The 115,343-nt window shown below is 48.6% G+C and carries 102 protein-coding genes, 1 tRNA gene and 1 pseudogene (2 of these 104 only partly in view); 50 read left to right on the forward strand and 54 right to left on the reverse strand.

Annotated elements, in window-relative coordinates; translation table 11 throughout:
- Together ACXAH1_RS02765 and ACXAH1_RS02770 are read right to left on the reverse strand one after the other, a co-directional pair.
- Positions 1-589: the start of a hypothetical protein gene (locus tag ACXAH1_RS02765; RefSeq protein ID WP_475193563.1), read on the reverse strand. It extends 1,355 nt beyond the left edge of the window; 589 of the gene's 1,944 nt are visible here — the first part of the coding sequence; it begins with the start codon at positions 587-589; the stop codon falls past the left edge of the window.
- A gap of 243 nt (positions 590-832) precedes the next feature.
- Complete coding sequence (locus ACXAH1_RS02770; protein ID WP_475193564.1) at positions 833-1,489, reverse strand: Crp/Fnr family transcriptional regulator; 657 nt, start codon at positions 1,487-1,489, stop codon at positions 833-835.
- Positions 1,490-1,805: 316 nt separating this feature from the next.
- Between ACXAH1_RS02770 and ACXAH1_RS02775 the strand changes: the two genes are divergently transcribed.
- Complete coding sequence (locus tag ACXAH1_RS02775) at positions 1,806-2,036, forward strand: YgjV family protein (RefSeq protein WP_253045899.1); 231 nt, start codon at positions 1,806-1,808, stop codon at positions 2,034-2,036.
- Between the two features lie 52 nt (positions 2,037-2,088).
- Here the strand turns inward: ACXAH1_RS02775 and ACXAH1_RS02780 are convergent, their stop codons facing one another.
- Complete coding sequence (locus ACXAH1_RS02780; RefSeq protein ID WP_475193567.1) at positions 2,089-3,732, reverse strand: amidohydrolase; 1,644 nt, start codon at positions 3,730-3,732, stop codon at positions 2,089-2,091.
- A gap of 135 nt (positions 3,733-3,867) precedes the next feature.
- Here ACXAH1_RS02780 and ACXAH1_RS02785 point away from each other — a divergent pair, with 135 nt between their 5' ends.
- Positions 3,868-4,368: a DUF1543 domain-containing protein gene (locus tag ACXAH1_RS02785; RefSeq protein WP_253045904.1), complete on the forward strand. Its 501-nt coding sequence runs from the start codon at positions 3,868-3,870 to the stop codon at positions 4,366-4,368.
- An 18-nt stretch (positions 4,369-4,386) separates the two neighbouring features.
- Here the strand turns inward: ACXAH1_RS02785 and ACXAH1_RS02790 are convergent, their stop codons facing one another.
- Complete coding sequence (locus tag ACXAH1_RS02790) at positions 4,387-4,590, reverse strand: hypothetical protein (protein WP_253045907.1); 204 nt, start codon at positions 4,588-4,590, stop codon at positions 4,387-4,389.
- A 181-nt stretch (positions 4,591-4,771) separates the two neighbouring features.
- Between ACXAH1_RS02790 and proB the strand changes: the two genes are divergently transcribed.
- The 4 genes from proB (at position 4,772) to gltX (ending at position 8,998) form a co-directional block, all read left to right on the forward strand.
- Positions 4,772-5,896, forward strand: coding sequence for a glutamate 5-kinase (gene proB, locus ACXAH1_RS02795; protein ID WP_475193570.1), 1,125 nt, complete (start codon positions 4,772-4,774; stop codon positions 5,894-5,896).
- Between the two features lie 123 nt (positions 5,897-6,019).
- Positions 6,020-6,973, forward strand: a complete 954-nt coding sequence (locus ACXAH1_RS02800; protein WP_475193572.1) for a GGDEF domain-containing protein — start codon at positions 6,020-6,022, stop codon at positions 6,971-6,973.
- 70 nt (positions 6,974-7,043) lie between these two features.
- Positions 7,044-7,409, forward strand: a complete 366-nt coding sequence (locus ACXAH1_RS02805) for a glutaredoxin family protein (protein WP_046005045.1) — start codon at positions 7,044-7,046, stop codon at positions 7,407-7,409.
- Between the two features lie 101 nt (positions 7,410-7,510).
- Positions 7,511-8,998: a glutamate--tRNA ligase gene (gene gltX / locus ACXAH1_RS02810; RefSeq protein WP_046005044.1), complete on the forward strand. Its 1,488-nt coding sequence runs from the start codon at positions 7,511-7,513 to the stop codon at positions 8,996-8,998.
- A gap of 92 nt (positions 8,999-9,090) precedes the next feature.
- Here the strand turns inward: gltX and ACXAH1_RS02815 are convergent, their stop codons facing one another.
- From ACXAH1_RS02815 to ACXAH1_RS02825, 3 genes are all read right to left on the reverse strand, one after another.
- Positions 9,091-9,534, reverse strand: a complete 444-nt coding sequence (locus ACXAH1_RS02815; protein WP_475193575.1) for a MarR family winged helix-turn-helix transcriptional regulator — start codon at positions 9,532-9,534, stop codon at positions 9,091-9,093.
- A gap of 1 nt (position 9,535) precedes the next feature.
- Complete coding sequence (locus tag ACXAH1_RS02820; RefSeq protein ID WP_475193578.1) at positions 9,536-10,018, reverse strand: glutathione peroxidase; 483 nt, start codon at positions 10,016-10,018, stop codon at positions 9,536-9,538.
- An 84-nt stretch (positions 10,019-10,102) separates the two neighbouring features.
- The gene (locus ACXAH1_RS02825) at positions 10,103-10,978 is read right to left on the reverse strand and encodes a LysR family transcriptional regulator (protein ID WP_475193581.1); all 876 of its coding nucleotides are present in this window, start codon (positions 10,976-10,978) and stop codon (positions 10,103-10,105) included.
- 152 nt (positions 10,979-11,130) lie between these two features.
- Here ACXAH1_RS02825 and ACXAH1_RS02830 point away from each other — a divergent pair, with 152 nt between their 5' ends.
- From ACXAH1_RS02830 to ACXAH1_RS02840, 3 genes are all read left to right on the forward strand, one after another.
- The gene (locus ACXAH1_RS02830) at positions 11,131-12,285 is read left to right on the forward strand and encodes an iron-containing alcohol dehydrogenase (protein ID WP_475193582.1); all 1,155 of its coding nucleotides are present in this window, start codon (positions 11,131-11,133) and stop codon (positions 12,283-12,285) included.
- A gap of 113 nt (positions 12,286-12,398) precedes the next feature.
- Positions 12,399-13,043 carry a cytochrome b/b6 domain-containing protein gene (locus tag ACXAH1_RS02835; RefSeq protein WP_475193585.1) on the forward strand — a complete coding sequence of 215 codons (645 nt, stop codon included), beginning with the start codon at positions 12,399-12,401 and terminating at the stop codon, positions 13,041-13,043.
- Between the two features lie 135 nt (positions 13,044-13,178).
- Complete coding sequence (locus tag ACXAH1_RS02840; RefSeq protein WP_054014443.1) at positions 13,179-13,871, forward strand: DUF3581 family protein; 693 nt, start codon at positions 13,179-13,181, stop codon at positions 13,869-13,871.
- A gap of 238 nt (positions 13,872-14,109) precedes the next feature.
- On the opposite strand, the gene ACXAH1_RS02845 is transcribed toward ACXAH1_RS02840, so the two are convergent.
- Positions 14,110-15,288, reverse strand: coding sequence for a DcaP family trimeric outer membrane transporter (locus ACXAH1_RS02845; protein ID WP_475193586.1), 1,179 nt, complete (start codon positions 15,286-15,288; stop codon positions 14,110-14,112).
- Between the two features lie 323 nt (positions 15,289-15,611).
- Between ACXAH1_RS02845 and acs the strand changes: the two genes are divergently transcribed.
- Positions 15,612-17,549, forward strand: coding sequence for an acetate--CoA ligase (acs, locus tag ACXAH1_RS02850; RefSeq protein WP_475193587.1), 1,938 nt, complete (start codon positions 15,612-15,614; stop codon positions 17,547-17,549).
- Between the two features lie 86 nt (positions 17,550-17,635).
- Entirely contained in the window at positions 17,636-18,289 is a 654-nt protein-coding gene (locus ACXAH1_RS02855; RefSeq protein ID WP_054014446.1) for a response regulator transcription factor, read from the forward strand.
- Between the two features lie 57 nt (positions 18,290-18,346).
- Here ACXAH1_RS02855 and purU read toward each other — a convergent pair whose 3' ends face one another.
- The gene (purU, locus tag ACXAH1_RS02860) at positions 18,347-19,177 is read right to left on the reverse strand and encodes a formyltetrahydrofolate deformylase (protein ID WP_475193590.1); all 831 of its coding nucleotides are present in this window, start codon (positions 19,175-19,177) and stop codon (positions 18,347-18,349) included.
- 276 nt (positions 19,178-19,453) lie between these two features.
- Between purU and ACXAH1_RS02865 the strand changes: the two genes are divergently transcribed.
- On the forward strand, positions 19,454-23,020 hold the full coding sequence (locus tag ACXAH1_RS02865; protein ID WP_475193591.1) for an amino acid adenylation domain-containing protein: 3,567 nt from the start codon (positions 19,454-19,456) through the stop codon (positions 23,018-23,020).
- Between the two features lie 71 nt (positions 23,021-23,091).
- Complete coding sequence (locus ACXAH1_RS02870) at positions 23,092-23,577, forward strand: DUF1579 domain-containing protein (RefSeq protein ID WP_475193593.1); 486 nt, start codon at positions 23,092-23,094, stop codon at positions 23,575-23,577.
- A gap of 48 nt (positions 23,578-23,625) precedes the next feature.
- On the opposite strand, the gene folE2 is transcribed toward ACXAH1_RS02870, so the two are convergent.
- Positions 23,626-24,519 carry a GTP cyclohydrolase FolE2 gene (gene folE2 / locus ACXAH1_RS02875; RefSeq protein WP_475193596.1) on the reverse strand — a complete coding sequence of 298 codons (894 nt, stop codon included), beginning with the start codon at positions 24,517-24,519 and terminating at the stop codon, positions 23,626-23,628.
- Positions 24,520-24,535: 16 nt separating this feature from the next.
- Positions 24,536-25,867, reverse strand: coding sequence for a dihydroorotase (locus ACXAH1_RS02880; protein ID WP_475193597.1), 1,332 nt, complete (start codon positions 25,865-25,867; stop codon positions 24,536-24,538).
- Between the two features lie 199 nt (positions 25,868-26,066).
- Between ACXAH1_RS02880 and ACXAH1_RS02885 the strand changes: the two genes are divergently transcribed.
- From ACXAH1_RS02885 to ACXAH1_RS02895, 3 genes are all read left to right on the forward strand, one after another.
- Entirely contained in the window at positions 26,067-28,220 is a 2,154-nt protein-coding gene (locus ACXAH1_RS02885; RefSeq protein WP_475193600.1) for a M3 family metallopeptidase, read from the forward strand.
- A gap of 283 nt (positions 28,221-28,503) precedes the next feature.
- Positions 28,504-29,178: a DUF1826 domain-containing protein gene (locus ACXAH1_RS02890; RefSeq protein WP_475193602.1), complete on the forward strand. Its 675-nt coding sequence runs from the start codon at positions 28,504-28,506 to the stop codon at positions 29,176-29,178.
- 101 nt (positions 29,179-29,279) lie between these two features.
- Positions 29,280-30,182: a GTP-binding protein gene (locus ACXAH1_RS02895; RefSeq protein ID WP_475193605.1), complete on the forward strand. Its 903-nt coding sequence runs from the start codon at positions 29,280-29,282 to the stop codon at positions 30,180-30,182.
- A 27-nt stretch (positions 30,183-30,209) separates the two neighbouring features.
- Here the strand turns inward: ACXAH1_RS02895 and ACXAH1_RS02900 are convergent, their stop codons facing one another.
- The 5 genes from ACXAH1_RS02900 to ACXAH1_RS02920 form a co-directional block, all read right to left on the reverse strand.
- Positions 30,210-30,599, reverse strand: coding sequence for a MerC domain-containing protein (locus ACXAH1_RS02900; protein WP_046005025.1), 390 nt, complete (start codon positions 30,597-30,599; stop codon positions 30,210-30,212).
- A 202-nt stretch (positions 30,600-30,801) separates the two neighbouring features.
- Entirely contained in the window at positions 30,802-31,572 is a 771-nt protein-coding gene (locus ACXAH1_RS02905) for a hypothetical protein (RefSeq protein WP_475193609.1), read from the reverse strand.
- Positions 31,573-31,597: 25 nt separating this feature from the next.
- On the reverse strand, positions 31,598-33,475 hold the full coding sequence (locus tag ACXAH1_RS02910) for a motility associated factor glycosyltransferase family protein (protein ID WP_475193610.1): 1,878 nt from the start codon (positions 33,473-33,475) through the stop codon (positions 31,598-31,600).
- A gap of 300 nt (positions 33,476-33,775) precedes the next feature.
- Positions 33,776-34,147, reverse strand: a complete 372-nt coding sequence (locus ACXAH1_RS02915) for a hypothetical protein (RefSeq protein WP_475193612.1) — start codon at positions 34,145-34,147, stop codon at positions 33,776-33,778.
- A gap of 47 nt (positions 34,148-34,194) precedes the next feature.
- Positions 34,195-34,740 (reverse strand): hypothetical protein, encoded by a 546-nt coding sequence (locus ACXAH1_RS02920; RefSeq protein ID WP_475193614.1) that lies wholly within the window; start codon positions 34,738-34,740, stop codon positions 34,195-34,197.
- On the opposite strand from ACXAH1_RS02920, the gene ACXAH1_RS02925 reads away from it, so the two are divergent.
- Positions 34,739-34,921 (forward strand): hypothetical protein, encoded by a 183-nt coding sequence (locus tag ACXAH1_RS02925; RefSeq protein ID WP_475193616.1) that lies wholly within the window; start codon positions 34,739-34,741, stop codon positions 34,919-34,921. The two genes, ACXAH1_RS02920 and ACXAH1_RS02925, sit on opposite strands and share 2 nt — an antisense overlap.
- Here the strand turns inward: ACXAH1_RS02925 and ACXAH1_RS02930 are convergent, their stop codons facing one another.
- Together ACXAH1_RS02930 and ACXAH1_RS02935 are read right to left on the reverse strand one after the other, a co-directional pair.
- Positions 34,922-36,421, reverse strand: coding sequence for a calcium-binding protein (locus ACXAH1_RS02930; protein WP_475193618.1), 1,500 nt, complete (start codon positions 36,419-36,421; stop codon positions 34,922-34,924). It lies immediately after the preceding gene.
- 167 nt (positions 36,422-36,588) lie between these two features.
- Positions 36,589-38,604 carry a methyl-accepting chemotaxis protein gene (locus tag ACXAH1_RS02935; protein WP_475193619.1) on the reverse strand — a complete coding sequence of 672 codons (2,016 nt, stop codon included), beginning with the start codon at positions 38,602-38,604 and terminating at the stop codon, positions 36,589-36,591.
- A gap of 294 nt (positions 38,605-38,898) precedes the next feature.
- Here ACXAH1_RS02935 and ACXAH1_RS02940 point away from each other — a divergent pair, with 294 nt between their 5' ends.
- From ACXAH1_RS02940 to ACXAH1_RS02955, 4 genes are all read left to right on the forward strand, one after another.
- Positions 38,899-40,188 (forward strand): FG-GAP repeat protein, encoded by a 1,290-nt coding sequence (locus tag ACXAH1_RS02940; protein WP_475193620.1) that lies wholly within the window; start codon positions 38,899-38,901, stop codon positions 40,186-40,188.
- 239 nt (positions 40,189-40,427) lie between these two features.
- The gene (locus ACXAH1_RS02945) at positions 40,428-41,315 is read left to right on the forward strand and encodes a sce7726 family protein (protein WP_475193819.1); all 888 of its coding nucleotides are present in this window, start codon (positions 40,428-40,430) and stop codon (positions 41,313-41,315) included.
- Positions 41,273-42,184, forward strand: a complete 912-nt coding sequence (locus ACXAH1_RS02950) for a sce7725 family protein (protein WP_475193623.1) — start codon at positions 41,273-41,275, stop codon at positions 42,182-42,184. The genes ACXAH1_RS02945 and ACXAH1_RS02950 overlap by 43 nt, the downstream gene beginning before the upstream one ends.
- Positions 42,185-43,249 carry an RES family NAD+ phosphorylase gene (locus tag ACXAH1_RS02955; protein WP_475193624.1) on the forward strand — a complete coding sequence of 355 codons (1,065 nt, stop codon included), beginning with the start codon at positions 42,185-42,187 and terminating at the stop codon, positions 43,247-43,249. It begins immediately after the preceding gene.
- A gap of 368 nt (positions 43,250-43,617) precedes the next feature.
- Here ACXAH1_RS02955 and ACXAH1_RS02960 read toward each other — a convergent pair.
- From ACXAH1_RS02960 to ACXAH1_RS02970, 3 genes and pseudogenes are all read right to left on the reverse strand, one after another.
- Positions 43,618-43,929: pseudogene (locus tag ACXAH1_RS02960) on the reverse strand (glutathione-disulfide reductase); the annotation flags it as partial.
- On the reverse strand, positions 43,908-44,231 hold the full coding sequence (locus tag ACXAH1_RS02965) for a hypothetical protein (RefSeq protein ID WP_475193625.1): 324 nt from the start codon (positions 44,229-44,231) through the stop codon (positions 43,908-43,910). The gene ACXAH1_RS02965 and the pseudogene ACXAH1_RS02960, both read right to left, overlap by 22 nt.
- Before the next feature lie 128 nt (positions 44,232-44,359).
- The gene (locus tag ACXAH1_RS02970; RefSeq protein ID WP_475193627.1) at positions 44,360-44,746 is read right to left on the reverse strand and encodes a hypothetical protein; all 387 of its coding nucleotides are present in this window, start codon (positions 44,744-44,746) and stop codon (positions 44,360-44,362) included.
- Positions 44,747-44,925: 179 nt separating this feature from the next.
- Here ACXAH1_RS02970 and ACXAH1_RS02975 point away from each other — a divergent pair, with 179 nt between their 5' ends.
- Positions 44,926-46,098 (forward strand): helix-turn-helix domain-containing protein, encoded by a 1,173-nt coding sequence (locus ACXAH1_RS02975; protein ID WP_475193630.1) that lies wholly within the window; start codon positions 44,926-44,928, stop codon positions 46,096-46,098.
- A gap of 53 nt (positions 46,099-46,151) precedes the next feature.
- Positions 46,152-46,334, forward strand: coding sequence for a DUF6693 family protein (locus ACXAH1_RS02980; RefSeq protein ID WP_475193631.1), 183 nt, complete (start codon positions 46,152-46,154; stop codon positions 46,332-46,334).
- 59 nt (positions 46,335-46,393) lie between these two features.
- On the opposite strand, the gene gorA is transcribed toward ACXAH1_RS02980, so the two are convergent.
- Entirely contained in the window at positions 46,394-47,752 is a 1,359-nt protein-coding gene (gorA, locus tag ACXAH1_RS02985; protein ID WP_475193633.1) for a glutathione-disulfide reductase, read from the reverse strand.
- 254 nt (positions 47,753-48,006) lie between these two features.
- Between gorA and prlC the strand changes: the two genes are divergently transcribed.
- From prlC to ACXAH1_RS03015, 6 genes are all read left to right on the forward strand, one after another.
- On the forward strand, positions 48,007-50,052 hold the full coding sequence (prlC, locus tag ACXAH1_RS02990; RefSeq protein WP_475193636.1) for an oligopeptidase A: 2,046 nt from the start codon (positions 48,007-48,009) through the stop codon (positions 50,050-50,052).
- A gap of 157 nt (positions 50,053-50,209) precedes the next feature.
- Positions 50,210-51,349, forward strand: a complete 1,140-nt coding sequence (locus ACXAH1_RS02995; protein WP_475193637.1) for a response regulator transcription factor — start codon at positions 50,210-50,212, stop codon at positions 51,347-51,349.
- Between the two features lie 86 nt (positions 51,350-51,435).
- A complete protein-coding gene (locus ACXAH1_RS03000) occupies positions 51,436-52,191 on the forward strand; it encodes a class I SAM-dependent methyltransferase (RefSeq protein WP_054014482.1) in 756 nt (251 codons plus the stop codon).
- Positions 52,192-53,305: 1,114 nt separating this feature from the next.
- A complete protein-coding gene (locus ACXAH1_RS03005; RefSeq protein WP_475193638.1) occupies positions 53,306-55,231 on the forward strand; it encodes a methyl-accepting chemotaxis protein in 1,926 nt (641 codons plus the stop codon).
- Positions 55,232-55,371: 140 nt separating this feature from the next.
- Positions 55,372-56,370: a DUF4350 domain-containing protein gene (locus ACXAH1_RS03010; protein WP_475193641.1), complete on the forward strand. Its 999-nt coding sequence runs from the start codon at positions 55,372-55,374 to the stop codon at positions 56,368-56,370.
- A 117-nt stretch (positions 56,371-56,487) separates the two neighbouring features.
- Positions 56,488-58,047: a GNAT family N-acetyltransferase gene (locus ACXAH1_RS03015; RefSeq protein ID WP_475193644.1), complete on the forward strand. Its 1,560-nt coding sequence runs from the start codon at positions 56,488-56,490 to the stop codon at positions 58,045-58,047.
- A 134-nt stretch (positions 58,048-58,181) separates the two neighbouring features.
- Here the strand turns inward: ACXAH1_RS03015 and ACXAH1_RS03020 are convergent, their stop codons facing one another.
- Together ACXAH1_RS03020 and ACXAH1_RS03025 are read right to left on the reverse strand one after the other, a co-directional pair.
- A complete protein-coding gene (locus ACXAH1_RS03020; RefSeq protein WP_475193646.1) occupies positions 58,182-58,607 on the reverse strand; it encodes a hypothetical protein in 426 nt (141 codons plus the stop codon).
- Between the two features lie 11 nt (positions 58,608-58,618).
- Positions 58,619-60,427, reverse strand: coding sequence for a S8 family peptidase (locus ACXAH1_RS03025; protein WP_475193648.1), 1,809 nt, complete (start codon positions 60,425-60,427; stop codon positions 58,619-58,621).
- Between the two features lie 616 nt (positions 60,428-61,043).
- On the opposite strand from ACXAH1_RS03025, the gene ACXAH1_RS03030 reads away from it, so the two are divergent.
- Positions 61,044-61,244: a hypothetical protein gene (locus ACXAH1_RS03030; RefSeq protein WP_475193649.1), complete on the forward strand. Its 201-nt coding sequence runs from the start codon at positions 61,044-61,046 to the stop codon at positions 61,242-61,244.
- Positions 61,245-61,605: 361 nt separating this feature from the next.
- Complete coding sequence (locus tag ACXAH1_RS03035) at positions 61,606-61,893, forward strand: hypothetical protein (RefSeq protein ID WP_475193652.1); 288 nt, start codon at positions 61,606-61,608, stop codon at positions 61,891-61,893.
- A gap of 110 nt (positions 61,894-62,003) precedes the next feature.
- On the opposite strand, the gene ACXAH1_RS03040 is transcribed toward ACXAH1_RS03035, so the two are convergent.
- The 3 genes from ACXAH1_RS03040 to pepA all read right to left on the reverse strand — a co-directional run bounded on the left by ACXAH1_RS03040 (position 62,004) and on the right by pepA (position 66,980).
- Positions 62,004-64,850: a valine--tRNA ligase gene (locus tag ACXAH1_RS03040; RefSeq protein ID WP_475193654.1), complete on the reverse strand. Its 2,847-nt coding sequence runs from the start codon at positions 64,848-64,850 to the stop codon at positions 62,004-62,006.
- A 23-nt stretch (positions 64,851-64,873) separates the two neighbouring features.
- Complete coding sequence (locus tag ACXAH1_RS03045) at positions 64,874-65,320, reverse strand: DNA polymerase III subunit chi (RefSeq protein ID WP_046004999.1); 447 nt, start codon at positions 65,318-65,320, stop codon at positions 64,874-64,876.
- A 148-nt stretch (positions 65,321-65,468) separates the two neighbouring features.
- Positions 65,469-66,980, reverse strand: a complete 1,512-nt coding sequence (gene pepA, locus ACXAH1_RS03050; protein ID WP_054014488.1) for a leucyl aminopeptidase — start codon at positions 66,978-66,980, stop codon at positions 65,469-65,471.
- 231 nt (positions 66,981-67,211) lie between these two features.
- Here pepA and lptF point away from each other — a divergent pair, with 231 nt between their 5' ends.
- Together lptF and lptG are read left to right on the forward strand one after the other, a co-directional pair.
- Positions 67,212-68,324 carry an LPS export ABC transporter permease LptF gene (gene lptF, locus ACXAH1_RS03055; protein WP_475193659.1) on the forward strand — a complete coding sequence of 371 codons (1,113 nt, stop codon included), beginning with the start codon at positions 67,212-67,214 and terminating at the stop codon, positions 68,322-68,324.
- A complete protein-coding gene (gene lptG / locus ACXAH1_RS03060) occupies positions 68,321-69,391 on the forward strand; it encodes an LPS export ABC transporter permease LptG (RefSeq protein ID WP_253046011.1) in 1,071 nt (356 codons plus the stop codon). The genes lptF and lptG overlap by 4 nt, the downstream gene beginning before the upstream one ends.
- 69 nt (positions 69,392-69,460) lie before the next feature.
- On the opposite strand, the gene ACXAH1_RS03065 is transcribed toward lptG, so the two are convergent.
- Positions 69,461-69,958, reverse strand: a complete 498-nt coding sequence (locus tag ACXAH1_RS03065) for an RDD family protein (RefSeq protein ID WP_475193663.1) — start codon at positions 69,956-69,958, stop codon at positions 69,461-69,463.
- A gap of 250 nt (positions 69,959-70,208) precedes the next feature.
- On the opposite strand from ACXAH1_RS03065, the gene ACXAH1_RS03070 reads away from it, so the two are divergent.
- The 3 genes from ACXAH1_RS03070 (at position 70,209) to ACXAH1_RS03080 (ending at position 72,282) form a co-directional block, all read left to right on the forward strand.
- Positions 70,209-70,293, forward strand: a tRNA-Leu gene (locus tag ACXAH1_RS03070).
- A 581-nt stretch (positions 70,294-70,874) separates the two neighbouring features.
- Positions 70,875-71,630 (forward strand): hypothetical protein, encoded by a 756-nt coding sequence (locus tag ACXAH1_RS03075; protein WP_475193665.1) that lies wholly within the window; start codon positions 70,875-70,877, stop codon positions 71,628-71,630.
- Between the two features lie 115 nt (positions 71,631-71,745).
- Positions 71,746-72,282: a hypothetical protein gene (locus ACXAH1_RS03080; protein ID WP_475193668.1), complete on the forward strand. Its 537-nt coding sequence runs from the start codon at positions 71,746-71,748 to the stop codon at positions 72,280-72,282.
- Positions 72,283-72,408: 126 nt separating this feature from the next.
- Here ACXAH1_RS03080 and ACXAH1_RS03085 read toward each other — a convergent pair whose 3' ends face one another.
- The 3 genes from ACXAH1_RS03085 to ACXAH1_RS03095 are packed head-to-tail and all read right to left on the reverse strand — an operon-like array spanning position 72,409 to position 73,486.
- On the reverse strand, positions 72,409-73,008 hold the full coding sequence (locus tag ACXAH1_RS03085) for a hypothetical protein (protein ID WP_475193669.1): 600 nt from the start codon (positions 73,006-73,008) through the stop codon (positions 72,409-72,411).
- Complete coding sequence (locus ACXAH1_RS03090) at positions 73,008-73,232, reverse strand: hypothetical protein (RefSeq protein ID WP_475193671.1); 225 nt, start codon at positions 73,230-73,232, stop codon at positions 73,008-73,010. Before ACXAH1_RS03090 ends, ACXAH1_RS03085 begins: the two co-directional genes overlap by 1 nt.
- Positions 73,229-73,486, reverse strand: a complete 258-nt coding sequence (locus ACXAH1_RS03095; RefSeq protein ID WP_475193674.1) for a helix-turn-helix domain-containing protein — start codon at positions 73,484-73,486, stop codon at positions 73,229-73,231. The genes ACXAH1_RS03090 and ACXAH1_RS03095 overlap by 4 nt, the downstream gene beginning before the upstream one ends.
- Positions 73,487-73,563: 77 nt before the next feature.
- On the opposite strand from ACXAH1_RS03095, the gene ACXAH1_RS03100 reads away from it, so the two are divergent.
- A complete protein-coding gene (locus ACXAH1_RS03100) occupies positions 73,564-73,764 on the forward strand; it encodes a hypothetical protein (RefSeq protein WP_475193679.1) in 201 nt (66 codons plus the stop codon).
- Positions 73,765-74,212: 448 nt separating this feature from the next.
- Entirely contained in the window at positions 74,213-74,602 is a 390-nt protein-coding gene (locus ACXAH1_RS03105) for a DUF6746 family protein (RefSeq protein WP_475193682.1), read from the forward strand.
- A 141-nt stretch (positions 74,603-74,743) separates the two neighbouring features.
- Here the strand turns inward: ACXAH1_RS03105 and ACXAH1_RS03110 are convergent, their stop codons facing one another.
- Entirely contained in the window at positions 74,744-78,706 is a 3,963-nt protein-coding gene (locus tag ACXAH1_RS03110) for a hybrid sensor histidine kinase/response regulator transcription factor (RefSeq protein ID WP_475193685.1), read from the reverse strand.
- Between the two features lie 262 nt (positions 78,707-78,968).
- On the opposite strand from ACXAH1_RS03110, the gene ACXAH1_RS03115 reads away from it, so the two are divergent.
- Entirely contained in the window at positions 78,969-80,480 is a 1,512-nt protein-coding gene (locus ACXAH1_RS03115; protein ID WP_475193687.1) for a hypothetical protein, read from the forward strand.
- Positions 80,481-80,669: 189 nt separating this feature from the next.
- Here the strand turns inward: ACXAH1_RS03115 and ACXAH1_RS03120 are convergent, their stop codons facing one another.
- From ACXAH1_RS03120 to ACXAH1_RS03140, 5 genes are all read right to left on the reverse strand, one after another.
- A complete protein-coding gene (locus tag ACXAH1_RS03120) occupies positions 80,670-80,873 on the reverse strand; it encodes a hypothetical protein (protein WP_475193691.1) in 204 nt (67 codons plus the stop codon).
- A gap of 201 nt (positions 80,874-81,074) precedes the next feature.
- A complete protein-coding gene (gene cspE / locus ACXAH1_RS03125) occupies positions 81,075-81,287 on the reverse strand; it encodes a transcription antiterminator/RNA stability regulator CspE (RefSeq protein ID WP_475193694.1) in 213 nt (70 codons plus the stop codon).
- A gap of 269 nt (positions 81,288-81,556) precedes the next feature.
- Positions 81,557-82,801: a uracil-xanthine permease family protein gene (locus ACXAH1_RS03130; protein ID WP_475193696.1), complete on the reverse strand. Its 1,245-nt coding sequence runs from the start codon at positions 82,799-82,801 to the stop codon at positions 81,557-81,559.
- 10 nt (positions 82,802-82,811) lie between these two features.
- Positions 82,812-83,441, reverse strand: a complete 630-nt coding sequence (gene upp / locus ACXAH1_RS03135) for a uracil phosphoribosyltransferase (protein WP_054014499.1) — start codon at positions 83,439-83,441, stop codon at positions 82,812-82,814.
- A gap of 143 nt (positions 83,442-83,584) precedes the next feature.
- On the reverse strand, positions 83,585-84,415 hold the full coding sequence (locus ACXAH1_RS03140) for a hypothetical protein (protein WP_475193699.1): 831 nt from the start codon (positions 84,413-84,415) through the stop codon (positions 83,585-83,587).
- Between the two features lie 148 nt (positions 84,416-84,563).
- Here ACXAH1_RS03140 and ACXAH1_RS03145 point away from each other — a divergent pair, with 148 nt between their 5' ends.
- The 5 genes from ACXAH1_RS03145 to ACXAH1_RS03165 all read left to right on the forward strand — a co-directional run bounded on the left by ACXAH1_RS03145 (position 84,564) and on the right by ACXAH1_RS03165 (position 91,801).
- Positions 84,564-84,971, forward strand: a complete 408-nt coding sequence (locus tag ACXAH1_RS03145; protein WP_475193701.1) for a hypothetical protein — start codon at positions 84,564-84,566, stop codon at positions 84,969-84,971.
- Between the two features lie 146 nt (positions 84,972-85,117).
- A complete protein-coding gene (locus ACXAH1_RS03150) occupies positions 85,118-85,606 on the forward strand; it encodes a DUF411 domain-containing protein (RefSeq protein ID WP_475193704.1) in 489 nt (162 codons plus the stop codon).
- Positions 85,606-86,940: a TolC family protein gene (locus tag ACXAH1_RS03155; protein ID WP_475193708.1), complete on the forward strand. Its 1,335-nt coding sequence runs from the start codon at positions 85,606-85,608 to the stop codon at positions 86,938-86,940. The genes ACXAH1_RS03150 and ACXAH1_RS03155 overlap by 1 nt, the downstream gene beginning before the upstream one ends.
- Positions 86,933-88,636 carry an efflux RND transporter periplasmic adaptor subunit gene (locus ACXAH1_RS03160; RefSeq protein ID WP_475193821.1) on the forward strand — a complete coding sequence of 568 codons (1,704 nt, stop codon included), beginning with the start codon at positions 86,933-86,935 and terminating at the stop codon, positions 88,634-88,636. Before ACXAH1_RS03155 ends, ACXAH1_RS03160 begins: the two co-directional genes overlap by 8 nt.
- 15 nt (positions 88,637-88,651) lie before the next feature.
- Entirely contained in the window at positions 88,652-91,801 is a 3,150-nt protein-coding gene (locus ACXAH1_RS03165) for an efflux RND transporter permease subunit (RefSeq protein ID WP_475193710.1), read from the forward strand.
- A gap of 5 nt (positions 91,802-91,806) precedes the next feature.
- Here ACXAH1_RS03165 and ACXAH1_RS03170 read toward each other — a convergent pair whose 3' ends face one another.
- Entirely contained in the window at positions 91,807-92,919 is a 1,113-nt protein-coding gene (locus ACXAH1_RS03170; RefSeq protein ID WP_475193712.1) for a TRAP transporter substrate-binding protein, read from the reverse strand.
- Positions 92,920-93,159: 240 nt separating this feature from the next.
- Here ACXAH1_RS03170 and ACXAH1_RS03175 point away from each other — a divergent pair, with 240 nt between their 5' ends.
- On the forward strand, positions 93,160-94,980 hold the full coding sequence (locus ACXAH1_RS03175) for a sensor histidine kinase (RefSeq protein WP_475193715.1): 1,821 nt from the start codon (positions 93,160-93,162) through the stop codon (positions 94,978-94,980).
- On the opposite strand, the gene ACXAH1_RS03180 is transcribed toward ACXAH1_RS03175, so the two are convergent.
- The 7 genes from ACXAH1_RS03180 to ACXAH1_RS03210 form a co-directional block, all read right to left on the reverse strand.
- On the reverse strand, positions 94,977-96,815 hold the full coding sequence (locus ACXAH1_RS03180; protein WP_475193717.1) for a DUF885 domain-containing protein: 1,839 nt from the start codon (positions 96,813-96,815) through the stop codon (positions 94,977-94,979). The two genes, ACXAH1_RS03175 and ACXAH1_RS03180, sit on opposite strands and share 4 nt — an antisense overlap.
- Before the next feature lie 132 nt (positions 96,816-96,947).
- A complete protein-coding gene (hemW, locus tag ACXAH1_RS03185; protein WP_475193720.1) occupies positions 96,948-98,084 on the reverse strand; it encodes a radical SAM family heme chaperone HemW in 1,137 nt (378 codons plus the stop codon).
- Complete coding sequence (rdgB, locus tag ACXAH1_RS03190) at positions 98,081-98,674, reverse strand: RdgB/HAM1 family non-canonical purine NTP pyrophosphatase (protein WP_475193723.1); 594 nt, start codon at positions 98,672-98,674, stop codon at positions 98,081-98,083. The genes hemW and rdgB overlap by 4 nt, the downstream gene beginning before the upstream one ends.
- Position 98,675: 1 nt before the next feature.
- Positions 98,676-99,122 (reverse strand): DUF4426 domain-containing protein, encoded by a 447-nt coding sequence (locus tag ACXAH1_RS03195; protein ID WP_054014511.1) that lies wholly within the window; start codon positions 99,120-99,122, stop codon positions 98,676-98,678.
- 18 nt (positions 99,123-99,140) lie between these two features.
- Positions 99,141-99,674, reverse strand: coding sequence for a YggT family protein (locus ACXAH1_RS03200; protein ID WP_475193725.1), 534 nt, complete (start codon positions 99,672-99,674; stop codon positions 99,141-99,143).
- A gap of 10 nt (positions 99,675-99,684) precedes the next feature.
- On the reverse strand, positions 99,685-100,506 hold the full coding sequence (proC, locus tag ACXAH1_RS03205) for a pyrroline-5-carboxylate reductase (RefSeq protein ID WP_475193728.1): 822 nt from the start codon (positions 100,504-100,506) through the stop codon (positions 99,685-99,687).
- A 15-nt stretch (positions 100,507-100,521) separates the two neighbouring features.
- Complete coding sequence (locus ACXAH1_RS03210) at positions 100,522-101,205, reverse strand: YggS family pyridoxal phosphate-dependent enzyme (protein WP_475193730.1); 684 nt, start codon at positions 101,203-101,205, stop codon at positions 100,522-100,524.
- Between the two features lie 29 nt (positions 101,206-101,234).
- On the opposite strand from ACXAH1_RS03210, the gene ACXAH1_RS03215 reads away from it, so the two are divergent.
- Genes ACXAH1_RS03215 through ACXAH1_RS03225 form a run of 3 tightly spaced genes read left to right on the forward strand, consistent with a single transcriptional unit; the run spans position 101,235 to position 104,340 of the window.
- Entirely contained in the window at positions 101,235-102,281 is a 1,047-nt protein-coding gene (locus ACXAH1_RS03215) for a type IV pilus twitching motility protein PilT (protein ID WP_475193733.1), read from the forward strand.
- Positions 102,282-102,296: 15 nt separating this feature from the next.
- Complete coding sequence (locus ACXAH1_RS03220; RefSeq protein ID WP_475193825.1) at positions 102,297-103,421, forward strand: PilT/PilU family type 4a pilus ATPase; 1,125 nt, start codon at positions 102,297-102,299, stop codon at positions 103,419-103,421.
- Positions 103,393-104,340 carry a hypothetical protein gene (locus tag ACXAH1_RS03225; RefSeq protein ID WP_475193737.1) on the forward strand — a complete coding sequence of 316 codons (948 nt, stop codon included), beginning with the start codon at positions 103,393-103,395 and terminating at the stop codon, positions 104,338-104,340. The genes ACXAH1_RS03220 and ACXAH1_RS03225 overlap by 29 nt, the downstream gene beginning before the upstream one ends.
- On the opposite strand, the gene ruvX is transcribed toward ACXAH1_RS03225, so the two are convergent.
- The 6 genes from ruvX to ACXAH1_RS03255 all read right to left on the reverse strand — a co-directional run bounded on the left by ruvX (position 104,303) and on the right by ACXAH1_RS03255 (position 108,609).
- Complete coding sequence (ruvX, locus tag ACXAH1_RS03230; RefSeq protein ID WP_138544015.1) at positions 104,303-104,749, reverse strand: Holliday junction resolvase RuvX; 447 nt, start codon at positions 104,747-104,749, stop codon at positions 104,303-104,305. The genes ACXAH1_RS03225 and ruvX overlap by 38 nt on opposite strands.
- A 62-nt stretch (positions 104,750-104,811) precedes the next feature.
- Entirely contained in the window at positions 104,812-105,369 is a 558-nt protein-coding gene (locus tag ACXAH1_RS03235) for a YqgE/AlgH family protein (protein WP_054014518.1), read from the reverse strand.
- Between the two features lie 18 nt (positions 105,370-105,387).
- Positions 105,388-106,347 (reverse strand): glutathione synthase, encoded by a 960-nt coding sequence (gene gshB, locus ACXAH1_RS03240; protein WP_054014519.1) that lies wholly within the window; start codon positions 106,345-106,347, stop codon positions 105,388-105,390.
- A gap of 75 nt (positions 106,348-106,422) precedes the next feature.
- On the reverse strand, positions 106,423-107,157 hold the full coding sequence (rsmE, locus tag ACXAH1_RS03245; RefSeq protein WP_475193740.1) for a 16S rRNA (uracil(1498)-N(3))-methyltransferase: 735 nt from the start codon (positions 107,155-107,157) through the stop codon (positions 106,423-106,425).
- 63 nt (positions 107,158-107,220) lie between these two features.
- Positions 107,221-107,703, reverse strand: coding sequence for a hypothetical protein (locus tag ACXAH1_RS03250; protein WP_054014521.1), 483 nt, complete (start codon positions 107,701-107,703; stop codon positions 107,221-107,223).
- Positions 107,704-107,715: 12 nt separating this feature from the next.
- Positions 107,716-108,609, reverse strand: a complete 894-nt coding sequence (locus tag ACXAH1_RS03255) for a DUF350 domain-containing protein (protein WP_138544010.1) — start codon at positions 108,607-108,609, stop codon at positions 107,716-107,718.
- 71 nt (positions 108,610-108,680) lie between these two features.
- Here ACXAH1_RS03255 and glnE point away from each other — a divergent pair, with 71 nt between their 5' ends.
- Positions 108,681-111,476, forward strand: a complete 2,796-nt coding sequence (glnE, locus tag ACXAH1_RS03260; protein ID WP_475193742.1) for a bifunctional [glutamate--ammonia ligase]-adenylyl-L-tyrosine phosphorylase/[glutamate--ammonia-ligase] adenylyltransferase — start codon at positions 108,681-108,683, stop codon at positions 111,474-111,476.
- A gap of 35 nt (positions 111,477-111,511) precedes the next feature.
- Here glnE and ACXAH1_RS03265 read toward each other — a convergent pair whose 3' ends face one another.
- From ACXAH1_RS03265 to tolC, 3 genes are all read right to left on the reverse strand, one after another.
- Positions 111,512-112,120: a TcpQ domain-containing protein gene (locus ACXAH1_RS03265; RefSeq protein WP_253046037.1), complete on the reverse strand. Its 609-nt coding sequence runs from the start codon at positions 112,118-112,120 to the stop codon at positions 111,512-111,514.
- Between the two features lie 31 nt (positions 112,121-112,151).
- The gene (lpxL, locus tag ACXAH1_RS03270) at positions 112,152-113,075 is read right to left on the reverse strand and encodes an LpxL/LpxP family Kdo(2)-lipid IV(A) lauroyl/palmitoleoyl acyltransferase (protein WP_475193744.1); all 924 of its coding nucleotides are present in this window, start codon (positions 113,073-113,075) and stop codon (positions 112,152-112,154) included.
- A 163-nt stretch (positions 113,076-113,238) separates the two neighbouring features.
- Complete coding sequence (gene tolC, locus ACXAH1_RS03275; protein WP_475193747.1) at positions 113,239-114,585, reverse strand: outer membrane channel protein TolC; 1,347 nt, start codon at positions 114,583-114,585, stop codon at positions 113,239-113,241.
- 233 nt (positions 114,586-114,818) lie between these two features.
- On the opposite strand from tolC, the gene ACXAH1_RS03280 reads away from it, so the two are divergent.
- On the forward strand, positions 114,819-115,343 hold the 5' portion of the coding sequence (locus ACXAH1_RS03280; RefSeq protein ID WP_475193749.1) for an NUDIX domain-containing protein. Its footprint extends 105 nt past the window's final position; only the first 525 of its 630 coding nucleotides appear in the window; it begins with the start codon at positions 114,819-114,821; its stop codon lies off the right edge, out of view.

Here is a 115,343-nt window from a genome sequence, read left to right on the forward strand (position 1 = left end):
CTTCAAGAGCCAGACCGCCTGCAGCAGTATAGGACGTTGTTACACCATCGCCAGCAAGGTTAGCAAGTGTGCTTGTAGTCGCAATGATAGGTGCTGCGTTATCTGCTTGCTCAAGAGTGCGAGCGGTTAGACGAACCTGATCAGCAACGTCTGCATCTGTGCTTGTCAGTTCAACAGTACCTGAATTCGAAAGGAAGCCGTCAGCTGTGATCACGAAATCAAAAGACAGGCCGTCAGCAGGAATTGCATTTACAGTAAATGCAAATGAACCGCCTGTTGCTGCTTTATCTTCGTCTGTCAGTGCTTCGCCCGCAGTGTTCAGGATGCTCGCAGCGTTGTTGCCAGTGAATTTGATAGTAGCACTAACTTCGTCGCTCAGTGGCACACCTTTGGAGTCTGTAACTACGATTGAGAAAGAACCCGCTTGCTTTTCAACAACAATGTCGCCAGGTAAAACTGCAACTGTTTTGTCTTCCGGTGGCGGCTTGATATCAACGTTATTGTCATTGTCGCTAAAGCAGCCTGCTAAACTAACTGATAAACCCAATGCTAGGGCAAGTTTAGTTAGTTTGAATTGTTTGTTTCCCATGATTTTTACCTTTTCCTTTAAATCCAAGTAAACTGAGAGTAGTCACTAATGCCTTGCAGATGTAAGAGAGCCTTGCCCCGCATGCAAATTAGTGTTTAGAGGATAAGCCGACATTAATTTTTCGTCAAGTGAAGTGCTCGAACTTTATCCAAAATTTCACATAAAATAATAACCTACTGATGTACTTTTGAGTTATTACGCCATATGTGTTAATAATCCATTTTTCTGAAGAATAATGAACGATTAAATTTGTGCAAATGCGTCTATAAATGCTTGCAATTTAGTCAGGTCAACCGGCTTCAAGCCGTCTGGTGTTCTTACAATTAACCCTTTTTCAACAAGCTCAGTAACGACTCGACGGTATGCGCGCTCAGTTGTGGCGAACCGTTCAGCTTCAGCACTGACCGTTGAATAGGCACGTAACAATGCTGGATGATTGTTTTCGGCTCTGAGCAGACAATCTTTAGCAATATTGTAGCTTAATGGCAGTAACAATTTATCCAGGTTTATTTTTTGGTTCTCAGTGAATTTTGCTGCAATGGTTTGTGCGGTATACAGGCTCAATTCAGGCTGAGAAAGCAATAGTTGTCGCCAATGTTTGAGTTCAATCAAATTATATTGGACATCATTAAGACACGTTACAGTGTATATACAGGGTTGATTATTGAGCGCTTCAATTTCACCTATCAAAGTATTATTGCAGTCCAGCTGGCCAAGCAACAGGCGCCGACCATTACCGACATCGTAACTGAAAGACACCGTACCACTTCTCACCAGAATCAGCTTTGTGAGTGGCTCATCCTGATGGATTAGCACTTCTTTTTTTGTGTGCTGAAAACTGTTTCCTGCAAAACTGAGCAGCTGTTCCACCAAAGTGGTTGAAAAATGATATTGAAACATCTGGATGGCTCTTCGGACAATTGTCCTATTTATTAATTTGTTATGAAGATAGCATGACACTTATCGGTTTCACGCTAACTCACCCGATTGAGAGGCTAAGTGCTTTTCACCCCCGTTCCCGTGTTAGAGCTTATTTCAGGTCCTAATTTCTGTGGGGTTTAGTGAGTTAGCCTTTTTATTCGTGTAGCCTGTGCTGATGGCAACCGCGGTTGTTATTAACGCAGGCCGACGCCAGCTAAGCTGATATCATTATCCAGCATTCTGAGCCTTGGCGTCTACACTGAATAATGCTAACTCACTTGCGAGGAGAGAACAAATGACTTGGGAACTTTTAGGTTATGTTGCGTCTGCTTTTTTAGTCATTTCTCTGATGATGTCCAATGTGGTTAAATTACGTTGGTTCAACCTCGCAGGGTGTATATGTTTCACCATATATGGGGTGATGATCACGGCCTGGCCCGTTGCCTTAACCAATGGTTTGTTGGCACTGGTGAACATTTATCATCTGGCTAAGCTGCACAAGGCAGATAACAGTCCTCAGTCATAAAGAGCGAGCGCGGTTACACGACCGCGCTGTGTATTTATTTTATCATCATCAATTAATCTTTCGAATAACGTAACTGACCTGCAATCCAGGTTTGCATGACCTGAATATCTCTTATTTCCTGCTCCGGCACTTTAAAATAATCTTTGTCCAGTAAGATAAAATCAGCCCATTTCCCCTGCTCCAGACTGCCTAATTTGAATTCCTGAAAAGCAGCGTAAGCTGCATCGAGAGTGAATGCCTGCAAGGCTTGCTTACGGGTTAGTCGTTCGTGATTGCGCCAGCCTTGTTGTGGGTATTGTTGGGCATTCATACGGGTAACGGCTGCATGCAGACCATGGAAAGGATTAGCCAGTTCAACGGGAAAGTCTGACCCTGCTGCAACTTTACTACCTTGCTGCAAGAAAGTTTGCCACGCATAGGCACCTTGTAATTGCTCGTCGGTGAGCCTCTGCTCAGCCATGTGCATATCCGATGTTGCATGGACAGGCTGCATTGACGGAATAATGTCCAGTGCTTTGAAGCGGGGAATATCGCCCGGTTCAATGATCTGGGCATGCTCGATCCGATTCCTTAACAGTTTCCCGCCGGTTGTTTTAAAGACTTTCTCGTAGCTATCCAACACCAAACGGTTGGCTCGGTCACCTATTGCATGAGTATGTGCACTGAAACCATGCCTGACTGCCTGTGAAATAAGTTGTTCCAGGTGCTGGGGTTGCTCAAGCATCAGTCCCCGATATCCCTGACGGTCTTTATAATCTTTGAGCAGCGCAGCCCCACGGCTGCCTAATGCTCCATCTGCATAGATTTTGACACTGCGGATAGAAAGCATGTCACGTTTATCTTTGTAGACACCGGCTTGCAGCATACTATCCAGCTGCGGATCCGCTGCGCTGAGCATGGCATAGATGCGCAGTGGTAAGGTTTGGGATTCTGCGCGGCTTCGGTACAGCTTCCAGGTTTGTTTGCCTATGCCCGCATCGTGCGCACTGGTAATCCCCAGGCTGAGCAGATGTGCGCCGGCTTTATTCAGAGACTGACTTAAGTGTGCAGATGAAGTAGGGGGGATGTATTTTCTTATCAGGCTTTCAGCTTTATCGATAAATACACCAGTTGGGTTGCCTGAAGCGTGGCGAATGATCTCTCCGCCAGCGGGAGATTGACTCTGGGCGTCAATCCCGGCCAGCGCCATGGCTTGACTATTCACCCAGATTGCGTGTCCATCAACACGAGTAAGCACAACAGGTCTGTCTTTGACAAATCTATCCAGATCCTCAGCCGTTGGAAATGTACTGGGTGTCCAGCGAGTTTGATCCCAGCCTCGTCCCAGGATCCAGCCTTTGGGGTTTTCTTTGCTGAAAGCGGCTAATAATTTGCCGACTTCTTCGACTGAACCTGCTTCACGAATATCAAGTCGGGAGAGGTTATTTCCCAGTCCAATAACATGGCCATGCGCATCAATCAGACCGGGCAGTAAAGCCATTCCCTGTCCATTAAATTTACTGGCTTTTGGGTACTGGTTAGCCAGTTCTTTGTCGCCGGTTCTGACGACTTTACCATCTTTGATAACCAGGGTGGAAAAGGTGTTGATTTCTCCGCTTCGGGTTGGTGTGTAGCCGTTGACATTGTGTATCAGTGTGAACTGAGCCATGCTGATCCCACTGAACAAGAACAGTGCCAGGTAAATTAACCGGATCATGACAGGGTTTTCCTTGTGTTATTTTATTCGTTTATCCACCAATACCGTATTTTCTCTTAAAAAGACATCGAACTGAGACCAAAAAGTGACTGTGTTACTATAAAATGATGGCAAATACAGTTAATGGGGTCAGACATGCAGTTATTTATGGTGTACCTGGGCGGGCGGTTGAGTGGCTGTCATATTGAAATGCACGACATACGTTTTGTTGTTGGTGAGCGTATCGAAGAAACCTTTAGCGCCCTGAAGCAACAATGGGTTGGGGACAAGGACAAAGTACATATGGACAGCTATGTTGCCCTTCAGCATATCGATGGATATCAGGTGGATTTGGTCAGCGAACCGCCTGCACAACAGCCTAACCTTTATTTCGTTAATCTGGGTGGATATCAGCGCGACACTTTGGCAGAGCAGCATGCATTTGGGTTGTTTGTTGCACCTTCAGCACAGGCTGCAAAGGCACGTGCTTTAGACACTTTGCTGCCTCAGGTGGAATTGCGCCATAAAGATGATTTGTATGAGGTAGACGACTGTATGATGTTAGATCTCATTGATGGCCAGCACTATGTTCGTCTGACACCCAGTGGCCAGTCACAATCGCTTGCCCCACAATGGTTTGGTTATCACAAACTGTGACCGTCAAAGCCCCGTTATTCAGTCCTCTTTATCTGCTTTGATAGCGATTTTTATGGCGATAATGACGATGGCAAACATCAGAAAAGGCAGGGCCGCTAAGGCATACTCTGCGATGTGGCTATCTTGGTAGTTGGGCTGCAAAATAAAATGCCCACCAATACACAGTGCGATACTTATAAAGAGTAAAGGTAGCATTTTCAGTTCTTTATTTGGTTTGCTCATGGTGTCAGCCCCATTCAATACTTAATGTCACTGGCTTTTTAAACGAGTTAGCCTTACAACGCAAGCGATAGTGGGCCTTTCTTTGATCCAGCGCTTTTTAAGGTCACCGATTTTTTTTGCGTCCACCTTCGTGTTATAACAGGGCTCAATGCCTGTCATTTGTACAGTGAAGGAATGAGGAATGAAAAAAAGTAAGGTAGTAGTGATCAAGCTGGGTACCAGTGTATTAACAGCAGGTACCGATAAGCTAAACAAGCCGCGCATGGTCGATATCGTCACCCAGTGTATGGCACTAAAACAACAGGGGTATTTACCCGTGCTGGTGTCCAGTGGTGCAGTCGCAGCCGGAAGAGATGCTGTCGCACACAGTGTGGGTGTTTCGATTGCAGAGAAACAGATGCTGGCCGCCATTGGTCAGGGTCAGCTTATCCATCTGTGGCAGTCGTTGTTTTCCTTGTATGATCAGCCTGTGGCTCAGCTGTTGCTTACCCGCGCAGATGTTGAAGATCGGGAGCGGTACCTCAATGCTCGGGATACTATCACTCAGTTGTTAAAACATCAGGTGATCCCCATTGTGAACGAAAATGATGCCGTTGCCACATCTGAAATTAAAGTCGGTGATAATGACAACTTGTCAGCGCTCGTGGCTATTCTGGCCAACGCTGATAAGCTTATGCTGTTGACGGATCAGCCGGGTTTGTTCACCGCCGACCCTCGTAGCAACCCTACTGCCACGCTGATCTCGGAAGTCGAGTTTATCGACCAGTCTTTAATGGCATTAGCAGGAGGCGCGGGTAGCAAGCTGGGCACAGGTGGCATGTATACAAAACTCGAAGCTGCGCGTACAGCACAACGTGCCGGTATCGAGACCATTATTGCTAAAGGTGCTGAGCCGCAGGTAATCGAACAGGTAATGGCAGGCACGGCAGAAAGTACGACCTTTGTTCGCTTTGATGCGCCCCTGGAGGGACGTAAAAAATGGCTGCTTTCAGGTCCTAAATCAACGGGGTATATACAATGTGATCCCGGCGCGGTGGCGGCCATTTCGCACCAGGGGGCAAGCTTGCTGGCCAAAGGGGTAGTTGCTACCGGAGGAGAGTTTTCTCGCGGTGATGTGATAGAAATACGAGACCTGGATAGTCAGCTGGTAGCAAAAGGGTTAGTGGCATTTGATCATCAGGAAATGGATCAAATTAAACGCTTGCACAGCAGTGAGATCCCCTTGACACTGGGCTACCCTGCGTCCAACGTTGTTGTGCACCGCGATGACTTGGTGTTATTGGATGTGTATGCCGGTTCAGTTTAAGACTTCACCCTCCGCCTGCGTCAATTGCACAAGGTTCATTGCGCAGGCATGTTTGCAAGGGATTATTGAAAGCTGGTAAATAAACGCTAATCTTTAGAGTGAATCTGATCACCGGGCAACCACGTGACTACATCCACTTGCGGACACGAATACACCATCAGCTTATTGCAGCTCAAAGAAGAGCAGGCGTTGTATCAGCAGTTTTGTGACATTCTGGCATCTTTGCTGCCAGATTCGGCGCTGAGCTTTTTTATTCGGCCCAGTTTGTCGCGCAAAGAGTCCCTGAAGCTGGTTTATCAACAGCATGTGGAACAGGCGCTGGCATTAGAAGATATGCTGGAAAAAGCGCAGTTGTGCAGAGGCAAGCCCGCGTTGATCAGCAAATCCTACACCTGTATGCCTTTGCGACTTGACGACCAGGTTATTGGCTTACTTTGGGTCTACGAGGCGCTCACCCCAGCCAACTGTAACCTGACGGCACACCTGATGAATGTGTTTTTTCATCAGTGGCATACGTTGGCACTGGCCAGAATTGACCCTTTATCTCAGTTACTCAACAGGCAAACGTTCGATGAAAGAGTGCTTCAGATAGCATCAGGGCAGGGTTTTTTAAAGCCAAGGGAAGCACATAATGTGCGCAATTGGTATCTGGCGCTGTTTGATATCGACCACTTTAAGCGTGTGAATGACTCCTTCGGCCATGTCATTGGTGATGAAGTGATCTTGCTGACTGCACAATACCTCAAAGACAATTTTCGCGCGGAAGACTATGTCTTTCGTTACGGTGGAGAGGAGTTTGCCATTCTGTTTCAGGCACATTCAGATACAGAGGCGCTGTCATTGTTGGACAGGGTGCGCGATGTCGTAGGCCAGGCTACGTTTCCTCAGGTAAAGACTGTCACGCTGAGTGGAGGTTACACCGAAGTCACGGACGTGATGCAAGTCTCTGAGTTAGTTAACCAGGCAGACAGGGCGCTCTATCACGCCAAGCAGCATGGCCGGAATAAAGTTGTCTTTTTCGGTGCTCTGGGGCTTGAATCTGAACAGGTAGTAAGCTCAGATATCGAACTTTTTTAAGCCAATATGTACCAACTTATCTGGGAAGTTTGTGGTATTCTACGCGCCATGAAAATCCTGGAGTCTAACTATGAAATTAATCCGTATGCTGCTTGGCAGTCTGATCTTAGTGTTTGATTTTATCTTTACCCCGCGCAGTAAAAAACGCCCGGCAGATGCACAGGCGAAGTTGGATGCGCAAACTGCTAAGCTGAAGTTGTATCAGTTCAAGGGCTGCCCGTTTTGCGTCAAGGTACGCCGTGCCGCTAAGCGCGAAGGGCTGAAGCTGGAAACCCGTGATGCGATGAATAATCAGGTATATCGTCAGGAGCTGCAAGAGCAGGGCGGTAAAATTAAGGTGCCTTGTCTTCGCATTGAAGAACAAAACCAGGTGACCTGGTTGTATGAATCGAACGACATTGTGGCGTATTTGCAAAAGCTTGAACAGGCAGCTTAATCACCACATCCGGTAAACTGTGTTGCAATAGTTTGCCCGCACAAGGGGCTATGCTAGCATTAGCCCCATGACCTCATTAGACACAATTTAAGAGAAAAAACATGACTATCCGTACGCGTGTTGCCCCGTCACCGACGGGCGATCCCCACTTAGGCACGGCCTATATTGCGTTATTCAACTACTGTTTTGCCAAGCAGCAAGGCGGTGAATTCGTGCTGCGTATCGAAGATACCGATCAGCAAAGAAGTACCCCGGAATCAGAGCAGGCGATTATGGACAGCTTGCGCTGGTTGGGTCTTGAGTGGGATCACGGACCGGATGTGGGCGGTGAATTCGGCCCTTACCGTCAGTCTGAACGCAGCGATTTATATAAAAAGTATGCTCATCAGCTGGTGGAAGAAGGCAAGGCGTTCTACTGCTTCGCAACGGCGCAAGAGCTGGACGAAATGCGCGAGCAGCAAATGGCTGAAGGGTTACGCCCTAAGTATGACGGTCGTGGATTGAAGCTGAGTCAGGAAGAAATTCAGGCAAATCTGGATGCAGGTAAGCCTTACGTGATCCGTATGATGATCCCCGAAGAAGGCAGCTTTAAGTTTAACGACTACTTGCGCGGTGAGATTGAGATCCCGTGGGAAAACGTTGATATGCAAGTGCTGCTAAAAGCGGACGGGTTTCCGACGTATTTCCTGGCCAATGTGGTTGACGATCACCACATGCAGATCAGCCATATCTTCCGTGGTGAAGAGTGGATCAACTCAGCGCCTAAGCTGCTGAAGCTGTACGAAGACTTTGGCTGGCAGGCGCCAGTACTGGGCCACCTGCCACTGCTGCGTAACCCAGATAAGTCTAAGCTGTCTAAGCGTAAGAACCCAACTTCTATTAACTACTACAAAGAAATGGGTTACCTGCCTGAAGCCGTGCTGAACTACCTGGGCCGTATGGGTTGGTCTATGCCGGATGAGCGCGAGAAGTTTACTCTGGCCGAGATGATTGAACACTTCGACATGAAGCGTGTGTCTCTGGGTGGACCGGTATTTGATATCGATAAGCTGAGCTGGTTGAATGGTCTATGGATCCGTGAAGATCTAAGTGACGAGCAACTAATTGAACGCTTCGTTGACTGGAAACTGAATGGTCAGATGCTGGCGCGTGTGTTGCCTGAAGCCAAGACTCGCATTAACACTTTGTCAGATCTGGTAGGCCTTGCCGGTCACTTTGTGGGTGGAATTCCTGAGTATGATCCTGCGCTACTGACCGCTGGTAAGGCGGAGGAAGAAACGGTACGTCAGGCACTGCAATTTTTCATCTGGGAGCTGGATAAGCTGCGTCAGTGGAACAAGAGTGAAGTCTTTGCGGTGGCTAAATCGGTGGCGACTTTCCATGAGCTGAAGATCAAAGACTTCCTGGAACCAATTTTCGTTGCTATTACTGGCAAAACCTCATCGACTTCAGTGGTTGATGCCATGGAAATTCTTGGTTCAGACTTGTCGCGTGCGCGTTTACGTGTGGCACTGAACCACCTGGGTGTGTCTAAGAAACAAGCTAAGAAGCTTGAGAAAGCATACCGCGAATACCCCAGCATCGGGTAATGGGGTCCTGCCTCATATTAACCCCATAATGTCGGGGCTTAATGATGTGCATGGAAAAAAAGGCTGAACTCTGGTTCAGCCTTTTTTATTGCCTAATTATCACTGAGCTGGCTACTTAAAAAGGTATCCAGCAGTGCCTTAAGCTGTTGCAGATCTGCCATTGGCATATTGGTCTGTGCCAGCATCTGCTGGGGAATACAGCTACAGACGGCCTCCAGTGCTTTACCTGCATCGGTCAGATAGATATGGCACTGGCGTTCATCACGTTCAGAGCGCACCCGTGTCACCAACTCCTGTTGTGCCAGTCGTTTGAGCAATGGGGTGAGCGTGTTGCTGTTCAGCTGTGCTCGCTTGCCTATCTCTCCTACTAATAACCCGTCCTGTTGCCACAGGATCATCAGGACTATGTACTGTGGATAGGTGAGGCCATGGGCTTTCAACAAGGGTTGATAGAGCCGTGTGACCTGACGTGATGCGGCATACAAGCTAAAACATAGTTGGTTGTCCAGACGCAATTGCGTCGGCTGTTCTTTCATTTTATGCACTTAATGCTTTTTCAATATCTTTGCTTATTTTCTCAGGTTTTGTGGTTGGCGCATAGCGTGCCAATGGCTGACCGTCTTTACCCAGCAAAAACTTGGTGAAGTTCCACTTGATTTTGTTACCGAACAAACCGGGCAGAGCGTCTTTCAGGTAGCCATACAATGGGTGGGCATTGTCTCCATTGACCTCAATTTTCTCCATCATCTGAAAATCAACCCCGTAGTTTATCAGACAGCCCTGTTGTATCTCAGTAGCACTGCCAGGTTCCTGTTGACCAAACTGGTTACAGGGAAAGCCTATAATGGTAAGGCCCTGCGACCCGTACTGCTCATGCAGCGCCTGAAGCCCTTCGTACTGAGGTGTCAGTCCACACTGGCTGGCGGTATTAACAACCAACACAACCTTGCCTTGCAATGAGCTAAATTCAAAGGGCTGTCCTTGCAATGTATTAGCACTGAACTCGTATAGTTTGTTCATTTTAAATCTCTTGTGACTATATCGTGTACGATTTAATTTAGTATAACACTGCGAATAGATCAAGTTTTATCCGGCCGGATTTCCTTAGTCAATCGATGTATTAAAGCGATCTAACAGAAAATCAATGAGTAAGCGCACTCGATACGGCATCAAATCTTTACGAGGGTAAACCAGCCAGGAGGCATTGTCCGTGACCTGAAACTCATCCAGCAGGGTGAGCAGCGCGCCCGAAGCAAGATGCGGTTCAACAATATCGCGCGCCAGGTGTGAAATGCCAAGACCTTGCAGGCAGGCCTGTAACAGCGCGTGCGGGTGATTGGTCCGCCAGTTCCCGCTGACTTTGACTTCCTCAATGTTGTCGTCGATGGTAAAGCGCCAGCGGTTATTAGCTGCCAGCAGGCAGTTGTGCTGACTCAGCTCGTGGGGGTGTGTGGGTGCCGGGTGTTGATTAAGATAGTCAGAGCTGGCAACCAAAGTCATGGGTCTGGGGGTGAGTTTTCGGGCTATCAGACTGGAGTCGCGCATTCGGCCAAAGCGAATGGCCAGGTCAAAGCCATCCTCAACCAAATCGACATTGCGGTTATTAAAATCAATTTCTACGGTGACTTCCGGATATTGAAGACAAAACTCTGCTATCACCGGGGCAACGCTGTTGGCCACAAAATCTCCGGCACCGGTAATACGTATGTGCCCTTTGGGGATCTGTTGGCCACCGAGCAGCTGATCATTGGCTTCGCTAAGCTCCTGCTGGATCAGCTTGAGCCTGGCGGCATAGTGCTTGCCCGCATCGGTTAGGTTAATACTGCGTGTTGTGCGTTGCAGTAATAAGGTGCCCAGTCGTTGTTCCAGCTGCTGGATCTGACGACTGACATGAGAGGTTGATACATCCAGCGCCAGCGCGGCCCGGCTAAAGCTGCCATGTTCTACAACGGCGAGAAAGATATCCAGACCCTGCCACATTTTTATCTCTCCAGTGCAAGTAATGGCAATATAATATTTGCATTGTTGCTGTATGGCAAAATTAATTTGCCAGCCAACTAATGATCCTCACCCGCAGGCAGGCTAGACTGAAGGTCGTTTAATATCGAGTCACAAATTAACAGGAACAGAGCATGTTGAATTTCAGTTTTCACAATCCAACGCAGATCCTATTCGGAGAAGGTCAGATAGGGGCAATGTCCGACAGTATTCCAGCGGATGCCAAAGTATTAGTCATCTATGGCGGCGGCAGTATTAAAAGTAACGGGATTTACCAGCAGGTGAGTGAGGCACTGGCCAACCACAACTGGGGCGAGTTCAGTGGCATTGAGCCAAATCCCAGCTATCAGACCTGCATGCAGGCGGTGGAGTTGATCCGTCAGGAAGGCTATACCTATTTGCTGGCTGTGGGCGGTGGCTCGGTCATTGATGGTAGCAAGTTCATTGCTGCGGCGGCTGAGTTTGATGGTGAGCCATGGGATATTCTTGCCAAAGGCGCTGAAATAAAGTCTGCACTGGATTTGGGTGTTGTATTAACCCTGCCTGCAACTGGCTCGGAGTCGAACAGCTTCAGTGTGGTCTCTAACAAAGAAACTAATGACAAACTGCCATTTGCGTCGCCAAAGGTGCAGCCCAAGTTTGCGGTATTGGACCCTCAGGTCATGGCCTCACTGCCTGAGCGCCAGCTTATCAATGGCGTGGTCGACCCGTTTGTCCATGTCATGGAGCAATACCTGACTTACCCCATTGATGCAAAAGTACAAGACCGGTTTGCCGAAGGCCTGTTGCTGACTTTAATGGAAGAGGGGCCTAAGTTGTTCTCTGAGCAAGTGGATTATAAAGTCCGTGCCAATGTAATGTGGTCAGCAACCATGGCGCTTAATGGCCTGATCGGTTCAGGCGTGCCGCAGGACTGGGGTACACATATGATTGGTCATGAACTGACTGCGGTTTACGGCTTAGATCATGCTCAGACACTGGCGGTTGTGTTACCACGCATGATGCATGAACAGCGCGATGCTAAGCGCGGCAAACTGCTGCAATACGCCGAGCGTGTCATGGGGTTAGAAATCGGCGATGAAGATCAGGCCATTGACCAGGCCATTGAGAAAACAGAAGCCTTTTTCCAGTCTCTGGGCATGAAAACCCGCTTGAGTGACTATGGTGTAGGCGCAGATGCAGCCGATAAAATCGTGGCACAGCTTGAACGTCACGGCATGGTTGCCCTGGGTGAACATCAGCAGGTTGACCTGGCGAAATCACGCGCCATCTTGCAAGCGTGCCTGTAAGGTTAATCTCACAGTTTGGGGCGGTGAGCGCAAATCATCGCCCTGTCTTCACGTATTTTACCTGCCTGTGATACTCTGCGAAGGTTAAAAGCAAAATCACTCGGGGTAGTAAAATGGCAACTAAAGTTTGGGATGGATTCATACGTGGCTTTCACTGGTTACTGGTCATCGGTATCGCTGTGCTGTATTTCAGCGGCGAGGAAGGTTGGCTGGAGATCCACTTTGTAACCGGATATGTGTTACTGGCGCTCATGGCAACACGTTTGATCTGGGGGATCATCGGTAGTCAGACGGCAAAACTCAGTAGCTTATTCCATTCACCTAAAGCGATTTTGGCTTCGTTAAAAGCGTCAGCGTCCTATGTTGGTCATAACCCGGCTGGCAGCCTGATGGTACTTGCCTTTTTTGTCTTAATCAGTGTGCAGCTCATTTCTGGTTTGTTTACAACGGATGATATTTTGGTCGAAGGACCGCTGGTGGCGCATGTCCCTTATAGCTGGGCCGAGCTTGCCGGAGATATTCATCATACCAATATCGATATTTTATTAATTGCCATTGCCGTCCACATTAGTGCGATTGTGATTTACCGATTGAGAGGCAAGAATCTGGTTAAGCCATTGTTGACGGGCAAAACAGCAGAGCCTGTATCATCTGCTCCTGCTATGCGCAGCGGGCTGATTGCCTATGTAATTTTTGTCGCGCTGAGCGCGGTGTTGTTGTTCACATGGGGCTATGAGCCACTGATGGCTTTATTTTAATTTAGTTAAGTTACTGCAAAGGCTAAACTTTTAATAACTTAAAGCGTCCTTTTCAGGAAAGTTAAACAGATATGACCTCTCAGAGTCATAATTCTGCTAACATAGCGCGGTTTTAAAGCAATACAGAAGTGAATTATGCTAACTCCTTATTACCAGCAAGAAATGGATAGCGTGGCGATTAGCCGCGAGCAGGCCAGCCAGTTTGCTAAACAGGTGGCGGATGACTTTAACCCTTTGCACGATGTCGATGCTAAGAAATTCTGTGTACCGGGTGACTTGCTGTTCTCGTTAGTGCTTGAACGCTACGGTGTAAGTGAGAATATGCACTTTGACTTTGTGGGCATGGTGGATGAAACCAGTCGCCTGCAATTTCCACCACTGAGCGATGCCTTTGATATCACCTCAGAGGATAAGGTCATGCTGTCTGTAAAGCGAGATGGTGAGCGCAAGCAATGCGAAAGTTTGACCTCTAGCCTGATCAGAAACTACGTCGAGTTCTCTGGAACCACCTTTCCTCATGTGATTATTCCACTGATGGCAAAGCAGGATGTGATGATTAACCCGGCTCGTCCCATGGTGATCTATGAATCTATGTCCATCCACCTGGACAGACTGGATATTGAAGAAGTTTCACTTCAGCCAGCAGAGCCTGAGTTTACCTTTGAAGGCAAGCGCGGAAAAATTGTACTGCGATTCAACCTGTTCCATGGTGATGAGCAAGTTGGCCAGGGCGAGAAACATATGGTGGTTGCAGGCGTGCGTGAATATTGTCAGGAAGCCGTAGATAAGCTGATTGAGTATTACAACGAGCGTAAAGCGACCTTATAAGCTCGCTCGACAAGGCACAAACAAAATAAAAAGCCCGCTGCTGCGGGCTTTTTGCTACGGGAGTTTATACCAATTTCACTTAATACCTGTTCAATTTGAAGGAGCAAATATGGCGCTAACGGCGTTGAAAACTTCTTATTTAGAACCTTTACCTAAGGTATAAGTTCGCAAATTTTCGCCTGGTTATCGACCCTATTTTCTCGCCTCAAAATAGAACACTTAATTAAGCAAATTGGTATTAAAAAACATATTTCACGGAGAATTGCAGTCGGTCCAGATCCCCTTTAGCACCGCTTTCGGTTTCTCGGGTTGCGACCTTATATTCTGCGCCAAAAGTCAGTTTCTTCACTGGCGAGTAAAGAATGTTTGCGCTATAGCTGGTGGTAGACTCTGTAGGATCTACGGTGACGCCTAAGAGATCTTTGTCATTGTCTGCTGAGAAGAACGAATAAAGGAAGGTAGAGCGCCATTGTGGATTCCAGTAATGCTGGTATGCAACAAAGCCTGACGTCGAGTCAATCGCGTGTAACGCTTGGCCATCATAGACTGCACCGTGTGCCGCATTGAGACCCACATAACGACCTAACCCCTGACCCTGAGTCAGCATAAATTTAAGGTTATTCTTACCAAAGTTGACCCGACCGGACGCACTGATGCCGAAAGAGGTTTCGCTTTCATCAGCCGTCGCAACTTTATAGGTCAGCTCACGGCCTAACGCGGCGACCACCAGATGACCCCAGTCCGCTTTATAGGTATAACGGGCGGTAAAGTCGGGCATACTGGCATCATCGGTAACAACACGGGCTCCGCCTTCCGAGGTGATGGTGCTTTCCGGGTTTTCTGCCGAGAAGGACCAGTTACCAATTGTGTACTTAGCCATGGCCTGGCGCACGAACACAGTACCATCAGCCGGACCGACAAAGTCCAGAGTTTCAGGTAATGCACCGACGTTTTGGAAGTTGGACCAGGCCTGACCAAACAACCAGCCTTTATAGGTTACATAGGCTTGGCGGATCCGAGGGGAGTATGAGTTCGTCACCCGTTCGTTACCGCCCGTAGAAGCGATAAAGTCCAGCTCTATTTTGGTTTGAATACTGCTGCCGTCATCCAGCTTAGTATCCGTTGCAAAGTTAAATCGAGACTGGCGAGCATGCATATCAAATACTGCATCTTTGGTCTCGCCACCACTGACCGGTGTTGTACCGGGGATATAGAAGTCTCGGCCAATGTGCTGAGAAGGCAAGCTACCATCAGAAAAGTCGCTCCAGATGGCATCCAGTTTTATGTATCCACCATATTTTACTTCGGTACTACCCAGTTCTGCTGCGTTGACACTGGAAACGAACAGGCCGCTTAGTAGTGCACTTTGCACAGCCAGAGCGCTGAGCGTTAAATGATTTTTTTTTGCTGTTGTCATAGTTGAATTCCTGTTTGCATTGCTCCGGGTTGCGCAGACATGCCCCGGCGGAGATCAGCGAATGTGCCTCTTACCCTTCAATGTTGTTGATGGCGGCTTTTTACTCAATTAACCTTTGGTCTATACGACTAAGGTGGGATGTGGATGGAGGGGGTGTATGGATTGCGGTACTTGTACTGGCAGCACACCTTGAGAAGGAGCACTCTTATCTACTATGTTTGCAATATGGGTGCAAGTACAACTAAGGTCTAATACTTAATATAAAAAGAGTGGGCGATCCTTGGTGCATCGCCGTCTGGCCAAAAATCAACATGGAGATGACTATGTCACAGAGCATTTATCCGGTTCCTGAAGCTATCAGGAGCGCAGCGCTGGTAGATAACGATCAATATACAAAACTATACCAACAATCCATTGACGATCCTCAGGCATTCTGGGCCGAGCACGGAAAGCGCCTTGACTGGTTTACCCCCTACAGTAAAGTAAAGAACACTTCTTTTGACAAAGGTCATATCAGCATAAAATGGTATGAAGACGGTGTGCTCAACGCCTCTTATAACTGTATCGACCGCCACCTCAAAGATAACGCAGACAAAGTTGCGCTGATCTGGGAAGGTGATGACCCAACACAAAGTGAGCACATTACTTTTCAGCAGTTGCACGATGAAGTGGCTAAGCTTGCCAATGGCCTGAAAAAGCTGGGTGTAGAAAAAGGTGACCGCATAGCCATTTACATGCCAATGACACCTCAGGCGATTTATGCCATGCAGGCCTGTGCCCGTATCGGTGCGGTACACTCTGTTGTGTTTGGTGGCTTCTCGCCATCGGCCATTGCGGACCGGATCAAAGACTCAGGCGCCAAAGTGGTTATCACGTCTGATGAAGGACGTCGCGGCGGCAACTGTGTGCCTCTGAAAGCCAATGTCGATGAGGCAGTCAGCCAGGATGGCGTCAGCATTGAACATGTGATTGTACATCAGCTCACCGGTGGTGAAGTAGAATGGCAAGCGCATGATGTCTGGTGGCATGAGCTGGTGGCAGATGTCGCCAGCGAGTGCGAGCCAGAGCCAATGAATGCCGAAGACCCTTTGTTCATCCTTTATACGTCCGGCTCAACAGGCCAGCCAAAAGGGGTGGTGCATACCACAGGGGGTTATCTGGTGTATTCATCCATGACGCACGAGTATGTGTTTGATGTTAAAGCCGATGACGTTTACTGGTGTACTGCCGATGTAGGCTGGATCACCGGCCACAGTTATATGGCTTATGGCCCGCTGGTAAATGGCTGCACTCAGGTTATTTTTGAAGGGGTGCCGACTTATCCAAGTTCAGGACGTATTGGTGAAGTTGTGGATAAGCACAATGTCACCATTCTGTATACGGCACCGACTGCTATCCGTGCCTTAATGGCGAAAGGCGATGAGCCAATTGCCAGCTCAAAACGCACCAGTTTGCGGATCATGGGATCGGTGGGCGAGCCGATCAACCCGGAAGCCTGGAGCTGGTATTACGAGAAAATTGGTAACAGCCAGTGCCCGATTGTGGACACTTGGTGGCAGACTGAAACCGGTGGCATTATGATCACGCCATTGCCAGGGGCAACGGATATGAAACCGGGCTCGGCGACCCGTCCTTTCTTTGGTATTGCCCCAGCCCTGTTTGACGCTGAGGGCAATACGCTTGAGGGCGCAACAGAGGGTAATCTGGTGATCCTGGATAGCTGGCCTTCTCAGGCGCGGACTGTGTACGGCGACCACGAGCGCTTTGAGCAAACTTATTTTTCAGCCTATCCGGGGGTGTACTTTACCGGTGATGGATGTCGTCGCGATGAAGATGGCTATTACTGGATCACGGGCCGTGTAGATGATGTGCTGAATGTCTCTGGCCACCGTTTGGGCACCGCCGAGATTGAAAGTGCACTGGTTGCGCACGAAGCTGTTGCGGAAGCAGCCGTGGTGGGTTACCCGCACGATATTAAGGGTCAGGGGATCTATGTGTACGTTACTCCAAACGAGGGTGTCGCAGTCACAGAAGAACTAACCAAAGAAGTGCGTAACTGGGTACGCAAAGAGCTCAGCCCAATTGCCTCACCGGATATGATCCAATGGTCTCCCGGTCTGCCGAAGACACGTTCAGGTAAAATCATGCGTCGTATTTTGCGGAAAATTGCTGCCAATGAATATCAGCAATTGGGTGATACCTCGACATTGGCTGACCCAAGTGTGGTCGATGAATTGATCGAAAACAGACTAAACCGTTAATTGAGCGTTAATCGCTTGAATTATGACAAAATATTGACCTACTATATCGGCTGTCGAGATGACAGCCGATTTTTTAGGAGCCAAGCATGAACCAGTTTTTAATTGCGGACGATCACCCTTTGTTTCGCGAAGCATTAAAAGGGGCGCTGCAAAACCAGTTTGACGGGTTGGAGATTTTCGAATCTGAAAACTTCGAGCAAACGTTGCAACAATTATCCGAACAGGACGAGCTGGATCTGCTGTTGTTGGATTTACATATGCCGGGCAATGGAGATTTGTATGGCCTGATCCGCATCCGTGAGGATTATCCGAGTTTGCCTATTGTGGTGGTCTCGGGCAGTGAAGACCTCAATGTGATCTCTAAAGTGATGGGCTATGGTGCTATGGGCTTTATTCCCAAGGCGTCTTCATCAAAGGAGATTGTCGAGGCACTTAACCAGGTGCTCGAGGGCGATGTCTGGTTGCCAGCCAGCCTTAAAGATCAGATTGCTGAGCTCGACGGAGAAGACAAACAGCTGGCACAGCAAATTGCGTCACTGACACCACAACAATACAAGGTGTTGCAATATTTGCACGAAGGACTGCTTAACAAGCAAATTGCTTATGAACTGAATATCTCAGAGGCGACGGTCAAGGCACACATTACGGCGATATTCCGAAAACTGGGGGTCTACAACCGCACTCAGGCGGTATTGATTGCAGCTAAGCTACAACTGGAGCCCCTCGACAGTCAGAGCTAACTGTCACCTCATGGAAATAGAATGCCAGCACAAAGGTGCTGGCGTTTTTATTGGATGCTAGGCAAACACCACGGTTTTGTTGCCATTAATAAACAGCTTATGTTCCGCGGCCAGTTGAATGGCTTTACAGAACACCACTTTTTCAATATCCCGGCCCATTTTCGCCATGGCCTCTGCGCTATCGGCATGACTCACCTGAGTGACGTCCTGCATGATGATCGGACCTTCGTCTAATTCGTCGTTGACGAAGTGTGCCGTCGCACCAATGATTTTTACCCCGCGCTCAAACGCCTGATGGTAAGGCTTTGCACCAATAAAGGCGGGCAAAAACGAGTGGTGAATATTAATGATCTGATTGCTAAAACGGGCAACAAACTGTGGGCTGAGCACCCGCATATATTTGGCCAGGCCGATAAAGTCGGGCTGGTATTGCTCAATGACCTGAGCCATGGCATCGTCATGCTGTTCACGTGTCAGCCCTTGGTGTGATACCAGATGAAACGGCACGCCAAAGCCTTCTACCAGCGGCTTCAGGGTATCGTAGTTGGCTACCACCGCCTGAATTTCAACGTTAAAGGCATTTTCGTATTGTTTTAGCAGCATGCCACCCAGGCAGTGGGCTTCTTTGGTGGCAAGCAGCACCACTTTGGTTTTTTCATTGCCATGTAAATGCACTTGAGCACCGTCTGGCAGCACACTGCGTAGTTGCGGCAAAAACTGTTCACCGACATCACCAGTCAGTTCTGTACGCATAAAAAAGCGCTCACCAGCTTTATCTACAAATTCGTTGTTACGGACTATATTCAGGTTATGCTCAAAACACAGCCCGGTCACTTTGGCAATTAATCCCACATCATCACGACATTGGGTGGTTAAAACAATACTCATATCCTCATTCCATATGCGCTTTTTATGAACCTTCCACCTTACCCCGTTGAGCGTAAAAAACAACCAGACAAAAGTCCGCCGTATCTGGGTCTTTCTGGTTGCTGGCTTCCTTGTGTTAATAAGTGTTAGTGTTGGTGTTGAATTTATATGAATAACTGCGGGGTTTGCAACGTATGCTGTTATATCCAACATCCGCAAGGTCATTGAGGCGACGTAACGCATTCAGCGCCCAATAAAGTATCGACAAGCTTGATAATAACAACAAAGGAAATCAATATGGATCAGTTAACGGACTCGTTAGTCTCACCTTATCAATCAACGCACTTACAAAGAAAAGATATAACCCGTAATGCAACGGCTACCACAGATTCGGTCGCTGATGTATTTACCGCCCAGGCGCAGCGCCACCCCGGCAAAATCGCGCTGATTGATGGCACGCAGGAAATAAGCTATCAGACATTATTGCACCGAGCAGAGACGATTGCCGCTAAACTGGCAAAAGGTGGCGTTGTGCCCGGTGCATTAGTAGGCGTGTGTATGGAGCGCAGTTGGGAGCTGGTGGCAACCTTACTCGGTGTGCTCAGAGCGGGTTGCGCTTATGTACCGCTGGATCCGGCCTATCCGCGTGTCCGCATTAACTATATGCTGGCGCACAGCAAAGCCGCTGCGGTGATTGTAGATGGCACAGCGTCGGCGGAGTTATGTCAAAGAGTCAGCACGCATATTGTGCTGGCCGACATAAACGATGAGCCATTGTCTCTGTCAGCGCCTGAATGTGATCCACAGGCTCTGGCTTATGTGATTTACACCTCGGGGTCGACAGGTGAGCCAAAAGGTGTCGCAGTTACGCAAAGCAATGTCCTTGCGATGTGTAATGCTATGGGCGAGTTGCTTTGTGAGGAAGAGCTGAGCGGAGTGTTAGCGGCCACCTCGGTGTGTTTTGACCCATCCGTGATGGAGATCATAGGCACGCTGTTGCTCGGGGGGACGGTGATCCTGGCAAAAAACATTCTGGCATTGCCTGATTTACAGAGCATAGATAAGGTTAGAACCTGTATTGCCGTGCCTTCAGCCATCCGGGCCATGCTCAGTGGCTATACTTTGCCCAATACGTTGCGTTGCGTGGTTTTTGGCGGTGAAGTGCTAAGTCCTGCATTGGTTAAACAAGTGTATCGTCAGCAGCCGGGCCTGCGGGTGATCAATGTCTATGGTCCAACCGAAGACACTGTATTTTCGACGGCTGTACAACTGCACCCGGACATGGCTGAAATCACCATTGGCAAGCCTGTGGCAAATACCCGCGCTTATGTGCTGGATAAAGACCTAAAGCCGGTACCAGAAGGCGAGGCGGGTGAGCTTTACCTTGCGGGAGACAAGCTGGCGGCGGGTTACCTGTTTGACAAACCACGCACAGATGCGCGCTTCGTTATCCCTGCACCAGACAGTAGCATTGAAGAGTCGCGTTTATATAAAACCGGTGACGTGTGTCAGTGGACCAAACATGGTGAGTTACGCTTTATTTCCCGGGTGGATCAGCAGGTCAAAATCCGTGGTTTTCGCATTGAGCTGGAAGAAATCGAAACGGTGCTGAGTACCATGCCGGGTATCTCTGCGGCCGCTGTTAAGGTGTTGGAGGGAGAAAGCAGACAGGCCAGATTGCAAGCCTGTGTTGTCTGTCAGCAGGGTGAGGTACTCAGCCCGGATGTGATTTTGTCCTTTGTGGCCCGTCATCTGCCAAACCATATGGTTCCAAACAATGTTTGCTTTGTTGATGCATTGCCTTATCTGCCCAACGGCAAGCTGGATCGTAGTCGTTTGCCTGATGTATCAGCGGATCGAGAGCCACGCGGAGCAAGCAAAACAGTCGATTCTGAACAGTCTGTGGTTGCGATGATCTGTGATGAGCTGAGTACTTTGCTCGGCCTCCCTGCTGATACGGTGCTGTCGCAAACCTTTGAGCAGGCCGGGCTGGACTCACTAACGACGCTGGAACTAAGCAATCGGCTGAGCAATGTATTTGATGTCGCTTGTTCCGTGCAGGCAATTTATGAGTTTAATACGCCTCAGCGCCTGGCTCAGCACTTGCTGAGTTTAGGCTCTGGAGAATCATTAAGTGCCCGTCAGAGCCCACTGCGCGATACGCTTAAAGAGTTACAATTTCAAATGCGTGCCAGTCATCCCCCCTTTGCTTTGGCTAAGGCCCAGTCGTGGTCGGCCGCGGATAAAAGTAAATTGGTTCAGGCTGCTACTCAGATGGTGAGTAAGCGTCGTGCTAACCCCTATAGCAAGGTGCTGCGCACCGGAAGCGGGACGCGTGGCACGGTAGCCGATGCCCGGCACAGCGATGCACGTGAGGCGATTATCTGGACCACTAACTTATACCTGGGGCTGAATCGCGATGCTGCCGTTATTGAAGCTGCACGTCAGGCTGTGGCAGAGTTTGGCACTGGCATGGGGACCTCCGCAGCGGCGTCTGGTTTAACAGATCTGCACCTGGCATTTGAGCAACAGTTTGCCAGCCTGGTGGGCAAACCCGCCGCTTGTTTATTTCCAACGGGCTATACCGCCAATGTCGGTGCGGTAGCTGGATTATTGGGTGAAAACGATGTCGTCGTGATCGATCAGCTCTGCCACGCGTCCATCGTTGATGGCGCGCGTTTGTGTGGTGCCAAAGTACGTACTTTTAAACATAATGACGTTAACGATCTGGCCTCTGTGCTTGAGACTGAAGCTTCTCCCTATCGTACCGTATTGGTCGTTATCGAAGGTGTTTACAGCATGGGAGAGGGCGCCGCGCCTGTGGCAGAGATTGTCCGCATGGCAAAGCGTTATCAGGCACTGGTACTGGTCGATGAAGCACACTCCTTTGGTTTTTATGGTAAGCAGGGGGCCGGGATTTGTGCTGAGCAGGGGATAAGCGAGGATGTTGATTTTATCATGACCACGCTGAGCAAATCGCTGGGCAGCCTGGGTGGCGTCGTTGCAACCAGTGCTGAGTATGTTGAGCTGCTAAAAGCCTCTTCCAGAGCCTACATTTTTCAGGCGTCAGTGAGTCCGGCAGATATCGCCGCAGCGCTTACGGCACTGCAGCGGATCAGTCAGGATGACTCACTGCGTGAACGGTTGTGGGACACTGCCCGTTATATGCGGGCTCAATTTAGTGCCGCCGGGTTTGATTTGGGCAGTGGGGACGGACCGATTGTGACCCCACATTTTGGCGACAAAGATAAACTATATGCGATTGTGCAGCGCTTGTTTGAAAAAGGCATTCAGGCTTCAGCCGTGACTTATCCGATAGTCGAAACCGGTCGCGGGCGGCTGCGTTTTATCTGCTCCGCAGCGCACACCAAAGACGATGTAGATGCGACCTTGGCGGCATTGCAAGATGCGGTGCAAGAAGTGGAAGCATTGTTTGCCAGAGCATCGGTATCCGAGCCTAAAAGGTCGATTGAGGCAACGGCGCTGGATAATTGGTGGGCTGAATTTTTAGCCTATCTGCAAAGGTGGCAAAAGACGCAGCCTGGCAATGGACCTGACTTACGACTGGAGATCAGCACATCAGCCAGTAAACATACGCTTACTTTGTTGCAGGGCACAGTCAGCGAGGACAGTAAAATCAGGGCGCAGTTACCCGTATGCCGTATACGTCTTATAACACCAGAGGCGGTTGCTGCTCTGATCTGCGCAGATGTGCAGCAGGTGTTACAGGGCATATGCGACGGTGAATGCAACTTGAGCGGCCAGAGCGAAGTGTTCAGCTGGTTTATGGGCCGGTTACTGGCATTTTGCGCCAAGCCAGAACCAGTCATTGCCATGTCTGAAACTGTCGGGATTTCGTCATAAATGCACTGTTTACTTATACAGTGCCCATGCTAGAGTAGCTGCCAATGACGATAATAAAACAAGAGATTACTATGCTTCAATCCAATGCACCTGGTGCACCCGGCGACTTCGATTTTATGATTGGCCAGTGGTCGGTACAGCACCGCCGTCTGAAGGACATACTTAATGGCGGCGATGAATGGATAGAGTTCACCGGGGAGTCATCAACGCTCAACACGCTGGGCGGATTTGGCAACGTGGAAGACAATCATCTGCATTTTCCAGAAGGCTCTGTGCGAGCAAAGGCGATCCGTTCATATAACGAGCGCACCGGGCAGTGGTCAATCTGGTGGCTGGATGGGCGCAACCCAGGCATGATGGATACCCCGGTGGTAGGCGAGTTTAACGATGGTGTAGGGCGTTTTTATGCGGACGAGGAGTATAACGGTGAAGCCATTAAAGTGCGCTTTATCTGGGACGCGACTAACCCTGAGCAACCAACCTGGGCACAGGCTTTTTCTAAAGATGGTGGCCAGAGCTGGGAAACCAACTGGGAAATGAGATTTACCCGTCTCTAACCCTTACAGCACATCCGCGCACTATGCTACGTGGATGTGCTGTTTTACTTAAGATTTTCGGTCGTAAACGACCGCATTGTGGGCATGCAGACTTTCCTGATGCTCCACTTTAAACTGGTAGTCCGTCACCTCTGAAATGGACTCCAGCGTTGTCTTAATACGCCTTGCCGCATCTTCACAAAACATCAGGTTTTTCGCGTTCAGTGCAGCAAACGCCTGCTCATCTTCGCGTTTCACCGCCGTTTGTACTGGTGTTGCCAGCGTTTCTTCAAACAGTGCAAGCCAGTGCGCCAGATCCGGCAAGTGACCGCCAGCCAGGTCGGCTTCGATATAGGCATAAGAGCGCTGGCTGTGCGGTGTTGCGACAGAGCCGTGCGGTCCTTTCAGCCATTCCAGCAGCTGAGCTTTATCTATGTTGTCATGACCGGCAAATTGCTGTGCCACTGTCTCGCTTAGTAACTGGCGAGACAAAGCCGCTGAGCACGGGCAAGTACTGCTGTAGGTAATGGTACTGATGAGCTTGCAGTGGGTTTTACCTTCAAGGTGCTCACAGTGCAGCTCTATTGGGTAGGCGTTGTAGCCGCTGTAGCTGCTTTTCAGAGCCGGTCTGTTCAATGGCAGCTCAAACTTCAGTACTAACTTGGCAGACTGACTGAGACCTTGCTGAGACGCGACTATCTCTTTGAGTACTTTATCGAGCTGTGCGAAAGTGAGTTCTGTCCCCACCAGTGCTTCGTTGGCAAGCAGGTAAAGGCGCGACATATGGATGCCTTTTGCGCCTGTATCCAGGCTGACAAAAACGTCCATAAGCGTGTTGATGTTGACGCTGGTCTGATCGCAGCGTACCTGCATCGGCAGTGCAATTTTTTCCATCCCAACCCACTTTAGCGGGCTCTGGCTGTCTGGCTCAAAATGAGTTGCAATATCGGGAAGTTGCATCATAGGTTATGAGTCTCACTTAACGGTTAAAACGTAATGCCTGTGCAGCATTGTGATGTGTGGTGACCTTGTCACCATCAAATACCAGTTTGCCATTTACAAAGGTGGCGCAGATCTGATGAGAGAAAGTGGTGTTATGAAACGGACTCCACTGACACAGGTAGCGGGTTTGTTCGTTTTGTACGTAGGTTGAGCGAGTTGGATCAATTAAAACCAGATCGGCAAAATACCCTTCTCTGAGATAGCCACGCTTGTCGATGGCAAAGCGGGTTGCAACGTTATGTGCTGTTTTCTCAACTACTTGCTCAAGCGTCATTGTGCCGCGTTTGACCTGCTCCAAAAGAGTTAGCAAGGCATGCTCAACCAGTGGCAGGCCTGCAGGGGCCTGCGGATAGGGCACGTTTTTCTCTTGCCAGGTATGCGGGGCATGATCGGTGGCAATGATATCAATGCGTCCGTCATGCAAAGCTTTTAGCAAAGCAAGCCGGTCGGATTCGGCTTTAATGGCCGGGTTACATTTGATCAGATTGCCAAGCGTCGGATAATCTTGTTCGTTAAACCATAAATGATGAACACAGGCCTCGGCCGTGATGTGCTTGTCTGCTAAAGGGACGCTGCTGAATAAGCTCAGCTCTTTTGCCGTGGTTAAGTGCAACACATGTAGCTGGGTACGGTATTTTTTAGCAAGCGCCACGGCATAAGAAGACGACTGATAGCAGGCTTCGTCATCGCGGATCATCGGGTGATGAATGATTTGCGGTGTGCCGTATTGTTGCTCAATGCGTGCGTTATTTTGCTGGATCACTGAACCTTGCTCACAGTGCGTCGCAATCAGTGTGGGACACTCTCTGAAAATTGCTTCCAGGGCCGCGGGATGCTCTACCAGTAAATCACCGGTTGAGGCGCCCATAAACACCTTCACACCGCACACTGATTGTGGGTCAACGGCTTTGATTTCATCTAAGTTATCGGGCGTGGCGCCGAGGTAAAATGCGTAGTTAGCGACTGAATCTCGTTGTGCAATGGCTTGTTTGTCTGCCAGCGCCTGGCGGGTGGTGGTGGAAGGGGAGACATTGGGCATTTCCATAAAACTGGTGATCCCGCCAGCAACGGCGGCCGCTGATTCGCTGGCAATGGAGCCTTTATGCGTAAGGCCCGGTTCTCTGAAATGTACCTGGTCGTCTATCATACCGGGCAGTAGCCACATGCCCTGAGCATCAATGACTTCTTCACTGGGTTTGGCGGATAAATCCGGGCCAATTTCAGCAATAACCTGGTTTTCAATTCTGAGATCTGAAATGTAAAGCTTACCTTCATTCACTAAGGTGGCGTGTTTTATTAAGCGTGCCATTGGTATCCTGATTAATTATACAGATAAACAAAAACTTAAGGCTGCTGCGCTGGGCCTCGACGCAGGCCCAATTGATATTTCGCGCGCCATTCATTGCGTACCCAACTCACATATGGGCCTGTTTAGCGCAACAAAGATTGTTGATTGTTTTGTTATATTATAACATATCTGTTCTATTTTACAGATGAGAGAAACAACGATGAAAAAGTTGCTAGCACTGGCGGTGAGTTCCGCCTTACTTGTAACGGCCTGCACGGGTGGGGATCGTACTTCAGGCTTGCAAAAAGGCGCAGCCTCTGCGACGGTAACTGAAGGCAACCCACTACTGGTATCAAGCACATTGCAATATCAATCACCGGATTTTAATACCATCAGCGACGCACACTTCGCGCCGGCATTTGAACAGGGCATGGCTGAGCAAATGACGGAAGTGAATGCGATTATCAGCCAAACTGATCCTGCCAGTTTTAGTAATACCATTGTTGCGCTGGAGCGAAGTGGTGAATTACTAAAGCGGACCCAGGCGATATTCTTTAACCTGTCAGGCACCGATTCTAACCCAGAGCGTCGGGCACTGCAGTCTGAACTGGCTCCCAAACTGGCCGGTCACTACGACAACATCTACCTGAATAAAGCTTTGTACGAGCGCGTGGCCCAGGTTTACGGACAGCGTAATGCGCTTAATCTCAGCGCAGAAGAAAAACGCCTGACAGAAGTCTATTACAAGCAATTTGTCAGAGCGGGTGCCAAGCTGACAGACGCGCAGCAAACAGAGATCCGCGAGATCAATGCAGCTTTGTCTTCATTAACCACGCAGTTCTCGCAGCACCTGCTGGCACTGTCTAAGAGCAATGTGGTACTGGTTGAAGACAAAGCAAAACTGGCAGGCCTGACAGATACACATATCGCGCAGCTGGCACAAGCGGCTGAACAAGCCGGACATCCGGGGCAGTATCTGATCAAAATTACCAATACCACGCGACAGCCTATTCTGGCCAAGCTCGAAGACCGTCAGTTGCGCGAGCAAGTATGGCGCGCATCCGCTTATCGTGGTTTAAAAGGTGAAAACAACAATCGTGAAATTGTCGCCCAGCTGGCACAGCTCAGAGCAAAAAAGGCGGCGCTACTAGGCTATGAGAGCTGGGCACATTATGGCCTGGATGAGCAAATGGCCAAAACACCCACCGCAGTGTATGACATGTTTGCCAGCATGGTGCCTGCGCTGTTGAAAAACGTGGAAGCCGAAGCACAAGCCATCAAAGACAAAATTCGCGCCACGGGCGGCGACTTTGAACTACAGGCCTGGGACTGGTTGTACTATGCCGACAAGGTTCGTCAGGATAAGTTCGACCTGGATGAGTCTGAGGTTAAAGCCTACTTTGAATTTAATCGCGTACTGGAAGACGGCCTGTTTTTTACCATGGAGCGTTTGTATGGCGTAACCTTCAAGCCACGCAATGACATTCCGGTTTACCACCCGGATGTGAAAGCCTATGAAGTCTTTGATGCCGATGGCACCGGCCTGGCACTGTTTATGGCCGACTACTTTGCGCGTGACGGTAAGCGCGGTGGCGCCTGGATGAGCTCGTTTGTACAACAATCCGGTCTGGACAAACAACGCCCGGTTGTTATCAATGTGATGAACATTGAAAAAGCCCCTGAAGGCCAGCCAACATTACTGAGTTACTCCGAAGCGACTACTATGTTCCACGAATTGGGCCATGGTCTGCACGGCATGCTGTCTCAGGTAACTTACCGGAGCTTAGCGGGGACGTCTGTATCCCGGGATTTTGTTGAGTTCCCGTCAACGTTTGAAGAAGACTGGGCAATTCACCCGGAAGTTATCCAAAACTATGCCAAACATTACCAAACCGGAGAAGCGATCCCACAGGCCCTGCTGAGCAAAGTCATTGCCAGCCGCAGTTTCAATATGGGCTTTGATACACTGGAATATGTAGCAGCAGCGCTGCTGGATATGGAGTGGCACGCACTGGCGGCGGACGCGCCTTTGCAGGATCTGGTGGAGTTCGAACAAGCTGCGCTGAGCAAGCACGGTGTGAACATCGATTATGTACCGCCCAGATATAAATCGGCCTACTTTGCGCACTCAATGGGTGGCGGCTATTCAGCAGGTTACTATGCCTACATGTGGAGTGAGATCCTGGCGGCAGATGCATTTGCCTATGTACAGTCACAAGGCGGGCTCAATCGCAAGATTGGCACTCACTATCGTAAGAATATTCTTGAAGTGGGTAACTCCCGCGACCTGATGGAATCTTACAAAGCCTTCCGTGGCGCAGAGCCAACCACCGAAGCGCTGCTTAAACGCCGTGGTCTCAACGTCGCACCATAAAGCCAACGACTGAAGGACTGCCATCAGGCAGTCCTAATACCAATTCACATTAATACATAACCAATTGGAGAGATTAAATCTGCCGATAACAGTGTTAAAAATTTCTCATTTAGAACAACTAAACAGCAAAATTTTTGCCTCGTTATCGCCGAGATTTACTCGTCTCAAGATTGGCATACTTAATTATGCGGATTGGTATTACCAGCTTACAATCTTTGGATATGTTATACTGTAACTTTTATTGTGAGTAGCGACCAATCAGGCGCAGATGTAGGAGAAGACCATGACTAATGCTTTAGCCGCCAATGACAATCCAGTAATCCCGGCCAATCGGTTTGCAGCCATATCCTCTGAGCCGAACATTCTGACGGATATCTATCGCGAAGAAATCAACCTGAGCGTCTGGCAATGTACGCTGAGCCAAGCACTTAATTCAGAAGTGGCGGATCTATTGAATACTGCCAGCGAGTTGCAGCTGTCGATTGCCCTGACGCCCGAGCAAACGATAGACGAGCTGCACGGCGCATCAGCTTTGCTCGCCGATAAGCCCGCGCTGTGCGCTCACCTGGCAATGCTGGTGGATATGTTCTGTACGTTGTTTGAACTCAAGCGCGCAGGGCTCAGGCTCACCCTACTCAATAAAGCCATGTGTCCTAAATTCCATGTTGATCACATCCCTTGTCGGCTGGTGAGTACACTCGGCGGTGTTGCCTCTCAGTGGTTACCCCACGACAAAGTGGATCGCAGCAAGTTGGGGTTGGGCAGCAAAGGCAAAAAGGACCACGAGTCGGGTATTTACAGCTGTGGTTCGGACATTCAGCAACTCAACACCGGCGATGTTGCCCTGTTAAAAGGCTCCGGCTGGCTTGGCAATGAACAAGGCGCACTGGTACATCGTTCTCCGGCACCTGCTGCGGGTGAAACACGCCTGTTGCTTACCCTGGACTTTATTGACTGAGTGGCAAAGTCACAGTGTGTGACTATTTTAGTGTACTGGGTTATCGTCAGATGCATATCAGGTAATGACTGTTTTTGAGTTAGCTGGAGAGCAAAGTAAGTATGGAACCTATCCTTGTATTGGTAGGCTTTTTGGGCGCGGGCAAAACCACGCTGTTGAAGCGCTTGCTGCTTGAAGCTCAGCAAGCCGACTGGGATCCCTATGTGATCCTCAATGATTATGAGCATGCCGAACTGGATGCAAGGCAGCTGGCCGGACAGTTGAGTGAGGGCGCGCTAAAACCGCTTGATGGTAGCTGCATTTGTTGCAGCGGCATCACGGCTTTGCGTGACAGTATTAATCGCATTCCACAGCGCAAACAGGGGATCACCCTGATTGAAGCGAATGGCACATCCGATGCCTGCCGTTTAATGGGATTTCTGGGTGTGGGGCTGGATACTCGTTTTAAACCACCGGTACAAATTGCGGTGGTCGATGCCAAAAACTGGCAACGTCGAGGTGAACATAATGCACTGGAAGCCAACCAGGTTCAGGTCTCTTCGCTTATTGAGCTTACACATACCAAAGGCTTATCGGAAGCGCGCATACAGACTGTTAAGGATGAACTTCACCAGGTGAATCCGCACGCCACAATTCAGCGCGTCAATGAGCTTGCACTTTGGCAACTGCCAGAGCTGTCGCCGGTGTCGGGCAGTGTTGATGCATTTGAGCATCAAAAATCTCACTGGGCATCTTGCTCTGTGGCGTTACCTGCTTTGCCAGACGAGGCCAGTATTAAGGCTTTGTGTGAGCGCATTCCCAAGACCATTCTGCGCGTTAAAGGCTGCACACAAATTGGTACAAGTTCTGATTACACCTACTTTGAGCGATGCCCGGATGGTGCCGTGTCGATAAGGCCCTTTAAAGGGGAGCCGGTTACGGGGAGTAAATTGCTGGTCGTTGGCCCGGGGAGTGATCCTGGCAAATTGAATGAGATTGTCACTCAGGTTTTGGCCGCACAATGAGTGCACTGTGCGGCCATGCAGACGGTGTTAGTGGCACCGCCCAGTTTGGCACAGGTTAAAGTTTTTATAGTGGCTGATCACCAGCAACACGCTGCCCAAAATGGTCAACAGCTTTTCCCCTTCCTCAGCCATTAAGTCATGGGCAAAAAATGCGGCGAAGAATAACACGCCGATACCTGCGGTGCCGTAGCCTAGAATGCGCCACTGATTGTGCTTTTTACATCCTAAAAATAACGCACTACTGCTGGTCACCAGCACACCGACAAGTAGCCAGCGATGAAATGCCTCATCCGACAGGAAGGTCGCACCAAATGCCGGAAGCAGAGCAACCAACAGAGGTACAAACAAGCAATGCATGACACACATTGCAGATAAGCCAATGGCATATTTGTCCAGCCTTTCAGACAGGTTTCGCATGGTTTCTTTACCTTGATTATTGACGCAGGTGCTTGCGCTGAGTGAGCAAACAATCAGTCTCGCATTTGGTTTGTTATATTATATCATTTTGAAGGGGTTGAATAGTTTAACCAGGATGAAAACATAACAGGGATGAATGGCTTGAAGGTGATAACAAGCCTGGGCAGGTTCGCCCAGGCTGAGATAAGGTCGACAGAGCTATTTAGTAGTCGTAACCTAAGGAGTCTGCACAGTACTCACTGTAGTAAGCGCTGTCTCCTTTATAGTAGGCGCGGATCTCACCCTGATATTGTTTTCTGAGTGAGGTTGTACCGTAAAACTCGTACTCTCCCGCATTGGCATCTGTTTTCAACAGTCTGATCCGTTCTTGTTTATTGCTCTGGTAATCATTCAGGTTCAGTTTTAATGCCTGGAACTTTTCACCATGTGCGTCTTTGCCATAGTGGCCTTTCATAATGTATCTGCGCGAATACTGATTAGCGTCGAACGCGGAGTTAGCACCGATGATCATGTGTCTGCTTGATTTCACACAAACTCGCAGATACTCCTCGAACTCGCCCAATGGATCGCGTTTGATCTCCATGTAAAGCACACCCAGGTGGATAAAATCACCACTCATTGGATTTGTGTCGTTGGTTGGGAATGGCGTAAAGTCATCAGGGCGAGTGCCTGAACCAGATGAATCACCCGCACCAAATGAGTCGCTTCCGCCGAATGAGTCGTTTGCACCGAAAGAATCATTCGCACCAAATGAGTCGTTTGCGCCGAAAGAATCATTCGCACCAAATGAGTCGTTCGCTGCAAATGAGTCGTTGGCCATCAGAGTGTCGTCAAACGCTTGCTGCTCAAAACCCGTTTCGTGATAGGGTGTTTGCTGACCATCCATAATGGCGTCAACGGTATTTGCGATGGATTTACCTGCTGTGGTTGCCGCAAGTGCAACGGGCAGTACGGTCATAATATTGAATTTCATTTTCTATCCTTATGTTTTTTGGAGGTTATTGTCCAAGGGACAATTTTGTTAAAACAGACTCACAGAATGTATCTAAACAGGGTTTCAGCTCAGTGAAATAATCCTGATTGGTTGCTGGTGGCAGATGATTAATATGGCTTGCTATCTGGCTATTAAGGTATTTGATTGACCCACTGAGGATGACGTGGCTTAGCATCAGTTCGGGCTTATGGGTCAAATCTGTCAATGTGTTTATCAGGGTATTTTGCACCTCGAGGGTTGAATTGGCACGCAGCAGCGCGTTGCGCAATTGCTGTATTACCTCTGTGCCAGGGTGTAATAATGAAGCGATATCAATGCCGCATGGCGTGTGATCTGAGGCATAAGTCTTTATGGTAGTGCGCGCTGTATCAATCGAGTGTTCCCCAAGTGTGATATCGGCAAGTCGAATAGTACGAGTGCCCTCAATAAACGCGCCATGGCTGGTGTTATCGACGCGCAGGTGGGGTTGGGTTCGAAGAAGGGCTTCCTGTGCCAGCCTGGATTCATTATAAATCCTTGTTGTATAGACCTTATCAGAGAAGTTACCCCGTACACTAAACTCAGCTGCAAACCTGGCCTGAGAGAGTGCACTGTCTGGGTTAAAATACCCCGAGTGCCGGCTATGATGGTGCTGAGCTGTTTCGTAGCCATAGTCGCAACCAAGTAAAATAAGGTGCTGAAATCCAAGCCGACACAGCGCAGCCGTGGCCATATTAGTCACTGTCGGGTTGCAGTGAAAGAGCGGGGTTAACCCAGGTTGTCGGCTGGCCAGTGCGTGCGCACCAAGGTCATGACCTTTAGCAAACAAGATACGGTATTTAAACTGGTCGACAAAAGCCGGGTAGAGTGTATTCAGCCCTATCAGCACTACATCATTGAGCCTGGGGTCGGTCAGTTGATCCTTTTTTAAGTAAAAAGTTGCTGCAGTACGTTCCATCTCGATTTGCAGATCGGGCACTATATCGTTGTGCAGCAGCGCGTTTAAGGCCGTACCGCACGATGCAACCAGCACTCGATTACGCACCGATTTTAAATAGGCGATATCTTGGTCCAGTGAAGGGCCATTACCAACCACAACCACTGGCACTTCCCCAACGCCTGACAATGCAGCGCCATGGCCTGTGATGCGGTGCTTTTGGCTATTACTTTGGGTGTGCCTGAGCCCCATCAATTCATCCTCAACAAAGCCCCACATACTTAATGCACTGTTGCGCCAGGCTTTAAACTCAGCCAAAAGTTGGTCAAACAAGGGGTGTGAGTAATGCCTGAATACACTGATATCTGCAACCACTTGTGTACCATGTTGTTTTATCAGTTGTTTGAAGGCTTGCTCAAAGTGTGTAAACTCGCTGCAACTCAGCACTGACAAGGTGCCGTTACGCTGCTGACAGAGGCGCTGTAATGCTTGCAGGTCACTGTGTATACAGGTCATTGCCCATTGCTCAGCATGCGGCTCGATCACTATCACATCGCTGTAATTGATACGCTGAAGTAGTTCACTAATGTGATAGCCCGCTCCACTTCCTAATATGATTAACGTGCCGCGCTGTGGTTTGGAGTTTGGCCGCCACCCCAGCTTAGTGGCATGTTCATTGAGCCGGTTTATGGCTTGCTGGTGTGCATTAGCTGACTTTGCATCGCTCTGAAAGTGGACACTCAGGTGTTGAGGGTGTTGTAAAAAGAGCCTGACCTGTGCCCGGCAACTAGCCTGTGCCTCTGCACCATAAAAATCATCGCTGAGCTGCTGACTATCGGCCAGACTGAATGAGGTTATCTGCTGATTTAATGCATCGGGCAGTCGGTCAGCAAGAAAAGCCTGATTACTTGACAGCAAGCGCTTCTGATCAGACGAAGGGGTGAGTTCCTTTACCGGTGAATGCACAGTTAAGCGTCCTTTTATTTTGTTTTTCTACACAGTTAAAGCCAGCTTATTGTACTCAAATTGATGTTGAGTGTATGCAATAAATTAGAGTAAATGTTATTTTAAGTCAAAATGATATGGAGCCTTTTGGGGTGGATAAAGGTGTGTTTGTAATCGCAACTGAGCGTAATAATTTACGCGAACTGTTGACTAATTCCATAGTATTAGGAATCGCTCCTGAGTGACTGAAGTAGCCATACGTACTATTTACCTCGAGCGCCATCAATTAGCCGCGCTTTTGAGTTATGAATTGCCTTATCGCTACATCGCGGCCATTACCAGCAGCACACTCACCACAGCAAACAATAGCCAGGACCAGTGCTTTCCTTTTGATAGACTTAACGCCAGCACGCTGTGAAGCGCAAAGGTCAGCGCGGTGATTTTCAGCAGCGCAGCAGCGGTAAATTCAGGTGATGCCAGTGTAATCAACAGTGTGGCAAATCCCAGCCAGGCGATGGAAGTCAGATGCCAGGCAAAACGCAGTGTGCGAATGGTAAAATCGCTACTGCCAAACAGCTGTGGCAGGTTATCGCGCTTAAACAGCCGAATGAGAATATAGCGCTCACCAAGGTAGGAGTGGGCCAGCGAAACTAAAATTAACAACGCAGCGGCAAGGTAAAGCAGTACAGTCATAAACAAACTCCTGATTTGTAGTTTATTACATTAATTTTCTTTCGAGGCTAAACCCGGCATTGATCAGGTGTCAGCCTCAGTAAGGTACACAGAGCTGCTCTGATCATGTCATCTGTTACCGGCGGAGTCTTCGGTGACGGGAAGACATATTCGCTTTGCGCCGTTTGATATAAGTTGAAGACTGAAGTTGTATGGTGTGTTAGTTGCGTTAACGCTTCTTCCGTCAGGCCATCATAGCTGCAACTAATATTTACGCTGTGCGTATAGTCTCCCTGCTCAAATCTGGCCTGGATAAGTACTTGGTATGCTTCAGACGTCGGGCTTTCACGGGTAAGGCTGAACTGTATTGGCGTATTTACACCGGATAACTGAAAGGACTGCTGGTATTCCCTGTCTGTTGTTCGAATGGTCGTTAACTCGCTGAAAACAGAACGGTCTGCCAGGCCTGTCATGGTTGGCCAGTCTCCTGTCGATAGGTGATTTCTGCAAGTTCGCCAGATCAATTGGTAACTGGGCATCACCACCTGGGTACGAATAAAAGGTTCAGTGTAGCGTTCGGTGTCTGGTTGAATAACGCGTGCAGGTGAGGTCATGCACCCACTGAGCAAAGCGGGGAGCAGGCAATATCCGGAGTGGGCGTTCATAGGGTCACAATCCTTGGCTCAACAGGCTTTCTTTGTACCTTATTTACTCGGATATGGCTATGTTTTACAGGCCAGAATGTCAGAACAAACATCTTTGGCTGGCGTCCCTGCCAGTGAGAACAAAGCGTAATTAACTACAGCTAATAGAGTCACCACTGCTGTTATAACAGGTCTCAGTTTGCTGAATAATGTGACGGCACATATAGGCCACATTGTTTTCCATGCAGTTGAAGTAAGTGCCGTAAATGCCTGAGTTTCCTACATTATAATCAACCCGCCACTCATAGTAAGAGTATGGCAGAGTTGACTGATCGCTCAGCCAGCGGCCAAAGACGGCACTGGATACAATGTCGTATAACGGCGTTGGGCGCACACCCAGACTACGCCAGCCATTGTTGTAGCCTGAGTACTCACCAGACATTTCAACTACTGCGTTGGCTGCCTCGTAATAGGGGTTATTAAAGTTACTGCGGTTATCTACCTTAGACAACAAGCCCTGATAGTCTTTTACCCAGGTGGTGCCTTCACAGCTGTTCAGGAATACCATGCCCTTATCTTTGCCTTTACCGCAGGTACCCTGAGGCGCAGCATCGGCAGTCCAGATGTAGTCGGCACTTTTTCCGCCATGAATTTTTGCTTCATAGCCACTCGAAGAAGTGATGATCACATCGTTGTCTTTACCGCCTTCCTGATTGGAGTTTTCGCCATTGGCAAAGAGAATATCATCGCCATTGTTACCCCAGGCTTTGTGCCAGCGCAGACTGTTTGGATTGCCATCGCCATTTTCATATAAGGCATCATTGCCGTTGCCGCCATGTAAGCGATCTTCACGGCCGCCATTACCGGTCAGGTAGTCATTGCCATCTTCGCCATACAGGGTGTCGTTGCCTTTGTCGCCGCTTAGCACGTCATGACCCGCGCCGCCGTAAAGTTTATCGTTGCCATCGCGATTACTGTTACAACTGCTCTGCTCATAAATATAACCATTGTTGGCATTGGCCAGACGACAGCCACCGCCCAGGTAGTCGTTGTCGTTGCCACCATAGAGCACATCGGTTCCCTGACCGCCCATTAATAAGTCGCCGCCATCATCGCCCCATAGGGTGTCGTCATTATAGTCACCAAACAGTTTGTCGTGATGGTTGCCGCCCTTGAGCTGGTCATTACCCCAGCCGCCGTGAAGGGTGTCGCTGCCATCTTCACCGAACAGCTGGTCGTTACCACTGTTGCCCTTGAGGGTATCATTGCCCCGACCACCGTATAGACGATCGTTCTGATTGCCCGAGATCAGGGTGTCATTACCATATTGACCGTACAAGGTTTGCGGCACCGAAATACTGCTGGCATTGAACGAGTCAGCGCCATTGCCCAGGCGCGCTTCAAGCGCACTGATCTGGCTCATAAAGAAGACTTCACAGCTACTACTGCTTCCTACTTTACGGGTTACGGTCAGGGTGTCGCCCGATTTACTGAGCGTGAACTGTTCGCTGTGGCGTGACCCCGCAACTTTCAGCGTATCGCCGTCCAGATAAGCCGAGGCGCCACCGGCAAGCCCGCTACAGGCCGCCATCGCCTGCCCCGAGACGCCCAGCGCAACCGCCAGACAGAGCGCATTTAACTTGGTATTCATTGTGAAATCCTTAGTTTCTTGTTTTAGGTACTTTATATTGCGAGGGTAGCGGAAAAATCTGCACGGAATATGGAGTTTGGAACGCAATTGATAGGTTATTTAGCTATATAAGATCGCGATAGGGCTGGCCATATTTTTCACTCAGCCAGCTCGTTATAGCAAATTGCTTAGCTTTTATCCTGATTTGCAAGGGCTGTTAATTCTCTGGCTTCCTCATGGATCACGTTTATATTTTCGTTGATCGCTTCACAGGTTACACTTTGCTGCTCTACCGCTGCGGCTATCTGTGTCATATCCTGGCTAATACCGTCTATTGAACTAACAATGTCTTCAAGCGTGGCGACTGCTTCGCGGCTTTGTTCGGCTGTCGTTTGGGAGGATTCCACACTGTTTTGAACTTTTGATACCGCCGCGTTCACCCCAATGCTAAGCTGGCTGATCAATTCATTAATTTCCTCCGTTGAAGCACGTGTTTTAGACGCTAAGCTACGAACCTCATCGGCAACCACAGCAAAGCCCCGGCCTTGTTCGCCCGCTCTTGCGGCTTCAATGGCAGCATTCAGGGCCAGTAAATTGGTTTGTTCAGCGATCATGTTGATCACATTCACAATGTTACCTATGTTTTCGCTGCTTGTAGCCACTTCACTAATGGCTTGCTTAACGGAGTTAACTTCGTCCGATAAAGCTCGGATCTCGCTGACTGTACGAGTCAGGTCGCCCTGAGTGTGTTTCGCTGCCTGCAAAGCAGCATGGGCCTTATCGGCGGACTGGGTGGCCAAGCTGGCGACTTCAGAAATAGTAGCAGACATTTCATTGGTAGACGCGGCAACGCTCTCAAGTTCCTGGTTTTGCTTGCGGGTGCTGGCACAGATTACCTGGTTGTGATTGCGTAGTGCCTGGCCAATTTCCTTACGGCGTTTCGCCATGGTTTTAATTGCAATAGCAACGTGATCTCTGTCACTGCGCTGCGGCATATTGATATCGAAATTCCCCTGAGTAATAGATACACAGGCTCTCTCAATGCTACGGTAGGAGTCGACGACGCGACTCAGGCTGGCTTCCATTTTTGAAATTTCGTCTTCCTGAGTACTCGTGTGCTGTGTGATCCCTGAAATATCCCCCTGCGCCACTTGTTCAGCCATTGCCACTGCTCGCTCTATGCGTTGGCTAATTTTTTGAATAAACCAGACCGACAGGGCGATAAGAATTGCCATACACAAGATGCTGAACAGGGCCATTTTTCCAAACATCGACTGTACTTGTGAAAGCACCGTATCTTCAGACTCCCGGCCAATTACTTGCCACTCACCAGATGAAATATAGGCAGATGCAAAATAGTAAGATTGATTGAGCAGTGGATCCGTTGTCAGTGTGATCTGGCTATTGCGCTTGTCTTTAAACAACTGGCCAAATACATTTGCATATGGGGTTTGGTTCAGCGCTTTGGTACGCAGTGACTGATTCTCAAAAGTTGCTGCGATTACCTTACCGCTTTGGCTGAGCAGGAATAGATCGATGCCGGTGCGCTGTTTCACGCCGTCCAGATAGTCACTGACTTCATCCAGCGCTTTGTCTACCCCCGCGATCCCCTGGAATTCGCCACTGGCTATGATTGGATAGGAATACTCCACTATCATGTTACCTTCGTAGATGTAGGGCTCGGTGATCATGGCTGTGGCCCGGCCGGACTGTAAAAAGCGTTGCTTCACGCCACTGTAATAAAGGCTGGATTCCATATCCACCAGGGGGGCAATGGCAATGCTGCTACCATCGCGGTACCAGTAGGGCAAAAAGCGCCCGGATTGATCCATACTCTGCGCGACCAGTGCGGTGTTGCGGGCCTGCTGATCTTGACCATCGGCATTGGGTTCATAGCCAAAATAGGCACCTGTATACTCGGAAAATTCAGTCAAGGTTCTCCTGCTCAGTGCCAGTGAATTAGCTCTTTTGCCAAAGAGGCCATTTTCCTGCGCCAGTACTAACATTTTAGCTGTTCTGGAGGCGATTGCGTTTTGCTGGTTTAACTCAAGCGCCACGTTTCTCACTGTTTGGGCCAGTAAGTGTTCGGCCTGCTGCCGTGTCAGATCCATAGACATTGATGCCAACAACACGATGATCGCAAAGATCACAATAAGGGTGGGGAGAGTCAGGTAAAGTGCAATCTGAGCTTTGAGACTTTTCATGAGCAGATCAACTTGGTCGGTTTATCTAATCATGGTCAATTATTCTGGATCTGCAAATGTGGTTCTCGTGTTCAGGTTTATCTTGTGCAGCGCTTCAGGTCAAAGCAGATAAAGTGGAATGGCCCAATGAGTGTGGATGCGGGGCACTTTAAGGTACGCAGAGTATAGATTTAGCGGTGCTATTTTTGCTGTTTGAGCAAGCTGAACATGTCAAAATACTGGACCAGACTATTGAAAAATAATCAAAAGTCAGACAGATTATATTGGCTTAACGGGAAAGAAGAAGGAAGGAACGTGACAGTAAGAACAACGATAAAGTTGAGCGTCTGCGTCATACTGACTGCACTGGCTGGCCACAGCGTTGCCCAAGACAGATTACTGGCCAATGATGGCAAGGCGCAAGATTATTTTGGTTACGGCGCGGCAATTGACGGCAATACTGTGCTGGTGGGCGCACATCAGGCTGATGTGAATGGCATCAAAGATGGCGGTGTCGGGTATGTGTATGTGCTGGGTGATAAAGGCTGGCAACAACAGGCTAAGCTGATCGCCTCCCCCCTGTTTGCCGATGATACGCTGGGTGGCAAGGTGGTATTGAACAACAATATTGCCATGCTCGGTGGTATGAGGCGGGATGACAAAGGCGAAGGTGCCGGCGCGGTGGTGGCCTTTGAGCGCTATGCCGATACATGGACACAGACGCAGATTTTTACCGCTCCCGATGCCAAACCCGGAGATGCCTTTGGCCAGAGCCTGGCATTAACAGACACGACACTGGTCATCGGCGCACCACGCAACGATACAAAAGCGAATGACGCGGGCGCGGCCTATATTTTTCAGCGCACAGGGGATAGCTGGCGCTATCACAGCAAAATCACCGCCAGCGATGGCGCTGCGGGCGACTTATTTGGCATCGACGTCGCGATAGACGGTAACACCATTGTAGTTGGCGCTGACTTACATGATAAAACCGCAGAAAACGCCGGCGCCGTATACGTGTATGTGCTCAAAGATAATCAGTGGCAACAACAAGCCAAGCTGATGGCCGCTGATGCCGGTAAAACCGATATCTTCGGCGTCAGGGTTGCGATTTCCGGTGATACGGCGCTTATCTCCGCACGCAGAGATGATGTGGAACATCTGGGGGTAGATGCCGGCTCTGCTTATATTTTTGAGCGAAAAGGCACACGCTGGACCGAGGCTCAAAAACTCACTTCGCCAGATGGCGCAGCTGATGATCGTTTTGGCCGCGGTGTGGCACTCAGTGGTGATACGGCGATTATCAGCGCGATGAATCATGACGCACAAGGCAAAGACACCGGCGCGTTATATGTTTATAAAAAGCACGCTGATGGCTGGTACTATTCATCCAAAGTGGTCGCAAAAAATGCGCAGCCAGGCGATCAACTCGGCTGGAATGTCGGTCTCTCCGACGGTAAAGCTGTGATCGCCACCCCACATCATGATGCCAATGGCAAAGAGTCCGGTGCGGTCTACGTTCAGGACCTGAACCAGTACAGCGCATTTCATATTGAAAACCATATTTCTGTTGCGGATAAAGGGAAAGTAAAGTCTTCGCAGTAGAGCTCTGGAGTGATGAGGAATGTCTGGTTACCATCTTGGGTGGATGTGCCAGGCATTATCGGAGACATTAGGACTGCCTGCGAGCAAATAGTAATCACATATCCGAGTGGAGACGGCAGACTGTTTAGATGTTGTACAAGGTTGGGCGGGATTACATAAAGAGTGTCATATGAGCTATTGTTTATCATTATACGTACAAGGTATAGTTGCGCATCTTTTATGAGCCCTAATTGAAAGTTATGACAATCACAGCTAGAGAGGCATCAAAATTATTTAATAGCAATAAACTTTCAGCGTTGGCTGACGGTGACTATTCGCATGTCGAAAAAGTAGCTAAAGGCTTTTTAAATCAAAAGGTTACTGATTTTGATGTGTGTGAAGTCTATCAGCTTACTTATAAGCGGTTAAGTCAAGAATATCGTTCGGAATATTATTTCAAGAATACGATAGCTCGTAGAAGGTTACTGGGGCGTCATTCCTTAAAGACTGCAACGATGCTGTCTGAGTTTCGAGTTGGTAGAAGCAAGGCTGATTGTGTCATCCTAAATGGAAAGTCTACATGTTATGAAATTAAATCGGAATACGACACGCTAAACCGCTTAGAAGAGCAATTGAATGATTATCTCAAGTTGTTTGATGAAGTTTATGTAGTATGTTCCGCGAAGAATCTCGATAGTGTATTGAAAACGGCTGATGAAAGAGTTGGTGTTCTGGAGCTTACTCAGAAAAACTACTTTAGTGAAAAGCGTGTAGCAACACCTCGTATTGAACCCATAGACATTGATTTGTTGATCAAGTCTTTGCGCAAAGAAGAGTATTTAGAGCTAACTCGTCGAAATACGGGTGAAGTGCCCACTATCCCAAATAGCAAATTAGTTAACTTTTGTAAGTCAGCTCTCAAAACGGTAGAGCCAGAAAAAATTGCAACAAGTTTCATTGAAGTTCTAAAGGAAAAGCGTTTTAATGATGGCGATTTATTGAACGTATTACCTAGTTCCTTGATAAATGCAGCGATTAGCTATCAGTTTTCTAGTCCCCAAATTGAGGCGTTAAAAAATATATTTGGGGCTTGTAAGGAGAGTAGATGTATTTCCCATATCTCAGAGGAAAGCAGTTTGAGCTTATAGCTCTTAGAGAGTTATCAGAGTTCATTTCAACAGATTACCTTAGACCGATAATCGAGCCAGTCAAACTCAACTTATCCCCCCTAATAAGAACAGTTAAACACCTCAATGAAAGAGACTTTACTCCGCTTATTGTTATAAACCCCACAGTCGGTGAATTATCCAGTGATAGTCAGCATTTATTAGAAGAGTTGGAGGGTGAAGAACTTGAATACTTACCTTGCGTAGTATTACGAGGTGGAGAATCAGTTTCTGCACGTGAAAGTTTAGAACGGTTACAACAGCCTTTCGCAATACGTATTACGGAAGGGATTGACCAGGAGGGAATTGCTCTCGCACAAGGTGCGGAGTTGGTCGTAGTTGACTATGATCTTCCTCCGAACGCGATAAATAAGCTCGACAATGTAGTGCTTCTAGGCGATTTCTTTCGCAAACAGAAAAGAAATGCGGACTACCTAAAAGAATCTTCATTTTCACATCTGCATGCAACATATTCATCTCAGAAAAATGTTGCTGGTTTTGGTGACTATACAATGATAGGAAGTGAATATAGTGAGTCTGGTGGCCCGGCGTATGTGGTAACTATCCATGCATCGTATATTAATGAAGGTATGTTTGATGAAATGTTTATCCGCCATTACTCATCTACAGATGATGGAACGCCAACCGACCCTGCCGGTAAGTTTGCTGAAGCATTGGCTAAATTTATCATTGAAGCAGATGAAGAACCAAGTATTTATTACCAATCTGCTGCAATAGATGAGTTCAGAAAGTTATATAGGAGCGGACATTTTCCTGGTTTAGGGCTGGTTAAAAAACTCTCAATTGAGCACCATATCGAAACAGTATGTAACTATTTACAGGGAAAATAAATGGCTCAATGTTGCTTAAAGTGTTTTACAGATAGGGCGATAATTGAGCTAATTCAGAGGGAAGGTGATTTTACTCGCTGTTCTTTTTGTGATTCAGACGAGGTCCTGTGTATAGCTCCTGATAAGTTGACAGGTCTGTTTGAGTTAGTGCTTGGTTGTATTGTTGAAGATATAGATGGAGAAGAGATTCAAAACGTATTTGTTGATGAATTGAAGATTGTATCAGAAACTGTTCGGCGTCCTAATGACTTAATTTCGCAGATAATGGGAGAAGAATTTAACGAAAAAAAGTTCTCTCTTAATGCTGGGATAGTTGAGTATCAAGATGCATGGAATGCTTTTAAAAACCACTTGATTAAAGAAAATCGCTTTTTTCCGAACAACTCTCTTTTCGGGAAAATCTTCATCAATGAGAGCAACAATGAATACACAATAACAAAAGAAGCTGCTGTCTTTCTTCGAACGATTGACGCTTTGAGTCGTCCACGAGACAACGGCTTTATATTTCACCGAGCAAGAGTTTCAGACAGGGTCTTGAGATCTCATGAAATGGGAAGCCCTCCAGCCGCAATAGCTTCGGCAGGAAGGGCTAACCCCGTTGGGATTCCATACCTGTATGTTGCGGAAGATTTTGATACTTGTTGCCAAGAAGTGAGACCAAGCAACGGTGCAACAATTTACGTATCGAAAGTTATAGCTGCAAGAGAATTGAGGCTAGTAGATTTGACCGCACCAAAGCAAAAAGTTGCCCTTTTAAAATTTGAAGAAGAAGAAATTGAGCTTACATTGAAGTGTTTAAACCTCTTACAGCAGTTTTCCGAAGAGCTATCAAAACCAGTGCTTCCAGAAAAATCACAATTGGACTACATTCCAACACAGTTTATCTGCGAGTACCTTAGAACTATTAGCTCATATCAAGGAACTCAGTCATATGATGGAATTGTCTTCAATAGCTCTTATGGTTCAGGGCAAAACGTTGTTTTATTTTCTGATGACTCGGTAGAAATCGAAGAACCCACTGCGCATACCGTTACTTCGGTTTCCGTTGAGGTGGAGCAAGCTTAATTTGAGTTAGATAGACAAATTATTTACTAGCTAAGGGGCTTTCAATGTCATAAACACAGGCACCTATGTACTAGATTGGATGGAAGTTCAACATGGCATTGTACAGGTATTTTTTGTAGCAGTAATTTATGTACAAATTCAATCTTAATTTAAATTTTTCTATTGTATTCATTTGAACTAGTTACTATCCCTCTCTGGAGGGATGAGCTTTGATATTGCTCTTCTTTTTTCTGCTTTATCTGAGCAAGGCTGCCTAGGGTAATCTGATAGTCAAGAAATATTCAATATCAAACAGATTAAATTAGCAAACACAATAAAAGCGCAACTTTTACAAATTCGCGTTTTTATTTTACTGATTACGAAGAGATTTATCCCATAGTAACAAACTCTTCAGACCCCATCGAGTGAATCGCCACTACCGAGTCAAAGTCGGCTTTGGTGACGCCCATCTTCATGGCAACGCCAAAGCCTTGGATCATTTCATCAACTGCGAAACCGATGCCGTGCAGGCCAACGATTTTTTCGTCCTCACCAGCACACACCAGTTTCATTTTACAAGGCTCGCGGTTCTGAGTCACGGCCGTGTACATGGCCGCAAAGGTGGAAGTGTAGACCTTGATGTTGTCTTCACCATACTGTTCGATGGCTTCTGGTTCGGTCAGGCTGATTGTGCCGGTTGGGTGAATGGATTTAAATAGGCCAGCCACTCTTTCGCATTGGCAATGATAAACTCGTAGCTAAGGCCGTGTATCAGCGTAACTCTGATTGCCTCAGTCGTTACAGGCAAAACACCTGCGCCCTTACCATAATACATCTCTATTTTTGATATGGCGCTTCGCTCAATATGGTACGGCCCTAATCCGAACTTTTTATTCAACGGCTCGAAAATCAAGGCTTCTTTTGTTGCTGAGAGTTTACCTTCAGAGCGGGCGACGCCGTTTTGTATTGTTGCAATAGAAACGCTTGTTGAAGTTTTATTCATGGCTTTCCTTTTAATGAATAAGTGGGTTTTTATTACGGGTGGTTTTGATACGCCAGCTATTTAAAAGCGATGTGAACTTTAACAAGCAGAGGTTAAATCAGCCTCTGCTTGTCCGTGCCTGAGTCTCATCAATGCTGAGTACTATATGCCTTTTGATTGCCAGTGCCTTTTTTCCACTGAATTGTGCCAGATAAAGAAAACGCCAGTATTATTCCCATTAAAATAGTCGTGACGACTTTCGCTACCCATGGATCTTGCACCGCGAACGCTGCTGCGTAACTAAACGTGAGTATGTTCGCAAACAGAGAAGTAAGGTGAATTCTGAAGCTTGTTGCTTGTTCTTTTACCCTTGCAATGTTGAATGTGCAGGAGATCAAAAATGCGATGACCATGCCCGGGTTGCTCATCTGTTCTGGCGTTAGTTTAAAATTAAGGCTTATAAATACCATAGCGCCATAAGCCACTGCGATTACGATAACAATGTAATTTAATAATAACTCTACCTTTGACTTCATACTTAACCTCTGATTTGTTGGTGTGGTTTTGTATGTTAAGCTCGTGCCGAGCGCTTTTCGGTGATACTGGCCAGTATGGACTGTTTATTTTTATCTTTTTGATTTATCAGTTTTTAATTTCTTGTTGAAAGGTGCAAAGAGGCCAGATTGGACGTGTTTTTGAATACAAGGGAGTCTTGATGTTCAGTTTTAGTAATATCGTTGCCTTAGGCTGTATTCAAGCCTTCATTCAATCCTTGTATCTCTTGAGGTTTTCTGGTCCGGGCAGATGGCTTGCCGCTTTTATACTGCTTGTTTCAATCAACATGTGTGTTGGCTTCTATGTAGACAGTGGTCTTTTTGAATCGGATATGCTGCTCATAACGATGTGGGAGCGATTAAACAGTTATTTGTTGTTGGGCCCCATTTTTATGGCGTTTGTAATGACAATGACAAATTCAGCGCATCGGTTTGATAAAAAAAATGCGATCCACCTATTACCCTTTCTTGTGTGGGTAGGGTATTTCATTTCAGTATCACTGTATGAGCAAAGTGATTTCCTGACTGAGCAAGCTGTAAACTTACAAACGGTATCAAGCAGACCCTTTACTGAGCGGTTTTCCATAATATCCCTGGTAACCGCAGGGCATTTTTGTCTTTATCTGGCCTGTGGTAGTTGGCAAATTTTTATGTTTTGGTTGAAACAACGCGACAGCAATATTTTTCGCCAACTGTGTTGGCTGCTTTGTGTCACTATGATTTGTTACCTGATGATGTTGAGTGTGTTTATCGTTTCTGTGACAGCCGTAATTATGGAACTTGAAAAATCAGATTGGCTGATTGCTTTGAGTTATTTGTCTACGGTGGTGGGCATATTTTCTTTAAGTTATCTGTTGATTTGCTATGGGAGACCAGTTGGCTTTAATCGTGCTCTCGTAAAGGAGGAGATGACTGATACTGATAAAGACTCCGCAGAGCGAATTAAACCTGAAGTATCAGCACAACAGAAAAAACTTTTAATGTTGGTCGAGCAAGAACTCAGGACGAACAAGCACCATTTACAACCTGATTTCAGCCAAATTCAACTTGCAGAAAAACTGAATATAAGCAGACATCAGCTGTCTGACGTGTTGGCTCTGCATTCTTCAGGTGGCTTCTATGAGTTGATAAACCAATTAAGGGTGGATGCGGTGATTGAGGAACTGATAAAAAGACCTACAAGTGACAGGTTAATCAATATTGCTTTCGATTGTGGATTTAATTCAAAATCTAGCTTTAACCAGGTGTTTAAAAAGCATACTGGTAAAACGCCAAGCCAGTACCGTGATCTGGTAAAAACAAGCAAGGCAGAAACACCCTGGGTACCAGAGTGAGTGGAAGTTCAGCATGGTATAGTGTAAGTGTTTGTCTTTAATGGCGGTAATTTATGTACAAATTCAATCTTAATTTAAAGTTTTCTGATGTATTTATTCCTATTCTGCTCTGGCAGTTAGTTGTTGTGATGACTTTTGGTATTGCACTTCCCTTTTTTCTACTTTATCTAATTAAACTCGTTTTAAATAACCTAACGGTTAAGAAATATTCGATATCAGACAGATTAAACGAGTAAAAAATAAAAAGCGCGAATTTTACAAATTCGCGCTTTTTATTTTCTGATTTCGAAAAGAACTACCTCATAGTAACAAACTCTTCTGACCCTGTGGGGTGAATTGCTACTACCGAGTCAAAGTCGGCTTTGGTAGCACCCATCTTCATAGCCACACCAAAGCCCTGGATCATTTCATCTACGGCAAAGCCGATGCCGTGCAGGCCGACGATTTTTTCGTCCTCGCCGGCACACACCAGTTTCATTTTGCAGGGCTGACGGTGCTGGGTTACTGCGGTATACATGGCCGCAAAGGTGGAAGTGTAAACCTTGATGTTGTCTTCACCATACTGTTCAATGGCTTCTGGTTCGGTCAGGCCGATGGTGCCGATGGGCGGGTGGCTGAAGACCACGGTCGGGACCAGGTTGTAGTCCATTTTGGCGTTGGGCATATCCGGGTTAAACAGGCGCTCTGCCAGCATACGGCCAGCTTTTACCGCGACAGGCGTCAGCTCAATGCCGCCGTCCATAATGTCGCCCAAAGCATAAATGCCGGATACCGAGGTGTTCTGATATTCGTCAACTTTAACGTAGCCGCCTTCTGTGATGGCCACATCGGTGGCAGCCAGGTTGATTTTATCCGTCACTGGCTCTCGACCTATGGCCCAGATCACATGCTCAACCGTGTGTAACTCGCCGTTTTCTAAGTGCAGGGTTACGCTGCCGTCGTCGTTTTTGCTCAGTGATTTAGGTACGCTGTGGGTGTGTAGTGTTGGCCCTTCTTTGTCCATGACTTCGGTCAGGGTGTCGACCAGGATAGGGTCAAAGTTACGCAGCGGGGCATGCTTACGTACAAACAGATGTGTTTCTGTGCCCAGGCTGTGTAGTACGCCTGCCAGTTCAACGGCAATGTAGCCTGCACCAATCACAGCCACGCTCTTTGGCTGTACCTTGAGCTCAAAGAAATCATTAGAATCTATACCCAGCTCCGCACCCGGGATATTTGGAATCGACGGGCGGCCACCCACGGCGATACAGATATGCTCGGCGGTGTAGTGCTCGCCGTTAACTTCTACCGTGTTGTTATCAACGAATTTGGCAAAGCCGTTGATCACGGTCACTCCATTGCTGGCCAGGTACTTATTATAGCCCTGGTGAATACGGCCAATATAGGCTTCGCGGCTTTCAACCAGTTTGCTCCAGTCGAAGTCTTTAACCTCTACATCAAAGCCATAATCCGGTGCGTACAGCTTAATGGCTTCGGCCACCTGCGCACCGTGCCACATCACCTTCTTAGGTACGCAACCTACGTTTACACAGGTGCCGCCCATATGCTTAGCTTCGATGAGTGCCACTTTGGCGCCACGCATTGCTGCGCGGTTGGCTGAGGCAATACCACCGCTACCGCCACCAATGGCGATATAATCAAAATGTTGTGCCATGATTAATTCTCTATAAATGCTGATAAATGGCACTAGCTTAACACTATATTAGCCGGGGCAAAGTCCGGTGGGATAAATTTTTCCGATAGAGGTCATCGCTTTTTTCGATGGCACACAGGTAAGGTCCATCAGGTCAAACTAACACCGACTGAACGAACCCCGATTTAATTTGTCTGGATTGGCTGGTGTACCTTGTTTTTTTTAAAGAAACACCCCAAATACAAAAGATAATCAAAGATCAACAGAGAGGCGTTATGACTAACCCGTTAATTGGCATGGAAGGCTTGCCACCGTTTTCAAAAATTAAACCAGAACACGTTGTGGAGGCACTGAAACAAGCCATCGCACATTGCCGAGACACCATAGACGAGGTGTTGAAAAACGATTCATACAGCTGGGAAAACCTGGTGCTGCCACTCGAAGAAGCCGACGATAAGCTGTCGCGCATGTGGTCGCCGGTTTCGCATATGCACTCAGTGGTCAATAACGATGCATTACGTCAGGCATTCGATGCTTGTCTGCCTTTGATCTCAGAATACAGTACTTATGTAGGTCAACATCAGGGCTTATATCAGGCATACAAGTCACTCAAAGAATCAGACTCCTTTGCCACACTGAGCACAGCCCAGCAAAAAACCTTAGAAAACGCATTGCGTGACTTCAAGCTGTCGGGTATTGCATTGGCACCAGAACAACAAAAGCGTTACGGCGAGATCAGTGCGCGTTTGTCTGAGTTGTCGTCTAAGTTTGGCAATAATGTGATGGATGCGACGCAAGCCTGGACTAAGCATGTGACCGACGAAGCTGCGTTATCAGGTCTGCCTGAGTCTGCACTGGCACTGGCGGCACATACAGCGCAAAGCAAAGAACTTGAAGGCTGGGTGTTCACGCTGGACATTCCTTCATACCTGCCTGTCATGACGTATGCCGATAATCGTGAGCTGCGTGAAGAGATGTACCGTGCTTATGTGACCCGAGCGTCTGATCAAGGTCCGAATGCTAAAGAATTTGATAACTCAGAGTTGATGAGCGAAGAGCTGGCACTGCGCCATGAACTGGCTCAGTTACTGGGTTTTGACAGCTATGCGCATAAATCACTGGCCACTAAAATGGCACAATCTCCTGAGCAGGTATTTACCTTCCTGAACGATTTGGCGTTACATGCCAAGCCTCAGGCCGAAAATGAGCTGGCAGAATTAAAAGCATTTGCAGAAAAAGAGTACGGAGCCACAGAGCTGGCTGCCTGGGACTATGGCTATTATGGCGAGAAACTGAAACAGGCCAAATATGCTATTTCTGACGAAATACTGCGCCCTTACTTCCCGGCAGATACTGTGTTAAACGGCTTGTTCGAAACCGTGAACCGTTTGTTCGGTATTAAAGTGACTGAAATTCAGGACTTTGATACTTATCACCCGGATGTGCGCTTTTTTGCAATTCACGACGCACAAGGCACTCTGCGTGGTCACTTCTATCTCGACCTGTATGCCCGTGAGCACAAACGTGGCGGCGCCTGGATGGACGACTGCATGGGTCGTAAAGTACGTGCCAGTGGCGAGTTACAAACGCCAGTTGCCTACCTTGTGTGTAACTTCAATAAAGCGGTAGGTGATAAACCTGCACTGTTCACTCACAACGAAGTAACCACTTTATTCCATGAATTTGGCCATGGTATTCACCATATGCTGACTCAGGTTGATGCATCAGCGGTTGCGGGTATCAACGGGGTAGCCTGGGATGCGGTAGAGCTGCCAAGTCAGTTCCTGGAAAACTGGTGCTACGAAGAAGAGGCACTGGCGTTTATTTCCGGTCATTATGAGACAGGTGAGCCATTACCAAAAGCACTACTGGACAAGCTACTGGCGGCGAAAAACTTCCAGTCAGCCATGCAGATGTTGCGTCAGATAGAGTTCTCTTTGTTTGACTTCCATATCCATGCGGACTTTGACCCGGCCAAGCCATGTCAGATCCAGCACACTTTGAATGCGGTCAGAGAGAAGACTGCGGTCGTCAAGGCGCCTGAATTCAATCGCTTCGCACACAGCTTTAGCCATATTTTTGCTGGTGGTTACAGCGCAGGTTACTACTCGTATAAATGGGCTGAAGTGCTGTCGGCTGATGCGTTCTCGCGTTTTGAGGAAGAAGGGATCTTTAACGGTCAGACAGGTACCGATTTTATGCAGCATATCCTTGAGAAAGGGGGATCTGAAGAGCCTATGACGCTGTTCACGCGTTTCCGTGGCCGTGAACCCAGTGTCGACGCACTGCTGCGTCACAGTGGCATCGAAAAAGCGGCATAAGCCGTCTTTCTGGCGGCTTTTTGAACATCTGTTCCCCGCATGCCGCCAGACCTGACTTAAAAACACCACATAAGTCGTTTGTGTGGTGTTTTCCATTCGCAAATTAGACAGTTCGCGCTATGCTGTTTTAGAGAACCAACCTTGTAGGGACCGCTGCATGAGCAATTTAGTACTGGCCATTGATGACGATAAACTGGTACATCACATTGTCGAACAATCCTTATTGCACAGCTGCAAAGTGATCCACGCATACAGTGGCGAAGAAGGGCTGAAAATGGCCCAGGAGCAACAGCCGGATATTATATTGCTCGACATAGAAATGCCCGGCCCATCGGGCTTTGAAGTGTGTGAGCGGCTGAAAGCGAATCCTCAGTTGTGTGATATTCCGGTGATGTTTTTGTCGTCTAAGAGTGCCATTTCTGAGCGAATGCGCGGCTACAATGCTGGCGGGGCCGACTACATTGTTAAGCCTTTCGACAGCGATGAAATGCTGGCGCGCATTAAGGTGTTGGATGAGTATCGTCGCCAATCGCTCAAGCTTAAGCAGGATGTGCAAAAAGCACAGATCACTGCCGAAATCGCGATGTCGGATTCTGGCGATATGGGTCGGATCATGCGCTATGTGGGTCAGTCATATCATGCTCATGACCTTAATACCCTGTCTGAGTACTTTTTTGAGTTTTTTGTACCCCTGCAATTGCAGGTTGCGGTGGCATTTTGGTATCACGAAGGCGAAGTCTTTTATTCTCAGGAAGGCGCCATTCAGCCACTGGAGCAGGAGCTGCTTGAGAAACACCGCGATGGCGATCGCTTTGTGGACTTTGGTCGTCGTACCATTATTAACTATCCCAAAGTATCTTTGCTGATCAAAAACATGCCGATGGACGACGTAGGGTTGTATGGCCGTTACAAAGATCTATTGCCGCATATTCTCGAAGCCACCAATGCTAAAATCAAGGATATGGAGGTCAGTGAGGTGGCATTGAACAAAGTAGAGCAAATTGGCCTGGCGTTTGAATCGCTGAGCGATCAACTGGGTGATGTTGCCACGGCATTTAACAGCAAGCTGACCGAGTTTTCCGAGTATGTGGCCGATGAGCACGCCAACGGCAAGCAGGCTGAAATAAAACAATTGTATGAGCACTTTTCACTGGTTAATGATGAATTCTCGATTATTCGCTATAAACTGGGTGAAATCACCGAAGTCCGGCATGAACTTATCCAGAGTTTAAATCAGATGGCCAAACCCTGGGGTGAAGAAGACGTGCCAGCACAGACAGATATCGAGCTGTTTTAATCGCAGCTCGGCATGCGTAAGACAGAGATTTCATAACCGTGATGATCCAGATATAATCTCTGCGTTACTATTTGCGGAGCCTGCTGTTGATCATCCATACCCCTTTTGCCGAAAACCGTCCTTATTTAGCGCGTATTGAACAACAGTTTGCCTTGCAAACCTGGCAGCAGGACAATCCTAATTTTCGTTTAACCTTTGATGAGGCCGGATTGCAGCTATTAAAGCTTGATGAGCCTAAGCTGGGGGGGATCAGGGTTGACTTTGTTACGGGAGCGAGCGCACATCGTCGTAAGTTTGGCGGCGGTAAAGGGCAGGCCATAGCCAAGGCGGTGGGGCTAAATAAAGGTGCAACTCCTGTAGTACTGGATGCCACTGCGGGGCTAGGGCGAGATGCCTTTGTGTTGGCAGCGCTGGGCTGTGAAGTGATCTTACACGAGCGTCACCCGGTTGTGGCGGCATTGCTGTTTGATGGCCTGGAGCGCGCTTATCAGGACGCTGAGATAGGCAGCTGGATGCAGCAAAATATGCGTATGGTGTTTGGCTCCAGCCACGACCTGCTGGCACAGAGCGAGCTACAGCCAGATGTGGTGTATCTGGATCCTATGTTTCCGCATCGTGAGAAATCGGCGCAGGTTAAAAAAGAAATGCGGGTGTTCCAGTCTTTGGTAGGCGGAGATGCCGACGCCGATGCCTTACTACCGTTTGCTCATGCACTGGCATCGAAACGTGTGGTGGTCAAGCGACCCGACTATGCGCCATTTTTGAATGAGCAAAAACCCAGTATGCAGATCGAGACCAAAAAGAACCGCTTTGATGTGTATGTTAAAGCGGCAATGAAGTAGTACCAATCTCCAAAACTCTGCCTGTTATCTCGCACCCGGTTTGAGCGCTAAGACACAGGCGGCTCATCCGGTCATCCCGTACTTGATGCGGGAACTACCAGCAGACGGCTCAGCAGAGCACCAATGGCACCAACCCCAAACCCACCTCCGGTCATCCCGCACTTGATGCGGGATCTACTAATTGGCAACTCTGCAGATCATCCATGGCACTAACCCTAAACCCACCTCCGGTCATCCCGTACTTGATACGGGAACTGTCAGCAGACGGCTCAGCAGATCACCAATGGCACCAACCCCAAACCCACCCCCAGTCATCCCGCACTTGATGCGGGATCTACCAGCAAGCGGCTCAGCTGATCACCAATGGCACCAACCCCAAACCCACCTCCAGTCATCCCGCACTTGATGCGGGATCTACCAGCAAGCGGCTCAGGGGGTATTGGTGGTCCATATTAAAATGCTAATGGTTCCCGGCTCGGAGGCCGGGATGACGAAGGCTCGGAGGCCGGGATGACGAAGGCTCGGGGCCAGGATGACGAAGGCTCGGGGCCAGGATGACGAAGGTTTGGAGGCCGGGATGACGAAGGTTTGGAGGCCGGGATGACGAAGGCTCGGGGGCCGGGATGACGAAGGCTCGGAGGCCGGGATGACGAAGGCTCGGGGGCCGGGATGACGAAGGCTCGGGGGCCGGGATGACGAAGGTTTGGAGGCCATGATGATGAAGGCTCGGAGGCCGGGATGATGAAGGTTCGGAGGCTGGGATAACTGAGAGGTCGGGGTGACGCAAGTGGTCAATCATCGATACCGTATGCAACGTTATTGAGCTGGTATATCGGCTGAGTAGCGAGCGGCAGAGCACCTCAGTCAGAACCACAGGTATAGTCATAAAAATGGGTGTCCAAATAGATTTTTGGCTGCAATAGATAGCCAAAGCACCTGTCAGATCTGCTTGTCATTTGTCTGACGTAAAGTTCCTGTAAAAGGTATTTACTTCTTCTACGCCAAAAGTATGTTTTTAAAATTGACTGGTTGATTTCTGAGCAATCTACATCAAACTGTCATAAAACATTAATAGTCTACGCCCGAATTTGAATCAATATGGCTGTAGTATCTAATGCGTGTTTCTACTTTTACTCGGTTGCTTGCTGTGTTACTGGCCCTGGCCAGTATCGTGCTGGCTGCCACCTTGTTCTGGGCCAGTCAGGTCTTTAGTGAATTAGATAAACAAAACAACGCTTATGTTACGCTGAAAAACACCATACTGATCGATCTTGCCGGTACGATCGAAGACTATCTGAGCACAGGTGACAGCCAGGAGCTCAGCAAGGCCAGCGAACAAATAGCCACCCTCAAACAGCATCAATTGACAGCGTTGCCTTCAGTGCTTGCCTCTGATATGACGAATCAACTTGATGCACTTGATAGCGACATTAATGGTAAATATCGTGCCCTTGGTAAGCTGTCGGGTAATGAAATGGCGCTGCTGGACAACGCCATCAGACAAATGTCAGGCTCGGCGTCCTCTTTAATGAGCTATACGGCCAAAGCCCCGGATCATCCGCTTGCACCACGCTATTACGCGCTGGCATCAGATTACTATGGGGAAGTCAGCAACCTCAGTATTTACACCTATCAGCTGGTGATCCACTTTGAGCAGCAAACACGTCAAAACCTGTTAAACAGCGTGCGTCGCCTTCAGGACTTGGCGCAGCAGATAGATCGCCTGGCAGACTTGGGGGTAATGAGTGAGATCGATGAAGACGAATTATTTCTGGGGGCTGAGGCAGAAGACTTAGCACTGGAGATCAAAGCAGAGTTGATCAGCTGGCCCAGGCGTTTCAGTCGCGACCTGGAAAATACCTTGGCTCAGGCTGAACAGCGCCAGCAGGGCATGGCTCAGCTGCGAGGGGACATTAAGGCGATTTCGGCCTTGGTACTGAGTGCTGAAGAAGCCCTGCAGGCAGAGCAAAATACGCTTAAGCAAAACGTCTTTACGATTTTTGGTGTGGCCATTGGTTTACTGGTGTTATTGGCCATTGCTGTGTATATCGTGCAGTTTAGTCAGGTACTGACGCCACTTCGCCAGCTCCGTAATGGCTTTGCGTTCCTGATAGAAAGCAATGAGCTGAAAAACATCGACAGTCAGAATGCCAATACTGAGATTGGCGAGATAGCCAGTTACTTTAATCAGCTCATTGAACGTCAGCGTGGTGAAGCGCAGGAGCGGGAGCAAATGCTGGCGGTGATCAATGACTTTATGCAGGATATGAATACCAACCTGGCCAGTATCAGTGAGCTGGCAGAAACCACCTCCTCTCAGGTGGAGCAGAATCAGCATCAGCTTGACGAGATCAAAGCGTTGGGTTCAGAGGCCAGTGAAATCAATCAGCAGGTGTCGGATAACGCCAGTGAAACTTTCTCTGCGATGAAGCAAAGCGTGAGCTATGCCGAGTCAATGCTCAGCGCAAGTTCCAGTACCCAGCAACGAGTGGAGCAGGGCTTATCCAGTCTCAACGAGCTGTTAAACGGGGTAGCTGATGTGGGCAAAGTGATTGAAATGATCCGCACCATTGCAGAGCAAACCAACTTGCTGGCACTGAATGCGGCCATTGAGTCGGCGCGTGCCGGGGAGCACGGGCGAGGGTTTGCAGTGGTGGCAGATGAAGTGCGCAAGCTGGCTCAGCAAACGCAGGACTCGTTGTCAGACATCAATGAACAGCTGAACATCCTCAGTGACAATTCAAGTAAGGTGTCGTCGCAGATCAGCGCACTGGCAGACGAAGCACAGCAACAAACTGAACATGCGCAGGAACTGAAGAGTAATTCTGAAGGGGTTGCTGAGCGCGCTCAGGGAGCCAGTCAGGTGGCTGAGCATGCCATGGAGCTGGCTCAGCAACAAAGCTCGCTGGTAGATAACTTCAGCAGTGCGATGGCCCTGATGAAACAACAGGTGAACGGCTCAAATCAGCAGGTGCGGGATATTCAACACAGTTTGCAGGAGCAGATGATCAAAATTCGTGAAAGTATTGGTATTCAATAACTCACACAGCTGTTCTTTGCTCGCTGATATGATTCATTGATGTCGGCGAGCTGCTGCTCATCTTTTCGTCTATTTCTGGTAACTTGCCGTTATCTTTGCTACAACTTGGCCATGCGTTATTTGCTATTAAGGACAGCAAGATGAATAGGTTGGTTAACATGCTGATGGCAAGTTTGATGGCTCTGGCTCTGAGCGCCTGCTCCGACAGTGCACAACAAGCCGACCCTGATTTCACTCCGCAAAACACCGAGCGCAGCTTTTTATCCGACAATAGTCCGGTCGTTTTTATCGATGAAGCCCACCATAACTTTTTAACTATGAATGGTCGTTTTCGGCCTTTTACGCAGGTGCTGCAAAGCGATGGCTATACGGTTAAAGCAAGCAAGGTTGCGTTCAGTACAGAGCACCTGAATCAGGCTGATATTTTAGTGATAGCCAATGCGCTGGACAAAGACCGGACTGACTGGAGTCCCCCCTTTGGCAATGCCCTTACCATGCAAGAAGTCACAGTGGTGACAGAGTGGGTTAAGCAAGGTGGCGCGTTGTTTTTAGTGGCCGATCATACGCCGTTTCCTAAAGTGATAGAAAACCTGACCCATGCACTGGGGTTTGAATTCAGCCATGGTCACGTAGGTAAAGCACAGTTCACAACTCATGATAATACCTTAGCACAGCACGCAATTACCTTAGCGGTCGTGCCTGCGCTGAGAAAGCTACCCGGTGCGGCATCCATGACAGGGGTTGGTCTGACGGGCGCTGTAGGTGGTGCAGCTTCAGCGGCAGCAACAGACCAATCGACAGGTCAAATCGAACAGGTTCGCTCGTTTGGAGGCTCGGCATTCAGAGCGCCAGAAGATGCGATTTCACTGCTTACGCTTGGCCCGCAAGCTATGTCGGTTAACCCTCAGGTACCTTTTCAGATCACGGCGGACACACCACGTATGTCTGTAGATGGCTGGAGCCAGGGCGCGGTGCTTGAGTTTGGTAAAGGGCGGGTCGCTGTATTTGCCGAAGGCATGATGTTTTCCTCGCAAGTGGATACACAATCAGGGCAAAAATATGGGCTGGCTTCAGAAGGGGCTGAGCACAATGAAGGGTTTTTACTTAATGTGATGCGTTGGCTGGCAAACGCCGAGTGATCGTCAGGGCATACACTGGGTGACTTGGTGTGTGTCAGTTTGTGAGCCGATTTAGCAGCGACTATCTTTATCAAGGTGAGTGTCTTACAAAAAAGTTGAAAGCAAGCAGGAGTAATAATGAGCGACAGTAACTTAACTGAAAACTTTGAACATAAACTCAATCTGCGCAGCCTGGAGGTGGAGGATTATGAAGATCTTAAAGAGGTGATGGGTATTGTTTACCCTGATCTGGGAGGCGCCCCGTCAGAGAAGCAGTTCAAGGCTCAGCTCAGCAGCTTTCCCGAAGGTCAGATCTGTATTGAAGACCATGGTAAAGTGGTCGCCGCAGCATTCTCCTTGATTGTGGATTATGACAAGTTTGGCGACCACCATACCTATGATGAAATAACCGGTGACGCCTATCTCACCACACATGACCCGCAGGGAGATGTGCTTTACGGTGCCGAAGTCTTTGTGCACCCGGACTATCAGGGCATGCGTCTGGGACGTCGTTTGTACGAGGCCAGAAAAGAACTATGCCAAAACCTAAATCTTAAATCGATTGTAGCCGGCGGGCGCATTCCTAACTATCAACACCATGCCAGCGAGATGTCGCCACAAAAGTATATTGAGCTGGTAAAGAAAAAAGAAATCTATGACCCCATACTCAGCTTTCAGCTGTCTAACGACTTTGAAGTAAAGCGTGTACTCAATAAATACCTGCCGGAAGACAAAGAGTCCAAAGGGTATGCAACCTTGCTGGAATGGACCAACCTGTACTACGAGCGCCATGAATCTCCTTTGTTTGGTGCGGTCAAAAAATCCGCTCGGGTAGGCTGTGTACAGTGGCAGATGCGTCCGCTTAATTCCGTTGCAGAGTTGACTCAACATGTGGAGTTCTTTATTGATGCACTGGCCGATTATCAGTGTGATCTGGCATTGCTGCCCGAGTTGTTTAATGCGCCATTGATGGGCATAGAGGCGCACGAGAACTCGCTGGACTCCATCAAAGCACTGGCTGCATTTTCCAATGAAGTGGTGGAAGCTATCTCCCATCTGGCGGTCAGCTACAACATTAATATTATCGCAGGGTCAATCCCGGTGATTGAAGACAAAGCACTCTATAATGTGTCTTATTTTTGTCGGCGCGACGGCACCATAGAGTCGCAAACTAAAATTCACCCGACCCCGTATGAAAAAAGTGCCTGGATCATGCAAGGTGGCGACAGCCTGAGTGTGTTTGATACCGACTTTGGCAAGATTGGTATTCTGATCTGTTACGATGTGGAGTTTCCTGAGCTGGCGCGCCTGCTGTCAGAGCAGGGGATGCAGATCCTGTTTGTGCCTTTCTGGACAGATACTAAAAATGCCTATTTACGGGTACGTTGTTGCGCGCAAGCCCGTGCCATTGAAAACGAGTGTTATGTGGTGACGGCGGGCAGTGTGGGGAACCTGCCCAAGGTGGATGGGGCCGATATTCAGTACGCTCAGTCAGCGGTATTTTCACCGTCTGATTTTGCGTTTCCTCATGATGCGACCATGGCAGAAACTACCCCGAACACAGAAATGACCTTGATTGTCGACTTAGATCTGGAGAAACTGCATGAATTGCGTCATGAGGGATCTGTCAGAAACTATCTGGACAGACGACGGGATCTTTATCGCATCAACTGGCTGGGTGAACAAAAAATTAAGTAAAGGCGTTATGCGCTGTGCTGATATGGTCGCAGCCCCTGGCGTATCAAAACTCTGTGTGCAGGTATAGGGTGTTTGAGTGATGAAGTGTTTTTGAAGGGCGATATCCAGCGCCTGTGCTGGATATCGCGACTGGGTTATTCTGATTCTAACCCTTCGATTTCAATACCGAACTGTGTGCTGGTGACCCCCGCCAGGCTTGCAATATACGCTTTAAACGCGCGCAGCTCAGTGTTGGCTTCGGCAGCGAAGATAGCGCGGTTGGCTCTGACATAAACCAGCTTCAGGTTATGTGCCGCAGCAAACTCCCGGGCATCAATCAGTGGTTCCAGCTCTGCTACCACCTCACCTGTTAGAATATAGATCGAACCAGACTTGGCATCTGTGATAGTGGCACCGCTTAGTAATGTCTCGCTGGTGGTCAGGTAGTGTTTACCGTTGAGTGTAACACTGTGATTAAGTGCTGAACTCAGCGGTTGTGCCTCATAGACATCTGTGGTGGATGCACTGGCGGATGATATACCGCAGGCGAGTAGCACGGTCGCGATTAGTTGTTTTTTCATGTCAGTACTCCTTATTTACGACCGATGAAACGAATGTCCCACGACTTCAGCAGGCCATTTTCAAGGTTGTTTCTGTGCACCATATTAACGTTAGGTGCGCCTGCAGCACGGGGATCAAAAATGTAGTATTCGTCCTCAGCGGCTGTATCAATAACGCGCAGGGTCCATTCACCTTGTACCTGTTCTCCATAGAAGTGATGAGTCAGCATCTGCGTGTTGTCCATACCACTTTTACCCAGAATGGTGCCGGTGCGTGGTGTCATGATGACGCTACGAGTACCTGCAGGAGAGATTAACTCAATCGCGAGATCTCGGGTGCTGGTGTGATTGATATTGACGCGCACCTGGACAGCATCCACCGTCATCTCTTCTGTTGATTGATATGCACTTTGTACACCATTCACATCACCGTCCGGGATCTCAGCGTTTGCGCTAACCACAAAGCGTTCGGTCTGAGTAAACTGACCCAGAGTCTGGTTGTAGAATCGCGCCATATTGACCGCCGCGTCTACATCCACGGCACCAAAACCGTAGTAATTATGGAAGGTGTAGCCTGCAGCATTGGTCTGCCAGGTATCAATAGCCTGATAACTGACTGTGTCACCTTGTGCATTATTAAAAGACAGTGAGACACCCGGGTTATCCGCATCAATCTTGCGTGCCGTGGTGGCCAGGATATGGCGCACATCTTGCCAAGTCAGCGCCGGATTAGCCGACATGATCAGGGCGATGGCACCGGCTGCACTGGGTGCGGCAGAAGAAGTGCCGTTAAAACGTGCGCCATAATCACAGGTTGGATCCAGTGGATGACCGCCATGCAGGTCGTTGCGGCCATATGCCGGGTTATATCCCGCGTCACACCCACTCAGATCTGTGGTGATCATCGCCGGGGAATAGACACCATACTGTCCGCCTGTAGCAGACACGAACACGGCAGAACCTACGGTTGAATAGGAAGAGAGCTGACCATCAGCATTATAGGCCGATACAACCAGGTTCCAGAATGACGTATCCATTCGCTCCAGGTTGACATTTTGCAGCGGTAAACCATGGTTGTCATTGTCGAAACGCAGGTAGCCGGAACCTAAATTAGGATCCTTAAAGGTTTGTCTGGCATAGCCGTTACCAGCCGATTTGACGAAGAGTGCCCCGCGGCCACCATGTGTCGTACGCGTTATTTCTTCCTGTGCATCTTCATAGGTTTTAAGCCAGGGCTCTTGGTCATAGTCAAAGCTGACAGGTGAGGACAATGTACGGCCATAACTTTGGTTAAAAACTCTCGGAAAATCAAAAGAGTGCTTGCTGTAACCATCTGAGTACATGCCGTGAGACTGTAGCCAGTTGGCGGTGTTGTAATTACCTGATGAGATCAGGTTAAAGCCCACAAGTCCAGCACGTGGGGCAATACCTCTTCCCCCCACGCCATTAAATGCGCTTGCCGCGATAATACCGGCAACGGCTGTACCATGGCGATCTGTGGGGCCGCTGGGCTCCAGGTTGGGTGTATCAGTGGTAAAATTCCACGAACCCGGCCGCACATTATCGCGTAAGTCCGGGTGAGTCAGCTCTACGGCTCCGTCAATCACGGCAGTGGTAACGCCTGTGCCCAGAATGCCCAGCGCATGAGTCAGAGACAGATTCATATCTTCGCCTGCTTTACCGCCACGTTCTGAAAAGGCAGCCTGTCCGGTATTTTGTAAATGCCACTGGTGAGATACCAATGGATCGCCTGGCATCAGTGGATAGTCGGCAGCCGAGGCGGCCACACTGTATGAGGCCGCGATACATGCGGCCAGTATTGTCTGTTTAGTTCTCATCATAGATTAGTTTCTTCTTATTTACATTTGTACCCATTTGCTCCTGTACCTTATACTGTAATATTTGAAAATGAAAGGTGTACAAGGTTTTTATTTGGTTAACTTTGAGGGCGGGGAAATATAAATGTTGGTGTGATGGGCGTTTACTGAATGTGAGCATCGACTCAGCAACAACTAAATGCAAATATACTGTGAAAAGTAATCACCATTTTGCTCTGTCAGAAGGAAAGCACGAAAGATATGTGCGGAATTATCACAGAGAAAGTGCTTACTCCATTTCTGGTTGCGGCGACTTTAGGCGGCTATTCTTACCCAAATTTTGATGTAATAAAGGATGTGAAACCAGAACTCTCTCACAGTAACGAGTAGCTCAGTTATGAAAGCCTGGGTTCGGTACCTGTCAGCGTGTGCAGCAGGTAAATCATTCAGGCTTTCGCTCAAGGTCAGTGTATATTCTGCTAAAACATGACAGACTTTCACTTATTGCTCACGTTTCAATATGAATAGCTGTATTATCAATTTGTTTATAAATTGTTTCTTGATGAATGGGGTTTTCTGGGTTACAGTAAATTTGCACCTAAGATGGGTGCAATTAACTTAAACAACAAAGGAAATGACTATGAACTTAAAGTTAAACAAGAAAAAAATGAAAAGCTTATCTTCTGATAGCAATAATATGCCTGCAAATATGACACCTCTTGTTGCGGGTGGTACAGATATCAACAGCAGTTACGGTGGTGATGGTACCGTCAGTGGACTAGGCTATACAAATTGTGTTGCCCACACTTGTGGTATGGACACATGTCAGGCGACTTGGTAGTCCGCTTTACTAAATAGCCAAGAGAACGCCTCACCGAGGCGTTTTTAGTTGTTAGCTAAGAGCCGACCAATGAATACCTGAGAACACTCTACTGACTTCCTGGTGTTATACTCATTACATGTATAATCCTTCTCAGCGATGACATAAATCGTCCCCGAAACCAAACTGAACGGAAATATAAAGTTGGCCACTAAACATTAAATGTCAGTTATTGACGATGTTTGTGACACCGATTCTAAGAACATGAAGGCTTTTACCTGAATGGCCTGTTTTGTGTTCTAACTCATGTTCAAAAAAGCAAACTTTCTAATTCGCTGAATTTCGCCTACATTTTCAACATAAATTATTTCTTGATTTCTGTATGAGCAACTTACCGGATAAAAATAGCGTAGATGGAGCGACTTATTACGCTGCCGAGTTAGCTGCGTTTCCAGCATCTATGAATGAGGCAGAACTACTCAGCTTTCTTAAATTGTCTATGGAATACGTTGCAGATGAAGTGTTCTGGGTGACGTCTGACTCTGAAATTCTCTATGTTAATAAGGCTGCATGTGAAAGGCTATCTGGCACAAGGCTTTGTGGCGCACGTTGGCAAGCCTATAGATATGAACAGCTTATATCAAGTTCTGGCACGGTTCTGAGTGCCTGAGAAAGAGTGATAATATTATGGTCATTACAAAGAGTTAAAAAAGAAGCCGCTTAGCGGCTTCTTTTTTTCATATTTAACCCAGAGCCAGGTAACCGACTCAGGTTAAACCATTACAGGCTTTCGATTTTCGCTTTTTGCTCAAGCAGCTTAGCTTTGGCGTCGCTGTACTCGGCCAGTTTGGCTTTTTCTTTATCGAGTACCGCAGCAGGAGCGTTGTTGACGAACTTCTCGTTTGCCAGCTTTTTCTCGACCTGTGCCAGGCCTTTTTCTGCTTTTTCCAGCTGCTTGGCGATACGGGCCATTTCGGCTTCGACATCGATCAGGCCCGCCATTGGGATCATGATCTCCAGGTCGCCGATAAAGGCCGTTGCCGATGCCGGGGCATCGTCTTTGCTAGCCAGGACCTTGATGTCTTCCAGTTTAGCCAGTGAGCTCAAAAATGCCTGGTTGTCATCAAGACGACGCTGATCCTGCTCAGACACGTTGGCCAGTAACACACCCAGCGGTTTGCTTGGGCTGATGTCCATTTCACCACGGATGTTACGAATAGCCAGGATGAACTGCTTAACCCACTCCAGGTCTTCCATCGCTTGTGTGTCTACCTGCGACGCATCAAACTGTGGGAAGCTCTGTAGCATGATGGTGTTGGCTTCGATCCCAGCCAGCGGTGCAACACGCTGCCAGATGGTTTCTGTGATGTAAGGCATTAGCGGGTGCATCACGCGCAGCAGGCCTTCCAGAACCGTGATCAGGGTATGACGTGTACCGCGTTGTTGTGCTTCGTTGCCCTTGAACAGAATTGGCTTGGTCAGCTCCAGATACCAGTCACAGAATTGGTTCCAGGTGAACTCATAAATGGTGTTTGCCGCCAGGTCAAAGCGGTAGTTGTCCAGGTGCTCACTGAAGGTTTTTACTGTGTTCTGGAACTGGCCCAAAATCCAGCGATCGGCCAGAGACACCTGCATCTCGCCACCGTTGAAGCCACAATCCTGCTCTTCGGTGTTCATCAGCACGTAACGGCTGGCGTTCCACAGCTTGTTACAGAAGTTACGGTAACCTTCCAGGCGGTTCATGTCCCAGTTGATATCACGGCCAGTAGAGGCCATGGCCGCCAGGGTAAAGCGCAGCGCGTCGGTGCCGTGTGCTTCAATACCATCGGCAAAGGTCTTGCGAGTATTTTTCTCAATCTTAGCGGCCAGCTGTGGCTGCATCATGTTACCGGTACGTTTTTGAACCAGGCTTTCCAGATCGATACCGTCGATCATATCCAGTGGATCCAGTACGTTACCTTTGGACTTTGACATCTTGTCGCCATTTTCGTCGCGGATCAGACCGGTCACGTAAACGGTTTTAAATGGCACCTGAGGCTTGCCTTGGTCATCTTTCACAAAATGCAGTGTCATCATGATCATACGGGCAACCCAGAAGAAAATGATGTCGAAACCGGTTACCAGCGTGTCTGACGGGTGGAACATTTTCAGGTCGTCGGTGTTCTCTGGCCAGCCTTGCGTGGAGAAGGTCCACAGGGCAGAAGAGAACCAAGTGTCAAGTACGTCATCGTCCTGGCTTAGAACCACGTTATCTGCCAGGTTGTTGTCGCGGCGTACTTCGGCTTCGTCGCGGCCAACGTACACATTGCCTTCGTTGTCGTACCAGGCCGGAATACGGTGTCCCCACCATAGCTGACGAGAAATACACCAGTCCTGAATATCGCGCATCCAGGAGAAGTACATGTTTTCGTACTGTTTTGGCACAAACTGAATGTCACCGTCTTCAACGGCTTTGATTGCCGGCTCAGCCAGTGGTGCAACGCGCACATACCATTGGTCAGTCAGCAGCGGTTCGATGACTACACCAGAGCGGTCGCCGTAAGGCACTGTCAGGCTGTGGTCGTCGATTTTTTCCAGCAGGCCGGCCTGTTCAAACTCGTCAACGATCAGTTTACGGGCTTCGAAACGGTCCAGGCCATGGAAGCGCTCAGGCAATGGTGCATCCAGCTCCAGTGGCTTGCCATCAAAAGTGAAGGTTTCGCCTTCGCTTAAGATTGCCGCATCTTTGTTGAATACGTTGATCATAGGCAGCTGATGACGCTTACCAACTTCGTTATCGTTGAAGTCGTGCGCTGGTGTGATCTTCACACAACCAGTGCCTTTTTCCATATCGGCGTGCTCATCGGCAACGATTGGAATACGACGGTTGACGATTGGCAGTAAGATCTCTTTGCCGATCAGGTCCTGATAACGCTCATCGTCCGGGTTGACTGCTACACCCGTGTCACCCAGCATGGTTTCCGGACGCGTTGTTGCAACAACTATGTAGTCTTTGCCGTCTTTGGTTTTAACACCATCGGCCAGCGGGTAACGCAGGTTCCACATATGGCCCTGCTTGTCTTTGTTTTCTACTTCCAGATCAGAAATGGCGGTGTGCAGTTTCGGGTCCCAGTTCACCAGGCGCTTACCGCGGTAGATCAGGTCATCTTTATACAGACGAACAAAGACTTCTTTAACCGCTTCAGACAGGCCGTCGTCCATAGTAAAGCGCTCACGATCCCAGTCTACTGACGCGCCAAGGCGACGTAGCTGCTTGGTGATGGTACCACCAGATTCGTTTTTCCACTGCCAGATGCGGTCGATGAATTCGTCGCGGCCCAGGTCATGGCGGGTTTTGCCTTCTTCGGCTGCCAGCTTACGCTCAACAACCATTTGGGTTGCGATACCTGCGTGGTCCGTTCCCACCTGCCATAAAGTATTTTTGCCCTGCATACGCTGGTAGCGGATCAGGGTGTCCATGATGGTGTCCTGGAAAGCGTGGCCCATGTGCAGGCTACCCGTGACATTCGGTGGCGGGATCATGATCGAATAGGCATCGCCCTGACCTGATGGCTTAAAGTAGCCATTCTCTTCCCAGCCTTGGTACAAAGACTGTTCGATATCTTGCGGATTATAGGTTTTATCCATTACACAGAACCTTAAAAAATACTTTAGTTGTCAATTTCTTTGGTTGAAATTTCAGCGCCGAGCTGACGCAGTTGCATGAACCGCTGGCGTGCCGCGTGTTTGGCATTGCTTTCAACCGGCACAAAATCATAGATCTTGTCGAATCGGCGCACAAAATCTGGCAGCTGCTGTGCCAGATTAATTAATATGGTGCGTCTGCCAACAGGTGGCATTTGTCCGATCTCGACCGGTGCGCCCCCTTTGGGGCCTTCGCCTTGCAGGTTATGAGGCACAAAACTGTCGGCCTCAAAACACCACAAATGCTCGTCAACCGCATGGGCATCTTCAACGCTGTCTACGTAAATAAAGACACGTTGTCCGGCGCGATACAGCTTAGCGGCGCTGCGTGCGGCGAGATCAAAATGAGCCGGTACTGGTTTGCCCGGCTCATTGTCTTGCTTTAATACAAAAAAGCGTGCGTTGATGGTCATGACATGTGGTTTTCTAGCTAGCGAAACGCCCTGTCATAGTGGGTAAGTCTGCATATGACACGGCGTTCAAAATAAAGCCGCATTCTGACACAGAATACGGCTATCATCAATCAACGTGGTGGGGTGACATGGGATGTCACGCCATCAATTAGTCCTGAGGTTGCTCAGTCACGTCCACGCGGTTAAGCAGGTATTGCATTAACATAGGCACCGGACGACCAGTTGCGCCTTTGTTGGCACCACTACGCCAGGCTGTACCTGCGATATCCAGGTGTGCCCAGTTGTACTTCTTAGTGAACTTAGATAGGAAGCAGGCAGCGGTGATAGTACCCGCCGGGCGGCCACCCAGATTGGTGAAATCGGCAAACGGGCTTTTCAGTTGATCCTGATAATCATCCCACAAAGGCAGCTGCCATGCGCGGTCGCCACTTTGCTCTGAGGCTTTTAGTAAGTCATGGGCCAGTGGGTTGTGGTTCGACAATAAACCCGTTGCATGGTGGCCCAATGCAATAATGCAAGCACCGGTCAGGGTCGCCACATCAACCACGACTTCTGGTTCAAACGCTTCTACATAGGTCAGTGCATCACACAGTACCAGTCGGCCCTCGGCATCGGTATTGAGTACTTCAACCGTCTGACCAGACATAGTGGTCAGGATGTCACCCGGACGATAAGCGTTGCTGCTTGGCATGTTTTCACAGCCAGCCAGTACGCCGATGACGTTGAGTGGCAGTTGCATTTGCACCACGGCACGCATCAGACCCAGTACGCCCGCGGCACCACCCATATCGTATTTCATTTCATCCATGCCTTCGCCTGGCTTGAGGGAAATACCACCGGAATCAAATGTCAGACCTTTGCCAACAAAGACGATAGGCGCTTGCTTTTGCGGAGCGCCATTGTAGTGGATCACCGACATGACAGATTCATTGTCACTACCGCGACCAACAGCCAGATATGAGTGCATACCCAGCTCTTCCATTTCTTTTTCGCCAACCAGGTTAACCGTGACGTTGTCGAATTCATCAGCCAATGCCTGTGCTTGTTCACCTAAGTAGCGAGGGTTGCAGATGTTTGGCGGCATGTTTGCTACGTCTTTACATAAAGTGGCACCGGCCGCGATGGCAAGGCCATGCTCGATGGCGCTCTCGCCAATAGGCAGTTCGCGACGCGTCGGGACATTAAAGACGATTTTACGTAGCGGGCGGCGCGCTTCGCTCTTTTTGCTTTTCAGCTGGTTAAAGGTGTAAAGGCTGTCCTGAGTGGTTTCGACGGCCTGGCGAACTTTCCAGTAAGTATCGCGTCCCTTAACGTGCTGTTCAGTCAGGAAGCAAACGGCTTCCATTGAACCTGTGTCGTTTAATGTGCTGATGGTTTTGGCGATGATCTGTTTGTATTGTTTGTCGTCCAGCTCGCGCTCTTTACCACAGCCAACAAGTAGCACACGTTCACTCAATACGTTTGGTACATGGTGAAGTAAAAGCACCTGGCCGGGTTTACCTTCTAGGTCTCCGCGGCGCAGCAGGTTAGAAATATACCCTTCGCTGATTTTATCCAGCTGCTCCCCGACGGGTGAAAGGCGGCGTGGTTCGTATACGCCGACAACAATACACGCACTGCGTTGTTTTTCTGGGCTACCACTTTTTACGCTGAATTCCATTGCGACTCCTGAGTCAATGTGCTGTCTTTTTTGAACTTTTTATGCCTCAGCCACTCAATTTCTGAAGGCTGAACTAAAAAACGGCTAATTGACGCGTGCATTTGGCGCTTTAGCCTGTTGCTTTAGTAGGATATTTGGATCCGATGGCATATAATAAAGTGATTAAAATAACCAGTTTACTCAAAATTTCCTACTATTCCAGTGAAATGAGACGTTTTATAGGGGCGGACATTGCTTATTTTTCGTTATCTGACTGCTGAGATTTTAAAATCTCAGGTCGCCGTTTTTATGACCCTTATGACCATTTTCATCTCGCAGAAGTTTGTCCGGATCCTGGCAGAGGCCTCTGGCGGCAGTATCCCGGGTAAGCTTGTTATGTCTTTTCTCGCGCTTAATTTGCCCAAACTGGCGGTATATATTCTGCCATTGAGCTTATTTTTGGGCATTATTCTCGCCTATAGTCGAATCTATGCCGACAGCGAAATGACAGTGCTTAAAGCCTGCGGTGTCAGTGAGTGGTACGTCGTGCGTGTGACTCTGATATCGAGTTTTGTGATTTCTCTGATGGCGGCCGCGCTGAGTTTATATGTGGCCCCCTGGGCTGGTGAAAAAGAAAACCAACTGCGTGAGCAAGCCAATGCAGAATCAGGACTCAGCCAGATCCGGGCCGGACGGTTTCAGCAAACCGGTAACGAAAAGGCTGTGGTGTTTGTCCATAACACCAGTGATCAGGGTAAAGAGCTGAATCGCGTGTTTGTTGCCCAGTTGCCTGATCGCGGATCAAATCAGGCGGCGCGGATCGTCTTTGCTCAGAATGGCCGGGTAGTGGAAGAAGGCTCCGGCGAGCAGCAGCTGGTGCTCAGTGATGGTAAGCGGTTCGAAACCGACGGCTTTAGCCAGGCCCTGAACAAAACCGAATTTAGCAGCTATCAGGTGCAGATCCGCGAACAGGAAATTGAGCAACGACGTCGTAAACTTGAAGATTTACCCTCATCCAATCTGCTGAAAATGGGTACGCCTGAGGCCATTGCCCAGTTCCAACTGAGGTTATCTGTGCCCATCTCGATTATTTTGCTGACCCTGCTGGCGGTACCGCTCAGTGTGGTAAACCCCAGACAGGGTAAGTTTGCCAAACTGGTACCCGCCATTTGTATTTATCTGGGCTACTTTATCATGCTCAATGCGGGTAAATACCTGGTGGCTGAAGGCAAAGTACCGACCTCGGTAGGACTGTGGTGGATTCACTTATGTGTGTTGTTTATAGGTGCTTACTTGATTGCTAAAGGCCGGCCTTTTGGCGTTTGGGTGCGCTCCATGCTGTTAAAACGGGAGCCACAACAATGATGAAAACGCTGGATTGGTATCTTGGACGTAGCATTTTGCAAACCACTGGCTTTGCGCTGCTGGTGTTTGTGGGTATCAATACCTTAATCAAATTTATTGAACAATTGCGCTCAGTCGGTCGTGGTACCTATGAAGTGATGGACGCCTTGTTGTTCACTTTGTACAGCATGCCCAGCGATATTGTGGTGTTTTTCCCGATGGCAGCCCTGATTGGAGGCCTGACCGGGTTGGGCGCGCTGGCTTCGAGTAGTGAACTGGTGGTGATGCAGGCGGCGGGCATGTCGCGGTTGCAGATCATCGGCTCGGTGATGAAGTCGGCCATTGTGCTGGCACTGTGTATGATGGCGCTGGGCGAGTGGGGCGCACCACAGGCAGAGCAAACCGCTAAGCAATTGCGCAATCAGGCAATTAATGGCGGCGAGGTATTTGAAGCGCAGCAGGGCGTGTGGGCCAAAGATGGCAGTAATTTTATCAATATTGCCAATATCGAGAAGTCTGGCAATCTGCAAAATATCAATATTTATCACTTCGATGATGACCTGAACCTGCTGAAAATCACCCGGGCTAAATCGGGCACAGCAACGGACGAAGGCTGGCAGTTACGAGCCATTGAAGAAGTGCTCATCGAGGAAGAGCAGATCCGTACAGAGTACGCGCAAACGCTTGTTTATGCCTCTCAGCTGACACTAGACCGACTGGATGTGGCCTCGGTCGAGCCAGATGCATTATCGTTTTCAGGCTTGTGGTCATACTTACAGTATCTTGAGCAAAATGAGCAGGATACCAGTAACTATGAACTGGCGCTGTGGCGCAAAGTCATGCAGCCGCTGACTATTGCTGTGATGCTGCTGGTTGCCCTGTCTTTTATTTTCGGACCGCTGCGTTCGGTCAGTATGGGCGCACGGATTATTATGGGTGTGATCACGGGGCTTATTTTCCACCTCAGCAATGAGATTTTTGGTCCAATTGTGATGGTTTACGAGATCCCTCCTGTGGTGGGGGCGGTGATGCCTAGCGTGCTATTTACCGCGACGGCGTTTTATCTTCTTAACCGCCAGCGTGGTTAGCAAAGATAAAGCATACAAAAAAGCCTGACTCAGTCAGGCTTTTTTGTTGCTGCTCTTGTGCTGAGCAAGCTAGTCCAGGCTATCGTAAATACGTTTATTTTCTTCTTTACTCAACACCACGACTTCGGTGCCACATATCATATCCTGAAGCGCACGTTTGTGTTTGAAATCGACCAGCACCAGCAGGTTACCCAGGCCTAATAGCGCGCATAATGCCCTAGCGCTGGCTCTGGGCCAGCTTAGCAGCTCGCCATCTGGCGTTTGCACTTTCAGTCGCCAGGCACGCATGCCTATGGTCTGGCCGCTCTTAGTCCAGAAGTAAGCAAAAAACAGCACCGAGACGGCAATCAGCACAAAACCACGGAAAAATGACAACAGAGGAGAAGCCTGGATCAGTGCCGAGACGTCTTCATGGTTGCCTTGTGAGAGCCAGCCTGCCGAGATAAAGCCTTCAATCACCAATAAAAAAACCACCATTGATAGCATTGCAAATGCAATCACGACCAGACCATCATAGATCAGAGATGCAAGACGACGGGTTAAGCCCGCACGGGGAAACGAAGCCATGTAGTTCACTCATTAAAGCTGAAATATGGCTTATTCTACCTGATTTTTAATCTAACACTAAAAAACCCGGCGAGTTTTCAGCAGCTGTTCATTTACCAAGCACTTGAACGACGTTTTGTAAAAAACGCTTGCTACCCTCCCGCCAATTTGTATAATGCTGGGCATAGAGACGAAGGCATATAAAACAAAGCCTAAGCTCAAAGTGGTTTTTCTTTATTTTCTCTAAGTTAGAAGATAAAAGAAAAATTATGCCAGTGTGATGGAATTGGTAGACATGACGGATTCAAAATCCGTTGCCTTCGGGCGTGGCGGTTCAAGTCCGCCCACTGGTACCACTTTTTATAACCCTGACCGAATAGGTCGGGGTTTTTTTATGCCTGTTTTTCAGTATGAGGTTTTTAGAGTAGCAAAGTGGCATAGGACTTGAGCCCCACGCCGGGCGTGGCGCTGATGTAAGTTAAGAGTCCGCCCACTGGTACCACTTTTTATAACCCAGCTTTTTAGCTGGGTTTTTTTATGCCTGAATTTTGATGTTTACATACGGTGTTATCCGTCACGATGCTTACGCTTTGTGAATTACAGTGCGCAATGCAGCCTTAAGCTGAAATTCCAATTGAACTTCATTTTGCCATTGATGTGCTCACCACTCTATTAGGTTAAGGTATTTGGTTCTGTAAAACAGGCTTGTAAAATATGTTCAAAGTGGCTCTAATAATGCACTTGGAAAAGTTCCATCGGTAAAGAACTTGCTGTTGTACTAAGGCTTAAATCGACAACAAGTTGAGCGACTGACGACTCACTATAAGGGAACACCCAAGGCTGAAATCGTACTATTCGATACGTTTTGTCTTGCATGTTTTCTTTGTGTGGATAGAAATGTGCCCAGTAATAGCTATATGGAGATTCTTTAAATCTTATGCAAAAAATAAAGTCATGGTTTCTTGTTCCGATGCTGGGGATTTTAAATTTAGTGGTTGGTTATTTTGTCACTAAGTTTTTAGATTCATTTATGTCTGAAGGTGTAACAAAGATCACCGAGCTTCCTATATCCTCAATACACTGGAGTCGTTACCTTCCAGCGATGCTCATTGGAATTACGGTTAGTATATTATTGTTTTATCTATGTAAGAATTTAAATGCAACTCGGTTGACGAAGTATTTATCGTACATTGGTTCTTCAATGGTTATTATAGCTGTGTTTCTCTCAGGTACGTGGTACAAGGATCCAATTTATACACTCTTTTTACCCGAAGACGATTATTTCACAGCCGAGAAAACAAACTTCGTTAGCTCGAATGGAACTATAGTTGCCTGGTCTGATAAATGTGTGCAATCAGGTCGTGTGATGTATTGCTACGTAAATTTAAAAAATATTTCTGAAAAAGACCAAGATGTCTCGATTATTACGGGTCGTACATATGTGATCACAGGAGAGAAGGCGCAAGTAAGAGTGAATACATATGGAAAACTGGGGAACCTGGAAGATAAACACCTTCGCGATACAATTGTTGCCCCACGCCAGTTGACTGTTACGTATGGCTTGAAGTTTGAGTTACCAGAACCGACTAGGTTTGAGACGATCCCAAATCTTCGTGTAGGATTGAAAATTGGGGATTATAAAGATCAGTTCTCGATGGCAAATCGGCCGCTCGTTAATGTTTCCGGGCATTAGGCATTAGGCATTAGTTAAGGGCAGAGGACTATGTTAGAAATGAACGCTAATAAACTTTATTCTAATCAGTTCCTCTAGTTACAATGCTTTTATTATGTCAAATAAGGATAGAGTAGTGAGTATTAAATTGTCTAGTAGGGCCATATACGTTGAGAAACTAGGTGTGACGTACCATCAGCAGGGAAGAGTTAGAACATTCTGCCATCAAGATCATAGTAATAATTTTTCACACAACAGCTTAGAACAAACCCTATCGGGCGCGATGCTCAAGGCTTTCTATCAGTGTAGAGAGAGGGGGCAATTTATACCCGTGGCATTTGGAAGAATAAATGGAGTATATGGTGGCGTGATCGGGATGCTACGTTTTTATAATAACAAATTTGAGTTTTCATATTTTGATCCTACTGGATATGATAAAGATGATTACGATAGGTATGGCAAGAATGCTGAAATAGACATTATTTTCACTTTAAATCGACTTACTGTGAATAGGCCTCAAGCACCATATCAAAGAAATATGACCATGATTTCATTTGATTTGGATGCTGAATTTGAGGACGCTTTCTCATTGGCGCTATCAACTTTAATTTATGCTTTGTCACACCATTTAACAGTTGAACAAGAAAGCGAGCTTGGTAAAATTCTAAGTTAATAAAACTCTTTTCATATCATTGAATTTACTAATTTATAAGAATTAGTATTTTAAATGAAAGTAGAGAACCTACTTGGGAGGAGCAAGCCCATCTATTTTGGTAGACGGACTTATAGGTGCGTGAAGTTAAGATGTTTTGGATTCTCTAAATTGAGCATCTTTTGTTGAGCAGATCATCATAGTAATGAGTGCACCGCAGCAGAGGGCCCAAGCGATATAAATTAATCCTTCGAAGTTGTCATAAATAATTGTCCATGACTTCATATTAAAGTAAGACCAGGCAACGTTTTCAATTAAACCAAGTAAATAAATTAGAGAGGTGTACATGTATAGCCAATGGAATAATCCATCGAAAAGAGTTAGTTCAATGTTTTTTGAGTTAGAGAATAGCCTTGATATCTGAACTCTGAAGATTAAGACCAGAACTGTTATTATCCCAGATAATAGTTGGAATCCATAAATGAGAGATCCTTGCAACAGCTTATTGTCAGAAGGTGTTACGTAATTTATTAACCCAGCTTTAAAAATGGCATAAGTGATACCGTTTAGAATAAAAATAAACCCGGAAATATGAACCATATTAATGTCTTTTAGGTAAACACCGTACAATGAACATACTAGAAGAAGTGATAAATACAAGGGGGTTACCAGACTCTCATCCCACAACTGGATGTAGAAAAATGCCATCGAGGCAATACTGAGCAATACCAAGTTTGAGAGTTTCATTATTTTTCCTTTTCAACTTTAGCTCTTAATAATTCAGTTGCCTCAGCATCAATATTGGTGCGTGCAACTCTTGGGGGCTTTATCGCTGTCCCCCCAAATACTAGCTCTAATTGGCTAGAAGATAACGACTTTATATTAACATCAAGAGAATCTGCGCTTCGACCAGTTTGAGTAATTAAGGTTGCAGCCTTACTTAAAAATTTGGTTGAGAGTACCTTTTTCATTTTTCGTCATCCTGTAACTTTGACTCATTAGTGCTATTCATGTTGCCACTAATCAGCCTGATCTGATTGAGTAAAGTTTTAGTATCTATTTTACAGTGCATAAACCATAGAAAAAGCTGCTTTGACTTGATATCGCTTACACCCAGCTCATAGTTACTAATTGTTTTACGATCACACTCTAACTTTCGCGCCATTAGCTCTTGAGAGATTCCTGCATTTTTCCTCATTGCTTTCAAATCATCGCCATTTATCACGCCCTTTTTCCTTTTCAAATTGCAATGCGGAGACTTTTCCACATTTTTATGATTAAAATTTTAACAAGATTTACCGAATGTTAAAACAAAAAGTGATCGTGTCAAGCTTACTGTTGTTAGAAGGTATCGCTAATACTGCCGTGCAGGGCAGTGAAGTACACGATATTTCTAAATATTTGAAAGGTCAACAGGTTGTTTACATAAAGGATGTTTTCTTACCCAACATTAAAAACTCTGAGTTTGGTAAAGTTACGCTATATTTGTCAGTTGAAGTGTAATGCGATGAGTATTTTATCCATTTTGGCGCGGTGGAAGGTCCTCTGTAGATATCTTACTAAATCAACAATCATAATACTTACCACTGTAAAATTGCTTGCGATAAATCTAGGCTAAGTCAAAGCGGGGAGTGTGTTGCCCGAAGGGAAACGACGAAAATACAGTACACAGCAAAATTTTTGCTCGTGACAAACGTCTAATTCTGATAGAGCAAAGTAATCTTTGAATTGCCTGGTTCACTATTTACATCATATCTCCCTAAATGCGGCGTGTTTCGTGCCGGGATTGTTGATGGTCTTAGACATTAATTTAGGTGCCGAGGTACAATATCAACATGACAATAAGGCGGGGGAGTGAGCCATTCTCGTTTTTGTCGGTTGGGGAGTGTTTTAGCCCAAGTCAATCAAAGCCGCTTTGTAGACCCTTATATTTCAACGCTAGAGAGATTAAATGAAAACGTTAATTGTATTGCTTATGACCGCTGTGGTTGCTTTTTCAGCCCATGCAGATGAAAAGTCCATTCAGCACCTTAAGGTCGCGGATGTAACTTCGGTTGAGGATGCGAGAAAGATTTTTTTAGAAAAAACGTCAGAAATCAGAAGCAAAAGAGACCTGGATGCGGCCGAGCTTCAGGATATCCATGTTATCACTTACACCCTTGAGAAAAGTGTTGAGTTTTTCGCGCTTAACCTGATTGGTGACAAGAAAAAGCTGGCAGAAGACATTGCGGTTGTGGTTGAAAATATCCACATTAATTCAGAAAGAAACCGTAGAGAAGAGACACAAAAGCACTTAAACCAGTATTTTGTGCTGGCAGATAGATTCATCAAGAGTTTCTAATTTAACACCTCTCATTGATTTATCTCTTGGGTGCGAGCCGTTGCAAATGACTCGCACTCACCCTCCCTGAGTTTCTAAGGTCCGCTAACCTGAACCTTGGTTGTTTTGCATAAATGGCAAGATGCTGGAGTTTCCAGTGGGCTAAAACTCGGTCAAATTGCCCGTCTGGTTATCCGCTTTACTGGACTGCGACTTTGCATATTGCTTCGCCGTCATACCAAATTGCTTTTTAAAACACGCACTGAAATATGAAGGTGAATTAAAGCCACAGTGCTCAGCGGTTTGGGCTATAGTGTGCCCGGCAAGTAGCTGCGGCAGAGCCTGATATAAACGGTACTGACGCAAATATTCATTAGCACCGATAGACGTTACGGACGTTAATTTACGATGCAGCTGACGCTCACTCAGGGCCATTTCACTGGCGACCATAGAGACGGTTAGTGTTGGATCACTGAACAGAGTTTCCAGCACAGATTCCAGTTTATCTAAAAACGCGAGCGTGGCGGGGTTATTGGCAAACTGTTGCTTCGGCGTTTCCGGTGCTTGTATCAGGCGCTTAGTGGCAGGTATAAGCTGCGCTTTCAACTGAGCTTGTGTTGCTTCTATCAGTTTGAAGGTATTGCGTATTTTTAGTTTGAAAGCGTCCAGGTTAAAGGGCTTAGTGAGGTAATCGTCTGCTTGTAGTGCAAGTCCTTTAAGGTGTTTTTCTTCATTCAGGTTCGCAGTGACTAACATCAACGGAATATGGGCAGTTAAAGGGTCGGATTTTAGCGCTTGTGTGAGCGCAAAGCCATCCATGACTGGCATCATGACATCAGAGATGACCATATCCGGTAAGTGGGCACGCGCCGATGCTAGTCCCGCTTCACCATCACTGGCTGTGAGTACCTGATAGTCCGGTGCCAGTAAAGTATGAAAAAATTCAAGCATATCCGGGGTGTCATCGATTAACAAAATACATTGAGTCTTATCATGCGGCACCTGTGGGGAGGCGGCTTCAACGCTGACATGAGTCTGAGTAGGCGCTTTGCAAAGGGGCAAGTTCACGGTAAAACAAGTGCCTTGACCAGGTGCAGACTCAAGCTGGATCTGACCACTGAGCTGATCGACTATTTCTTTGACCCGGCTCAGACCCAACCCCTGTCCGGAGGTAAATTGATGACCTGCCTCGGTTCGGTACTCGGGCTCGAAAATACGCGTGTGATGCTCTGGTGCGATGCCAATCCCCTGGTCCGATACACTCAGTACCGCGTGCTGACTTGAACGAGCCGCTTTCAGAGAAAGGTGTATTTCGCCGCCCTCATAGCTGTATTTGATAGCGTTACTGAGCAGGTTGCTGATGAGCTGATGCAGTTGATCTGGCGGTGTATTCACCAATAACCCGGGCTCTATCTGATTATTGCAGTTCAGAGATTTGTCGGTTAACAAGGGCGTGAAAGCGCTGAGCTGTTCTTGAAGCAACGCTGATATATCCTCAGGTTGCCAGTTATCTTGTGTGACAGGCGCTGCCTGTGAGTTGTTCGATGAAATGAACATGAGGTGCTCTATGAGCACTTTGAGCCGTTTGGTGTTACTGATCACCAGATTGGCCATCTGGGTTCTTTGCTGTTCATCGGTACTATTGCGTAATTGTTCAGCCGGACCCTGAATTAAAGTAACCGGCGTCATCAGCTCGTGAGAGAGGGTTTTAAGCAGGGCTGTACGTTGTGCTTGTGCGGCCTCAAGCTGGCTATTTTGCACTTGCATCGTTTGCGTGTGCGCACGAATTGTATCCTGTAACTGCTGTTGCCGGCGTTTCAGCGCTGAGATTCTGATGCGGTAGGCACTATAAATCAACAAAGTTGCCAGCAGAGCATAGCTTGTTTTAGCCAGCGCTGATGCATACCAAGGTGTGTGCACCGTAAAGTGTAATTCAGAGATTTGTTCGGACCAGTTGCCCTGATTGTCAGTGGCTTTCAGCCGCAGGGTATAGTCTCCCCAGGGTAAACGTGGGATCATCAAGGTATGCTCATTACCCAGTTCTACCCAGGTATCGGCCACGCCAGACAGCTGATAGCGAAACTTTTGTTTAATGTTATTGATCAGATCGCCATTGGCCAGACGCAAACGCAGGCTAGCATGTTGTGGATCAATGGCTGGAACAGTACTGGTATTGTAATAGTGTTGCTGTTCTCCGTGGGGCGCCGTGATTGTCAGGACGCTGATCCGGGGGCGTGTGTCGATCCGATGTAGCTTATCCGGGTTCAGGCGCGTTATTCCTTGTGTGGATGCGAACCAAATGTGTCCGTCAGAGTGGGTTGCAGTGCCTTCCAGATAGCCCTTCCTGAACAACCCGTCTCCATGGTTATAAAATGCCACTGCACCAGAATTATGTTGCCAATGCCACAGGCCTTGTCCGGTTGAGATCCACACAGTGTGTTTATCATCAAAAGCCAGGCTGGTCGCACTCAGTTTATTTAGCGGCTCGGGTAAGTCCTGCCAGCGTTGCTGCTCAGAGTTGTATAGGCGCAAGCCGCGGTCGGTTTGCACCCAAATCCTGCCATCGGGTGCCGGCGTGACTGAATATGTTGCTGTAAAAGGCTGACTGGCAGAGCCCGGAATGGCTTTAAACTGCTCAGAGCTGAGTGAGTACACCTGCAACCCCAAATCGGTTGCCATCCAGAGTCTGTCTTGTTCTTTTGCCAGGTGATGAAGCTGATTGCTTAGTAGCGGGCTATTTGTGCTGGTGAAGTGGGTGATAGCCCGGGTATCTGGGGCAAATCGACTCAGGCCATCAAAACTGTGTGCCAGCCACAGTGACCCGTCGTCGGATTGCACCAGAGTATTGATTGCCTCAGGAATCGTGTAGTCAGCCAGGCTGTAGCGGGCATCGACCTGGGCATTTTCCGGGTTCACCACCAATAATTCGTGATACATAGCGGCCCACAGGCGTCCGTCTGGTGTCGGTGTCATCGCCTGAGCAGAGTGACTTTCGGAAGACACGCAACGTTTAAACTTACCGTTTAGTGTGTACTGACACAGGCCGGCCAGTTGATCTGCAAGCCACAGATAGTCATTGAACTGTGTCAGCTGATTAATTTCATATTTGCCTGTTTCGCTGGGGTGAGAAAATCCAAAGTTGCTCATGGCGCTGTGATTAACGGACTCAATAATCACGCCTTCGTTAAAGGTGCCATAGATGCGCAGGCTGTTGTCTTTGTATAAAGATAAAAGGGGCGGATATGATTGTATGTGAGTCATCACTCCACTGGTAAGTTTTAGCATACCTGTATTCAAAGACGCTGCGTGTATTTCACCATGCTCTTTATATAAGTCAAAAACATAGCCAACCGTATCAAACTCATTAGGATCCCGGTAGATGAGCTCGACCTTATTCTGGCTCTGGTTATACATACCCAGGCCTAGCCCATGCATGGCCACCCAGGTCTGACCGCCTTCGACAGTCCAGAGTTTATCGGCCGTAACGGACTCTCCGGGTGGCAAAGTGACTGGTGTAGCCTTGCCACTGATCGTGTCAAACAGATACAAACCGCGTGTGGTTGCCAGCATCAGGGCGTGCTCTGAAGCCTGTGCTATCGAGAGGATCTTAAAGCGCTGCACCACGTTGTTAATATGAGTCTTGACGGGGAGTAGTGCATCTTGACTCACCATATACAGACCGTCAGCAGCGCCTGCCCAGAGTCGGTTGTCTTGAGCCAAAAACAAGGTATAGATATTGAGTGGCTGAGTGCGCCCGGCGATGCTGAGGGGGCGAAAGTACTCGGAATTTGGCCCGCGCACTTCTAGTCCCTGTTTGCCGGCAACCCAGAGCTGCTGCTGAGCATCAATCAGGATGTCTCTGATCCACAATGCGTTGCTGAGGGTCGGAGTATGGTCACGAGAGAAAACGTCAATGGCAGCGCCATCGTAGCGCGCCAGCCCTTTGTCGGTAGCAAACCAGGCAAACCCCGTGTGATCCCGCTCAATATCAAATATACGGTTGCTGGGTAAACCGTCAGCCACGGTTAATGTGGTGTAGGTAGTTGCAAGTGCACAAAAACTAAGTTGCAACATCAATAGAAGCGCAATGAGTTGAGGTAAAGCAGGTCGCAAGGCAAATCTCATGTATTCAAGTCTTTGTTATTATTGTTTTTATTTTTTATTGTGGGAGGTTTCAAGCAAAATTAAACAACTATCATAGCCTGCAAGCAGGTAAAAACAAACCGCCAGTTTTAAAGAAAATGGCTGGAAATTATCGAAATATGTCTGATTTCAGATACAGAACAAGACCGATAGCAAGGTACAATTTGAACCATCATCAATCCTGATACGATTTTTAATCGGGTGTTCTGCGTATCAGGTGAAGCAGTACAAAGGAAGCAACAATATGAACAACAAACAACTTAGCTCGCTCAGTTTACTGGCCTTATGTATAGGTACTCTCACCGGATGTGGTGGCTCAGATAATAACCTCAATCAGCCTGTCTCAGCCAACAACAGTAGCAATACACAGAATAACTCTGGTACCGATTCGGATCAGGTTACGGGAGACGAGAATAAATACAGCCAGCGTGGACGGGTGATTGATGGCTATGTATCCGGGGCCAAGGTTTGGCTGGATCTGAATAACAACGGCTCGCACGATGCAGATGAACCCAGCGCGCGCTCGACAGATCAGGGAAGCTATCTACTTGAACTAACAGCCGCTCAGAGACAATGTAGTGTGTATGTACCTACTTACGTTGATGTGCCTGTAGGCGCTATTGACGAGGATTTAGGTGAAGTGACCAAGGCCTACCAGCTGGTACTACCCCCGTCTCTGGAGGCCATTGAAGATGACCGCATTGCGGCGCATGTAACGCCTCTGACAACGGTATTGTGGCAGTCATTGAGTGAGTCTGAGGCCTTCAAAGGAAAAAGCTGTGCTCAATTGCAACAGGAACCCAGACTGTTAAGTGAGTTGCTGAGCATCTTACGTCAAACCACAAACGAAGTAATTGCACATTACAACATTTCTGAACAGCAGTTGTTCAGTGATTACATTGCGAATGAGGACGAACAGGCAAAGCAGTTAGCAGAGCGGATTGTATTAGGGCTTCAGGCTAGTTTGAAAAAGCGCCTTGAGTTAGCTGAGCAATACCCGGATGCGGATGAGATCCGCGTTATTCACTACCAAAAAACGCCTCGGTCTGAGCACAGCAGCGAACAACTCTGGTACCGCGACATTGTGGTATTTGGCAAAGACGACAGTACTTTTTTCAGTGAAACGGCTCAAATGGATAGCGAACTGGAAAACGTGGTATTTGTGGAGTATCTGAGAAACACGGTATACCAACCCTGGGGAGCTGCAGGTCAATACAAGCAGCAAGTTGATCTTATCAGAGAGAATGCGGAAGATACTGGCCGTTGTGTATTTAAAGAGGGCATTTCAGTCACCCTGCAAGGGATTAAATATGCGCTCTCAAACTCACTGGATCGTAAACGCGACAACGAGGTGCAAAGCTGTGGCTGGCAACAGGACTTTAGCGCGAGGACTGAACGTTTGCTGTCGATCACATACGGCACAGAACTGGTAAAAAAATACACTCAGATAGAACAGCGTGACGGGATGCTTGAGGGGTTGAATGACTGGCATTCTCTGGGAAATAAGCATTCTGTGCTGGTATCGCAAGAGTTGGCTGACTATTTTGTTGCAAGTGGCTATGAATTAGAAAAGACACTGACTCTGCCTGCTTTTGGCTGGTATAAGCGGATGGAGGATGATAGCGGCGAAAACCGGGTGATGACGGAGCGATTTGCCGACACAGACTGGCTTAAAACCACCTATCGAAGCGATGGCACTTACACAACACAATGCAGTGAGGATGGCTCACTGTGGCTGCCTTGTCCCGCTGATTAGCATTTACGTTGTTGAAACGTAAGAGACCTCAGGCTTACCCTTTTGTTCCAACTGAGTTGTTCAATAAAAAATACAGTGCTCGGTTAGGCTTATTTTCAGGACGAACAAAGGGGTTTGCTATGGCCTTATGCTTAACTGAGCGCTTGGTTGTAGCGCAAAGCTAAGCGTTTGGAATAAAGAGTTATCCGGCTAGCGATTGCGGCTAAGAAAACGATCTACGTTGGCAAAAAGTTTGTTACATTTATCAAGCTGGCTTTGATATTCGGATGTACCTTCATTTAATAAAGCAAGACACTCTTTTTCCTGGCGATATTCGTTTACCATTTTTTCCAGCTTTTCTTCAAAACTGATTTTTCGCCCTTTATTGGCTGTTTTCTTTGTTTGCTTTCGCATGCTAATTCTCAATTTGATAGATAAGGTTTTATGAGAAATACGGGCCGGTCAAATTGATAATGCGGTAATAACGATTAACTTTGTACGCCAGTTTTCTGTATGGGGAGTTCACAAATAAGTGAAGTGGTTTTCTGTTTTTATGTTGTGTAGCGAGAATTTAAGAGATATGTGTTTTGCACAACATATCTCTTTATCATTTCACTAAGCTGCAGTGACGTTGGCAGCTTGTGGGCCTTTGGGGCCATTTTCTGAATTAAAAGTCACTTTTTGACCTTCAATCAGGCTCTTAAAGCCATCACCTTCAATTGCTCTGAAATGTACAAACACATCAGCGCCACCATTGTCAGGAGTGATGAAGCCAAAGCCTTTAGATTCGTTAAACCATTTTACTGAACCAGTTATCTTATTAGACATATATATACCTCGATATAATCGATGAAATTTAAATTGAAGCTACTAAATCTGTAATGAAGGAAAAGATATCGCAGGGTAAGTATGACGAAGTAAATCGAAAAGAAACTGGGAAAACTTGTACTAAATATTCATTAATAGCTCAGCTGTTTGAGCTGTAACCCACTATACAGCATATTGAGTGAATAGATAGCTATTTATTTTATTTCTGGATTTTAAAATGCTCAGCACTGTATTTTATTGCAATATGCTGAGCATTATTATCAACTTAGTTAGTCTTCCTGCTTAGGATTAGGTAGCAGCAAATTAAGCGCAATGCCCAAAATGGCACACAGGCTTACCCCTTGAAGGCTAAACTCGGTGCTGCCAAGCTGCATACCGCCAATACCAAATACCAGGATCAGGGCGATGATACTCAGGTTACGTGGCGCACTGAGGTCAGTGTCTGACTTAACCAGAGTATTTAAGCCAACCACCGCAATAGAGCCGAATAACAGGGTCATTATCCCGCCCATAACCGGGGTTGGAATGGTCTGTAATCCAGCGCCCATTTTGCCAACGAATGCCAGCACAATCGCAATGACTGCGGTCCAGGTCATCACCTGAGGGTTGAAGTTGCGAGTAAGCATCACTGCCCCGGTGACTTCTGAATAGGTGGTATTAGGTGGACCCCCAAACAAAGAGGCTGTTGAGGTTGCCAGACCATCTCCGAGTAAAGTGCGATGCAGACCGGGTTTTTCCAGATAGTCTTTACCGGTTACGTTACTGATTGCCATCATATCGCCAATGTGTTCAATGGCCGGCGCAATTGCTACGGGCACCATAAACAAAATGGCAGGCCAGTAAAACTCCGGCCAGACAAACGCAGGAACAGCCAGCCAGCTGGCATTGGTGACGGCATCAAACTGCACTATGCCGAAAAACAAGGATAAGGCATAGCCGGTGATAATCCCTGCCAGAATGGGGATGAGACGAAAAATCCCTTTGGCTGTGACGGCAACCACTAAGGTCACAATGAGTGACAGTAAAGAAATGACTAAAGCCTGTTCATAGGCAACCAGCTGAATGCTGCCATCACCACTTTTACCCATGGCCATATTAACGGCGACGGGTGCCAGTGCGAGGCCGATCACCATGATCACGGGACCAACAACCACAGGGGGTAAAATCTTATGCAGGATATCAGCCCCTTTAAAGCGTACCAGCAAGCTTAGCAGGATATACGCAAATCCCGCAGCCATGAGTCCGCCCATGGTCGCGGGGATCCCCCATACCTGTACGCTGGCAATGATTGGCGCGATAAAAGCAAAAGAAGAGGCCAGAAAAACGGGCACCTGGCCGCGCGTCACAAACTGGAACACTAAAGTGCCCAAGCCTGCGGTAAACAGCGCAACGTTGGGGTCCAGACCGGTCAGTAGTGGTACCAGTACCAGCGCACCAAAGGCGACAAAAAGCATCTGAGCACCGCTGACAATGGTTTTAAGCGATGTGAAAGAGGTCATTGATGTGTTGGACATTCAGCGTGTCCTACACCGTGCCAAAGATTTTATCACCAGCATCACCCAGGCCAGGCACTATGTAGCCTTTTTCATTCAGGTGGCTGTCCAGTGAAGCGGTGAAAATTTCTACATCCGGGTGGGCCTCCAGAGTTTTGTCTACGCCTTCAGGCGCTGCAACCAGCACAATGATTTTGATTTCTTTACAGCCGGCTTTTTTTAACATGTCGATGGTCGCGATCATAGAGCCGCCAGTGGCCAGCATTGGGTCAATTACCAGGCTCATGCGCTCTTCAATATTACCAACCAGCTTCTCAAAATAAGGCACAGGTTCGAGTGTTTCTTCGTTGCGTTGCAGGCCGACCACACTAACCTTAGCGCTTGGGATTAACTGCATCACGCCTTCCATCATGCCCAGTCCGGCGCGCAGGATTGGCACAACGGTGATTTTCTTACCTTTGATGTGTTGAACTGTCAGGTCGTCTCCTTGCCAGCCCTTGATGGTGATATCTTCTAATGGAATGTCCTTTGTTGCTTCATAGGTCAGCAGGGTACCCACTTCCTGACATAACTCGCGAAAGCTCTTAGTGCTGATCCCGTGCTCACGCATCAGGCCAAGTTTATGCTGTACAAGGGGGTGTTTGATTACATGAATGCTCATTGAAAAGATACTCCAGATAAAATTTATCGCTATTTTAGCTTAGCTCTTCAAGAATTACCCTGAGATAACGCAAATAATTTATTCAATGAGTTAGGTGTAGTTTACACGACTAAACTCGATACTGTCTGGAGCGCTGCACAGGCTCAATGTGGTGGTAACGGCAGAGGAACAGGTTGAGCGGGGGCCGGTGGTAACGTCAGGGAGATAACACGTCGCTGCGATAGTCTGTGGCGTTGTTGCAGATAGCCAAAGTGCTTGCGCAGCAACTGTGCTTGCAAGCCGCTGTCGCGTGCCTGTTCCAGTGCGCGTGTGAGAATAGAAATATGGACTTTGTTCTCGGGGTGCAGGTAAAAGTGAAAGTCCAGTGGGTAGCTCAGCACCAAATGTGGTTCTATGATCAGACCGTTACTCAGGGTGTAGTCATCTATTTCGTTTAGCCCCCGAGAAAAGTAATCAAAACCTCGATTGCCATCGGTGAGCATTCTTAAAATGGTTGTATGGTCGCTGGCACTTTCAATATAGGGCAGGTGATTAGCCTGCCAGATTTGGGTGTCGTACCAGCCCGGTGCAAAGACGCCAATCAGGTTACTGCTACGAAAAGCCTCCAGCGACGTCACCGCGTCAAAGCGTGCCTGATTGCGCTGATGAATGAGTAGCAGCCGTTTGCCTATCAGACCTTGGGTGAGCGGCACTGCTACCTTATGAAAAGTGGCATCACGTTGGGGCGTTGCAAGGCGCATGATCATCGTGATCTTGCCACTTTGGAGCAGACGTGACTCACGTTTATATAAAGGGTTGGGGGTCATGGTGAGGGTCAGGTTGTAGCCCAGGCCATAGAGCGACTCGTGGAGTAATTCGCTGAGGTACTTTTGTAATTTGACCTGACGCACCGGCAAAGTGATGTGCAGTTCGGGCCTTGCCTGCTGGCTGGTTTGTGCAGCCACGCAGGGGCTGAGCTGCACGAGTAATATCAAATAAAAAAAGCGCTTTACCACCCACACAAGTTTACTACCATTGAAGTCACATCACTGAGAGTATAGGCAATTAACCGCGGCTGCTATGCTAAAGCTTTTCTTTTTTTGTCGTTTATGTGAGAATTCACAGCGATAAACCGAGGACCCTATGAGCAAATTCTCCGCCACCTTACTGATGATAGCCGCTTTGCTTGCCTTTATTGTACAAGGTATGGCGAATGCTGTAATGGCGTGTGAAGCACATATGCAGGGTCACGATATGCACACTGCCATGATGCAGCATCACCATGAAGCTGCAGCGCCAGAAGTAACGGACACCTCTGTTCAGCTCAAGCATGACCATGGCAAGGTGAGTCACACGCAGCAGCAAATGGACTGCTGTGATGATGACAGTGATTGTGTGTGCCTGACGCACGCTTGCGGTAGTGCGCAGCTGCTGCCTGTTGCCGAATTTTCTCTCACTACAGACTTAGTTTTCCTTGCTGCCATTTGGCATGAGGAGCAACTCCCTGTTGCTGTCGCTCAGTCCCTATATCGCCCCCCCATTTTTGCCTGACCCAGGTGAAGTGCGTCTGAGATTCGGCGCCTGACCTGTCAATCCAACTGCTTATTATGATTTCACTGCGTTTTGCAGTGTGATGTTTACATAATCCTTGCCTGCGCTCGTCGTTTTATCGCGCAGGAAGAAGACGGAGGCAAATTGTGTCTTTTACTACCAATAAATATGGTCTATTTCTGAGCGCCTGTTTGTTCACGCTGCTGAGCCTGAACAGCCAGGCTCAGCCGGGCCCGTTACAGGCGTTAACTGTCTATAAAACGCCAACCTGTGGCTGCTGTAAAAAGTGGCTGTCGCACCTGTTGGCGCAAGGCGTTGCGGCGCAGGGCAGGGAGCTGGCGTCTTTAAGTGCGCTTAAATCACGTCACGGTATTGCACCGCGTTACCGCTCTTGTCATACCGCGCTCAGCCATGACGGCTGGGTATTTGAAGGGCATGTCCCGGCTAAGTTTATTCAGCAGTTTCTGGCCAACCCTAAAGCGGATGCCATTGGGCTGAGTGTGCCTGCCATGCCACTGGGTTCGCCTGGCATGGAAGTGGATGAGCGCTTTATGCCATACCAGATCTTACTGCTGATGAAAGATGGCAGCCATCAGGTTTATGCGCAAATCGATACCTATGAGGAGCAGTTTTGATGTCGTTTTTAATTCCTGCAACAGCCCGTTGCGCGCTGTTGGGCGCACTGATAATGGCAACCAGCTCAGTGCAGGCCTCTGCCAGTTTGCCTTTACAACAAGCCATAGAGCAGGCAATTGCTCAGGATCCTTTATTGCAAAAACACCACCATCAGCAGCAAGCCACCTATGCGCAAGGTCTTGCCGCCGGTACGCTACCCGATCCCAAAGTGTCCTTGTCTATGATGAATCTGCCGGTGGATGGCTGGCAACACGACCGCGAGGCAATGACCCAGCTTAAGGTGGGCGTGAGCCAACAGTTTGGCCGTGGCGATGAGCTGGCACTTAAACGTGAACAGCTACAGATTGCCAGTGAAGAGTACCCGCTGCTGCGCGCCGACCGGGTTGCGCAAATACGGGCACAAGTCAGTCAGCTATGGCTCGATACTTATCTGGCCGAGCGTACCATTGCTTTGATTGAGCAGGACAAAGCCCTGTTTGAACAACTGGTCGATGTCAGTAAAGCCAGTTATGCCAATGTGGTCGGGCGGACCCGTCAGCAGGATGTGATCCGCGCGCAGCTGGAGTTGGTACAGCTCGACGACCGTCTCAGTGTTGAATACCAAAAACGGGAGTCTGCGCGTGCACAGCTGCTGGCCTGGCTACGAGGCGCTCAGGCGCATATCGCCTGGTCTGATATCAATTTGCCAGAAACCTTGCCTCAGCTAAAAGTGGCTGTCCCGGCTATTTTTGTGCAGGGCAAGCCGGATGCAGAGCGACTACTGGCACGGCTTACCAGCCATCCGGTGGTGCTGGCGCAAGATGTACGTATTGAGGCCGCTGGCAAAGGGGTTGCGATTGCTCGCCAGCAATATAAGCCGCAGTGGGGCGTGAATGCCAGCTATGGATATCGCAGTGATATGCCAGATGGCAGCAGTCGCGCCGACTTCTTTTCGCTGGGGGTGACGCTGGATGTGCCTTTATTTACGGACAACCGCCAGGACCAATGGCTGAACTCAGCTCAGTCAAAGCGTGAAGCCATCAAAACCGATAAACTACTATTGCTGCGTGAGCTGTCCGGTCAGGTTGAAAAAGAGGCGAGCCAGCTGAGGCGCCTTGCTGAGCGTCAGATCTTGTATCGAGATCAGTTGCTGCAACAAACACATGAGCAAGCAGAAGCTGCGCTCACCGCCTACACCAATGATAACGGCGATTTTGCCGAGGTTGTACGTGCCCGTATTGCCGAGCTCAATGCCAGAGTCGCGGCCAAACAAATTGACGTCGATGCCCTTAAAACCGTTGCCAGACTGAACTATTACCTCACCACCTATCAGCCAGGAGTGAATGATGAATAATACGCTGAAACTATTGCTAGCTGGCTTATCAGGGGGCGCGCTGAGCTATGCCCTGATGACGCTGACCGCCACACCCTCTCACACCGCTGATGCAGAGGCCGATAGCAACCAGCCGCTCTACTGGGTAGCGCCAATGGACAGTAATTATCGCCGTGATAAACCCGGTAAGTCGCCCATGGGCATGGATCTGGTGCCTGTTTATGCCGAAAGTGAAGAACAGGTGGCGGGCGCCGTTACGATATCCCCTGAAGTGGTGAACAACCTGGGCGTGAGAACCGCTGCGGTTGAGGTGGGGCCGATGCACAGCACGATTTCGACGGTCGGTTACGTACAATATGATGAAGACAAATTGGTACACATTCACCCGCGCGTCGATGGCTGGGTTGAAACCCTGTACATCAAAGCGGCCGGCGAGCCGGTGGAGCAGGGGCAGCCTTTGTATTCGCTCTATTCGCCGCAACTGGTGAATGCGCAGGAAGAATTTTTGATTGCGCTAAATCGTAACAATGCCACCCTGATCAAAGCGGCACGCGAGCGTTTAATGGCGCTGCAATTGTCGTCCGATTTTATCGCCAGTTTAGAGGCGCAGCGTCAGGTGCGTCAGACCATCACCTTCTATGCCCGCCAAAGCGGCGTGATAGCCGAGCTGAAGATCCGCGAAGGGTTTTATGTCAATCCGGGTAATACCCTGATGAGCATTGCCCAGCTGGATCAGGTCTGGGTAGAAGCCGAAGTATTCGAGCGCGATACCGCGCTGGTCAAAGCCGGTCAGCCCGTTACCATGACGCTGGATTATCTGCCCGGTGCGCGCTGGCAGGGCAATGTAGATTATGTTTATCCAACTCTTAATGAAACCACCCGGACCCTGCGGGTACGTTTGAAGTTTGACAATGCAGCAGGGAAACTGAAACCCAATATGTTTGCTCAGGTGCAAATTCAGGCCGGCAGTAAAGCACAAGCCATGCAGGTGCCGAGCGAGGCGGTGATCCGCACCGGTAAGCAGGATAGGGTTGTTGTGGCGTTGGGCGAAGGGCGCTTTAAATCTGTGGCCGTTACTTTGGGCCGAGTAGGGCTGCAAAGCACTGAGATCCTCGAAGGACTTCAGCAGGACGACCAGGTCGTCACCTCGGCTCACTTCCTGATTGATTCGGAGTCCAGCAAAAGCTCTGACTTTAAGCGTATGAGTGCGGATGCAAAACCGACTCAGGTCTGGATGGCCGGCACTGTAAACCACTATGAGGCGCAATCGGACGTGATCAACTTAACCCATGATGCCGTGCCCGAATGGGAATGGCCCGAAATGACCATGGACTTTCAACTTGCCGAGACGCTCGACAGCAGTGCGCTAAAAACCGGCCAGTCGCTGCATTTTGAGGTTTCCAAAACGGATGCCGGGTATGAAATCACCACCATTCATATCATGGCTGAACCGACCTTACCAACAGCGACCGTGGACGGCTATATCAAGGCAGTAGATGCCGCCTCTCGTATCGTTACTATCCACCGTGGTGCCATTGAAAAATGGGGGCGAGCAGCGGCCACCATGGACTTTGTGATAGCCGAGGATATTGACCTGAGTGCGTTTACTGTTGGCGATCAGATAACCTTTACCTTTGAGGTGGGGGATGACTTTGTTGTGACCCAGATGCAGCACAGCGAGCAAGACTCAGCCATGTCTGAACATGCGCATCACTAAGCCGGGAGTATTATCATGATAGCAGCAATCATAACCTGGTCTTTGCACAATCGCGTACTGGTCCTGCTGAGCACGCTGATGCTGGTGGCAGGCGGCCTGTTTGCACTGAAGCAAACGCCGGTCGATGCCATTCCGGATTTATCGGATGTGCAGGTCATAGTCAAAACCAGTTATCCGGGCCAGTCGCCGCAGGTGGTCCAGGATCAGGTCACCTTCCCGCTGACCACCGCCATGTTGTCGGTTCCCGGCGCAACCACAGTGCGCGGATATTCCTTTTATGGCGATTCCTATGTGTATGTGATCTTTGATGATGACACGGATCTCTACTGGGCGCGCAGCCGGGTACTGGAGTATCTTAGCCAGGCGGCCAACTTACTGCCACCGACTGCCAAACCGCAACTCGGACCGGACGCCACCGGGGTGGGCTGGGTGTACATTTATGCCCTGACGGACCGCTCAGGTAAGCATGACATCAGCCAGTTACGTAGTCTTCAGGACTGGTTCTTAAAATACGAGTTACAGACGGTGCCCGGGGTCTCCGAAGTGGCTTCTGTGGGTGGTATGGTTAAGCAATATCAGGTGCAGGTTGATCCCGATAAACTGCGCGCCTATAACCTGCCCCTGAGTCATATTCAGCAGGCGCTGCAACGGGGTAACCAGGAAACCGGTGCGTCAGTCATCGAGATGGCAGAAGCCGAATATATGGTGACGGCCACCGGATATATTCGTTCGGTAACCGACATTGCCCAGATACCGCTGGGCCTCAACGAGCAGGGCACCGCACTGACCTTGGGTGATGTCGCGCAAATAACCATAGGCCCGCAAATGCGACGCGGCATTGCTGAGCTTAACGGTGAAGGTGAAGTGGTCGGTGGCGTGGTGGTCATGCGTTTTGGTGAAAATGCACAGCAGACCATTGCCGGAGTGAAGACTCGACTGGATGAGTTAAAGGCTTCCTTACCTGAGGGCGTTGAGGTGGTTACAGTGTATGACCGCAGTCAGCTGATTGAGCGGGCGGTTGATAATCTATGGCAAAAGTTACTTGAAGAGCTGCTGGTAGTGGCTATGATCTGCGTCGCCTTTTTGTTCCACCTGCGTTCTTCGCTGGTGGCGGTGATAACCTTGCCCCTGGGGATCCTGGTGGCCTTTATTGTCATGTATTTGCAGGGAATAAATGCCAACATCATGTCGCTTGGCGGGATTGCCATTGCCATCGGTGCGATGACCGATGGGGCAATCGTGATGATAGAAAACCTCCACAAGCACATGGAAAAGACCCCGCTGACCGATGACAACCGCTGGCAGGTTGTGGCAAAAGCCGCCACGGAAGTGGGTCCAGCCCTGTTCTTTAGCTTGCTGATCATTACAGTATCATTCCTGCCGGTGTTTATTCTCGAAGCGCAGGAAGGGCGTATGTTTGCGCCGCTGGCATACACGAAAACCTATGCCATGGCGGCGGCTGCCGGGCTGGCGATTACGCTGGTGCCTGTGCTGATGGGTTACTTTATTCGCGGCAAAGTCACGCCAGAGCGTAAGAACCCGCTTAATCGCTTGTTAATCGCCGCTTATATGCCGCTGCTGCGTCAGGTGATGCGCTTCCCCAAAATCACGCTGCTGGCAGCGGTCGCGCTGACTGTGGTGGGCTTTTATCCGCTGAATAAAATCGGCAGCGAATTTATTCCACCACTGGATGAGGGCGATCTTATGTATATGCCCACCGCTTATCCGGGGATCTCCATCGGTAAAGCACGTGAGCTGTTGCAGCAAACAGACAAGCTAATTAAGACTGTGCCGGAAGTCGAAAATGTGTTTGGTAAAGTCGGCCGCGCCGAATCGGCCACCGATCCCGCGCCGCTGACCATGATTGAAACCTTTATTCAGCTTAAGCCACGCAGCGAATGGCGTGAGGGAATGACCACAGATAAGCTCAAAGACGAACTGGACCGTTTGGTGAAACTACCGGGTGTCAGTAATGCCTGGGTGATGCCCATCAAAACCCGTATCGATATGCTCGCCACGGGGATCAAAACGCCGGTCGGGGTGAAGATTGCAGGTCCGGATCTGACTGTCATTGAATCGCTTGGTCAGCGCCTCGAAACCATTCTGAATACGGTGCCGGGTACGGCGTCAGTATACTCCGAGCGGGTTGCGGGCGGGCGTTATATTAAAGTGGATATTCGCCGCGAGCAGGCCAGTCGTTTCGGGTTGAACATTGCCGACGTACAGCAGGTGGTGGCCACCGCCATTGGTGGTATGAATGTCACGCAAACTGTGGAAGGGCAGGAACGTTACCCGGTTAATTTACGTTATCCGCAGGACTATCGTAGCTCGCCTGAGCAACTGGCGCGCTTGCCGATAGTGACGCCCACGGGTCTGCGCATTGCGCTTGGAGATGTAGCCGATGTGTACGTGGAAAGTGGTGCGCCGGGGATCAAAAGTGAGAACGCCCGCATCAATGGCTGGACCTTTGTCGATATTGACGGCGTTGACCTGGGCAGTTATGTCGAGCAGGCGCGTAATGTGGTGGCCGAGGAACTGGATTTACCCGCCGGATACTCTTTAAATTGGGCCGGACAGTACGAATATATGATCCGGGCACAAGAAAAGCTCAGTTATGTACTGCCGTTAACTTTGGCGATCATCATGTTGCTGCTGTATCTCAACTTCCGTCGTTTTGGCGAAGTAGTGCTGATCCTGCTGACTTTGCCTATGGCCACCGTGGGCGGCCTGTGGTTGATGTATCTGCAAGGTTTTAACTTCTCTGTTGCGGTTGGGGTTGGCTTTATTGCGCTGGCCGGAGTAGCGGTTGAGATTGGGGTGATCATGCTGGTGTATCTGGAACAGGCGTTTAAAGGCTTGCAAAGCGAGGCCAGTGCCCGCCAATTGCCGGTGAGCGAGTCGCAATACATTGACGCCCTACTGCATGGCGCTGCACTGCGGGTAAGGCCGGTAATGATGACCGTCGCGACTATCATTATTGGTTTGCTGCCCATTTTGTATGGCACAGGCACCGGCTCTGAAATTATGAGTCGGATTGCGGCCCCTATGGTAGGCGGCATGGTAAGCGCACTGGTGTTAGCGCTATTGGTATTGCCGGTGTGTTATAGCCTGATGAAAAAGCCCACGCTGCAACGCTTTAATGCGCAAATGCAGGAGGCTCGCTAACGAGACTAGGTTGGGAAAGTCGGACCGTTATTGACCTGAGTGGCCGCGACAAAGGCATCAAAGGCACTGACCTTCCCAAGCAGCTCCACTTTAGTGGCGTGCCATTCCCGGCGCTGATAACCACCAATCTCCTGCCAGGCAGCCATTTCATCGGCACTGGGGTAATAAATGGTCGCGCCATTTCTAAGCAAGCCACGTTGGCAGTAAAGCGCAGCCTGACGGGCCATCGGCAGGTGCTGAGTGAAGGTTTTCTCCGCCCCTTCCCAAACGGCGATGCGGAGCTTACGAGGCAGCGACTTGAGCCAATGCTGGTTAATCACCGATACCCAGCCGTCTTGCACCGAGTTGATCAAAGAAACGGCCCCGATGTGACGGTTTAACCCGTTTGGGCCGTTATATAACCCGGTTACCGATGGATCCAGGGCATCGAAACGTTTACTCGCTGCCAGCATGGCTGCTTTTTTCCAGGCCACCTGAACAGGTGTGGTGCCACAGAGTTGATAAAACTGTCTGAGTACCTGACTGGCGGGCACACGAAAGATCACATCAATGATATCACTGGGCGTTTTCAGCAGTTTGCCGTACTGGCGTGTGGAGGTCAGGGTTCTGGCGCCGGGCAGATGATAGAGCAAGATTGCAATCTCGCTCTGAGCACGGATCTGATCGGTGATCTGCTGCTGCCATAATTTTGATGTGATGAGATTCAGATAGGGCTGAGACTGGGCAGCCCAAAAGGGGATATTGAGTATATCCAGTTTGGGTACGATAGGTGACAGGTTAGACACACTCAGCAGTGCGCCCTGAATCGCGCCTCGGGACACCTGGACAGCCAGCTCATGGCCAACGCCTTGCAGGCCTTTATCGCGGATCTCCACACAAATTTTGCCATTAGAGAAATCTTCAATATTGTGTTTCAGTTGCTGGTGCATATGAGGTGAAGAGAGCCACAGTTCGCTATTATAGGGGGAAGCAAAGACCAAGCGATAGCGTGCTCCAGTGCAGTCTGGTTGCTTTGCTTGTAGTTGCGTTCCCAGTAGAGGCAGCAAAGCGGCACTCTGGCGCAAGAAAGTGCGCCTGCTGGGAGACAATGGATTCTTGGGTTTACTTAAGCTGCTCATGTCCTCACTCTAAGTAACTGCAACCCAACTGCATCAGGTCTGAATGAACTACTAGTATGTAAGTCTAGACCGCTATAGATGAAATGAAAAACGGGCCATGGACATCCATCGCGAGCTGCGCTCTGGACAAGACGATATTTTTAACCAAAAGCGAATGATGCAAAGTCTTGGGCAATGCTCGCCGAACGCGATTATGTTGTCTAAGCTTAGGAAGACTAGGGGCAGGTCGGGAACTTATTTGTGCAGTTAAAACAGTCACTTTTGTTATTCAAAGTGGCCGCCATTGGTGCGGCGTTGATTATTGCTACCGTGAGTTGGTTTCTCTATCGGGAGTTGGATCACAGCAAGCAGCTCAACGATCATTTATTTAAATTACAAACCCAGATCCAGCGGTTACTGGATCAGGAAGAGCGGTTTGTGATTGAAAGGCAGAAAGCATCGTTGCTCTCTATTGATGACTATCGCTATGCATATCGGGATAGCTTCAATGAGCTGGTTGCTTTACTGGTGACTGAGCATCAACACCTTGAGCTGTTGTTTAAACTCGATGAGCAGGTTAACCAATTCGCCGAATTGTATGAGCAGCTGGCCTCTATGCAGGCGCTGCTGGGCTACGATAAAGACGATGGCGTGTATGGTGAGTTCCGCAGTAAAGCGCATGCCTTACAGGCGCTGGCCAAAGAGGCACAAGATCCGCAATTGGAGCTCTTACTCCTGGAATTGAGGCGACGGGAAAAAGACTTTTTGCTCCGGCTCGACAGAAGCTATCTCAATCAGCATGGCGATCTGATCTTGCAAGCCAAAAATCGTATCCGAACACAGTTTCCAGATCGTGCAGAGGCATTTCTGTTAACGCTGGAGCATTATCAGAATGGTTTCGTTGTCTATACCAATGTGCTGCAAAAACAGGGGCTGGATCATAATCAGGGCTTACGTGGTGAGTTAGGAGAGCTGAAACTGGCGATACGCGGCCATTTTACAATTGTGGCCAAACAGCTTTTCAGTGCGTATCAGGAGGAGCAGCAACAGCTGATCCTGATCAGCTTGCTATCCATTGTACTTAGTAGCGGTTTTAGTCTGTTTCTTTTGTATTATCTTAACAGTCGTGTATCCGAGCAGGTTATGGCCATTGGCAGAGTGCTCGTCAGGGTCGCTAAGCATGAAGACTTTTCTTTACGGGTAAACCTCAAAAGTGAGGATGAAATAGCGCAGATAGGTCACCATCTGGATGAACTGCTTGACTTTATTGAAACGCTGATGGCCCGGCTCAGCGCAGCCCAGCAGCGGCTGATTGAAGAGGCCAAAATGGCCAGTCTGAGTAATATGGTCAGTGGCTTTGCCCATGAGCTAAACACCCCACTGGGCATTGCCATTACCAGTCAGTCGCATCTTAAAGCGCAGGTTGAGAATATGCGTCGCGATTTAGATAGTGGACAGCTGAAGAAAACCACGCTGACCAATCTTATCGGGGAGGCTGAGTCGGCCCTTTTTTTATTGGAAAACAACCTGCATCGTACAGCCTCGCTTATCGACGACTTTAAAAAGGTATCGGCACAGCAACATTACGATACGGAAATGGAGTTTGATCTGAAAACTCTGGTGGAAGGGGTGTTTGACTGTTATCGCAGCGAACTGCCAGAGGAGGAGTATAAAATTGAAGTTGAAATACCGGATAATCTGATCCTCAGCAGCTATCCCAATGTGTTTAATCAGATCATCGGATATAGCCTGAATAACAGTATTTTGCATGGTAAACATCCGGACAGGCAGCTGACCATCATTGTCTCGGCGCATATCGTGAATGACTATGTGCACTTCTATTTCAAAGACGATGGGCTGGGCATTGATAAGGAGCTGCTGCCTGTGATTTTTGAACCTTTTGTCACGTCAAAACGTCATTCGGGCGGCACAGGTTTGGGGCTGAGTATTATCTACAATCTGGTGACACAAAAGCTTGGCGGAGAGATTAAAATACAAAGCCCCGCACATGGCGGGGCTTGCTTACACATTATTCTGGCAAATACCGCGTTTAAGATGGTATCGCCAGAGCCATGTGATTAGGCTTTTTTGCTGGCAACCCATTCGTTCACGAACTGCTCTAGCACGTTCAGTGGGACTGGGCCACTTTTCAGTACTACATCGTGGAACTGACGGATATCGAACTTGTCGCCCAGCTCTTTCTTAGCAGCTTCACGTAGTTCAACAATTTTCAGCATACCAATCTTGTAAGCCGTCGCCTGAGATGGGATCACGATGTGGCGCTCTACCATTTTCACAGCGTCTGACTTCGCGTTTGGCGTATTGTTTACATAGTAATCAATACCTTCCTGACGCGTCCACTTCATTGCGTGGATACCTGTGTCTACGACCAGGCGACAAGCACGCCATAGTTCCATCGCTAAGCGGCCAAAGTCTGAATACGGGTCTTCATACAGGCCCATTTCTTTTGGTACCAGCTCAGAGTACAGTCCCCAGCCTTCAGTGTAAGCGGTATAGCGGCCAAACTTACGGAACTTAGGCATGTTTTCCAGTTCCATTGCAATGGCGATTTGCATGTGGTGGCCAGGAATACCTTCGTGGTAAGCCAGTGCTTCCATCTGATAGGTTGGCATAGCTTCCATGTCATACAGGTTTGCATAGTAAACACCCGGGCGTGAGCCATCAGGAGCTGGTTGCTGATAGAAGGCTTTACCCGCTGACTTTTCACGGAAAGCTTCTACGCGTTTGACTATCATGTCGGCTTTTGGCTTGACGATGAACAGCTCGTCAAGACGACCTTTCAGGTTGTCGATCATGGCTGTCGCGTCTGCCAGGTACTTGGCTTTGCCTTCTTCTGTATTAGGCAGGTAGAACTGCTTGTCGGTACGCATGAACTGCATAAAGGCTTTTAGATCGCCCTTGAAACCAACTTTTTCTTTGATTTCACGCATTTCATCATGAATACGTGCAACCTCAGACAAGCCAATTTTGTGGATTTCTGCGGCGGTTAAGTCCGTGGTGGTGGTACGTGCCAGGGCGTTGTTGAAGTACTTCTCTCCATCAGGGAACTTCCAGGCACCATCACGGGTATCGGCACGTTTTTCAAGCTGCTGTAAGTAACCAATCAACATGCTGTAAGCTGGCTTAACAGCCGTTTTAAGCGCTTCTGTGGCCTCTCCAATCAGTGCTTGTTTTTCGTTGTCTGCAATGTCCAGCTTGTTGACTTTACGTTTAAAGTCAGCCAGTAAAGTTGAGTCTTCACCTGCAACGAATGGCGCACCTTTAATGATGTTCTTGCTTGAGTCAATCACGTGAGGGAAGACAAACTTAGGGGCAATAATGCCTTTGTCGGCACGGATCTCAAGGTTCTTAACCAGTTGCTCAAACACTGCTGGTATGCCATTCAGACGTGAGATATAGGCTTGGGCATCTTTAACGTCGGTGATTTGGTGCTGGTTGATCAAGAATGCCGGTAGCATAGAGTGCGTGCCGTACATCTGGTTAACAGGATAGTTATGGAAACGCCACTGGTAGTCGGCAATTTGATTTTCCAGGTTCTGTTTAAATAGGTCGTAGCTGACCTGAGTCTGTGCATCCAGTTTGCTGCGGTCGAAGGCTTGCAGGGCAATCAGATCTTTTTTAGCCAACTGAAGATCTTCAAGTTGACGTGCTTCTGATTCATCGTCCCATTTGTCGTAGTCTTGCTTAATACCCAGGTAAGTTTGGTAAACCGGGCTGCGCATTACGCCGCGCATAAAAACTTCATCAAAAAAGGCATTGGCCTTTTCTACTTCGCTTTGTACCACTTGTTGTGTTACGTCCGCCTTAGCGGTGTTAGTTGGTTGCTCTGCAGTTTGCTGACAACCTGAGAGGAGCGCTGCTGCCACGGCTGCGGCAAGGAGTGTCATTTTACGCATGGGTTACCTTTTTTATTGTGTTCCACTTGGATTCGGGTGTTGGTGCACTGTCACCAACAAAAATTGTCTCCGGCAGGTGTATTTCCATCCACCGGTAAGCTTACCAGCCCAATCTTATCCTAAGAGCAGGTATCAGACGAACAATTCTAGCAGGTCATTCAGATATCTGTGGCCCTTAATTGTTACCAACCATGAATCGCCCTGATCTATTAGCAGTTCTTGCTCAATCGCCCTGGTAATCGCGGGTTCAATATCGCTCAGTGATAAGCCGGTATAATCGCAAAAATCCTGTTTTGCGCAGGGTGCCTGTAAGCGAAAACAGTTCATAAAGAACTCAAACGGGCGATCGGCGGGTTCTACCTGCCAGCTCTCGTATAAATAGGGCTTAGTGAGATCCATGTAGCCGCGCGGGTGCTTGACCTTAACGGTTCGCACTATCTCGTTGCTATCTGGTAGTGTGATTTTGCCATGGGCCCCACACCCGATACCCAGATAATCGCCGAATCGCCAGTAATTCAGGTTATGTCGACACTGGAAACCGGTCTTGGCATAACCAGAGATTTCGTATTGCTGATAGCCGTGTTTGGCCAGTAAAGCCTGACCTTGCTCCTGGATATCCCACAAAATATCATCCTGAGGCAAGGTGGGTGGCTTAGAAGCAAATTGGGTATTGGGTTCTATGGTGAGCTGATACCAGGATAAATGCGGTGGGTTCAGGTCTATGACTTGTTGTAGATCGCTTAGTGCATCTGCAACGGACTGATCCGGCAGACCATGCATCAGATCCATATTAAAGCTATTAAGCCCGGCATCATGGGCTTCAAAGGCGGCATGTCGTGCTTCTTGTTCGCCATGAATACGGCCCAGCGCTTTTAACTTATCTGCTTGCAAGCTCTGCACGCCGATAGAGATGCGGTTAATACCAGCGGCAACATAGTGTTTAAAGCGATCCGTTTCCACCGTACCCGGGTTAGCTTCCAGGGTGATTTCTATGTCATCAGCAAAGCCAATCAAGGCTGCAATTTCACCCAGTAGCTGAGTATAAGCTGCGCCACTGAGCAGGCTGGGTGTTCCCCCACCAATAAAGATACTGTGGAGCTTACGGCCCTGTACCAGCGGCAGGTCGGCTCGCAAGTCCGCAAGCAGGTGCTGAATATATTCCTGCTCCGGGATCTCGCCTTTTTGGCCATGGCTGTTAAAGTCGCAATAAGGACACTTTTGCACGCACCAGGGCACGTGAATGTACAAACTTAACGGCGGAAGTTTCACAGCTGACCTTTAAAATGCGCCAGCAGTTGCTGTAATGCCTGGCCGCGATGACTGCGGGCATTTTTCTCTTCTTTGCTCAACTGAGCTGAGGTACAGTGCATTTGTTCAACCCAGAAAACCGGGTCATAGCCGAAGCCCTGTAAACCTTGCTGATCGTCGGTAATGCGCCCCTCCCAGCTGGCCTGACAAATGACTGGCGTAGGGTCATCGGCGTGGCGCATGTAAACCAGTACGCACCAGAATCGTGCTGTCCGCTCTGTAACGCCCGTCATTGCTTCAAGCAGTTTATCGATATTGTCCTGATCGCTGGCATCTGCACCAGCATAGCGGGCTGAGTATACACCTGGTGCCCCCTTGAGGGCATCAACTTCAAGGCCGGAGTCATCCGCAATGGCAGGCAAGCCCGTGATTTTGGCTGCATGACGGGCTTTAATAATGGCATTTTCCACAAAGGTAGTGCCGGTTTCTGCGACATCACCCACGTTAAACTGGCTTTGCGGCAGGATTTCGATATTCAAATCTTTAAGCATGCTGCCAAGCTCGGCGACTTTGCCCGGATTACCTGTGGCGAGAACGATTTGTCTGGTCATATTAATCTACATAAAACTTTTGCTGAAATTTAAGCACGTGGCGCGTGTTACCCTGCTGGATGGTGACTTCGAAGCGATAGGTGTCTTCGTGATCCACATCCATCTGCGCGAGATAGTATACCGCATCGCCTTCAACCACTTCTTTAAATGTTAAGGTGGTTTTGTTGCCGATCAGGTTGCGCGCCTGACCGGTGAGCGTGGCGCGCTGCGCTGTGTTGTTGGCATCATCAGCCAGGACGGAAATATTAATGATGGCCTTGCTGTTGCTCCGGGTTAACCCATATGCGCTGGCAATATTTGGCTGAATAAAGGTCGACGGGAAGGCGATATAGTGTACCTGCCAGTCGCCGAGTTGTTTGTATTGGCCTCCTTGTGGATTGGAAGCCTGTGCTGGCTGAGCTAAAAGCAGCATGGCCAGCATTGAAATAAGTGTCAAAAAGGGTTTCATTGTTACGACTCCGAATGCTTAACGAAGCAGATCCATCATTAAAAGTTGTAAAAACTGTATGCCAATTATTACCACCAGGACCGACAAATCGAAGCCGCCCAGCGGTGGAATAATTTTACGAATTGGGCGCAGCATAGGTTCAGTAAGCTGGCTGAATACCGCAGCAATCGGGTTGTAGCCCTGAGCCACCCAGCTAAGAATGATACGGATAACTAACACCCAGAACACCAGAGAGAATGCCTCTTTAAGGACTGTCAGGGCACCAGAGATGGCTGCCTGCATAGCGTCCCAGTAGCCGCCAAACATCAGCATCAGCACCGACATTTTGGCAAAGCCGACCAGCAGCGCCAACACCAATGAGGCCAGATCTAAACCGCCTAACCCCGGGATCAGTTTACGCAATGGGTTCACGGCAAACGATGTCGCTTTGATCACGGCCTGACTCAGCGGGTTATAAAAATCCGCTTTGACTAATTGTAGCCAAAAACGCAACAGTACGACCATCAAAAACAGGTCAAAAATAATCCCTACCAAAAATTGCATGGCGTTCATTGTGTGTCCTCTAGATTTGTTGTTCCATTTCTTCTGCCCGTGCAATACAGGCATCCATGGCATCGGCCACGGTTTGTGGTAACTGGTTTGCTTTTAAATGTTCAACGGCTGCGTGGGTCGTGCCGCCTTTGGAAGTAACGTTAGCACGCAATTGCGCAATACTGATGTCTTGCTGAGAAAGCGCCATCTCAGCAGCGCCCAGTGCGGTTTGTTGCACCAGTGCGCGCGCTTGTTGCGGTGAAAAGCCCAGCGCAATGGCTTTCTCTTCAATGGCTTCCATAAACAGGAAAAAGTAGGCAGGTGAAGAGCCCGTAACGGCAATGACATCATTGATCTGTGATTCTTCGTCCAGCCAGATGGCGATGCCAGTCGACGAAAATACCTGTTCGATATAGGTTTTTTCTTCATCACTGATATCAGCGGCAAACAGACCTGAAACGCCACGCCCAAGTAGTGACGGGGTATTCGGCATGCAGCGCACAAGCTTAACGTCTTGTGCCAGCATTTCTCTGAGGCGTTTGACGGTGATCCCTGCCGCGACAGAGACAAACAGCTTAGTGCTGATATCCAGCCCGGCGTCCACAAAAGTCTGGCACAGCTCGGCCATCATTTGCGGTTTCACAGACAGTACAATGACATCGGCTTGTTGAACTGCTTTTAGGTTATCTTGCTCGGTACGCACCCCGAAATCGGCATGGGCCTTAGCGAGCTTTTCAGCATTGCGATTGGTTGCGATGATGCTCTGTGGAGCAAAGCCGTTTTTTATCATGCCGCCAATGATGGCGTAGCTCATGTTTCCGGTCCCGATAAATGCAATCGTTTTATTAGCCATTAGGAGTGTGTCACCTTATTGTCGTTTGCCAAAAATGTCCGTGCCTATGCGTACCATGGTTGCACCACCCTGAATTGCCATTTCAAGGTCGCCACTCATGCCCATCGACAAGGTATCCAGCTGTTGATATTGAGTCTTTAGTCTATCAAAGCAAGCCTTCATTTGGCTAAAATATTCCAGCTGTTGTTGGGCATCATCGGTTTGCGCTGTGATTGTCATGAGTCCACGCAGCTCCAGCTGACGCGCGCCGTCGATATAGGCGGCCAGTTCATCAAGCTCATCCAGAGCACATCCTGATTTTTGCTCGTCGTTACTGATATTCACCTGGATCAGAACATTAATCGGCATCAAATTATTGGGTCTTTGCTCATTGAGACGACGCGCGATCTTGAGACGATCGACACTCTGTACCCAGGAAAAGTGTTCTGCAATCTGGCGCGATTTGTTAGATTGAATGGGACCAATAAAATGCCATTCAATGTCTTTTTGCTGCTGAAAGTGGCGGACTTTATCTACGGCTTCCTGAACATAGGATTCACCAAACCGGCGTTGTCCGGCAGCGTATGCTTGCTCAATGAGTTCGACAGGTTTAGTTTTTGATACGGCCAGTAATGCGACCTCTTGGTCTGTGGCACACTTTTGCTGTGCTTTTGCTATGCGATCATAGGCGTTGTTCAGCCGTTCTGCTATTGTAACCATATTATTATTTGCTCGTTGTGGAGTCTTAGATGGATATTACTGAATTATTGGCCTTTAGTGTGCAACACAAAGCATCGGATTTACACCTTTCGTCGGGGGTTTCACCGATGATCCGTGTCGATGGCGATGTACGCCGGGTAAACATTCCTGCACTGGAAGCGAAGGACGTTAACAGCCTCGTTTACGATATTATGAATGATAACCAGCGTAAGGACTATGAGCAAAATCTTGAGGTGGATTTCTCGTTTGAAGTACCTAATCTGGCGCGTTTTCGTGTCAATGCGTTTAACGCCAGTCGCGGCCCTGCGGCGGTGTTTCGGACCATTCCCAGCTCAGTGCTAACATTAGAAGACCTTGGGGCGCCCGACATCTTCCGAAAAATTTCGGATTGTCCGCGTGGTTTAGTGCTGGTCACGGGCCCTACCGGGTCGGGTAAGTCAACAACGCTGGCTGCGATGGTGGATTACATTAACAGTAACAAGCACCACCATATTCTGACCATTGAAGATCCGATTGAATTTGTCCACGACAACAAGTTGAGCCTGATCAATCAGCGTGAAGTGCACCGTGACACGCACAGTTTTAATGCTGCACTGCGCAGCGCGCTGCGTGAGGACCCGGATGTCATCCTGGTGGGGGAATTACGTGATTTGGAAACCATCAGACTGGCGATGACTGCCGCAGAAACCGGTCACCTGGTGTTCGGCACACTGCATACTACCTCAGCGCCTAAAACCATTGACCGTATCATTGACGTTTTCCCTGGTGAGGAAAAAGACATGGTGCGCTCTATGCTGTCTGAATCATTGCAGGCGGTTATTTCGCAAACCCTGGTGAAAAAAGTCGGCGGCGGCCGGGTAGCCGCTCATGAGATCATGATGGGGATCCCGGCAATTCGTAACCTGATCCGTGAAGACAAAATTGCGCAAATGTATTCGTCCATTCAGACTGGTGCAATACACGGTATGCAGACCATGGATCAGTGTCTCACCAATTTGGTGAATCGTGGTCTTATCACCAACCAGGATGCGCAGGCGAAAGCCCATGATAAGAGTCAATTCGGTACCACATATTAATCTCGGGAGGTCATGATGGAGCTTGAACAGTACCTGCAAATGATGAAAGACAAAGGCGCATCAGATTTGTTTGTGTCTGCCGGTTTGCCTGTGAGTGCTAAAATTGACGGCGAGTTACGTGCACTGGATGACGATGTGCTCGATGCAGAGGCATCGCTGGCTATGGTCGAGTCGGCGATGAGTGAGAAACAAAAGCAGCTGTTTCACGACGAAAAAGAGTGCAATTTTGCCGTGGCGAACGAGATTGGTCGTTTCCGTGTATCTGCATTTTGGCAACGGGATTGTGCGGGCATGGTGATCCGCCGTATCGTAACGGATATTCCTGAAGTAACCGATTTAGGTCTGCCTTCGGTTCTGACTGATGTGATTATGTCTAAGCGTGGCCTGGTGTTGTTTGTGGGCGGGACCGGCACGGGTAAGTCAACCTCATTGGCCGCTTTACTGGGCTATCGTAATCGTAACCAGCGCGGTCATATTCTGACTATCGAAGACCCCATTGAATTTGTCCACCAGCATCGCAAGAGCATTATCACTCAGCGAGAAGTCGGACTGGATACAGAAAGCTTTGAAGCGGCGTTAAAAAGTTCATTGCGTCAGGCGCCGGATGTGATCCTGATTGGTGAAATCCGTTCCCGTGAGACTATGGAGTATGCATTAAGCTTTGCGGAGACTGGCCACTTGTGCGTTGCGACTTTACACGCCAACAATGCCAACCAGGCGATTGACCGGATCATGCATCTGGTACCGAAGGAAAAGCACGATAAGCTGAAATATGACCTGGCATTGAATCTGCGCGCCATTGTCGCGCAGCAGCTGGTTCCGTCTGCCAAAGGGGAAGGGCGTGAAGCTGCCATTGAAGTATTACTTAATTCTCCGATGATTGCGGAGCTGATCAAAAAAGGGGATATTGGTTCAATCAAAGAAACCATGTCTAAGTCCAAAGAAATGGGTATGCAAACCTTTGATCAGGCATTGTTTGATTTATACAAGCAGCAAAGGATCAACTATGCCGATGCATTACACCATGCCGATTCACCCAACGATCTTCGTCTGATGATTAAATTACAGAACAATGAGCAACAAGGCGCAGGCTTTTTGCAAGGGGTTACTGTTGACGGCCTGGACGATAAAAAGCGCTGACAGCGGGTTTCACGGGGCCACACTGGCCCTGTGTTTACTTGTCAGCATGTTGTCTGTGCCGGTAACGGCGAAGGGCAGCGAGCAACATAGTGACACACACAACGCGGTAGACATGTATATCCGTGATGATGTGTATAGCGATTATTTGCGGTTTCTGAATGGCCGGGCGCCGCTGGAAGTCACCCAGTTTTCTGGCGACTATATCCGCCGGGATGTGGTGGATATGGTGCTGGTACAACAGGCCCTGGCGCTGGGAGGCTTCAAGAAAACCTTCACCTACCGCCCCGGAAACGTCAGTTTTCGTCACTCCAATCTGCTGGAGCAGGGCAAGCTGCTGCTGAGTTTTGATAGCTACTGGCTCGATGATGCGCAGGCTAAGGCCGATAAACTGTTCATCAGTGAGGCGGTGATCCGACGGGGAGAGTATTTTGCCGGGATTTTTTATGCGCCAGAGAATCTGGCTGTTGCACGCCTGACCCGCTTAAGTGAGTTGCGTGAGCTCAGTGCGGTGTCAACCAGCCGCTGGCGAACTGACTGGAACACACTAAACAGTTTGGGGCTTAAACATTTAATGAATGAGCCTGTGTGGGCCTCTCAGGCGCAAATGGTCAATCGTCAATGGGTGGACTTTATGTTGATGCCTTTGATGCCAAGCCTGAATAATGAGTTCAGGCTGAATGACATTTTGTTAGTGGCTCATCCAAACTTAGTGGTCCAGCTTGATGGCAGTCGTCATTTTGTGGTGTCGCGGCTGCATCCTGACGGTGAGCGGGCATTTAAGGCACTGCAAAGCGGGTTAAACCAGCTCAGATCACAAGGGCGGATCCGCCAGGCCTATCAGCAGGCTGGATTTATACCTGATCTGAGGCGCTACCGGGTACTTAACCCCATTGTGCCTCAAAAAAACTCTCCAGAATGATGATGGCCGACATGCCATCGATCTTATCTTTCGCCAGTGAGCGGTACCCGCCTTGTTCAAATAAGCGCGCTTTGGCATCGGCGGTTGTCAAACGCTCATCCTGAGTTTCTACAGGAAGCCTGAATTGATTGTGCAGACGGTTGGCAAATTTCTTGGCACGGAAGGTCAGATCCTGGTTTGTCCCGTCCATATTTAATGGCAAGCCGACAACCAGTAAATCAGGCTTCCATTGTTCGATATAAGGTGCGATATCCTGCCAGTCGGGAATGCCATCACGGGCTTTTACGGCGCCCAAACTGCTGGCCGTGCCGGTTAGTTCCTGGCCAACGGCCAGACCGATACTGCGGGTACCAAAATCAAACCCTATGACCGTACGCTGGCCGGGTGCTTTTTTCTCGTTATTACTCATTGTGTATTCTCAAACATTAGGCGCAGAAATCGCCACATACAGCGTGACGATTGCGTGAGCACTCAGGCGTGACCGGCCTCGGTGCTCAGTTGTCCGGCATCAATGCCAAGCATTTCGACGGCTTTTTCCCAGCGCTTTTCCGGTGGGGTGTTAAAAATAATGGCTGGATCTGCTTCAATGATCAGCCAGGAGTTTTCCAGGATCTCTTTTTCGAGTTGGCCTTGTTCCCATCCAGAGTAGCCCAGTGTGATGATAAATGCATCCGGACAGTTATGTGAGGTCAGCGATGCAAGTACGTCTTTTGAGGTGGTGATCATGATGTCTGAACTCAACTCACGACTCGATGCGTAACCAGGCTTAGGGGTGTGGAGAACAAATCCGCGGTCAGTGTGAACTGGCCCACCTGCAAACACAGACTGGCTGGCAGCCTGACTGGATTTATCGTTATCTATTTCTATCTGGTCGAGCAGCTCACCCACAGTCACGTTAATGGGGTGATTGACGACCAAGCCCATTGCGCCTTCTTCGTTGTGCTCACAAATGTAGGTGACTGTGTGCTTAAAGAAGGGATCTTGCAAATTTGGCATGGCTACCAAAAAATGATTTGCGAGTGATTGCATAGCGAGACCCCCTTTTCGTTACTCTTTAGTATGGTCGAGTTTTGCCGCAATGGCATCAAAAAACTTGTCCATGATGGAAATATCATACGCGGCTTCTATTTCCTTCACACACGTTGGTGCTGTCACATTAATCTCGGTGAGCTTGTCACCTATGATGTCCAGGCCAACAAAAATGAGTCCTTTTTCTTTTAAAACAGGCGCAACGGCTTCTGCAATTTTGCGGTCACTGTCGCTGATAGGACGTGCTTCACCGCGACCACCTGCGGCCAGATTACCCCGTGTTTCGCCCCCTTGTGGAATGCGTGCCAGACAGTAGGGCATGACCTCACCGTCAACCACCAGAACGCGTTTGTCGCCGTCTTTGATGGCCGGGACATAATTTTGCGCCATGGCAAAACGACTGCCGTGCTCGGTGAGTGTTTCACAGATCACACCGATGTTCGGGTCGTCGTGGCGTACTCGGAAAATTGAGGCGCCGCCCATGCCATCCAGTGGCTTAAGAATGATGTCACCATGTTTTGTCAGAAACTCACGGATCTGCGCACTTGAGCGTGTCACTAAGGTGTCTGGCGTATGTTCGCTAAACCAGGCTGTAAAAAGCTTTTCGTTGGCATCACGTAAACTTTGTGGCTTGTTGATGACCAGCGTGCCGGCTTGTTCCGCACGTTCCAACATATAAGTGGCGTAAATGTACTCGGTATCAAAGGGCGGATCTTTGCGCATCAGGATCACATCCAGATCGCTCAGCGCGATATCGTCTTTCTCTGCCAGTTCGTACCAATGCTGTTCGTTGTCAAACACGGTTGCTTTGGCAGCGGTTGCCCGGGCTTCACCCTGGTACAAGTACAGATCCTGCATTTCCATGTAATAAAGCTCATAACCACGTGCCTGTGCTGCCAGCATCATGGCGAAGCCAGTATCTTTTTTGATATTAAAGCCACTGATTGGATCTGAGATGATCCCAAGTTTCGCTGCCATCGGGGTAACCTTATATAAAGTGAATCAATTCAACTGCTAACTGTTTGACTAGGATATGAGGGCAAAACTGGCGTTTTAAAGGGCCAGGTCGCCGAACTCAAGTTGTAATGCGCTGAGTACGGTCAAAGCGGCTGTTTCAGTGCGTAGTACGCGTGGACCGAGGCGAATATCGATAAACCCCTGTTGTGCAGTTGCAGCCATTTCTTCATCGGTAAAGCCTCCTTCAGGGCCGACGATAAAACGAATACCATGCTCAGGTGTTGGCAGCGTTTTGATAGAGTGCTCTGCTCTGGGGTGAAGTGTCAGCTTAAGTGCCTCGCTGGATTGGGCCAGCCACTCATCGATTGCAATGGGTGGATGTATGGTGGTAATGGTGTTGCGGCCAGATTGTTCCGCAGCTGCGATGGCGATTTTCTGCCATTGCTGATGTTTCTTTGCCAGGCGTTCTCCGCTGAGTTTGACGCCACAACGGGTGGTAAACAAAGGGGTAATTTCAGTGATCCCCAGCTCGACCGACTTCTGGATGGTAAAGTCCATCTTATCACCCCGGGAGATGCCCTGACCTAGGTGAATGGGCAACGGAGATTCAACGTGCTTATCAAAAAATTGCTCTGGTGTGACCCTGACTTTCTTTTTGCTGACTTCGCTGATGGTTGCCAGATACTCTCCGCCCTGACCATTAAACAAACTCAGTTTATCCCCTTCGCTCATACGCAGTACTCGGGCTACATGCCCGGCAGCATCATCGCCAAGGTCAATCGTCTGGCCAACGACAAGATCGGAAGGCTGGTAAATATGAGGTATGCGCATGGTGGACTATTCCGCTGTTAAATAGCCGTAATGGTAAGGGGTTATTTACAGTGAGTCCAGCACCTATTCGGCTTTGTCAGTGTGATGCTGTGCAAAGTCGATAACGGTATCCTGGGTGGTTGCGGAGACGGTGGAGTGGCATGTCAGGTGATTGTTATTAAAGGGATCTCTGAGCGGGTGATAGACATAGCCTCGGGCAGTTTGCTCGACGGTGATGCGTTGACGATGTAATGAATTAAATATAAACCTCTGTGTCTCGTCGGCGAGGTGGTAGTCAATTGCGTAGATCAACACGCCACGGACTTTATGGTGCTCGTGCAGGTAGGAGGCCAGCTCAGACACACTGATTTCATTTGCAAAGTCACAGTAACAGTAATCTTTAACCTGCTCCTGAAACATCATTTTCAGCATCTGTTTGGTGTTGTCTCCAGCGATCAATAACTCACTGGGCACATCAGGGCGCTGCGCTTTCAGATGCGCAGCAAACTCTCTGCTGAACTCCCAGTTGCTGTCGACCAGCAAAAAGTTTTCTAGGTTTAAACGCACTAACAGGCCTGGTTACATTGAGAACATGTTAATAAGTAAATAGCCTATTGCGCAGAAAACAGCAAACTCCAGACAGGCAATCCCGATATTGTCCTGATGGTCCACTTCCAGTCCAATGTCTACTCTGGGTAACGCCAGTTGCAACAATAAGTAACTGATACCATACAAAAGCAGCCACATTACACCGCAATGCATGACAATCACAAACAGGTTTTCGACCACTTTTGCACCATGATACGGCGCACTGTGCAAACCGGCATAAATCGCCAGTGCTAGTCCAATACTCTTGCCGGCGTAGCGGATCCCGATAGAGGTATTGGCCAGATTAAAGTTTTGTTGCAAAGAAGCACCCTGGTTATATTTGGCAAAGCGGCGCTCGCGAATTTTACTGTCCAGTGCACACATTAGCTGAACGACTAAAAAGCTCAGCGTGACAACCAGTAAGTTGCCAAACCCTTGTGGGTGGATCCAATGGTACAGCCCAAGGACTAAAATGGTGTTGCCAATCAACATGCCAGAATCGACCACAGCGGCACAGACATTTTGTTTTAAAATTGCCTGCTCTTCATTGAATTGATAGAGGATCCACTTGCGATGGATATGCTGGCCGAAGTAAATAAAGACCAGAATAAGGAGTAAAATAACGCCGCTGCGAAATGATTCTGCTTGTAACACCATCATGCCGGTGTCATTGAACACATAGGCACAACAAATCACCAGGACAGCCAGATGGGTGGCATAACTGATCCCTAAAGCAAAATTATCCCGTTTAGCCAGTTCGTCTTCCAGCATTTGTCTGGCGCTGAACTGAACATATAAACGCAAAGCGACCGTGAACAGACAAATCACGACAAAACTCACTAAGATGGCGAAAAAGTTGATATTGGCTAAAGACAAATAACTCATGCTAAGTGTAAGGTGATGGCAGTTAAGTTTACTATAACACCGCTTTTTGCAATTGCACTGGAGATTTTTCTATGGATTTCGGTGGCTTGCCCCATGCGCTTGGGCATCTGGCACTTGAACGTTGTCAGGCACTATTTGCCCAACACACGAATAATCAGGCCGTTTTGAGGCTACTCGCACTGAGTGATTTTGCCTATCGTATTTTGCAGCGTCATCCCGAGTGGATCGACTGGTTGCTTGATGCTGAACAAATGCGGCTGCGGACCTGTCCAGCGCCACTGTCTGAGCCTCTTTGTGAACTTGATGAAGCCAGCGGCTTCAGACAGCTGCGGGAATATCGTAAGCGTTACTGGCTCAAGCTGATGTGGCTCGACCTGGTAGAGGGGAACCCCATTGACGACAGTATCGCCTATCAGTCACGGTTAAGCGAAAAGCTGATTGATGCGGCAAACCGCTGGGCACACGCCAGTGTGGCAAAAAGCAATGGACAGGTGTGCGATGAGCAGGGAGAAGCAGTGCCTATGCTGGTGCTGGGGATGGGTAAGCTGGGCGGAGGTGAGCTGAATTTTTCTTCGGATATCGACCTGATTTTTACCTATCCATTTGCAAAACCGACTGAAGGCGGCCGCCGCAGCATTGAGGCGCAGGTTTTTTATACCAAAGTGGCACAAAAGCTCATTGCTGCATTGGACCAGTGTACCGCCGATGGTCAGGTGTTTCGGGTTGATATGCGTTTACGCCCCTTTGGTGATAGCGGACCGCTGGTAATGAGCTTTGCCGCTATGGAAGACTATTATCAGGATCAGGGCCGTGAGTGGGAAAGGTATGCCATGCTTAAGGCACGCCTGTTGGGTGAGAAAAATCACTACTGGGATGAGTTTAAAACCCTGATACGTCCCTTTGTGTTTCGTCGTTATATTGATTTCTCTGTGATTGAATCCTTGCGCAAAATGAAGCATATGATTGCACAGGAAGTAAGACGCAAAGGGCTGACAAACAACATCAAACTGGGGGCTGGCGGGATCCGGGAAGTGGAGTTCATTGTGCAGGCATTGCAGATGATCCGCGGTGGCCGCGAGCCTGAGTTACAGACGCCGTCTTTGTTATCGGCATTGCAGCAACTTCAGCACCTGTCTTTGATCCCTGCTGAAGTAGGTGAAGTGCTGTCTCAGCAGTACCTTTTGCTACGCCGCACTGAGCAGTATTTACAGGCTTTTGATGACAGTCAGACACAAACGTTGCCGGATAATGAACAGGATCAGTTGCGCCTAGCTGTGTTGCTTGAATGCACCCAATACAGCGAGGTACTGAACACACTGGAACAGGCCCAGGCGGCAGTCAGGGCCGAATTTACTCAGGTCATTGGCGAAGAGCCCGAGTTGGGAGAAGCGCTGGCGCCGGAGTTTGTTTCAGCGTGGGAGCAACGCGATATCAGTTATCTGGAATCGCCCCTTCCTGAAGCGGTCAGTAAAGCCTGGCAAAAATCACTCGATGCGTTTCATTTGGGGTTGAGCAAGATACAAATGGGGACGCGTGGCAGAGATGTACTGGATAAATTGATGCCAGCGCTACTCAGTGAAGTTACCCGGGCACCGGTTGCAGAGATACTGGAGCGGGTACTGCAGGTGATACTGAAAGTTGCGTCGCGAACGGCTTACCTCGAGTTGCTGTTTGAAAATCGCGGTGCACTGCAGCAGCTCATTAAATTGTGTGCGCACAGTGTCTGGATAGCAGAGCAGGTGGCCCGCTATCCGATTTTGCTGGATGAGCTGATCGATCCGGCGGTGCTTTACCGGCCGTTGCCGCTGAGCGCCTATTACAGTGAAGTACAGCAGTATTTTTTGCGCATCGACAGCGAAGATCTCGAATTACAAATGGAAGCGCTGCGTCAGTTCAAGCAAACTCAGGCGTTGCGTATAGCTGCGGCAGATGCGACGGGTGTGTTAGATATCATGAAAGTGAGTGATCACCTCACCGCGCTGGCGGAAGCCATTGTTGCGAAGGCTGTGGATATTGCCTGGCAACAAATGGTGGCTCGCTATGGCGCGCCCGAAGGGGCTGATGTTGAACATAAAGGTTTTGCCGTCGTGGCCTACGGAAAAGCGGGTGGGCTGGAGTTGGGGTACAACTCAGACCTTGATCTGGTGTTTGTTCATAATCGCGATGGCAACAGTGTCACCACAGGTGACAAGTCCATTTCTTCACGTCAGTTCTACTTAAAGCTGGCACAGCGTCTGATGCACTTGTTCAATACCCGTACTAACTCGGGGATCTTGTATGAATTGGACACGCGTTTACGGCCGGAAGGCAATTCGGGCCTACTGGCAATCAATATCGAGAGCTTTTATCAGTATCAACAGCAGCAGGCCTGGACGTGGGAGCATCAGGCGTTGGTACGCTCGCGTATGGTGTTGGGTGAGCCTGAGCTTATCTCTCGGTTTAACGAGATCCGTAGCGAAATTTTATCTCACAGCAGGGAAAGTGACGCACTTCGCAAGGACATTGTTGAGATGCGTGAAAAGATGCGGGGACATCTGGATAAGAGCACAGATACACAATTCGATCTGAAGCAGGGCGTAGGAGGTATGACAGACATTGAGTTTATTGCTCAGTATTTGGTTTTGAATTACAGCCATGCGCACTCTGAATTGGCGCGTTTTCCCGACAATATTCGTATTTTCGAAATGGCATATCACGCGGGTGTCATAGATGAGGCCACTCAGAAGGCGCTGACCCTGGCCTACTGCGAGTTTCGCGATCAGTATCACTTGCACAGCCTGAACGCCGCAGGGCGATGTGTGCCCATGCAGGATGTCTCGGAACTGGTTATTGCAGTGCGGGCTGCGTGGCAGTTGCTATTAGGATAAAACCGGAGAAAGTTGCTTTCTCCGGCTGCAATGGATTACTTAGTCAGGCGGCGGCAGTTTTCACGCACAAAGCGTGATGGGTTTTGGGTGATGACTGCCGCTCGCTGGCGATGACAAAAGAAGGTATAGACTTCAAATTCAAAGTCGTCGTTGATGGCGGTGCCAACCTGATAAAGAGTCGAAACAAAGTTCGTGTCGACCCGGAAATTGTGTTTTACCACATAGTCTTTATCCAGATACCAGAATAGCTCAATGTCTTCTTTCTTTGCGTAATTGCTCAGCACACCACGCAGGGTCTCACCGCTATCAAAACGACGGGGCTGGATCTCACCGGTCCAGCGCTGTGGGGCGGGTTTTACCACCAAGCCGCGCTGTGCGATGGCATCGTCCAGCGGGTAGGTGGGTTTGCCCAGATCCAGTACGTATTTGTCCCGCTCAGTATTACGCTCATTGAAGTTGCGTTTAAACCCCTCGTAAAACTGCGTAAACCCCTGTGCGGCGGCATTGGTGGTATCCCTAAACTCCATTGAGGGGAGATTGCCATACAAAAAGTAATACGCGGCCCACACCAGTAATACACCTAACGACAGGTGTTTGGTCCAGAACCACATGTTTGATAAGCGTTTTGAGCGTTTTCTAGCCATAATGTCACGACACACTTAATGCTAAAGGTTACTAATAATACGATGGCGCGTTTTCATCCGGACGTGTTTTAAAGCGTCGATGCAACCACATATACTGTTCCGGGGCCTGTTCAATGGCCTGTTCCATACGCTGATTGACCCGCGTGACGTCGGTTTGGGGATCGCCACTGGGAAAAGCTGCAAGCGCGGGCTGGATTTCTATATGGTATTTACCCTGATCATCCCGGGCGCCATGTAAACTTAATGTCTCACAATTTTTGCTTCCTGCAAAGAGCAGTGTTCCTGTTGTAGATGCAGCATCGGGTACTGCAAAGAAAGGGGCGAACTCGCAGCGGTTACGGCCATAGTCCTGATCGGGCAGGTAATAGCAGAGCTTTTTATTTTTCAATGCCTGTAGTAATCCCTTTACGTCTCGCTTGCCGATCAAGAATTCGTTGGAGCGCAACCGACCTTTGGTCATAAAGTACTCCATCAGCGGATTATTATGCGGACGATAAAAACCGATACCAGGTTGCTCTGTGCCCAAGACTCTGCCAAGCATTTCCAGATGTAGCATGTGCGGCACCAACAGGAGTACGCCTTTGCCATTATTCTGGGCCTGTTCAATATGTTCCATGCCTTTGATTGAGCCTATCACGCGGTTGATACGCCACTGTGGCCACCACCATGCCATCGATGTTTCGAATGTAGCTATGCCCGTATTTTCCATATTTTTTAATACCATATTGGCACGCTGCTGCTCATCCATATCGGGAAAGCACAAACGCAGATTCACTTCGGCAATATGACGACGCTTTTTCATCAGGCGGTGCACCAGGCGGCCAAGCATTTTTCCCAGCCACAATTGCAGACCCTGAGGAAGCCAGGACAGGGCATATAAGAAAAATACGCTGAGCCAGGTTGGCCAGAACTTAGGGGCTAAAAATGCCAGCTTAAAGGTGGGGTTGTTAACCAAAGGTGGACTCTCGTTCAAACTTCAAAGGGTTAGTTTAGCGATATCGGCTGAACAGCTCAAGAGAGCGGCAATGAGCGCCGACCTCTTATTTATGCCAGAGCAAGGCTTTCAAAGGACATAAAAAAACCGGCTTACGCCGGTTTTTTACTTAAATTATAGAAGCTTAGCCTGCAATCAGGCCTTTGTTGATCGCTTCTAAGTCGCTGCGACTCAGGGTACCCGCTGCCTGCTTCAGTCTCAGTGTCGACAACACGTATTGATAGCGAAGATCTGACAGGTTGCGCTTGGCGTTATAGAGGTTTTGAGTACTGATTAGTACGTCAACAATGGTACGTGTACCAACTTCGAAACCTGCTTCTGTTGCCTGTAATGCACTTTCGGCTGACACAACGGCCTGCTCTAGTGCACGATACGTAGCGACATCCGACATCACCTGATTGTAAGAGGTGATCACTGAGCGAGTCACGTTACGCATTGCTGCTTCCAGGTCTTCACTGGCTGCAACGTATAACGCACGTGCCTGATCGGTGGCTGCTACAGTTTTACCGCCTGAGTAAATTGGTACGTTTAACGTCAGGCCAATGCTGGTGCCATCAGTACGAGGCTGTAATTCAGCGCCCTCGCTGTTGCTCAACGTATCTGCATAAGACGCAGTCAAGTTCAGAGTCGGGTAATGGCCAGACTGAGCCAGGTCGATTTGATCCTGAGCAATATCTAACGCTGATTTAGCGACCTGCAATGACAGGTTTTGCTCTTTAGCCAGAGTAATAAAGTCGTTAGTCTGTTTGCCAGGCTTAACGGTTGAGAACTTGTCAGTGTTCAGTTTGTCCAGCTTAGCGTGGTACTTACCTGTGATAGTACGTAAGGTCTCACGGGCAGTTTCGACATTATTTTGTGCCACAATTTCGTTTGCCACAGATTGGTCAAACTGTGCCTGGGCTTCGTGTACGTCGGTAATAGCGGTCAGACCCACTTCATAGCGCTGTTTGGTTTGCTCCAGCTGACGCTCAATAGCGCGTTTTTCGGCCTGTACAAACTCCAGTGTATCCAGCTTGCTCAGTACGTCGAAGTAGCCTTCTGCAACACGCACAATCAAGTCCTGCTGTTGCTGCTCATAGTTGGTCAGCGACTGCATTGCTTGTTTTTCTGCAATAGTCAGGTTTTGCCAGGTCGCCATACTAAAGATGGTCTGGTTCAGTGTTACAGTACGAGTCAGTTTGTCTCCCCAGGTATCAACAACGGTGTAGCCGGTTGCATCGCTCTGACCAGGCAGTGTAGATTCACCATCGTTGTCCGTATAATTCATACTGAATCCCAGTGACGGTAAAAGGTCGCCAAGGGCTGCGTCCTGGGCATATTTTTGTGCGTCAGCCTGGGCTTTGGCTTTTAATACAGTGGGATCGTTTGCCGTGGCAATTTCGTACACTTGCAACAGATCTTCTGCCTGTGAGGCTGTGCTGGAAAGGGCGCAGGCAACACCGATAAACAGAGATAGAATGCTTTTTTTCATTATTTGCTCAGTCCTTAGACAATTTTCATTGTCGGCATGTTACCTTGTTTTCGTCAATTCCTATATAAGGAAAGTGGCAAATCCGTCAGAACAAGTGTAACAGAATATAATACAGCTCAGTTTGGGGCTTCCCCGGTTAAAGAACGGTAAAATAAAGTAAAATTCGAGAACCCCTATGATGGGGGCTTAGGGTTAAAAATTAAACCCCGATTATGAAAAAAATGGGATTAAACATGAAACCAATTGCACAATTTAATCATCAGGATGTCGAATTTAATGAGCCTGAGCGCTGTTATGACAAATTCTTTAAGATTGACCTGTATGCATTTAAACATGCCCTGTTTGCCGGTGGCCAGTCGCAGACTATTTATCGCGAGATTTTAGAGCGGGGCCACGCGGTAGCTGTGCTGCCATACGACCCCAAAACGGATCAGGTATTACTCATTGAACAGATCCGCATTGGTGCGCTGGCAACAAAGGACTCCCCCTGGTTGCTGGAATGCATTGCGGGCATGGCGGAAGGGAGCCTGGATTATGAGGGGGTGGTACGCAAAGAAGCGATGGAAGAAGCTGGGCTGGTGTTAGATGAGTTGCACTATATGACGTCGTATTTATCCAGCCCGGGTGGTTCTACGGAGCGTTTGTACTTATATCTGGCCAGAGCCGACCTCAGTGAGGCTGGTGGTATTTATGGTTTGCCTGAAGAGGGGGAAGACATCAAAGTGCATGTGATGCCTTTTTCTGAGGCCATGACACGG

The organism is Pseudoalteromonas sp. AWH4_217 (assembly GCF_056161105.1).

Bases quoted from the DNA above. Each gene is read 5' to 3' on its own strand.
- ACXAH1_RS02770 (WP_475193564.1), bottom strand. From the start codon at position 1,489: ATGTTTCAATATCATTTTTCAACCACTTTGGTGGAACAGCTGCTCAGT.
- ACXAH1_RS02775 (WP_253045899.1), top strand. From the start codon at position 1,806: ATGACTTGGGAACTTTTAGGTTATGTTGCGTCTGCTTTTTTAGTCATT.
- ACXAH1_RS02780 (WP_475193567.1), bottom strand. From the start codon at position 3,732: ATGATCCGGTTAATTTACCTGGCACTGTTCTTGTTCAGTGGGATCAGC.
- ACXAH1_RS02785 (WP_253045904.1), top strand. From the start codon at position 3,868: ATGCAGTTATTTATGGTGTACCTGGGCGGGCGGTTGAGTGGCTGTCAT.
- ACXAH1_RS02790 (WP_253045907.1), bottom strand. From the start codon at position 4,590: ATGAGCAAACCAAATAAAGAACTGAAAATGCTACCTTTACTCTTTATA.
- proB (WP_475193570.1), top strand. From the start codon at position 4,772: ATGAAAAAAAGTAAGGTAGTAGTGATCAAGCTGGGTACCAGTGTATTA.
- ACXAH1_RS02805 (WP_046005045.1), top strand. From the start codon at position 7,044: ATGAAATTAATCCGTATGCTGCTTGGCAGTCTGATCTTAGTGTTTGAT.
- gltX (WP_046005044.1), top strand. From the start codon at position 7,511: ATGACTATCCGTACGCGTGTTGCCCCGTCACCGACGGGCGATCCCCAC.
- ACXAH1_RS02815 (WP_475193575.1), bottom strand. From the start codon at position 9,534: ATGAAAGAACAGCCGACGCAATTGCGTCTGGACAACCAACTATGTTTT.
- ACXAH1_RS02820 (WP_475193578.1), bottom strand. From the start codon at position 10,018: ATGAACAAACTATACGAGTTCAGTGCTAATACATTGCAAGGACAGCCC.
- ACXAH1_RS02825 (WP_475193581.1), bottom strand. From the start codon at position 10,978: ATGTGGCAGGGTCTGGATATCTTTCTCGCCGTTGTAGAACATGGCAGC.
- ACXAH1_RS02830 (WP_475193582.1), top strand. From the start codon at position 11,131: ATGTTGAATTTCAGTTTTCACAATCCAACGCAGATCCTATTCGGAGAA.
- ACXAH1_RS02835 (WP_475193585.1), top strand. From the start codon at position 12,399: ATGGCAACTAAAGTTTGGGATGGATTCATACGTGGCTTTCACTGGTTA.
- ACXAH1_RS02840 (WP_054014443.1), top strand. From the start codon at position 13,179: ATGCTAACTCCTTATTACCAGCAAGAAATGGATAGCGTGGCGATTAGC.
- ACXAH1_RS02845 (WP_475193586.1), bottom strand. From the start codon at position 15,288: ATGACAACAGCAAAAAAAAATCATTTAACGCTCAGCGCTCTGGCTGTG.
- acs (WP_475193587.1), top strand. From the start codon at position 15,612: ATGTCACAGAGCATTTATCCGGTTCCTGAAGCTATCAGGAGCGCAGCG.
- ACXAH1_RS02855 (WP_054014446.1), top strand. From the start codon at position 17,636: ATGAACCAGTTTTTAATTGCGGACGATCACCCTTTGTTTCGCGAAGCA.
- purU (WP_475193590.1), bottom strand. From the start codon at position 19,177: ATGAGTATTGTTTTAACCACCCAATGTCGTGATGATGTGGGATTAATT.
- ACXAH1_RS02865 (WP_475193591.1), top strand. From the start codon at position 19,454: ATGGATCAGTTAACGGACTCGTTAGTCTCACCTTATCAATCAACGCAC.
- ACXAH1_RS02870 (WP_475193593.1), top strand. From the start codon at position 23,092: ATGCTTCAATCCAATGCACCTGGTGCACCCGGCGACTTCGATTTTATG.
- folE2 (WP_475193596.1), bottom strand. From the start codon at position 24,519: ATGATGCAACTTCCCGATATTGCAACTCATTTTGAGCCAGACAGCCAG.
- ACXAH1_RS02880 (WP_475193597.1), bottom strand. From the start codon at position 25,867: ATGGCACGCTTAATAAAACACGCCACCTTAGTGAATGAAGGTAAGCTT.
- ACXAH1_RS02885 (WP_475193600.1), top strand. From the start codon at position 26,067: ATGAAAAAGTTGCTAGCACTGGCGGTGAGTTCCGCCTTACTTGTAACG.
- ACXAH1_RS02890 (WP_475193602.1), top strand. From the start codon at position 28,504: ATGACTAATGCTTTAGCCGCCAATGACAATCCAGTAATCCCGGCCAAT.
- ACXAH1_RS02895 (WP_475193605.1), top strand. From the start codon at position 29,280: ATGGAACCTATCCTTGTATTGGTAGGCTTTTTGGGCGCGGGCAAAACC.
- ACXAH1_RS02900 (WP_046005025.1), bottom strand. From the start codon at position 30,599: ATGCGAAACCTGTCTGAAAGGCTGGACAAATATGCCATTGGCTTATCT.
- ACXAH1_RS02905 (WP_475193609.1), bottom strand. From the start codon at position 31,572: ATGAAATTCAATATTATGACCGTACTGCCCGTTGCACTTGCGGCAACC.
- ACXAH1_RS02915 (WP_475193612.1), bottom strand. From the start codon at position 34,147: ATGACTGTACTGCTTTACCTTGCCGCTGCGTTGTTAATTTTAGTTTCG.
- ACXAH1_RS02925 (WP_475193616.1), top strand. From the start codon at position 34,739: ATGCACCCACTGAGCAAAGCGGGGAGCAGGCAATATCCGGAGTGGGCG.
- ACXAH1_RS02920 (WP_475193614.1), bottom strand. From the start codon at position 34,740: ATGACCTCACCTGCACGCGTTATTCAACCAGACACCGAACGCTACACT.
- ACXAH1_RS02930 (WP_475193618.1), bottom strand. From the start codon at position 36,421: ATGAATACCAAGTTAAATGCGCTCTGTCTGGCGGTTGCGCTGGGCGTC.
- ACXAH1_RS02935 (WP_475193619.1), bottom strand. From the start codon at position 38,604: ATGAAAAGTCTCAAAGCTCAGATTGCACTTTACCTGACTCTCCCCACC.
- ACXAH1_RS02945 (WP_475193819.1), top strand. From the start codon at position 40,428: ATGACAATCACAGCTAGAGAGGCATCAAAATTATTTAATAGCAATAAA.
- ACXAH1_RS02950 (WP_475193623.1), top strand. From the start codon at position 41,273: ATGTATTTCCCATATCTCAGAGGAAAGCAGTTTGAGCTTATAGCTCTT.
- ACXAH1_RS02955 (WP_475193624.1), top strand. From the start codon at position 42,185: ATGGCTCAATGTTGCTTAAAGTGTTTTACAGATAGGGCGATAATTGAG.
- ACXAH1_RS02965 (WP_475193625.1), bottom strand. From the start codon at position 44,231: ATGAATAAAACTTCAACAAGCGTTTCTATTGCAACAATACAAAACGGC.
- ACXAH1_RS02970 (WP_475193627.1), bottom strand. From the start codon at position 44,746: ATGAAGTCAAAGGTAGAGTTATTATTAAATTACATTGTTATCGTAATC.
- ACXAH1_RS02975 (WP_475193630.1), top strand. From the start codon at position 44,926: ATGTTCAGTTTTAGTAATATCGTTGCCTTAGGCTGTATTCAAGCCTTC.
- ACXAH1_RS02980 (WP_475193631.1), top strand. From the start codon at position 46,152: ATGTACAAATTCAATCTTAATTTAAAGTTTTCTGATGTATTTATTCCT.
- gorA (WP_475193633.1), bottom strand. From the start codon at position 47,752: ATGGCACAACATTTTGATTATATCGCCATTGGTGGCGGTAGCGGTGGT.
- prlC (WP_475193636.1), top strand. From the start codon at position 48,007: ATGACTAACCCGTTAATTGGCATGGAAGGCTTGCCACCGTTTTCAAAA.
- ACXAH1_RS02995 (WP_475193637.1), top strand. From the start codon at position 50,210: ATGAGCAATTTAGTACTGGCCATTGATGACGATAAACTGGTACATCAC.
- ACXAH1_RS03005 (WP_475193638.1), top strand. From the start codon at position 53,306: ATGCGTGTTTCTACTTTTACTCGGTTGCTTGCTGTGTTACTGGCCCTG.
- ACXAH1_RS03010 (WP_475193641.1), top strand. From the start codon at position 55,372: ATGAATAGGTTGGTTAACATGCTGATGGCAAGTTTGATGGCTCTGGCT.
- ACXAH1_RS03015 (WP_475193644.1), top strand. From the start codon at position 56,488: ATGAGCGACAGTAACTTAACTGAAAACTTTGAACATAAACTCAATCTG.
- ACXAH1_RS03020 (WP_475193646.1), bottom strand. From the start codon at position 58,607: ATGAAAAAACAACTAATCGCGACCGTGCTACTCGCCTGCGGTATATCA.
- ACXAH1_RS03025 (WP_475193648.1), bottom strand. From the start codon at position 60,427: ATGATGAGAACTAAACAGACAATACTGGCCGCATGTATCGCGGCCTCA.
- ACXAH1_RS03030 (WP_475193649.1), top strand. From the start codon at position 61,044: ATGAACTTAAAGTTAAACAAGAAAAAAATGAAAAGCTTATCTTCTGAT.
- ACXAH1_RS03035 (WP_475193652.1), top strand. From the start codon at position 61,606: ATGAGCAACTTACCGGATAAAAATAGCGTAGATGGAGCGACTTATTAC.
- ACXAH1_RS03040 (WP_475193654.1), bottom strand. From the start codon at position 64,850: ATGGATAAAACCTATAATCCGCAAGATATCGAACAGTCTTTGTACCAA.
- ACXAH1_RS03045 (WP_046004999.1), bottom strand. From the start codon at position 65,320: ATGACCATCAACGCACGCTTTTTTGTATTAAAGCAAGACAATGAGCCG.
- pepA (WP_054014488.1), bottom strand. From the start codon at position 66,980: ATGGAATTCAGCGTAAAAAGTGGTAGCCCAGAAAAACAACGCAGTGCG.
- lptG (WP_253046011.1), top strand. From the start codon at position 68,321: ATGATGAAAACGCTGGATTGGTATCTTGGACGTAGCATTTTGCAAACC.
- ACXAH1_RS03065 (WP_475193663.1), bottom strand. From the start codon at position 69,958: ATGGCTTCGTTTCCCCGTGCGGGCTTAACCCGTCGTCTTGCATCTCTG.
- ACXAH1_RS03075 (WP_475193665.1), top strand. From the start codon at position 70,875: ATGCAAAAAATAAAGTCATGGTTTCTTGTTCCGATGCTGGGGATTTTA.
- ACXAH1_RS03085 (WP_475193669.1), bottom strand. From the start codon at position 73,008: ATGAAACTCTCAAACTTGGTATTGCTCAGTATTGCCTCGATGGCATTT.
- ACXAH1_RS03090 (WP_475193671.1), bottom strand. From the start codon at position 73,232: ATGAAAAAGGTACTCTCAACCAAATTTTTAAGTAAGGCTGCAACCTTA.
- ACXAH1_RS03100 (WP_475193679.1), top strand. From the start codon at position 73,564: ATGTTAAAACAAAAAGTGATCGTGTCAAGCTTACTGTTGTTAGAAGGT.
- ACXAH1_RS03105 (WP_475193682.1), top strand. From the start codon at position 74,213: ATGAAAACGTTAATTGTATTGCTTATGACCGCTGTGGTTGCTTTTTCA.
- ACXAH1_RS03110 (WP_475193685.1), bottom strand. From the start codon at position 78,706: ATGAGATTTGCCTTGCGACCTGCTTTACCTCAACTCATTGCGCTTCTA.
- ACXAH1_RS03115 (WP_475193687.1), top strand. From the start codon at position 78,969: ATGAACAACAAACAACTTAGCTCGCTCAGTTTACTGGCCTTATGTATA.
- ACXAH1_RS03120 (WP_475193691.1), bottom strand. From the start codon at position 80,873: ATGCGAAAGCAAACAAAGAAAACAGCCAATAAAGGGCGAAAAATCAGT.
- cspE (WP_475193694.1), bottom strand. From the start codon at position 81,287: ATGTCTAATAAGATAACTGGTTCAGTAAAATGGTTTAACGAATCTAAA.
- ACXAH1_RS03130 (WP_475193696.1), bottom strand. From the start codon at position 82,801: ATGTCCAACACATCAATGACCTCTTTCACATCGCTTAAAACCATTGTC.
- upp (WP_054014499.1), bottom strand. From the start codon at position 83,441: ATGAGCATTCATGTAATCAAACACCCCCTTGTACAGCATAAACTTGGC.
- ACXAH1_RS03145 (WP_475193701.1), top strand. From the start codon at position 84,564: ATGAGCAAATTCTCCGCCACCTTACTGATGATAGCCGCTTTGCTTGCC.
- ACXAH1_RS03155 (WP_475193708.1), top strand. From the start codon at position 85,606: ATGTCGTTTTTAATTCCTGCAACAGCCCGTTGCGCGCTGTTGGGCGCA.
- ACXAH1_RS03160 (WP_475193821.1), top strand. From the start codon at position 86,933: ATGAATAATACGCTGAAACTATTGCTAGCTGGCTTATCAGGGGGCGCG.
- ACXAH1_RS03165 (WP_475193710.1), top strand. From the start codon at position 88,652: ATGATAGCAGCAATCATAACCTGGTCTTTGCACAATCGCGTACTGGTC.
- ACXAH1_RS03170 (WP_475193712.1), bottom strand. From the start codon at position 92,919: ATGAGCAGCTTAAGTAAACCCAAGAATCCATTGTCTCCCAGCAGGCGC.
- ACXAH1_RS03180 (WP_475193717.1), bottom strand. From the start codon at position 96,815: ATGCGTAAAATGACACTCCTTGCCGCAGCCGTGGCAGCAGCGCTCCTC.
- rdgB (WP_475193723.1), bottom strand. From the start codon at position 98,674: ATGACCAGACAAATCGTTCTCGCCACAGGTAATCCGGGCAAAGTCGCC.
- ACXAH1_RS03195 (WP_054014511.1), bottom strand. From the start codon at position 99,122: ATGAAACCCTTTTTGACACTTATTTCAATGCTGGCCATGCTGCTTTTA.
- ACXAH1_RS03200 (WP_475193725.1), bottom strand. From the start codon at position 99,674: ATGAACGCCATGCAATTTTTGGTAGGGATTATTTTTGACCTGTTTTTG.
- proC (WP_475193728.1), bottom strand. From the start codon at position 100,506: ATGGCTAATAAAACGATTGCATTTATCGGGACCGGAAACATGAGCTAC.
- ACXAH1_RS03210 (WP_475193730.1), bottom strand. From the start codon at position 101,205: ATGGTTACAATAGCAGAACGGCTGAACAACGCCTATGATCGCATAGCA.
- ACXAH1_RS03215 (WP_475193733.1), top strand. From the start codon at position 101,235: ATGGATATTACTGAATTATTGGCCTTTAGTGTGCAACACAAAGCATCG.
- ACXAH1_RS03220 (WP_475193825.1), top strand. From the start codon at position 102,297: ATGGAGCTTGAACAGTACCTGCAAATGATGAAAGACAAAGGCGCATCA.
- ruvX (WP_138544015.1), bottom strand. From the start codon at position 104,749: ATGAGTAATAACGAGAAAAAAGCACCCGGCCAGCGTACGGTCATAGGG.
- ACXAH1_RS03235 (WP_054014518.1), bottom strand. From the start codon at position 105,369: ATGCAATCACTCGCAAATCATTTTTTGGTAGCCATGCCAAATTTGCAA.
- gshB (WP_054014519.1), bottom strand. From the start codon at position 106,347: ATGGCAGCGAAACTTGGGATCATCTCAGATCCAATCAGTGGCTTTAAT.
- rsmE (WP_475193740.1), bottom strand. From the start codon at position 107,157: ATGCGCATACCTCATATTTACCAGCCTTCCGATCTTGTCGTTGGCCAG.
- ACXAH1_RS03255 (WP_138544010.1), bottom strand. From the start codon at position 108,609: ATGAGTTATTTGTCTTTAGCCAATATCAACTTTTTCGCCATCTTAGTG.
- glnE (WP_475193742.1), top strand. From the start codon at position 108,681: ATGGATTTCGGTGGCTTGCCCCATGCGCTTGGGCATCTGGCACTTGAA.
- ACXAH1_RS03265 (WP_253046037.1), bottom strand. From the start codon at position 112,120: ATGGCTAGAAAACGCTCAAAACGCTTATCAAACATGTGGTTCTGGACC.
- tolC (WP_475193747.1), bottom strand. From the start codon at position 114,585: ATGAAAAAAAGCATTCTATCTCTGTTTATCGGTGTTGCCTGCGCCCTT.